This is a genomic window from Mycolicibacterium vulneris (genome assembly GCF_002104765.1).
GTDB lineage: Bacteria > Actinomycetota > Actinomycetes > Mycobacteriales > Mycobacteriaceae > Mycobacterium > Mycobacterium vulneris.
On the sequence record NZ_NCXM01000025.1, the window covers coordinates 1 to 99,370 of the forward strand.

The window sequence follows — 99,370 nt, forward strand, 5'->3', positions numbered from 1 at the left end:
CCCGGGTACCCCGCCCCCTCCTCCCCGCTCGGTCGCCATCGATACGTCACTGTGACGAATATCGTTGTGGCGCAGGGGTTGCTGAGACGCGGTGTTAGCCGATGTTAGTTCGGCTTGTGCCCCCACGACCTGGGGCGCGTGCGGCGGTGCGTGTCGGTCGACCAGAGATGGCCGCAATCCGAGCACTGCAGATGGACCAGGGTGCCCTTGTTGCTCAGCAGATACTGCCAGTGCGTATCGCAGTTGCGACTGCTTCGGCAATCACCACACCTGACGCCGTGATCGCAGCGCGGGCAGGGCAACCAAGCGCGACGGCCACGGTCGGCGGTCGGATCAATCGGTAGCACGAGCAACCGTCCGTTCGGGCAGGATGCCGGCGCGGACCAACTCGTCGTAGATCCGTTGCTGATCCTCATCCAGATTCGAATACAGCATGTCGTACGCCTGGTCTTCGTCGCTCAGCACAGCGATCGGGTCCCAGTCGTCACCCATCGCTTCGAACATCGCGCTGCGCCTACGCGCCTCGTCGAGGGTCAGGTCATAGGCAAAGTCGAGCTCGGCCATCGCACTCCCAGCCATTAGATACATATGCAAACGAACGGTCAGGATTCCCCAACTGACGCCGATCAAGCTATGACCTACGTCACGGTCCCCAGTTGACGTTCGTCACACTCGGCGTCGGCACGCGCAGCGGCCGACAACCAAACGACCGTGTCGTGGCACATGAAGGCGACGGCCCACGCCGCCAAGCCGTCGCAAGTCCAAAAAGGCCCGCGCACCCCCGACTCCCCCTCCCCGCCCATCGCCGACAATACGTCACTGTGACGAATATCCTTGCAGGGCAACGGCTATTGATGACTATCGATGCTTGCCCGCCTAGCCCGATGAGAGACCACCGAGGCGGAGTCTCAGGCGGTGTGCGGCGGGAAGTACATCTCCTGCTTGACCGTGCAGACCAACTCGCCGCCGCGGTTGAACATCGTCCCGCTCGCCAGCGCCAGGGAACCAGCGCTACTCGGCGACGACCGGTCGTAGAGCAGCCAGTCCGACAACGTGGCCGGCGCGTGGAACCACACCGAATGATCACGCTGAGCCGACGCCCCGACACCTCCGCGTGCGGCGTATGCCGGCTCGGTCAACGTCACCGCCGACAGGTAGGCCACCAGGCTGGCGGTGAGCGCCGGATCGGCGGGGACCTCGCCGTCGGGCCGCCACCACATCGGCGCCCGTGCGGGTGGCGCTACCTCGGTGTCGATGATCCGGCGCTCGAACCAGCGCAGGCTCGACCACCGTCCTGAAGCGCTCTCGTCGGACTCCGCCAGATGCGGCGCAACCCACGGCAAGGACTCCGGGCTGGACGCCTCTGGCATGGGTGGTTGATAGACGACCTGACTGGGCGCGGAATCGGCGACCTTGAACGACGACATCGCCTCCATCAGAATCTTGCCGTCCTGGCGCGCGGTGACCCGTCGCGCCGAAAACGTCCGGCCTTCCTGGAGGTCGACGACCTCGAAGTCCACCGGCCGGCGCGAATCGCCGGGCCGCAGGAAGTACGTGTGGACGCTGTGCGGGGTGCGACCCGGAGCGGTGTGGCTTGCCGCCAACAAAGCCTGAGCGGAGATATGGCCGCCGAGAATGTGGTTGGCGGGTGCCGGTAGTTGCTGCCCGACGAAGACCCACTGGTCGACCCTCTCGAGCTCCAAGGTGGCGAGCACGTCGCCCAGCGAAGATGACATCACGACGTATCTTGCCGGATCGCTTGTCAGGCGCCGAGTCGCCGGTACCTCTGCAACCGCCGCAGGGCCTGCGCGGACGCCGGCCCCGACGCCGGCTGCAGCGCGTCGTCGAGTCGCGCACGGACGCCGCCGATGTCGAGATGCATTCCGATCGCCACCAGACACTTGGCCGCGACCCCCGGTGGTGCCGTTCCGATGTCGATCGCGCTGCCCACCAGGTTGACGACGTAGTCACGGACGGTCACGCGATGGCGCACCGCCACAATGCCTTTCATCCTGAACACCTGCGGTGGCGGATCTTCCAGAAGATCGATCAGGGCAGCCGGGTCGACGCAATCAGCGCTGCTGACCGTGACGGCATCGGCGTGGATATGGTCATGGTCGTGCTCGATCTCCAGATCCAGAAACGAGAGCTGCCCAACCTCTCGGGGCGCGGCGGACGCGTCGAAGAGTAGCCCCGGGTCTATCCGGCCAGCCGTTGTGCCGACGACATGTACCCGCGGATTGCGTTGTCCCGCCCGTTGCGTGACGCGTTGGACCACCGCCGACCGCTCATCCTCAGGAATCTGATCAAGCTTGTTGACCACGATCAGCGAGGCCGCCCCGTAGCGCACCGGTGGCAGTGCGCCGCAGTCCACGGTGTCGAAGTGGTTCACCGCATCGACGACGTCGACAAGCCCGCCCGCCCGGACACCACGGATCTCGCTGAAGCCGATGATCCGTGCGATCGCGACGGGGTCGGCCAGACCACTGGCCTCGACGACGATGGCATCGAGGCCCCGGGCCGGGTCGGCGAGCTTGATCAGTGCCTCATCGAGCCCACCGTCGTCGGGCAGGCAGCAGATGCATCCTCCGGCGATCGAGGCCGGCTCGTCGACCTGGCCGGCCACCAGACCGGCGTCGATGTTGATATCGCCGAAATCATTGACCACCACACCGATTCGTGTGCCAGGATGCCGCAACAGATGGTTGAGCAGCGTCGTCTTTCCGGCTCCGAGATGGCCGGTGAGCGCGATGACGGGTATCGCAGCCAAACCCTTGCCCTCCCCATCGACATCCGGACACCCGATGCTAACCGCGGTCCCGAACGGCTCTGCGCCCGGCCGAGAATAACAGAGCACTCGCTCTGTTATTGTGGCCGCATGCCACGCCCCCGCGTCCACGATCGCGACGTCGTGCTCGACGCCGTCGAGGACCTGGTGGCGCGGTCGGGCCCGACTGCGGTGACCATCCGGGCGATCAGCGCGGCGGTGGGTATGTCCAACGGCGCTGTGTATCACACGTTTACGTCGCGGGGCGGTCTGATGGGCCAGGCTTGGCTGCGGGCCGGTCAGCGATTTTTGGCGGTGCAGACTTCGTTAGCCGACGAAGCAATGGCCGGCGCCGGCCCCTTCGAGGCCGTGGTCGCCGCCGCCGACGCGGCGGTGGTGTTCGCCCAGCAGTATCCCGGCTCATCGACCCTCGTTCTGCGCGTACGCCGCGAGGAAGTGCTCGCCGACGACGTTCCGGAGGACGTTGCTGATGAGCTGCGGCGTCTTGACAAGCTTCTCGTCGCGTTGATGGTGCGGCTTGCCATCGCAGTCTGGGGCCGCAAAGACGCCGCGGCGGTGGACGCGATAACGAGCTGTGTCGTCGACCTGCCCACCGCGCTGCTGCTGCGTCGCGACCGGCTCGGGAGTGCCACCGCGCGTGCGCAACTGCACGCGGCCGTCCGCGCCGTGCTGACGGTCGGGCCCCCACCGCGACAGCGGCGCACCTGACGAATCTTTCTAACTACCAGCGCAACTCAGAAGGAACACATGACCGTGAGATTGGACTACGCCGACAAAATCGCCATCGTCCGCCTAGGCGAGGACGAGAACCGTTTCTCCCCTACGTTTCTGGATGACATCGATGATGCGCTCAACCAAGCCGTCTCGGACGGAGCCCAGGGACTGGTCACAACCGCCGGCGGAAAGTTCTACTCCAATGGCCTGGACCTGGAATGGCTGGGCACTCACACCGACCAGGGCCAGTGGTACATCGGCCGGGTGCACCAGTTGCTGGCACGCATGCTGACCCTGCCCCTGCCCACCGCGGCCGCGGTTGTGGGTCACGCGTTTGGCGCCGGCGCGATGCTGGCCGTCGCGCACGACTTTCGCGTGATGCGCGCCGACCGCGGGTACTTCTGTTTTCCCGAGGTAGACATCCGCATCCCGTTCAACCCCGGTATGGCCGCGCTCATCCAATCCAAACTCGCGCCCCGCGCCGCCGTCGCCTCGATGACCACGGGCCGACGTTTCAGTGGCCCCGACGCGGAAGGGTTCGGCATTGTCGACTCCGCCTGCCCCGAGGACGCGGTCATCGACACCGCCCTCGACATGCTGCGACCGCTGCACGGCAAGGATCCGGGCACGCTGGGGGCGATCAAACAAACCATGTTCGATCACGTGGTGCGCGCACTGATCGATGACCCGGACGAGTCGCAGTAACTGCCCTTGGACACCAAGCCCGTTCCTGTATGGTCAGCGATGTCTGCCGGCGCAAGGGAACAGGGGCTTTTCGATGGCAAACAGGCTCCCCGACAACGCCTTCACGTCCCCCCAAGTTCTAGACCCCGGCCTTCGCAAGGTCGCGCGATTCGTGCCGCGTGGCTACGCCCTGCACCGCGGTATGAAGTTTCAGCGTGCCGTCATGAACCTGATGGGCAATGCGGGACGCCTCCGCACCGTGCCCGTCGCCGCCGTCAACGAGCACGTCACCGTCCGTCTCCATCGCCCGGCCGGCCTTCCGGACCACGCACCCGCACTGCTGTGGATCCACGGCGGCGGGACCCTCATGGGGCACGCCGCCCAGGACGATAAGTTCCTGCGCAAGCTGTCTCACCGCACCGGGTTCGCGATTGCGGCGGTAGAACACCGCCTGGCTCCCGAACACCCCTACCCGATACCGGTCGAAGACTCTTATGCAGCCCTGCTGTGGCTGGCCCGCCAGCCGTGGGTCGATCCGGATCGGGTTGCCATCGGCGGCGCCAGTGCCGGTGGGCATTTCGCGGCCGCGGTCGCCCAGCGAGCGCACGACCGCAACGACGTCCGACTCGCCTTCCAAATGCTGGTCTATCCGATGCTCGACGATCGCACCGGCGCCAAGCGCAACGGCCCCAGGCGCATCATGTGGACCGAATCCGACAATCAATTGGCCTGGCAGTGGTACCTGAACGGGGCCGATCCCGAAGAGGCGGCACCGGCTCGCCGAAAGGATCTGTCGGGCCTGCCGCCTGCCTGGATCGGGGTCGGAACGCTGGACCTCTTCTATCAGGAGAGCCTGGAGTACGCGCGACGCCTTCGCGAGGCGGGCGTGCCGGTGCACGAGGAGATCGTCCCGGGCGCGTTTCATGCGTTCGATCAGATCGCGGAGAAGGCGCCGATATCGACGCGGTTCTTCGAAAGCCAATGTGATTACCTGCGGGGCGCGCTTGCCCCCAGCGGATGACCGCCATCATTGGGCCCACCATCCGCCGCAGTCAGCCGAAATACGTTGTGCGACAACCGTTAAACCCCGCTATCGAATCACCCCGCGTGTCGTTTCGGCGACCGAGCTCGATCGGCCAATCTTTGCTAGCGGACATGGCGGACGACGTCGTCGACCCCGAACGCGGCACCTTTTGACTGCAAAGTGTGCACAACGTGCAACTATATGGGTATGGGCAATCCCGTGGGGCTACGAGAGCGCCGTCGCCGTCAGACGAGCGCCGACATCCGCGATGCCGCGGTGCGCCTCACGCTGCAACGCGGATTCGACAAGGTCACCGTCGACGAAATCTGCGCCGAAGCCGGAATTGCCACGCGCACGTTCTTCAACTACTTCCCCAACAAGGAGTCCGCGCTTGCCTACGGCCCCTCGGACATACCTCCCGAACTGGTCGCGGACTTCGTCGCCGCAGGTCCCGCCCCCTACTCGGTGGTGCTCGCGGAGCTGATCACCCTGGCCGCACACCACCTCCGCGACGTGCCGCCGCGCCGCGAACACGCGGCCCACATGCTCGAACTCGCCAAGACCTCTCCCGCCGTCTTGGCGGCGTTCCTCGCCGACTTGGAGCGATTTCAGAACCAGTTGACCGACATCATCGTGCGCCGCCAGGCGATGAAGCCGGATGACGAGATGGCGGCGCTGATCTCCGCGCTGGCGCTGACGGCGGTGCGTTCCGGCATCGAGAGGTGGGCGAGCGGCGAGGCAAATGAACCCGCCGACACGCCGATGCCCTATGTTGAGCGTGCCGCGGCGCTGGTGAACAGCATCTTCACAAAGTGACCTGAAACACCAGTAGCAAATGTTGCATGCACTGCAAGATATGCACATCATGTACTATGCGCTGGTGGCGGTGCCCGGGGAGGCTTCAGCAACAAGCTGAGCCGGGTGTCGGTGCCGGGGGCGACAGCCGGTGTGGGCGGGCAGCATTCACCGCGTTTGACGCTCCAGCGCGCGCGAACCGTAGCAATCGACGTACTTCGTTGTTGAGCAACGCGACTTGTGGGCACTCACCTGCCCACGACCTCCGGTCGCGCAAACGCTGATCCACGTCACGACCGCGTGGCGGGGAAGGGATCACCTAGTGCAGATTTCGAGACTTGTGCGCAACGCCTGGTTGCCGCTGTTGATCGTGGCGGTCGTGGTGGTCGGCGGCTTTGCGGTCGTCAGGGTGAAATCGTTCTTCGGTGCCCACGACACCGGCATCATGACCAGCCCGCGGCTCGATGACTCGAAGCCGTTCAAGCCCAAGGTCGTCAAGTACGAGGTTTTCGGCTCGGCCAGCCAGGCCAACGTGAACTACTTGGACCTGTCCGCCGATCCGAGGCGGGTCGACGGCGCACCGCTGCCGTGGACGCTGGTCCTGAGCACGACCGCCCCCTCCGTCTTCCCGAACCTTTCGGCACAAAGCGATGGCAACTCCCTCGGCTGCCGCATCACGATCGATGACGAAGTCAAGGCCGAGAACATCACCAACGGCGTGCACGCCCTGACCTTCTGCCTGGTGAAATCCGCATGAGCACAACAGTCGACGACACCCGAACCGACACCATCCCCGTCGTCAAAGAACCCGTGCATGACAAGATCCCCCGGATCATCCGCACCCTGGCCGTGCCGATCATCCTGGGCTGGATCGCGATCATCGCGGTGCTCAACGTCGTCGTGCCGCAGCTGGACGAGGTCGGCAAGATGCGTTCGGTGTCAATGACACCCGACGATGCGCAATCGGTGGTCGCGACGAAGCGCATGGGCGCGATATTCAACGAGTACAAGTCCAACAGCTCGGTGATGATCGTCCTCGAGGGCCAGAATCCCCTCGGTGCCGACGCGCACGCCTACTACGACCAGATCGTCAAGAAGCTCGACGCCGACACCAAACACGTTGAACACGTTCAGGATATGTGGAGCGACCCACTGACCGGGGCGGGTGCGCAGAGCAATGACGGCAAGGCCGCCTACGTCCAGGTTTACCTCGCGGGTAACCAGGGTGAGGCCCTGGCCAACGAGTCGGTGGAATCGGTCCAGAAGATCGTCAAGAGCGTGCAGCCCCCCAAGGGGGTCAAGGCCTACGTCACCGGGCCCGCGGCGCTGTCAGCGGATCAGCACACCGCCGGCGACCGCAGCCTGCAGCTCATCACGGCGGCCACGTTCACCGTCATCATCGGCATGCTGCTGTTGGTCTATCGGTCGATCATTACCGTGCTGCTGACGCTGGTGATGGTGGTGCTCGAGTTGTCGGCCGCGCGGGGCATGGTCGCTTTCCTGGGCTACTTCAAGATCATTGGGCTCTCGACATTCGCCACGAACCTGTTGGTCACGCTGGCGATCGCGGCCGCCACCGACTACGCGATCTTCTTGATAGGCCGATATCAGGAAGCCCGGGCTATCGGCGAGACCCGCGAAGAGGCGTACTACACCATGTACAAGGGCACCGCCCACGTGGTGCTCGGATCGGGTTTGACCATCGCCGGCGCGACCTTCTGCCTGCACTTCACCAACCTGCCGTATTTCCAGACGCTGGGTATTCCGCTGGCTATCGGCATGGTGGTCGTGGTCGGCGCGGCGCTGACGCTGGGTCCCGCGGTGATCTCGGTGGCGACGCGCTTTGGTAAGACACTCGAACCCAAACGGACGCAACGGATTCGCGGGTGGCGCAAGATCGGCGCGCTCGTCGTCCGCTGGCCCGGCCCGATCCTGGTGCTGACGATCGGGGTCGCGCTGGTGGGATTGCTGACCCTGCCGGGCTACCGCACCAACTACAACGACCGCAACTACCTACCCGCGGACCTGCCCGCGAACGAGGGTTACGCGGCCGCGGACCGGCACTTCTCCCAGGCACGGATGAATCCCGAAGTGTTGATGATCGAGAGCGATCACGATCTGCGGAACTCGGCCGACTTCCTGGTGATCGACAAGATCGCCAAGACGATCTTCCGGGTGCCGGGAATCGGTCGCGTGCAAGCCATCACCCGCCCGCAGGGCACGCCGATCGAGCACACCTCGATCCCGTTCCAGATCAGCATGCAGGGCGTCACCCAGCAGATGAACCAGAAGTACCAGGAAGATCAGATGGCCGACATGCTGCATCAGGCCGACATGATGCAGACGACCATCGAAAGCATGGAAAAAATGTCGAGCATCACCGTGCAGATGTCGAACGACATGCACCAGATGGTCAAGAAGATGCACGACATGACGATCGACATCAACGAATTGCGCGATCATATGGCGGATTTCGAGGACTTCTTCCGCCCGATCCGCAGCTACCTCTACTGGGAGAAGCACTGCTACGACATCCCGGTGTGCTGGTCGCTTCGCTCGGCCTTCGACGGCCTCGACGGCATCGACACGATGACCGACGACATCCAGAGCCTGCTGCCGATCATGGATCATCTCGACACGCTGATGCCCCAGATGGTGGCGCTGATGCCCTCCATGATCGAGAACATGAAGGCCATGAAAACGACGATGCTGACCATGTATTCGACCCAGAAGGGCCTGCAGGATCAGCAGAACGAGGCGCAGAAGAACTCCACCGCGATGGGTAAGGCGTTCGACGCCTCCAAGAACGACGACTCGTTCTACCTGCCCCCGGAGACGTTCAACAATGCCGAGTTCAAGAAGGGCATGAAGAACTTCATCTCCCCCGACGGCCATGCTGTGCGCTTCATCATCAGCCATGACGGCGATCCGATGTCTCAGGAAGGCATTTCGCACATCCCCTTGATCAAGAAGGCCGCCTACGAGGCGCTAAAGGGCACGCCGCTGGAGGGCTCGAAGATCTATCTCGCGGGTACCGCGTCGATCTACAAAGACCTCAGCGACGGAAACACCTACGACCTGTTGATCGCCGGGATCGCTTCGCTGTGCCTGATTTTCATCATCATGCTGATCATCACGCGAGGCGTGGTGGCATCGGCGGTCATCGTGGGAACCGTCTTGCTCTCGCTGGGCGCGTCCTTCGGGCTTTCGGTACTGATCTGGCAGCACCTGATCGGCATCGAGTTGCATTGGATGGTGCTCGCGATGTCGGTCATCATCCTGCTGGCCGTCGGCGCCGACTACAACCTGCTGCTGGTAGCGCGGTTCAAGGAGGAGATCCACGCGGGCCTGAACACCGGCATCATCCGGTCGATGGGCGGCACCGGTTCGGTGGTGACTTCGGCGGGGCTGGTGTTCGCCTTCACGATGATGACGATGGCGGTCAGCCAGCTGACGGTCATCGGGCAGGTCGGCACCACGATCGGATTGGGTCTGCTGTTCGACACCCTGATCGTGCGGTCGCTGATGACACCGTCCATTGCCGCGCTGCTGGGCAAGTGGTTCTGGTGGCCGCAACGGGTCCGTCAGCGCCCGGTTCCCTCGCCCTGGCCCCAGCCGGCCAAGGAACGCGAATCGGTAACCGCCGCTACGTAACCCAGTCCGGCTGCTCGGCGGTCTGCACGTTGGAGAAGTCCTTGTGCCCCAGGCCGGCGGTGGTGCCACCGTCGACGACGAACTCCGAGCCGGTGGAGTAGCTGGACTCGTCGCTGGCCAGATAGACCACGAGGTTGGAGACCTCCACGGGTTGGGCCGCGCGGCCCAGCGCCGTCTGGAAGAGGTCGTCGGGAACCCAATCGGTCATCGGGGTTTTGATGAGCCCAGGATGGATTGAGTTGACCCGGATTCCGCTCGGGCCCAGTTCGAGCGCGGCCGACTTGGTCAGTCCCCGAACGGCGAATTTCGTTGCGGTGTAGCCGTGGCAGGCGATGGTGCCGGCCATGCCCTCGATCGACGAGATGTTGATGATCGATCCCCGGCCCGCTTCCTTCATGGGTTTGACCACGGCGCGGATGCCGAGAAACACGCCCGTCAAGTTGATGTCGAGGATGCGCTGCCATTCCGAGAGCGCGTAATCCTCCAGGGTGCCGATGTTGATGATGCCGGCGTTGTTGACCAGCACGTCGATGCGGCCGAACTCGCCGAGAGCGGTGGCCACCGCCGCGTCCCAGTCCTCGGGCTTGGTCACGTCGAGGTGCAGGTAGCGGGTTGCGTCACCGACCTCCGCCGCGACCGCCTTGCCGTCATCGTCGAGGATGTCGCCGAACACCACCTTCGCTCCCTCGGCGACCAGCGACCGCACGTGCGATGCGCCCATCCCCCGGGCACCGCCACTGATGAGGGCGACCTTGCCCGCCAACCGTTCTGCCACTGCGTTCTCCTGTCATGTGAGTTCGTCTACGCACCATACGTAGCGGAGGCTATGTATGGCCATAGCCAAACTTTTCGGGTCAGGAGTCGTACGCCCGCAGCAGCGCGCGCGTGCGCGCCCGGCCCTCCGGCGACGGATCGAATGCCGCCGCGACGTACTCGTCGACACCCGCGGCACGCAGTTCGTCGAGCCGGCCGCGGACCGTGTCCTCGTCGCCGATGATGGCGGCATCCTCCGGCCCCGCGTAGCCCTCACGGTCGAGCATCGCGCGGTACGACGGCAGCTGGCCGTAGATGGCGAACTGTTCGGCCGCCTGCTTGCGGGCGGCGTCGACGTCGTCGGTGACGCTGACGGGCAACGACGCGGCGACGCGCACCTGACCCTCACGTCCGGCATCGGCGGCGGCCTGGCGCAGCGTCGGCGCGACGTGCCGGGCCAGCGTCGCGGGTCCGGTCATCCAGGTGCAGGTGCCTGAGGTGCGCCGCCCCGCGAGCTTGAGCATTTGGGGTCCCAGCGCCGCGATGTAGACGTCGGGCCGCGGCGCCCCCGCGATCATCAGCGCGCCGCGAGTGGTCACCGTCTCCCCCACCGCGTCGGCGCGTTCACCGGCCAGCAGGGGCAGCAGCCCGTCGAGGTATTCGTTCATCCTGCGCACCGGCTTGTCCCACGGGATGCCCCACATCCCCTCGGTGACCGCCTGGTGGGTCATGCCGAGTCCGAGCGTGAACCGGCCGCCCGAGGCGAGGCTCACCGTGAGGGCGCGCTGCGCCATCTGCATCGGATGTTGATTCTGGATGGGCACCACGCCGCTGGCCGCCTCGATCGTGTCGACCTCATGCAAGGCGATGGCGAGGACCGTGAGAAGGTCCGGCTCGTAAGGTAATTGACTCATCCACACGCGTTTGAAGCCTTCGTCGCGAAGCATCGCGAGGTTGGCGATCGTCGCGTCGATCGGCGATTCGCTGCCCGTTCCGCTGAGTTGCCCGAACATACTGACCTGCATGACCACACGCTCCTTTGCGTCACCCTTCCGTGGTGGGAAGTTCGTCGTGAAACAACTTTACGGCTAGGCCACTCTTCAGCATGCTCTTTGGGCGACGGGCTTTGTTGAGGAGCGCCGCGCTCGGATAGCGTTCGGCAGCTGGGCGAAGCCATCGGGCCGTCTTCATTGCCTCCGCTCTCACCGAGCGAGAACGAACCCTGGCAGTGAATCGCGATGTCTGGCCGGGCCGTTCACGCCTGAGCCTTGACTTTTGGCGGTCTGGCCTTAGCAGCGTGGTTACGTTGATTCGTTCGGCCGGCCCTTACCAATCGCTCGACACCGTCTTCGATTCCACGGGCGAGCGCTTCGATGTCTGGTGCGGTGTCGTAGTCGGCGGTGATGCCGAAGGTGAAGTTATCGGCGTAACTGACCATCGCGATGCCCGTGCGCAGCTGAAGAGCTATCGGAGGAATGGGCAGAATCTCCAGCACCCGACGCCCCATTAATCGCTGCTGTCCTCGCGGGCCGGGAACGTTGGTGGCCAGGGCGACGATCGCTCGTTGGGGCAATCGCATCAGCAGTCGGATCGTCCACGCGGAGAACGCGAACGGGACGCGTCTGACCGCGGAAATCACAGCACTGCCGCCTTCGCTCTGGCCGCTCGCTTTGGCTCGATTGAGCCGATCATGCACTAGCCGCAGCTGCTCGACCGGATCCTCCTGGTCGACCGGTAGGAGCGGCAACATGGCCGAGACTCGGTTGTCGGCCACATTGAACTGGTCGGCGGAACGGACCGAAACCGGAACCAGCGTGCGCAGCGAGTTCCGTCCGGGCTGCTCACCGCGTTCGAGCAGCAGCGTGCGGTAACTGCTGGTAATCGCCGCCAGCGCAACGTCATTCATTGTCACACCGAATTGCTTCGACACCTTCTGCATGTCGGTCAACCGGACCCGGGCTGCGTGGTATCGGCGCATCGTCGTCACTTGCCCGTTGAGTGACGATTCCGGGGCGGGGACGAGCAGGCTGGCCGCCAGTTCGGCCGCACCCACCGCAATGTGCTCGACTGCGGCTGCCGCACCGATGGCGCTTCGTCCGAACTCACCCACCCAATTCAGTGGGTTGAGGCTCGGTTTCACCGAACCCGGTTGGTGCTCGGCCGACCGCCGAGCCGCGCGAATATCACTTGCGAAGGTACCGCCCGTGTCATCGTCGCCGAACTTCGCCATCAACTGCGTTGCCGCGATGCCGTCGGCGATACAGTGGTGCATCTTGGTCAGCACCGCCCACCGATCGTCGCTGAGCCCTTCGACGAGCCAGCAATCCCACAGCGGCCGTTCGCGATCCAGTCGGCGCTCCATCAAAGCCGCGACCATCTCGAACAGTTCGGGATCGCCCCCGGGATGCGGAAGCGCCAGCCGGTGAACATGCCGCGAGATCTCGAAGCTGGGGTCGGCGACCCATTCGGGTGGGCGCAGATCGAGCGAATGAGTCCGCAGTACCTGCTTGAATCGCCGGGTCGCCGAGATTCGCGCGGCAACAGTGGAGACGAACTCGTCGTAGCCGGGGGCCGGGCCCTCCACGATCGAAACAGCGCCCACGGCGAGGCTCACGTGTGGGTCGGAGTCTTCGGCTTCGAGGAAACCCGCGTCCAAGGCGGTCAATTGCTCCATTCGGCCACCTTCCCCGCCGTTGCACCCGACTCAGCGACCGCGAATGCCGATGGTTGTTGGCGATAGAGAGCGGCGCCGCCAGTTGTGCCGGCACCGGCGACGACGAACAAGATTTGCGCGCCGGCGGGTAACGTTTCGGCGTGCTGTCCGAATGCGGCCGCCAACGCCGCGGTGTGCATGTGCTGATCGTCAGCGACGGTGATCTTGTCGACCGGTACCCCGAGCTTGTCGCTGAGCGACGAACGGTATCCGTCGCGCGCGGGTGCTGCGACAATCACGTCCACATCGGTCAGTTGCGCCGATTGGGCTTCGAGGCATCTGCACACGGCCGACGCGGCCGCCGCGGCGAACCGCTCATCCATGTCGCCCGACTGGTCGAACCGGAGAACATTGCGCGAGTCCGCGAATCCCACTGTGGCGGTGAAGCTCTGCGCTTCTCCCATCGGCTCCTCAGCATTCCACCACGACACGGGGCTCAAACCGTAGTCCTCGTCGGTCCATCGACATAGCAATGCCGCACCGGCGGCCGAGAAGGGAAAGCGCTCGCTCATTCCGTGTCCGGGATCGGCGTCGCTGGCGACGATGAGTGCCAGCTGGATGGCACGTGACCTCAAAAAGCCATCGACGACCTGCAGCGCGGTGAGCATTCCGCAAGCGCCGTTGGCGATGTCGAAAGAAAACGTGCCGTGAGCACCGGTGTGCGGATCTTCGGGATTCGCCCCGATGTCACCTTGGATCAGCGCCGCCAACGCCGGTTCTCCGAGATTCCGGTCGCGATAGATCCCGGCGTTGACGACGAGATCGAGTTCGTGGGGATCCCGACCTGCTCGCTGCAGGCAATCCTTGCCGGCGGCTACGGCCAGGTGCAGCGCGCTGTGCCGATTGCGCCACCGCGGACGCGCGATGGCGATTCGATCAATGATCATGCCCATAGCGGCTCACCAGATCCTCGTCCAAGGTCACCAACACCACGCCGATCTCCAGCCCCGACGCCAGCGCAAGCAGCGCGATCCTCTCCCCCGCCGCGATCCGCCCCGCTTCGAGTTCCTCGACCAGTGCCACCGTGTGGGTCGTCGAGGCCGTGTTGCCATAGCGGTCAACGGTGATCACGGCGTCATGCCGGGGAGTATCGCCGAACGACTCCGACATGCGTGCCATCCCTTTGCGAATCGCACGGGCCGAGGTCTGGTGGGTGATCACGTGGTCGATGTCGTGAATCGAAATGCCCACAGCATCAAGGACTTCATGCAGCAACAATGGTGTGTCGGCGATGGCGGCCCGCTGGATCGCGCGGGAATTCGTGAACATCCGCGCACCCGGATCGTGCCCCTGCGGGTAGGCCAGGCAGAGCCTGCTGTAATCGGCAACGGTGGTGAATCCGGCCAGGGTGATACCGGCAGAGCCGACGGGAGCCCGCTCGAGCAACAGCGCCGCCCCTGCGTCGCCCAGGGTCAGGCACGCCAACTCTTTGCTCATGATGTTGCGAATGTGGCGTGCCGCATTGTGGCTCAGCTGCGAGATGTACTCGCCGCTGACCACCAGCCCACGCTCGACGATGCCCTGCCGAATCCAATTGTTCAAAATCGTCACGCCGGTGAGCATCCCTGCGCACGCGTTGGAAACGTCGAAGGTCATCGCTTGCCGTGCGCCGATCCCGCGGGCAACAGCGCTGCTCATCGTCGGCTCGAGCCATTGGGTCAGGCCGCCGCGGAATTTCGTGATACTGCAGCTGATCACCACGTCAAGCGAACCGGGATCTTGTTGCGCCCTGGAAAGACAATCGATCGCTGCCGAGGTGGCCAGGCTGTATGAATCGTCCTCGCCCACGGAGACACGGCGCTCGCGGATTCCGGTCAGGCGTTCCAAATCAATGTGCGTCCGATGGCGCGTGGTGGCCATCAATTCCTCGGTCGTCAGGTGTGTCGCGGGCAGATGCCGGCCGGCACCTGCCAATCGAGTGACGTACGGTGCCGCGTTTCCTGCCCCCACGGCGTCCATCACCAGCCAATGCCGCGGCATCGGTCACACCTGGCTTCGCCGCGTGGTCCAGTCGTTGGCGGCCGCCGCATCCAACAACAACCGCCGTTCGGCGGCGGCAACTGCATGCCGGGTGGCTGCGACGGCATCGGGGTTGACCGACACCGAGGTGATCCCCATCCTGACCAGCTGCTCAGCGAAGGCCGGGTTGGTCGACGGTGCCTGGCCGCACAGCGACGACGTGATGCCGTGTTTGCGCGCTGTCGCAATAATGCGGCCGATGGCATCGAGAACGGCCTCATCGGATTCGTCGAACAGTTCGGCACAGATCTCGGAATCGCGATCGACTCCCAGTACCAGTTGGGTCAGGTCGTTGCTGCCGATGGATACTCCGTCCACGCCCAGCCCGATGTATTCGGGCAACCAGTACGTCACCGATGGCACTTCAGCCATCACCCACCGATGCAGGCCGCGCTGGGAACCCAGCGGGCTCATGTCAACCAGAGAAAGGCAGGTCTCCAGTTCCCACCGGGTCCGGACGAACGGAATCATCAGGTGTACGTTCGGATTCTGCTCACGGACCCGCGCCAGGGCCTGAAGCTCCAGACCGAACAGATCCCGTTCTTTGACGTATCGATAGCACCCGCGGTATCCGATCATCGGGTTGTGCTCCACCGGTTCGTAGGCCTCACCACCCTGCAAACCGCGGAACTCGTTGCTGCGAAAATCCGTTGCGCGATATATCACCGGCCGGGTCCCGAAAGCCGATGCAATGCGGCCGATCGATGTCGCGATGGCGTCGATGAGAGCGAACTGCTCACCGTGAGCGATGAAGTCACGCGGGTGCCTGCCGGAAAGTGCCTGAGTGAGCAGGAATTCGGCCCGCAGTAACCCCACGCCGTCGACGTCTTGCGCCGCCACCGCTTCGGCGGTGTCGGGTATGGCCAGGTTGACGTAGATTTTTGTACCGGTCGTCTCGACGCCACTCGTCGTGACCGTCGACGGCCTTGCCGCCGAAACTCGCATCTGCGGGCTGAGGCCCCCGGCTATGACCTTCCCGCTCGAGCCATCGACGGTGACGGCCTGGCCCTCGCGCAGGACGGTAGTCGCGTCCCGAGCTCCGACCACGCAGGGAACTCCGAGTTCGCGCGCAACGATGGCCGCGTGGCAGGTCATCCCGCCCGTCTCGGTGACCACTGCTGCCGCGCGCCGAATAGCGGGAAGCCAATCTGGATTGGTCATCGGGGCCACCAGAATCTCGTTGTCCATCAACCGGTTACCCTCTTCCGGTCTGCGGAGCACTCGAACACGTCCGGAAGCCGAACCGGGCGCCGCCGGCAGACCCCGCACCAGGATGCCCGTTGTCTCAGACTCATGCGGTGCGTGTGTAAACAGTGTCGTGATCGGCCTGGCCTGGACCAACCAGGCCTTGCCAGAGGCAATCGCCCATTCGACGTCCTGCGGGCAACCATGATGCGCCTCCACAGCAATCGCCAACTCGGCAATGCGGCGCAATGACATATCATCGAGGACTCGCGCTTGGGCCTGTACGGGGTCCAACTCCACGATGACGTCGTGTCCCTCGGGACCCCGCTCGATCTTGAAAGCCTGGTAACCGATTTTCACATCGACCACGTTCAATGTGTTTTTGTCGACGACGTAGGTGTCGGGCTGGACCTTTCCGGACACCACCACCTCGCCGAGCCCGAGGGCGGCTTCGATGACGATGTGATCCCGCTCCCCCGTGCTGGGGTCGGTGGTGAACGCGACGCCGGACTGCTCGGAGGCGATCATCTGCTGGACGACGACCGCCATTGCGGGATCGGCCCCGAACCCCCGGCTGGCCCGATAAGTGAGGACGCGCGGGCTGAACAACGAGGCCCAGCATGTGGCGACCGCCTCGAGAAGGGCGGTTTCGCCTGCCACGTTGGTCACCGTCTGATTCATTCCGGCGAATGATGCGTCGCGGCCATCTTCACCTGTTGCCGAAGACCGCACCGCCACAACACAGTTCGTCCCCAGAACACGGTACGCACTCAGCAACTGATCGCGGACGTCCTGACTTACTCCCGCTTTCGCCACCAACGCCCGCATGCGTTGACAGAGCTCGGCCAGGCGGGCGGCGTTGTCCACCTGCGTCAACGCTTCGCGATGGAGAGCGGAGAGTTCGGTGTCGACCCCGGCCGCTTCCATCGAGGCCAAGTAGCTACTGCGCATCAACACAAACCCCGGGGGGACCGGAAGCCCGGCGGCGACCAACTCGCCCATGTTGGCGCCCTTGCCGCCGGCCTCCTCGGCGTCACCGAGGCGCAACGTCGCGATGTTGGAAACATAGTTGCCGGTAAGGGTTTCGGTTGACATGTCTAGCTCTTTTCAACTTGGTTTAAGCGGTTCTGCAGTGCCGACGCCCAGACCGCATGGATCACCATCGGTTTGTGCGTCGCCGGGGACATCGCTGTGACCTAGGACGGCCTGGCCACGATCACCGGCATGCGAACAGAATGAACGACTGCGTTGCTCACCGAGCCCAGTAGGACGCCGGTCAAGCCACCGCGGCCGTGGCTGCCCACGACGGTCAGCTGAGCGGTCTCCGACTGCTCGATCAGCTGGCGCGCCGGCTGGTCGCATACGACGGTTCGGTGCACCGTGACGTCGGGGTAGCGTTCTTGCCAGCCCGCCAGACGTTCGGCCAGGCTGCGCTTCGCTTCCGCCTTCACCGCCGCCCAGTCCATTCCGGGAAGCTCGAAAACCTGGGTGTCGCTCCAGGCATGAACCGCCTTGAGTTCGACGCCACGTCGTGACGCTTCGTCGAAGGCAATGGCCGTCGCAATTTCGGAGGCCGGCGAGCCATCGATCCCGACCAGTACCGGCGCCTGCTGAGGGTACGGCATCAAGGGATCTTCGTCGTGAATGACAGCGACCGGACAACGCGCCCGTCGCACAATGCCGGAGCTGACTGAACCGAGCAGGGCGCGGCCGATGGCTCCGCGTCCATAGGATCCGACGACGACCATTTCTGCCTCTTCCGACATTTCGACCAGCGTCGGCACTGGGGGCGCATGCCACAGCTCGCGCGTGATGCCGATCCTCCGGCTTGTCCTCGTGGCGTCTTCAGCGATCTTGACCGCCTCTTGCAAGATCCGGCGGCCGTCGTCCTCCTGCCAAGCCAACGCTTCAGCCGCCATCGGAACCTGTGGCCACGTCGTCGTGGCGTTCACCATATGGACCAGGGTCAGCGGAACATTACGCATCGCCGCGTCCCGCGCGGCCCAGCAGACAGCGAAATTCGACGCAGGTGATCCGTCGACCCCGACGACGATGCCGTGCCGCTTCATGGATGCAGTCATGTCCTTCTCCCTCGGTCATCCAAAACGCTATTGCCCGAACGGGCACCGGTCAGGAGACTTTCGTCCTCAACCGCATGGACGAGAGACCCTCATTGGGCGCTGGGGCTTGATCAGGACCGGAGCTGTGGGGATCGTGACAGAAATGACCGAGTGGCCCGCCACTCTCGACAGGCGCTACCACGATGTCGTGATCTTCGACCTCGCTTGCGTGGTCGTCGAGACAGCGCCAGAAACCGTGCAGGCTCGAGACTCCACTCCCTTGCTGCTCCGTCGGCTGCGCGATGTAGGCATCGCAACAGCCGTCTACTCACGTGATCCGGGCTGCAGGCAGAGCCTGTGCAGCGCGGGGTTGGACGGTTTCGTCGACGTTGCTATTGACGCCCGAAACCCTCGGCTTGCCAACTGCGCTTTTTTGGTGGAAGTGGCGGCGCGCTTGGACGCCCGCCCCGAGCGTTCCGTGGTGATCGGATGCGACCGACCCGGCGTGGAAGCCGCCATAGACAACGGATTCGGTCTGATCATCGGTGTCGCGCATCGCCCGGATGCCGGCACCGAACTGCTGGCATGCGGCGCCGACACGGTTGTCGACGACCTCGCCGGGATCTCGGTGCGAAGCGGTGGCACTGCGATAGCGAACATCGCCGATGCCGTCGAGGTCTACAACCAGCTGAAGGAATTGGTGGCCGTGCGGCGGCCGGCGGTATTTCTCGACTTCGACGGCACGCTGTCCGATATCGTCGAGCATCCCGAGTCGGCAACCCTGGTCGCCGGCGCCGCCGCTGCGTTACGCGCGCTCGCCGAGCAGTGTCCGGTGACAGTGATAAGCGGCCGCGATCTGGCGGATGTCCGCGGGCGCGTCAACGTCGAAGGGATTTGGTACGCGGGCAGCCACGGCTTTGAATTGCTAGAGCCCGACCGCACCCATCACGAAAAAACCTCCGCCACTGAAGTTGTCGATGCCCTTTCGCTTGCCGCCACTCGGTTGACAACGATGCTGGCCGATATCTCGGGAATACGAGTGGAGCACAAGCGGTTTGCGGTTACGATCCATTACCGCAATGTGGACGCCGGGAACGTCGGTCGAGTAATCGCGACCGTCCGCAAATACGGTCACGCCGAGGGCCTGCGCGCCAGCCTCGGTCGCAAAGTCATCGAACTTCGCCCAAATACTCTCTGGAACAAGGGTACGACACTCGACTGGCTACTCGAACACATTGAGAGCCGCAACGCTGGCTCCAGCGCGATGTTGCCGATCTATATCGGCGACGATCTCACCGACGAAGATGCTTTCGACGCAGTCGAATTCGATGGTGTGGGCATAGTGGTGCGGCACGACGAGGACGGTAATCGCTCATCCGCTGCTTTATTCAGCCTTGGAAGCCCCGCCGCAGTTTGCGGATTCATTCGGCGGCTTGCAGACGATCTGCAGGAGATTGCGGCGACGCCGGCGGATCCGTGGGAACTTGTCTACGACGGCTACCGGCCAGAAGATGAGCGGCTGCGGGAAGCTCTCTGCACCGTTGGCAATGGCTATGTCGCCACCCGCGGTTGCGCGCCGGAGGCATCGGCATCCGCGGTCCATTATCCGGGCACCTATGCGGCCGGCGTGTACAACCAACTGAGCGACAGGATTTCGGGCCGTACTGTCGAAAATGAAAGCCTGGTCAACCTGCCTAATTGGCTCTCGTTGACATTCCGCCTCAACGATGGGCCGTGGTTTTGCGTTGATGACGCCGAATTGATCTCCTACCGGCAAATATTTGATCTGCGCCATGCCACCTTGACGCGCACCATCCGGTTCCGCGACAGCGCCGGGCACGAAACGACACTGAGCCAGCAACGATTTGCGTCGATGCACCAGCCTCACCTGCTCGCTATGAGGACCACCATCTCAGCCGAAAATTGGTCGGGCACAGTTGAGTTCAGGTCGTTGTTGGATGGAAGCGTACGGAATACCCTCGTAGAGCGCTATCGACCATTGTCGGACACCCATCTCGCGGACTCGGCGATCGATGACATCGGACCCACGTCAGTGCTGTTGCAGACCCAGACATCGCAGTCCCGGATCGCGATCGCGATCGCGATGCGCAGCACGGTCTGGCGCGACGAGGTCCGGGCCGAGGCGCGGTACCGAACCGTGCGAGAGGGTGGTCGTGGCGGCCATGACATCCAGCTGACCGTATCCGCAGGACAATCGGTCACGCTGGAAAAGGTCGCGACGATCGTAACCGGACGAGACTCGGCCATATCGGAACCAGCAAGTGCAGCAAGTCATTACCTTGACGAATCCGGCCGCTACGCCGATCTCCATCATCAGCACGCCCGGGCCTGGGCGCGGCTATGGGAACAATGCGCCGTCAACCTGGATGACAACACGGTCGCGTTGCGAATCCTCCGACTGCACCTGGTGCACGTGCTGCAGACAATCTCGCCGCACACAGCCGAACTCGACGCTGGGGTCCCGGCCCGGGGTCTGCATGGTGAGGCCTATCGCGGACATGTCTTCTGGGACTCGCTGTTCATCGCACCGGTTCTCAGCGTGCGCATGCCGAATCTGGCGCGCTCTCTGCTGCTGTACCGATATCGACGGCTTCCCCAAGCGCGTCGCGCTGCACGCCGGGCGGGTTACCGCGGGGCTATGTACCCTTGGCAATCCGGCAGCGATGGCCGCGAGGTGAGCCAGCAACTGCACCTCAATCCGCAGTCCGGAAAATGGAATCCGGATCCCAGTGCACGTGCGCACCATGTCGGTCTCGCGATTGCATTCAACGCTTGGCAGCACTATCAGGTGACCGGCGATCGCCAATATCTTGTCGACTACGGGGCCGAGATGATGGTCGAGATCGCCCGATTCTGGGTCGGTCTGGCGAAATTCGACGGCCGTCGTGCCCGCTACACGATAAATGGAATCATCGGCCCCGACGAGTTTCACTCGGGCTATCCCGGCATGCAGGACGATGGCATCGACAACAACGCGTACACGAACGTCATGGCGGTCTGGGTGATCCTGCGAGCGATGGACGCGCTCGACATGCTGCCGTTGCGGGATCGACTTGACCTCGTGGGAAGGATCGACCTGACCGCAGAGGAACTCGACCGATGGGAGCACGTGACACGGCGGATGTTCGTCCCGTTCCACGACGGTGTGATCAGTCAGTTCGAAGGATACGAGAATTTGGCAGAACTGAATTGGGAGCATTATCGGCGGCGCTACGGGAACATACAGCGCCTCGACCGCATCCTCGATGCTGAGGATGACAGCGTCAACAACTATAAGGCGTCCAAACAGGCCGATGCGTTGATGTTGTTCTACCTGCTGTCATCCGAGGAGTTGCTCAACCTGTTCGGGCGCCTCGGCTACCGCTTCGCGCCAGAGCAGATCCCGAAGACGGTCGACTACTACCTCGCGCGCACTTCGCACGGATCAACGCTGAGCGCCGTCGTGCATTCGTGGGTGCTAGCTCGCGGCAATCGGCAGCTGGCCATGGATTACTTCGGCAAGGTGCTGGAGTCCGATATCGCCGACATCCAGGGCGGCACGACGTCGGAAGGAATACATCTGGCGGCGATGGCCGGCAGCGTCGATCTGTTGCAACGATGTTTCACCGGTCTGGAAATGCGCGACGATCGGCTGATACTCGGTCCCCTGTGGCCGGAAACACTGGGCCCGATGGAGTTCGCCATCGTGTATCGCGGCCAGCGCCTTCATCTTCGGATCAAGGGACGAAGCGCTACGGTGACGGCCGAAGCCGGGAAAGGCCAACCGATTGAGCTGGAATGTCGTGGCCGCGTGCGACAACTCGCGCCGGGACACACCATCGAGGTCGGGTGAGGTGGTGACCATTGCCGCCAAGCGAGGGGCCGAACGGCCCTGCCGCCGGCCGGCACGGCCCAATAGCGTCTGCGATTGACCACGGGTTACCCCGCCAGTCCAAGCCTTTGATCGGAGAAATGTGATGAACGCTCCGCACTCACCACGCTGGATAGTCGTGGGTATCGACGGCTCCGATGCGGCGATCAACGCGGCAAAGTGGGCGGTCGCCGAGGCGACCAGTCGGGACATCCCGCTTCGCCTGGTGTATACGATCCCTGAGCGCAAAGCCGACGATTCCCGTCTCGATGTGGAATGCGGCGAAGCCGCCTTGCGCGCCGCTTGTGCAGCGCTTCACGCCACGACTACGGAAGTCAAATTGGAGACCGATCTGGTACACGGCTCGCCGACCGACGCTTTGGTCGAGGAATCGCGCCACGCGGCCATGGTCTGCGTAGGTTCTGTGGGGATCGGCCAGATCGCCCGAAAGATCATTGGGTCAACTGCCGAGGGTGTGGCTGAGAACGCGCAGTGCCCGGTGGCAATTGTGCGCGCCAATCGCGATGCCGGAGAGTCACTTTCGGGATCGATTGCCGTGGTGGTGGACGACTCACCACAGAACGATTCTGTGCTCGAGCATGGTTTCAGGGAAGCCCGGCTTCGCAGCGCGCCAATTCTGGCGATGGGTACGTGGCGATGGGGCTTCGGAGAGATTCCGTACCGTCAGTTGGACCGTCGACTTCGCCGGTGGGTGACTCAGTATCCCGAGGTGCATGTGCGTCCCGCCGCGGCCAGACATGGGGCCGCCGAGTATTTGATCGGCACACAGGAACCGGTGGAGCTCGCGGTAGTGGACCGCTGGTATTCCGACAAGGTCGCCCGAATGGTCGGTCCACTGACTCCCCGCTTCGGACACACCGGATGTTCTGTGCTCGTGGTGCGCTGAGCGTTAAACGGAGGTCAGCGACTAGCGGGTCACGATCACCGGAACCGTCGCCGCCTGAGCGACGTGCCGGCCCACCGACCCCAGCAGCATGCCCGCGAACCCACCTCGCCCATGGCTGCCGACGACTACGAGCTGAGCGTGCTCGGCCTGTTCGAGTAGCCAACGAGCAGGTTTGTCGCACACGACCACTCGCTTCACGCGCACATTGGGATACTGTTCGTGCCATCCGGCGAGACGCTCTGCAAGGATCTCGTGCCCCTGAACCTCGTTGTCACGCCAGTCCATTCCCAGTATGGGAAAGACGCCCACGTCGCTCCACGCGTGGAGTGCAACCAGGCCCACGCCCCGCCGAGACGCTTCGTCGAAGGCCACGGCGATCGCCGGTTCCGATGCGGGCGATCCGTCGGTGCCCACCAGCACGGGCGCATCGGCAGCGGGCGTCGCGCCTGCGTCGGAGTGGATGACCGCCACCGGGCAGTGCGCATGGTGTAACAACCCGGCGGTGACCGAACCCAGCAGCAAGCGGCCCAGCGCCCCGAGTCCCTGGCTGCCGACAACGATCATCGATGCGTCCCGGGAGGCAGTGATCAGTGTCGGCAGAACACTCGAATAGATGATCTCGGTGCGCATTTCAGGCGGCTTCACGCCGCCTAGATTGGCAGTAACCGTCTTACGGGCCTGGTCGATGATGTGCTGTGCGCCTTCCCGCTGCCATTCGGGAATGTCGGCATATAACTGGCCGACCGGCCAACCCACGACCACCGGGGGCGCGGCATGCACCAGCGTAATCGGCAGGTCGTGCATAACGGCCTCACGGGCCGCCCAGGCCACCGCGGCGTCAGATGCCGCCGATCCGTCGACGCAGACAAGAATTCCGCGGTTTTTGGTCTCTGACACGTCGATCTCCTCTACGAAATCTCTTGGCCGGCTGGCAGTGACACGCCAATGCGGTCGGGCAGGCTGATGTCCAGGTGAAGGATTGATCCGAAGTTGCTTCGCTCACGCGGCCAGCCGAAATCGGACAAGACGGCGAGCATCAGGTGGTTCTGAGCCAACACGTCGGCGACGAATCGCCGAATCCCATGGTCTCTGGCGATGTGTGCCAGGCGTCGGAGTAATGCCGTTCCCACGCCGAGCGAATGGTCCTCATGAGCAACCACAATGGCGATGTCGGCGGCCGTCGGATCACCGCAGACCGTGTAGTTCGCGACACCTAGGAGCCGGTCTCCTTCGAACGCGCCCAACGCGTATTGCCCGTCCTGGGGTTTGATCAGCTCCCTCACGAGCTCGTCCAGGTGGGCTGGATGCAGGGTGAAGAAGCGGAAGTAGCGGTCGTGATCGCTGAGTTGTTGGTGAAGAGCGACAACAGCTTCGGCGTCTTTGCTGTTTATGCGACGCAATGAGATCACCCGGCCGTCCAGCAATCGGGATGTGACAGTGTCCGCCACCGCTTGACTGCCCATTGCGTCTCCTCGGACCGGGTCAGGTGTTGCGGTCATTTCGCCGGCCTCCACATGACGCTATGGGTAGAGCTGAAGATCGGGCAGGGCCATTGGACCCCGCATCGGTGCCATTGGTCCCGTACGCATTGATGCGGACGGCGGGTCAGCGAGTCGTGAGCGGAGCGCTCCAGTGAACGCGCGTACCCCCGGTAGCCTCGTTGGAAATCGCGCAGCGGCCCCCGAGTTGTTCCGCGCGGTAAAGCATATTCGCCAGGCCGCTGCGCCTGTGATTGTCAGCCGGCATGCCGCTTCCGTTGTCGACGATGTCGAGCGTCAGCATGTCTCCGACATTGATGTCGACTGTCAGTCGCGAGGCGCCGGAGTGACGGACGGCGTTGCTCACGGCTTCCGCGACGACGGCTTCGGCATGCTCGGCAAGCTCACCGTCGACAGCGGTCGTCGGCCCGTGCACACGTACGGTCGTGACAATGTCACGGTTTTCCGTGAGGTCGGTGATGACTCGCTGAATCCGTTGGCGGAAGCCACTTTCGTGCCCCAGTGGGGATTTCAACTGAAAAATGGTGGTGCGGATCTCCTCGATAATGGTCTGGAGATCATCCAGCGTTCTATTGAGTCGTTCGACAATCTCGGGCGAACGTGCCCGGGCAACGGTGCCTTGTAGGTCCATGCCCGCTGCGAACAATCTTTGGATGACGTGGTCGTGCAAGTCGTGCGCGATGCGCTCACGCTCGGCCACCAGGGTCAGCTGGCGGGCATGCTCGCGAGCGGAGGCGAGCATCAGAGCCAGTGCCGCGTGGGTGGCGAAATCGCGTACCAGGTCTAGGTAACCGTCATCGAACGGCGGCCGATCGGCGCTGCGCGCCAATGCAATCACTCCGGCGACTTCATCCTGGGTCCGCAACGGCATCAGGATCGCGCTGCGTTGCCCGACGTCGGTGAAAGCCTTGATCGGATAGCTCAATGACTCGGTGATCACCGGCTCACCAGAGCGGAACACAGCACCGCTAGTCGAGGCATCCACCGGAATCCGTTGACCGATCACCTCGGAGGCGTTGAGTCCCACCGCCGCCGAGATCACCAGGGTGTCAATCTCGTCGACGGGTAGGTCGGCATCGGGCGGCACCAGCACGATCGCCTGCTCGGATTCGGTGAGAGCGCACGCGCGGTCGGCGATCAATTGCATTGGGGTCAGATATGATTCAGCATTGGACAGCAGAGCGGTGGTGATCTCTCGACTGACTTCCATCCATTTCACCGACATGCGTTCGCGCTCGAAGAGTTGCGCATTGTCGATCGCAACGGCCGCCGCAATCGCGAGAGCCCGTGCGGCAACCTCATCGGAGTCTGAGAACGCTCGACCCGGCTCGTCGTGGGTCAGGTAAAGATTGCCGAAAACCGCTCCACGGATGGTGATGGGCACCCCGATAAAGCCTTGCATGGCCGGATGATGATCTGGGAAGCCGACCGCAGCCGGGTGTCTCGTGAGGTCGTCCAGGCGCAAAGCCGGCGTGTCGAGAAGCGAGACTGAAAGAACTCCCTTACCGATGGGCAGATGCCCGATCCGTTCCGTTGTGGCGGAGTCGATGCCGTCGTGGATAAACGAGATCAACGTACCGCCGGGATCACGTACGGCAAGCGCCGCGTAGGGAGCACGGGTCAGATCCTTGGCAGCGTGAACGATCCGGCGCAGCGTCGCGTCGAGATCAAGATCTGAGCCGATTTCAACGATCACACGCAGCAATCGCTCCATCTGATCGCGCGCTGCCAGCAGCTCGTCGAGCTGCTGGTGCATCTTGCTCACCAGTCCACGATCGCCCAGTCCGGCAAAAGCCGACCCGTTATCGTCGTTGGCCACCCGACGTGATACCTCCGGCAACTAACCCCCGTAGCAACTGCGCGTTACACAATGCGAGTCCGAAGGCATCAACGCGGAGGTGCTCAGCCCAGCTTAGTCCCCTCAGGCACTCACCCCCAACAGTAAATTGGGCCGCCGATGACCGTCCTCACAGGTCAGAGGCCTGCCGCCGGGGGGTTGAGTGCTGATCCAACCTCGTTGCAAAGACCGCGGCTTGAGTACGCCGCTCCATGCCGAGTTTGGCCAGCAACCGCGATACGTAGTTCTTCACCGTTTTCTCGGCCAGGAACATCCGGGCGGCGATCTGTCTGTTGGTCAAGCCCTCGCCGAGCAGGCCCAGAAGCGTTCGCTCCTGCTCGGTCAATCCGGATAGCGGATCCTTGTGTTCCGTGCCGCCCCGGAGCTTGGCCATCAGCGCTGTCGCCGCGCGACTGTCCAGCAGCGATTTACCGGCACCCACGTCCTTGATCGCTTGAGCAAGTTCCATCCCCCGGATGTCCTTGACGACGTACCCGCTGGCACCAGCCAGGATGGCCTCCAGCATCGCCTCGTCGGACGTGAACGACGTCAACATCAGACACCGCAACTCCGGAAGCTCCGACAGGAGGTCACGGCACAACTCGATGCCGTTTCCGTCAGGAAGGCGCACATCGAGTACGGCTACGTCGGGCTTCGTCGCGGTTATCCGCACCATCGCTTCGGACACCGAACCCGCATCACCGATGACTTCCAGCTCGGGATCGGAGGCGAGCAGATCGGTAAGCCCGCGGCGGACGACTTCGTGATCGTCGACCAAAAAGACCGTAACCATGGCGAGCCCGTCCTTTCACAGATGTCGGCCGTTGACGACCAGCAGCGAGCAGCCGGCGTCTTGGAGTACGGCACTGCCGACCGGTCCTATTAGTTCCTGGAGATGGTCACGGTTGTCGGAGCCGACAATCGCCAGTTGCACCGATCCGCGGTTGCCCGCCAGATACTCCAGAAGAGTGTTGTGCACCGCCGCCGACTCCACCTGAACATGCGGGTAACGACGTCTCCAACCGGCCAGCCGACGATCCAGGTCGGCGACTGCCGGGCGGTCGTGCTTGCCTTCGATCGCCGCATCGTAGGACACGCTTCGCCGGCACATGATTGCGCGAACGGTGGCGTTACGCATCCGAGCTTCCTCCATGGCAATGCCCAGCAACTTGGCGCTGTCGGGAGAATTGTCCACCTCGACGACGATCCCCGGCGCCGAACGGTCGGGTTGATCGTGAGACCTGCGAATGATGGCCGTGGGACACGGCGCGGAGACGGCCAGAGCGGCAGCGGTGGAACCCACCCGGCCCGGTCGAAAATGGCGCAGGCCCACCGCACCCACACATGTCATGGCCGCGGATGCCGACGCGTCGAGCAACGACCTGACCGTCGGCCCCCGGACGATCTCCATCTCCGTCTTCGCTTGGCGTCCCGTGGCTTCGATTGCCCTGAGCGCGCGTCCGATTGCGGTTTCCGCGGTGGACGACATGCGGTCCAGAGCTTCCGGCTCGACATGGCGCCCATCGCCATACTCGATCACATGAAGCAATCGCAGCGGAGCGTCCCGATCCACCGCTTCGTCCACAGCCCAGAGAGCGGCCTGCAATGCCGCCTTCGACCCGTCGACACCCACGACGATTGGGCGCTCTCTAGGTAACTCGTTCATGGGCAAGCTCTGCGACCTAGTCACGGACGATCAGCACTGAGCAGCTCGGATAACCCACAATCGGGTGATAATTTGGTGTGCCAAGGTCGGCGATGTGGCTGGCGTCGGCCCTGCCTACAACCGCGAGTTCGATCGCACTGCTGCGGTTCTCAGAAGACCTTGAGCCGGTGCCGGCTGCGACGATCTGGACGGGCACGTCCGGATAGCGCCGAATCCAGCTGTTCAGGCGCCGATCGATCTGCCGCACCGTGGCGTTGCGCCGACGTCCTTCCTCCATAGCCTGGTGGATAACCTCTTCGTTGTCGGGCTCGTCGTTGAGCACGACGGCGATCACCCCGGGCCGTGCCGGCGTTCCGTCGGGGCTGGTCCGGATGATCGCCACCGGGCAATGTGCCCGCGAGGCCAACGCGGCCTCGGTTGCGCCCAGCAGCTTGTCGACCGCCCACCGGCGCTGGTCGGTACCGACACACACCAGCGCGGCGTCCAACGATTCATCGATCAGTACCTGTTCTGGGTCGCCTGACAGCAGGACCGTTTCAACCTCAACGGGTTTCCCCATGCCGTGCACCGCAACTTCAGCTTGGTAAAGGGCGGTTTCGCCGGCCTCGACTTCCCAGTCGGACGGTTGCGCCGACGTGGATCGCGATCCCCTGCGTCCGGCGACATGGACGAGGCGGAGGGGCAGCTGTCGCGTGATCGCCTCGTCGACCGCCCATTTCGCCGCGTTCACCCCAGCTTGCGACCCGTCGATGCCGACGACCACCGACTTCGAGTGCAGCTGATTCATCAGAGCTCCTGGTCTAGCTGTTGCGGTCGCTCACCGATCGCCTCAATGACAGGCTATGGATTCTTCACCCGTTATGGAGGGGTCCTTAGGCCCCATGTCAACAGCCGTTCGTCCCATACCGTTCACGGGCGTGTGAGGTCATAAGGCTCAGCGGCAAGGGCGAACAATTTCTCGATGTCCGCTCGGCTGCAGACTTCCGTACCGGGTGTCATCGACATCGCTGCGCCCGCGGCTATACCCAAGCGAACGGATTTGACCAGCGGCCATCCGCGACTGAGCCCAGTCGTGATAGCGCCAACCATCGCGTCGCCCGCGCCAACGCCGCTCCCACCGCCACGTACCGAGATTGCGGAGAATCGCTGGCTGACGTGCCGGGTCGCGAGAAGCGCTCCCCGAGACCCCAGTGACACCAGGACCACTTGCGCACAGCCGTTTTCGACAAGCGAACGTGCGGCGGCCAATTGCTCCGACTCGGTGGCAAGGAGGCGCCCAACACGCTCGCCCAGTTCCCGCACGCTCGCCTTGAGGAGATGAACACCCGAAACGATGTGCTGCAATCCACCGCCCGACGTGTCCAGAACAAGGCGTGAGTCCGCATCCTGGCAGATGTCGGCAACCCGCTGATAGTAGTCAGGCGGCACGCCCGGTGGCAGGCTTCCGCTCGCGACGACCAAGTCGGCGGACTCCGCCTGCGCCCGTAGCCGACGGAGGCACCGCGACTGTTCGGCAGCCGACAGCCGCGGGCCGGGAAGAACGAAACGGTATTGCTTGCCGGAACTGTTCTCGTTGACGGTGAAGCTTTCACGTGTCGGCGCTGCGATGTCGACCTGCTGACAGGGCACTCCCTCATCCGCGACCAGCGATGCGACAAGAGCACCGGCCGGTCCGCCGGCGGTGAAAACGGCCGATACCGAAGCGCCGAGGACGTTCGCGACGCGAGCAACGTTGATGCCGCCGCCACCCGGGTCGTAACGCGTTGTCTGGCAGCGCATTTTGTCGGTCGGCCGCACCACGTCAACACTTGTTGTGATGTCCAGAGCCGGATTCATGGTCAAAGTGACGATCTGCACTCGGCCGGGGGTCGATTGGGTTCGCGCATCCATGTCCGTTGACTTCGCTTCGTTGATCACAGTCCGGTGGGATACGTTTCCGGTGTTTCCCCGGCGATCCACAGGCTGGTGGGCTCCAGAGGTTCCAGCGCCCTGGTTCCATCAATATGGATCATCGCGTCGAATTGGTCGGCGGGCCGGACATGAAAGTAGTGGCTCTGCCGTTCCGTTTCGGGCCGGTAAATGACGCCGATGGCACGACCCAGCCGAACCGCGCTGAGCGGCTCGGCGGCTTCCGGGCTGATGAGCGGCGAAATCAAGAACGAGGTCTTACCGGTGTCGTGCAGAAGTTCTTCGATGCTTCCGTTGAGCGCCGGCCGAATGGCCTTTCGTTCGGCCAAGCCGCCCCACTCGCTGGCAGCGGTCACCGTGCCGCAGTAGGTGCTGAAACCGATCAGCCGGGACTCCTCACCGAATTGCTGCCGGACAAGCTGTCCGAGCGTGAGCTGCCCGTCCGCCCAGACCTCGGTCGCCCGGGCATCACCGACATGAGAATTGTGGGCCCACACCACGATTCGCGCTGATGGAACATCCGAATGACGGTCCAGATGTCTTACCAGCGCCTGGAGTGTCTGCGCCATGTGCCTGTCACGCAAGTTCCACGAGTTGACGCGCCCGCTGAACATCGCTCGGTAGTACATCTCTGCGTTACGAACCGTCTGCGCATTCTGCTCGGCGTAGAAGAGTTCATCTTCGGCGAGCAGTCCATCCATGCGCGCGTAGGTCAGTGCGTTGCGATGGATCTCGACCAGCTGTTCGACCGCTTGCGTCTCACATGACGGGCCGGCACCGAACGCCGCCGAAAAACCATACGCCTGACCATCATCGGCCGAGGCATGGTCGAAGCATGCATAACGCTCCCGCGCCCGCGCCGCCGCCTTCGGATCGACCTTGTCGAGATAGCTGATAACTTCCTGCAACGATCGGTGCAGGCTGTACAGATCGAGCCCGTAGAACCCGGCCTGCCGATGCCCGTTTGCCCCCTGCCGTTGGTTTCGCAGGCGCAGCCAGTCAACGAAATCACGAACGACCGTGTTGCGCCACATCCAGGCCGGAAAGCGCTCGAAGCCGCTCAACGCCGCGTCGGCGCTGTCGTCTTCGCCCCGACCGTGAACGTACCGATTCACCCGGTAGGCGTCAGGCCAGTCAGCCTCCGCGGCGACTGCGCAGAAGCCTTTGTCGTCGATCAGCCATTTCGTGATCGCGGCCCGTGCCTCGTAGAACTCCTGCGTGCCATGCGAGCTCTCGCCGATCAGCACGATTCGCGCATCGCCTATCAGCTCGTCCAACGCCTCACGCGGTGGGACACCCGCCGGCGCGTCGATGGCCACGCTGGCGATGACCTGCGCAGGCATCACCTCGGTGACAGTTGTGTTCGACGCTCCTGTGGTGGGTGTGGCAAGAAGCTGGCGCACCTCGTCATCGGTTACCTGACGAAAATCCCAGAACGACTCACCGACGGCGAAAAATGGGGTCGGCATGCTGGCGCACACGACGTCGTCCACCAGGCCCGCGAATTCCCGGCATGTAGATTCGGGCGCCGCGGGCACGGCCATCACGATGTGGGCGGGCTCGGCCTCGCGCAGAGCCTGTACCGCCGCGAACATGCTTGCGCCGGTGGCCAATCCATCATCGACGAGGATGACCGTCTTGCCGGTCACGTCTACCGGTGGACGCCCGTCGCGATAAACGGCCTCGCGCCGGACAAGTTCCCGCCCTTCACGTTGGGCGATGAAGCGTAACTGCTGCGGCGTTATCCGCAGGCCTCGCACCACATCGTCATTGACGACGACGCGCCCCCCGCTGGCGAGAGCCCCGACCGCGAACTCTTCATGCCCGGGAACACCGAGCTTGCGGACGATGAAGGCATCCAGCGGGGCGTGCAACGCAGCTGCTACCTCCCACGCCACGGGCAGCCCTCCCCTGGCCAAACCCAAGACGACCACGTCGGGTCGGTCGCGGTAGGCGCCGAGGAGGTTCGCCAGGACCCGCCCGGCCTCGCCGCGGTCACGAAACACGCGCCGTGGCGAGCGCCGGGCTACGTCAGCCGCTCTGGTCATCGCGCACCGCGGTCACTGTCCGTTGGCGCCGAATGCACTTCAATGCGCCGCTCGGCCGGCTTCGCTTCCGAGACCGCCACCGAGACAGTGAGAATCCCTTGATCGTAGGTGGCGTCGATGCTTCCCTCGTCGGCGCCGGCCGGCAGCGACACGCTCCGGATGAATGAGCCGTACGAGAACTCCGACCGTCCATCGAAGTCCTTCTTCTCGGCACGCTCTGCCCTAATGGTCAGTTGTCCGTCGCGCACGGTGATATCGATGTCCTTTGCTGGGTCAATACCCGGCATTTCGGCGCGAACCACGTAGTGGCCGTCCTTCATCTCGTCCTCGAGCCGCATCACGCGGGTGTCGAAGGCGGGGCGCAGCCCTGTCAAGGACGGAAAACCGGCGAACAGCTCCGAAAACTCCGGGAACAGCGATATCGGTCGGCGCCGAACGGAAACGGTACTCATCGTTATCTCCTGATGACGAGATTGGTATCTGCCACTATCCATCGCACCAATCGGCCGGCGGCGCCGAAAGGGACCGAAGTCCCCGGGTGGTAGGTCGTTCGTCAGCTCGCTCCACCGACCATCAGCTATGCCCGCTAGTCCCGTCCGGACAGTGCGCTGATGCACGCCATGACGCGGTCGAGCACGAAACCGAACGCGTCGCCGTCTTCAGCGATGCTGAAGAGTCCCCGCTGACGAAGGAACCCCTCAAGCCGCCGATCCAGCGGCCAGTCCGCATAAGTGTCGCCCGCATACGGGGAGTTGGTGAATTGCCAAGCGAGAGCATCGACATCGGAGTCGGTCAGCAACGACCGATCGCCGGTGGGAGACGCCATAGCACTTCCTAGCGTCGGATTCGCAGCACGTCGCGCAGAGGGCGCCGCGGTGTCGGGTGGGGTGTCAACTCGCCCTCGGTCTCGACCCCCACCCGGATCAAGATCTGCGGCGATGCGATGCGACCTGTGAGGTCCCGAATCATCTCCCGGGTAGCTTCCAGCTCCGTGACATGTGTTACCGGACAGGTCGACAAGCCGGCCATCGTGCACTCCAGCAAGATCGTTGACAGCGCCTCGCCGCATCGGAGGGCATCGACCCCCGTGTCTCCCAGCGTCGACAGCACGAGGATCTTCGCTTCGTCGTAGGTGCCTGCGGAGCTCCGCTCGTCGAGCGGGTCGATGGGGAACCGGCGGTTCGCATCGACCCTGCGGTCATCTGACTCTGAAACCAGTGCGCTTTCTGGAATACCTTCGAACTTCCTCAACGGCGATGTCCACCAATCTAATTCATGGTGATAATCGTCGTCGTAGCGGCGCAGGGCTTCGGTCAGCCGGGCCGCCTCCGCCAGGCGCGGTCGCGCATCTTGGCCCAGCACGTCGAGAGCGACGGAATCGCCTACCAATGCATTACGAAGCACCGGTTCCAACGACGCCCAGTGCTTGGGCGGCCGGAACGGTAGCCGGCTTGTCCGGCGACGCGCTATCGCGCCGGCAAGGTCGCGGCGAGCCTGCGCCACATAGTCGGCCGGCATGAGGTCTATCGAGGCGAGATGGTCGAGATTGCTCGGATTGGGAAACTCATCGACCTTCGTGTTCCAACCCACTGCAGCCATCGCGACCCGGAAGTGATCGAGCGCCGCGCCACAGCTGATCATCGCCTCTCGACCGGACCTATCGGCCGATGTCACGGTTCTATGCGGGTCAAGGAATAGGTCGACGCTGCTGCCGCCGGCAACCCAATGCCAGGGCTGACTGTTGTGCAGCGACGGAGCGCGACATGCCAGCTCGACTGCCGCTGCGATCACCTCGGTGTCCGCGGTCATCTGGGCCATGACTTCACCTGCCTGTCCTATGGCTACGACCTTCTGGCATACGGACAATCGGCGCCAGGGTCCTAGGTCCCCACAGGTCAAGTCGTTGGACTCCGCTCGCGGCGGTGCTTGAGAAGCCAAAAGGACGAAGCGCGCTCTTGCCGATGACTTTCGTCTCTATTGCGGCGGCAGCGCCGGGAAAACGATGGGGACACCCACGCGACGAGTAGGAAAAGACATGGTAGCGAGCTGCCGCATCGAGGACTGCGCCGGAACAATTCACCCGAGGTCGCGGGAGGCCGACGCTCTCACCTATTGGTCAGATCCCTAGGACTTCCGCATGGACATCATCCGCAAAGACCTTCACGACCTGAGCACCCCGCCGAATCTCACGAACTACACGGAAGCCCGCGCCCGATTCCAGTGGTCCGATGTACCGCAATTATGCGAAGGCATGGGTCCGGGCAAGTGCAACATCGCCTACGCCGCCGTCGACCGGCACGCAGTCGGCGTGACCGCCAGGCGCACAGCGTTACGCTTCATCACCGATAAGGGCTGGGATGGCGCGGTCGCGACGCGAGACCTCAGCTACGCCGAGCTCGGCCGGCTTTCCAGACGATTCTCCGGCCTACTGCGCTCACTGGGCATCAACAGGGGCAACCGCGTGTTCACGCTGATGGGCCGTGGCCCCGAGCTCTACATCACTATCATGGGTGCGCTGCGCAACGGCAGCATCGTCTCACCCCTGTTCTCGGCCTTCGGCCCGGAGCCGATCGCCACCAGGATAGACATCGGGCAGGCCGACGTCCTGGTGACCACCAGGACCATCTATCAGCGCAAGATCGCCAAGATTCGCGATCGAATTCCATCGGTGCGACACATCTTGGTAGTGGACGAAAACAAAGCCCTCGTCCAGCTGCCCGGAACGCTCAACTTCTGGAACTGGATGGACGCCGCCGACGAGAACACGCCGATCGAACCCACGACCGCCGATGATCCCGCACTGTTGCACTTCACCAGCGGCACCACCGGCACACCGAAGGGCGCCATTCACGTCCACGGTGCGGTCGCGATGCACTACGTCACCGGCATGTATGCACTTGACCTACATCCCGACGACACCTATTGGTGCACAGCGGATCCGGGCTGGGTCACCGGGACTTCGTACGGCATCATCAGTCCACTGTTACACGGAGTCACCTCCATTGTGGACGAAGCGGAGTTCGATGCCGAGCGGTGGTACGGAATTCTACAGGACCAAGGTGTGTCGGTCTGGTATACGGCACCGACCGCGCTGAGGATGCTGATCAAAGCGGGCCCCGAACTGCCTGCGCACTATCATTTTTCACGGCTACGCTTCATCGCGAGCGTCGGTGAGCCACTCAATCCCGAGGCGGTGTGGTGGGGAAAGCGAGTGCTGGGTTTGCCAATTCACGACAATTGGTGGCAGACGGAAACGGGCGGCATCATGATTGCGAACACCCCCGCGTTCGACATCAAGCCAGGTTCGATGGGCCGCCCTCTTCCGGGCGTGGACGCATATATAGTGCGCCACAACGATAACGGGACGATCACCGTCGTCGACGAACCCGACATCGAGGGCGAGCTCGCGCTCAAGCCGGGCTGGCCATCGATGTTCCGGGGCTATCTGAACGCCGAGGACCGGTATCGGAAGTGCTTCGCAGACGGGCTCTATCTGACCGGAGACCTCGCGAAGAAGGATGCCGACGGGTACTTCTGGTTCGTGGGACGCAAAGACGATGTGATCAAGTCAGCAGGTCATCTGATCGGGCCGTTCGAGGTGGAAAGCGCGCTGACCGATCATCCGGCGGTGGCCGAAGCGGCGGTCATCGGCAAGCCCGACCCGACAGTCGGTGAGATGGTCAAAGCCTTTGTCACTCTGAAGAACGGCATAGTCGGCAACGACGATCTGCGCCTCGAACTGATAGGCCATGCACGCAAGCGACTCGGGGCCACAGTGGCGCCCAAAGAACTCGAGTTCGTCGACTCGCTGCCACACACGAGCAGCGGCAAAATCATGCGCCGGCTGCTGAAGGCTCGTGAGCTGGGCCTGCCCGAAGGTGATACCTCCACCATCGAACAGCGTCCTGATCACCAAATTGAGCGGGTGCCGTGATGAGCGATACAAAGTTGGCCCACGAACTTCTATCGGACATGATCCGCGTGCGCCGCATGGAGGAAAAATGCGCGGAACTGTACAGCGCGGGCAAGATTCGCGGCTTCCTCCATCTGTATGTCGGTGAAGAGGCCGTCGCCGCCGGATCGCTACGCGCGCTGGCCGATGATGACGCGGTAGTCGCGACCTACCGCGAGCACGCGCATGCGCTGCTGCGCGGCATCCCCATGGCCTCGATCATGGCCGAGATGTTCGGTAAGCAGGAAGGGTGCTCACGCGGCCGTGGCGGGTCGATGCACCTGTTCAATGCCTCCAAGCGGTTCTATGGCGGCAACGCGATAGTTGCGGGTGGCCTGCCGCTCGCCGTGGGCATCGCGCTCGGCGACGCCATGATGCACCAGAAGCGGTTGACCGCATGCTACTTCGGCGACGGCGCGGTGGCCGAGGGAGCGTTCCACGAATCGTTGAACATGGCCGCGCTATGGCACTTGCCCGTCTTGTTCTGTTGCGAGAACAACCTTTACGCGATGGGCACCGCATTAGATCGGGCGCAGTCACAGACGGATCTCACCGTCAAGGCGGCGGCGTACCGGGTTCCGACGCTGGCGGTCGACGGCATGGACGTCGAAGCATGCCATACCGCTGCGCAACAGGGCGTCGATCACGTTCGCGACACCGGTGGGCCCTTTTTCATCGAGTTCCGTACCTACCGCTTCCGGGCGCATTCGATGTTCGACCCGGAACTGTATCGAGACAAGTCCGAGGTTCAACGCTGGCGCAAGCGCGATCCGATCCAAGTCTTCAGCGAGAAGTGTCTGGCCGACGGCACCCTGTCCAAAGTCGACGTGCGTGGAATCGAGGAGTCGGCCGCGGCCGAGATCGACGACGCGGTGGCGTTCGCCGAAGCCGGAACGTGGGAGGACGTAGAGGATCTCGAACGCGACGTGCTGACACCGGAGGCGGCGCAATGAAGACCACTTACCGAACCGCGGTCCACGACGCGATTCGCGACGCCTTGCGCGACGACCCGCGCGTCGTGCTGATGGGTGAAGACGTCGGACGGTACGGCGGAACATACGCCGCCTCCAAGGGTCTGTTGGACGAATTTGGTCCGGAGCGAGTGCGCGACACCCCACTGTCGGAACTCGGCTTCGTTGGAATCGGAATCGGGGCGGCCCTGAACGGGCTGCGGCCGATCGTGGAAGTCATGACGGTGAATTTCAGCCTGTTGGCGCTCGACCAGATCGTCAATACCGCTGCGGCTCTTCGCCATATGTCAGGTGGGCAGTTCTCGGTCCCCCTCGTCGTCCGGATGGCGACGGGCGCTGGGCGCCAGCTCGCCGCCCAGCATTCGCACAGTCTCGAGCCCTGGTATGCGCACATCCCGGGCATCAAGGTGGTCGCACCGGCCACGGTCGAGGATGCCTACGGCATGCTCGGACCGGCGCTGGCCGATCCAGATCCGGTGGTCATATTCGAACACGTCCAGCTTTACAACACTTCGTCGGATATCGATAGCCTCGCACCCACCGACATCTGCCGGTCAGCAATCCGTCGTAGCGGAGACGATGTCACCGTGGTGGCCTACGGCGGCTCCCTTGGCAAGGCGCTCGACGCCGCAAACGAGTTGTCGTTGACTGGAATTGAGTGTGAAGTCGTCGATCTGCGGGTGCTGCGACCGCTCGACGATGGCACCGTCCTCGACTCGGTGCGCAAGACGCATCGCGCCGTCGTCGTCGACGAGGCCTGGCATACCGGCAGTCTGGCCGCGGAAGTCATGGCGCGGGTGATGGAGGGGGCCTTTTACGACCTCGATGCCCCCGTCGTCAGGGTCTGCAGCGCGGAAGTCCCCATGCCCTACGCGAAGCACCTGGAACAGGCGGCCCTGCCCCAGACCGCCAATATCGTCGCGGCCGTGCAGAGTTTGTTCGGTGAGCGGTCATGATCGACTTCAAGATGCCCGCGTTGGGTTCCGATATGGATGAAGGCACCCTGAACGAATGGTTGATCAAGCCCGGTGACAAGGTCACTCGCGGCCAGATCGTGGCCGTGGTCGAGACCACCAAAGCCGAAGTCGAAGTCGAGTGCTGGCAGGAGGGCACGGTAAACGAGCTGCTCATCCCGATCGGCGAAACCGTGCAAGTAGGAACGACTCTGGCCACGCTGCTGGCGCCGGGTGAACACGCGGAGAAGCGAGCCCGGGCTGCTGCGAGGCCCCGGTCCGGAAACAAAGCCGCCACAAAGCCGGCCGCCGCAGCGTCGATGAAGCCGTCTGCTCCTGTGGCGGCCGCTCCCGGGCATCGGCGGTGGGTATCGCCCGCCGCGCGACGGCTGGCCCAATCGCTGCATGTCGATGTCGATGCGGTGAGCGGTACCGGTCCGCAGGGCGCTGTGACCATCATTGACGTCGAGCACATGGCTTCGGTTGCAAACACGGCCATCAAACCGCCGGCCAAGCCGGCGACGAAGGCCACGCCGGCCGATCGCGCGGCCCAGATGCGCAAGTCGATCGCGGCCGCGATGAGCCGGTCCAAGCGGGAGATCCCGCACTACTACCTCGCCGAGGAAATCGTGTTGGAGAAGTCGCTTTCCTGGCTGACCACACGCAATGCGCAACGGTCCATTGACGAACGGGTCCTGCCGGCCGTACTGATCCTCAAGGCAGTCGGCCTCGCGGCGCAGCGATTCGATGAGTTCAACGGGTTCTGGCGACAAGACGGCTTCGAGCCGGCGACCGGGGTGCATGTCGGGGTCGGGATCTCGTTGCGCGGTGGCGGCCTGGTCGCCCCGGCCATTCACGACGTTCCGGAGAAAAAACTGGACGAGTTGATGGACAACCTCACCGATCTGGTGGCTCGAGCGCGTTCGTTCTCGCTGCGGAGTTCGGAGATGTCGGACCCCACCATCACGGTCACCAATCTCGGCGATCAAGGCGTCGATGCGGTGTTCGGCGTCATCTATCCTCCGCAGGTTGCCATCGTCGGGTTCGGCCAACCGACCGAGCGGGTTTGCGTCATCGACGGAGGAATCCGAGTGGTCACCACCGTGCAAGCCACCCTTGCTGCCGACCATCGCGCAAGTGACGGTCACCGCGGTGCGCTGTTCCTCGCCGCAATCGACGAGTTGCTCCAGCAACCCGATCTCCTGGAGAAGTGATGTGCCATGACCGATGAATCACGTGCTGTTGTCCTGTCTGTCCTGACATCCATTGCACCCGAAGTCGAACCCGACGACATTGACGATGACGTTCTGCTACGAGATCAGGTCGACCTCGATTCCATGGACTGGCTCAACTTTCTGCGCGGCATTCATCGACGGTTGAACGTCGATATCCCAGAAGCGGACTACGCCTCGCTACGCACGTTGGCAGACGTGGTGAGTTACGTCGAACGGAACGCATCCAAAACCCCGCGCTGATAACCGAAGCGCAGACCGCTGGGCTACTGCGCGCTGCGCCGAGTCGGCTGGGGCGGGTGCGGCACGAACTCCAGCGACAACAGCACCGCCAACGCGATCGGGACGTGGTGGACACACAACACCACATAGCGCCGGCCGCCCAGGGAGTGGTACTTGCTCAGGTACCGATAAAGTGACTCAAGCCGGATCAGCGGATCCAACAAATGGATCAACCGGTACGCCAGGCGCTGCAAACGACCAGGCCGAGTGGCATCGAAGATCTCTGGAAATGCGGCAAACGCCAGCGACAGCCGTTCTGCGCCAGCATTTTTCGAGACGGTGATCATGTCAAACGACAGCCGTTCGTCAACGCCGTTGGGGGCAATTGGTAGCCGGAAAGGCACGTCCAGGCTGACTTCTGACCCTTCTCCGGCGGTGGCGTATCGGTGGAACGCAACTACCCGCCCACGCCGGTCGCGCGCCATGGCAAGTTTGACGCCGGGCAAGCGACCCTGTAAAGCCCCGTCCAGGTTCATACAAAATCCGCGTTCGGTGCGCCCGGCCCGGCGCGCGGCATACAGCACATCGGTCAGTTCGGCGAGCAGTGGACCGTCGAGTTCCTGCTCATCGACGAATTCGGTGGTGATCCCGCAGTTGTGCGTGCGCTGGACGGCCTGGCGTAAGTTGCGATGGCTGCGGCCCTTCAAGCTGAACTGACGAACGTCGACGACGACATCGCACCCGATCGGCACCGCCAACCTCGGGTGTCCGATCATCTGCTCGCGCCAGAGTCCCAGCTGACGCTGACCACACCCCAACACGATGATCCGCCAGCCACGGTCGCGGCACATTCGGGCGAAATGACTGACCAACGAGGGGAATTGGGTGGGATCACCGATCGGATCGCCGCTCACCACCGCGAACCCGAGCCGGGTGCGGTACGCAATCGCCGCGGTTTCGTCGCGGGCGAAGTAATAGCTTTTGCTCGAATGCATCGCGAAGGGCGCCAGAGGATCACCCCGTGTCGCGTCGACCAGCGCCCATACCCGTTCCAGCATCTCCGGTTGCGGCCGCGTCGAGGTGGGCAACACGAGGGTCAACCCGCTGCCGCCGATGAGGACGTTGCCGAGAATGTCGAACGAGAGAAAGTGTGCACCCAGTCCTGCAAACGCCACGGCCGCCGCGGCGGCCGCATGCGCGCCCGTCACCGGCCGGCCAAGGAAAATGCCGCGCGCGATCAGGGCCACCGCGGCAAGCAACGCCAGTGACCAGCCGAACCGGCCGGGGGCGATCCGTTCGAAGCCGGAGTTTTGGTACACCAGCAGGATTACGAGGCAGCTCAACGTAGACAGCAACAACAGGATGCCGATGGTGCGGGCCGCCCGCGCGTCACCTCTGACTAAGAATCGGTCGCCCGGTGCGGCACTGACTCGGCCCCGAAGATGGCTGATTTTCACGGTGCCCACTTCCTGAGCAGATACCGCAAGATCTCGTCGGCTCCCCAGACGATCACCGGATATGCCGGCAGCAGAAGCAGATCCGAGGCCGGTAGTGGCACGGTGCCCAATAAAGACTGCATCGGCGGCGCGTAAACGAACAGGGCCGCCAACGCGATCTCGGCTGCAATGGCGGCCAGTAGGTACCGATTCGTGAACACACCTACCGACCGCAAAGAAGCCCGTTGGGTCCGCACGGCAAAAGCCGTGCCGACCTGCCCGGCCATCATGCCCAGGAACGCCATCGTCGTCGCTTGCTGATAGGCATGGTGCAGCGGGGCATCACCGTTCACGGGTGCGCCCGGATGCCAGCCCGCTTTCACCAGAACGTAGAAGAATCCACCCATCTGTAGTGCGGCGACGATGGCACCGAGAAACAACCAGGCCCGCGCCAACATCGGAGCACGGATCACGCCCTCCTTGTGCGGGCGCGGCGGACGCGCCATGATCCCCGGTTCGGCGGGTTCGCGGCTCAGCGACAGTGCCGGCAGCGTTTCGCTGCCCACGTCGAAAGCCAATAGCTGCATGATCGTAATCGGCAGTGGTATCAGTCCGCCGCCGATGGCAAATACCAAGAACGGCACGGTTTCTGGCGTGGCATGAGCGAAGATGAAGACGATGAATTTACGCACGTTGTCATAGATCCGCCGGCCCGCGTGCACAGCGGTGACGATCGTACTGAAATTGTCGTCGACGAGCACCATCGTTGCGGCTTCACGAGCGACGTCGGTGCCGGACTTACCCATCGCCACCCCGATATTCGCGCAGCGCAACGCCGGAGCGTCATTGACGCCATCGCCGGTCATCGCGACCACGTGCCCGCCGTCGCGCAGTGCCTCAGCTATGTGCAATTTGGCTTCCGGAGACGCCCGGGCGAAGATCACCTCGGGGTTGTCCTGGATCAGCGCGGCGAGCTGCGCCTCGCTGAGTCGCTCGAATTGATCTCCGGTCACGACGGTGGGGTGCTCGCCGGTGATGCCGACGCGCTGGGCGATGGCTCTCGCGGTGAGTGGGTGGTCGCCGGTGATCATGATGATGCGGATCCCCGCCGTGCGGCACTGGGCGACCGAGTCGGTGACGCCCGCGCGCGGCGGATCGAGCAACGCGATCAGGCCGGTGAAGCACAGGTCCCGCTCCGCCTCGGTGCGGCGCTGCGGTTGCGGTTCGTTGACGGTCAGCTCGCGCGATGCGAAAGCAAGCACACGCAAGCCTTCGGCGGCGAACGCGTTGACGGCCGCCTCGACTTCCCCGCGCCCAGCAGCGCTGAGTGTTGCCGGGTGGCCGCCGGTGTCAAGCACGCGGCTGCATCTCGACAACACCGCTTCCGGCGCACCCTTGGTATGAACGACGGATGACTGGTCGGGCACTTGGTCGACGGTCGACATCAGCTTCAGTTGGGGGTCGAAGTGAAATTGACAGCGGCGCTGCGCGTCTCGCCAGCGGTGGTTGGGGTCCGCGCCCAATGCCTGGGCGGCCATCAGAATGGCAATCTCGGTCGGGTCTCCGGTCGGATCACCCCCGTCGTGCAGGCTCGCGTTGTTGCAGCTGGCCGCGGCACCGGCCAATGATCGCACTGCCGTGGAGGTGGTGGCTGCGGAGGCTGCAAAAGCCCTGTCGTCCAGCTCAACTCGTCGCCCCGGCACCCAGGCGGCGACCGGTACCATCCGGTTCTCGGTCAGAGTGCCGGTTTTGTCCGTACAGATCACGTCGGTGGAGCCCAACGTCTCCACCGCTGAGAGGCGCTTGACGAGAGCGCCCCGGCCCGCCAATTGCCGCACCGCCACGGCGAGCGCCAGCGTTATCACCGGCAGCAAACCTTCTGGCACCATCCCGGCCAGCAGGCCGGCCGCAAACACCAGCGAATTGATCAGGGTCAGGTGCGCAGCCAGGGTAGCCACCGGGATGAAGGACAGCGCCAGCATTACCGATACCGCGGCTATCAGCCAGGCGACCCGACGGACCTGATGTTCCAAGGGACTCTGATCGGCTTTGACTCGCTCGGAAAGCGCCGCGATGCGGCCGATCTCGGTCGCCATGCCGGTCGCGAACGCCACCCCGCGCGCCTCGCCGCTGGTGCAGCTGCTGCCGCTGAAGACCAACTCGTGCGCGGACAGCAGCGGCACATTCGCATCCGCCATGGCAGCTGAACGCACCACCGGCACGGATTCCCCAGTCAACGCCGACATGTCGACTCCGACGGCACCATCGAGCAGTCGGACGTCTGCGGCGATGCGGTCCCCCTCCCGGATCAACATGATGTCACCGGGCACTAGCTGGGTCGCGTCGACTTCGGTCATCATCCCGTCGCGTTCGACCGTGGCGCGTTGCGGCAGAAACTTGGCGAGTTCTTCCACCGCACGCTCGGCTTGCAGCTCCTGAACGAATGAGAACGCCGCGTTGAGCACGATGATCAGCACGACCGCGGTGGCGACGACACTGGAGCCGACGACCAGCAGCAGTCCAGCGGCCAACCACAACAGCAGGGCCAGTGGATGGGTGAACTGACGCGCCAAATCGACCGGCCAGCGGCGCACGCGCTGGTGCCGCAGCGTATTCGGTCCGTATTGCAGCAACCGCCGCTCCGCCTCGCGGGTCGACAGGCCCTCACTGGTGCTGCGCAGATCCCGGAGCAGCCGATCGGCAGCCTCCTCCGGATCGAGAACCACCATCGGCGCGCCCTGATCGTCAACGGCCGTCGGGTGACTCCTGTGCGTTCTGATGTCGCTCATCCGGGCCGGCACCACCGCAGGTTGTCGAGGGGCGGCGGGCGCCGAATCCGACACGGGTCATCCCTCCTTCAGCGCTGCAAGCAACCATTTCGACGGTATTAGTGCCTCGGCGCACCGACGAGGGTCATTTGTCCTTGAGTCACAGCCCTTGGTCACCACACAAATGGCGATGGGCGGGTGGGGCGGATTCACGACGAATGTCCCGATGGTCTGGGACTTCCGTCCCTCGTCGGGCATCCCGTTTGAATGCTCAGATATCACTATGAGATGGATATCTCACGCGCAACGACCTGTCGTCGGATAGATGCCAGGCGCAGCAATGGAGGTGTGACAAATGAGTACTACAAGTACAGAACTACCAGGGTTTCGCACCCGAATGTTCGCACGCGTGCTCGGCCCGTTCTTGGTCATCTTCGCCGCAACGACCGTGGCCCGCGCATCGGATATGCGGAAGCTGCTGTCAGATTTCGAGGCCAACTCCGCGTTGCCGTGGGTGACGGCCGGTTTCCTGCTGCTGGCGGCCCTGGTTATTGTCGGGCTCCATCAGTACTGGCGAGGTGCGGCGGCGATCACCGTGTCCGTCGTGGGATGGGTATTCGCGCTGCGCGCGATATTTCTGATGGCGTTCCCACATGCCTTCATGGGGGCTGCCGACGCCGCGATGCGCATGACCGCCCTGTGGGTGAGTGTCACCGTTGTCGTCGGGTTGGTGGGGCTCTACCTGACCTACGTCGGCTGGCGGCCGGTGCCGGCTCCCCCGTCGACACAAGCCAAGACGTCTAGTCCCGATATCCCCCGCGCTGCCTGACGCAGGCGCCCGGCTAGCCGGCATCCGAGCTGGAATTGATGCCCTCCGGGGCGAATGAACCCTGGAGGGCGTCAATCATGAGCCGGCCGCCAAGTCTAGACCTTCGCCGATAGTGTTCCGGCCGATGAGGATTCATGTCATGGTGATATCCGACACCCCCGCGGCCGACCGCACGTTGGCGCAAGCTATCAAACCCATTGAGCACCGGCCGATGAAGCACCCACGACTAGGGGTTAGGTCATGTTATCGCGAAATGCACCGTTGGGGATCGTCGTCGGCGTCGACGAATCACCAGGCGCCCAAGTGGCGGTGCAATGGGCGGCATGCGACGCCGAACTCCGCAGAATCCCGCTGACACTCGTGCACGCGATCTCACCGGAGATCGCCACGTGGCCGCAGATGCGGCTACCCGCGGGCCTGGCACGCTGGCAGCAAGACCGCGGACGTCGGCTCATCGACGAGGCCTTCGAGATCGCCGAAAAGGCCTCGCGGCGTGGTGGTCCCGCCGAAGTGCACACTGAGGTCTTGCCCTCGGCCGCAGTTCCGACACTGGTGGAATTGTCCAACAATGCGGAGATGGTGGTGGTGGGGTGTCGTGGCACCGGACAGTGGACCGGCCGGCCAATGGGTTCGGTGAGTTCCGGACTGCTCCGCTACGCGCATTGTCCGGTGGCGATTGTTCCCGACGAGGCCGAGTCGATATCGCACAAGAGCCAAGCGCCGGTGCTGGTCGGTATCGACGGTTCGCCGGCCTCAGAGCTGGCGACCGCGTTGGCTTTCGACGAAGCTTCGCGGAGAAGGGTCGGATTGCTCGCACTACACGCGTGGGCCGATACCAACATCTCAGAGTGGCCGGAAATCGATTGGCCGACGACAGAGTCGATGGCCGAAGAGTCTTTGGCCGAGCGTTTGGCCGGGTGGCAGGAACGATATCCCGATGTACGGGTCGATCGCATCGTCGTGCGCGACAGGCCGGCACAGCAGTTGGTGCAGCGGTCCGAAGGTGCCCAACTGGTTGTGGTGGGCAGCCGCGGCCGTGGCGGATTTACCGAATTGTTGGTGGGTTCGGTCGGTGAGAGCGTGACCCAGATGGCGCGGGTGCCAATAATCGTGGCGCGCGAATCGCCGGCCTTGGCCGGACCCGTTCACCGACACGTGAATTCGTGAATTACTCTGCTTTGGAATAGTTTTCAGTTTCCCAAGGATGCGCGTCCCGCCCCGGGCCCGGGCGGGCGAGCCGGTACACCTGAATCAACCGCGCGAGATCGCTCGGCGTGATGATGCCCACCACCCTGCCGCCATCGACGACCAGGGCACGGCTGCAGTGGCCGGCCGCCGCCAACCGTTCGATGACCGCGCTGAGCGACTCGAGAGGTGCCGCGGTCGGCACGCGGTCCAACGGCAGTGCGATCTCGCGGACCATCGTCGTGGCGCGACGGCCGGGCGTGACCTCCCGCAGCTGCCTCAAGGTGACCAGCCCCATGATCGAACCGTCGTAGTCCGCCACCGGATATGCCGAGTGTGGGGCACCAAGCAGATACCGCTCGATGAATTCCTCCACCGTCACCCCGCCAGGAGCCGTACGCGGGTTCGCTGTCATCGCGTCGACCACGCGGACCCCGGTCAGCGCCTGCCGCGTCGTCACTTGTAGCTCCTCCTCACGCGCGGCGGAAAAGATGAACCAACCGATGAATGCCAGCCAGACACCGCCGATAACGCCGCCCACCAAGAACTCTGCCAATCCCAGCACGATCAAGATGACGGCAACGACGCGCCCAGCATGCGCCGCGCCAACCGCGGCGCGCACGCTGTCCCCGTACCGGCGCCACAGATAAGCACGCACCAATCGACCGCCATCCAGTGGAGCGCCGGGCAGCAGATTGAACAGCCCCAGCACGAGGTTGATCACCGCGAGCCACCAAACAACGCTTATTGCAATGGTTCCGGCGCGCACCATGGACAGCTCGGTAGCCAACGCGGCAAATGCTGCGGATAAGGCAAGGCTGGTGGCCGGGCCCGCGACCGCGATCCGAAAAGCCGCCTTCGGCGTTTTCGCCTCCCCTTGCAGCGTCGTCACGCCGCCGAACAACCACAGCGTCACGTCACCCACGCGAACTCCCATACGGCGGGCGACAACCGCATGCGCCAGTTCGTGCGCCAACAGCGACCCCAGCAGGACCAGCGCACCACACGCGCCGGCCACCCAATAAATCGGTCGCGAATACCCCCTTACAGCATCGGGCAACGCGGTGGCCAAGCTCCAGGTGAACAACCACAGGATCACGACGACGCTCCAGTGGACCTTGATCTGGAACCCGGCAAATCTCCCTAGCGGAAACGCGCCATGCACCTCATCGCCTCCGAAATCGTTGCGTGATAGTTCTTTAAGCGTCAGTGGCTAACTTGACCGTAGAGCCAAACCGCCCGCCGCCCACTCAACTGGTGATGGCCGCGGGCGAGCAAATCGCCTTGACGAACTGGACGACGGCGTGCTCGGGCAGATGCCGGGCAATGTCGGCTTCGGTGACCATGCCGATAAGGCGTTGGCCCTCGATGACCGGAAGGCGCCGAATCTGGTGCTCTTCCATCACGTTGAGCATCTCCTGGATGCTCGCATCAGCACTTACGTGGTAGACACCGTTTTGCGCCAGCTCCCCGACCGTGGTGGTGTTGGGATCCAGACCCGACGCGAGGCCTCTGATCACGATGTCACGGTCGGTCACGATGCCGTGCAGTCGGTCGTCATCACCACAGATCGGCAGGGCGCCGATATCGTGCTCGCGCATGTGTTGCGCTGCCGCGCTTAGCGTCTCGTGCTCTCCCACACAGGCCACACCGGCATTCATGATGTCACGTGCGGTGGTCATCGCATCCTCCTCGGACTGGGTAAATCCCGCCTCTTGCCGAAACTAAAGTGACTCCTTTGCCGACGCTAGGGTCGTTAGACCCCCGGTCGACTGCCAATAGACCCGGGGGCGTGCCCTGGCAGCCAGGCGGCCGTAACCAGCAGGGAACGCCGGCTGTACGCACTGCGACTCAGTGGGATTCACCCGGATGTCAGTCGAGTGTTGACCCCATGGAACGAAACTCAGCGGGCAAAGCTCAACTTAGGACTTCCGTCCCCACCGCGTCACCAGCTTGCGTGATCGGATCCGGCGCCGAGATTTGTTTTGTGGCCTCATCGAGATTGTGTCGATCGATCGCTCGGCCCGGTGCTTTATTCCAAGCAACAGAGCTCGGGCGCCGAAGGCAATCGCCGGCCTGACCATTTCCATGGCGAACACCTCACCAGGGTGGCGCAAGGCGATCCTGGCGCGGGTGAGCAGCCGGACCTGTGCCTCCCAATGGGGCTGGATATGGAACGACCACACCGCATTCCAACGGTCATCTTCCCTCGTGGCATCGAGCACCAGGTGCTTCTCGGACATGATCTCGGCAACGGTCACCGTCACGCCATCTGGTAAACCCATCCAGCCCTCGGGAGCCAGCCGCACCACATCCCCCACCTCGAGTTGTTGCCATTCCGGGTGGATCCGGTCGGCATCGTGATGGTCGAGGCCGGCCAGGTTCTTCAGGCCCTCACAGCCGTAGAAGCCAGCCCGGTCCTGGCCCATCTGCGTTAGCCAGGGCCACACAGCGGCGACCGGCGCGTCGATGTACACCGCTTCGGTCGTCTGAATCGCCGGGTCGGCTACCAGAGCGTCACCCGGCAATAGCATCTGAGACTCCAACTTTGTTGTACCCCAATCGCGGTAGTACCGTCGCGCACCACACAAAATCGCGAACAGCGCGGCGGTTTCAGCGGTCCGCCTTGTGTTCGTACTCATAACGCCAGTCTGGTTGAGACGCAAGCCCGTCCAACAAGGCCGTTGGTACCCGCTATCAGAAACTTGGGCCCGTCGGGCCACGCAAGTACAGCTCGGACAAGCTCGATCGTCGCCTCAATCGACTTCCCGAGCACCGCCGCGCGGATTTCAGTGCACCGTCGTTGCGCGCACGAAGTTTTCACCGGATAGCCCATTGGATTGCGGGGACCTCGAGGCGTCGGATTCTCGCGTCAAGAAACCGGTGAGTTCCCCGATTGCGCTCATCAACGGGGCGGGGAAAACGATGGTGGTGTTCTTCTCCACCCCGAGTTCGACCAGAGTTTGCAGGTTTCGCAACTGTAAGGCCAGCGGGTGTTGCATCATGGTGTCCGATGCATCGCCGAGGGCGGCCGCGGCACGCGCCTCGCCTTCCGCGGCAATGATTTTGGCCCGCTTCTCCCGCTCGGCCTCGGCCTCACGAGCCATGGCTCGTTTCATGCTGTCCGGAAGCTGAATGTCCTTGAGCTCGACGAGGGTGACCTCAACACCCCATCCCACGGTGGTGGTGTCCAGGATCTGGCGGATGCTGCCGTTGATCTTTTCCGTCTGGGCGAGGACTTCGTCCAACGAATGCTGGCCGACGACGTTGCGCAGGGTGGTCTGGGCGATCTGATCGATGGCGGCGTGCACGTTCTCGATGACGACGACGGCTTTGCGGGCATCGATCACTCGAAAGTAGGCAACCGCGGCGATGTCGACGCTGACGTTGTCGCGGGTGATGATCCCCTGCGACTGAATGGGCATGGTCACGATACGCATCGAAACCCGCGGCAGACGGTCGATGATCGGGATGATGAACCGCAATCCCGGCTCGCGAACCGCGATGACGCGGCCGAGCCGAAAGTGCACGCCGCGTTGATACTGCTGCACCACCCGAATCGAGGCCGCCACCAACAACAGCACCAACATCAGAACGAAAGCCAAAAGAACTACCGTGCCGTGGCTCACGGCGACCACCTCGATCCATTTGCTGTACACGTTTGCAGTGACCAACGGGTTACCACCAACGCTAGAGCCGTCATCGTCTCCCCTCAGCGGCCGAAAGTCCCTGTCCGACCCGCCGAAAGGCCTCTGCCCGATGCGTCCGAGCATCGGCGCGGCGCTGCACCGCTGCGGGCTGATCGCTCAACCGTGCACGCCAACCGCAGTTTCCAGTTCGCATAAGGCCAGCTCGGTCAGCGGAATCAGGGAGTCGATGTCGCGCAACACATCGGCTCCCGCAACGAATCCGATTCCGATCCGGTCCGCGTAGGAGCACGTCGTGATGTTGAGGGCCTGGCCGTCGTAGACGGTTGACACGGGATACATCTCCTCGACATGCGCACCGTTGAAGTACATTTCGTCGCGAGGTCCGGGAACATGCGAAATCGGCAGGTTATATCCGGTCCGGATTTTCTGCGGCAAAGGCAGCATCGGGAAGATGACCGTCGCGGCGATACTTCCCGCCGTGGTCAGCAGTGATGCCGCTGATCCGCGTTTTGACACCCAGTCCTTCCCTTCCGACATCGAGCGATGGATCATAGCCAGCCGTGCGGCCGGATCATCGAAATTGGTGCCAAGTGGGCAGAGCCAGAGGCCGAACCTGTTGCCGTAGTCATCATTTCCCGCCGCAGAGTGCGTTCGACCGCGGACCGTGATCGGACAGATCGCCACCAACGACTGGGTGGGCAATTCCCGGCGATCTCCCAACCATCTCCTCAGGACAGCGGCCAGCACCGCGTTGATCACGTCATTGCCGGTCACCCCCGCAGTTCGTTGCACTGCCCGAATACGGTCCTTCGGCCAGCTGCCCGCGCACACCGCACGCGCAGGGCCGAGGCGACCGTTGAACCGGGTGCGGGGTGCACCAAGAGGCAGAACGGTAGTGTGCCTCACCAGGCTCGCGACCACGGTGGACAGCTCGCCCGTGATCACCCGTTCGATCAGGCCGGCACCCGACGCTGCCACGCCGGCCAGTAATCGAGCCGGGGCGACCACACGGTGCAACAAGCCGGTCGATGCCGGCGACGGCAGTGGTCGCTGACCGTAATCCGTGTAAAAGGGTGGCATTGACCGGCACATCGGGTTAGTGCTCAGCGCGTCGGCGATCATCTGGAAGCCGGCAACGCCGTCGATGATGGTGTGGTGCACCTTGACATAGAAGGCGAATCTGCCGCCTTCGAGGCCGTCGATCAGATACGACATCCACATGGGGCACGACCGGTCAAGGCGCTCTGCATCCAGCTCACCGATCAACCGCCAGAATACATCGTGGCCGCCAGAAACCCTGCGACGCCGGCAATGTCGGCTCAGGTCGACGGTATCGACATCCCGCCAGACCCATATTCCAGCGGTGTCTACACCTCGGTGCGGATACCTGCGAAGCCTCGGATCGATCGAGGCCTCGTTCGCGAGCGCATCGCGATGCAGCCTATCGACGAAGTCCGGCCCGGCGTCCGCAGGCGGCGACAGTAGCAGTACGGCACCGACATGCATCGGACTGGACACCAACTCCGCCGTCATCATCGCGGCGTCCAGCGGATTCAGCAGGTTCACGGTGTCCTCGCACTATGCGGACCTGTCGCGGCGCACCACTGATGCGTCCAGGAGCTTGGATTGATGTAGAGCCCCCCACACGCCCATCTCGGTGCCATGCACACAGACGAGCCAGGGACGTGGTTGCGGATGGCGCAACAACAGCGCGTACTCACGGTTGTTCCCGGTGTACGTTCGCCACCGACGCGCACCCGGTTCACCTGGACACGGCCGGTACCCGCTGTCGTAAGAGAGGCGATAGAAAGAACGCATGTATCCCCTGACGTGCCGGATGGTGAGTTGCGGAAGGGGCGGAGGTTCGGTGAAGAATTCCGCGGGATTCTCCAGCCATCCGCTATTGCCGTAGAACTCCAGCCCCGCGATGACCTCGCGGGTGATGTGCTCGAACGCCTCGGGCCGGCTGACCGGACGGCGTGCCTTGAGTCCGGTCAGGACGATTTCGTCGCGAAAAGCCTGTGCGGCCAGAGCCAGGGTGGGCCGTGCTATCGGAAGTTGATTTGGCGCTTGATCGAGGTAATCGCGCCACGACTGAGCGATGTACCGACCCGTATGCGTGAACGGCTTGATTGCTCCGCCCAAGCTACTGGCAGCGAAATCGCTCCAATCGAGTGGGCCCTGTCGCTGGTGGTCATGGCTGGCGGCTTCGGCGGCCATGGGGGCACGTTAGCGCTTCACAGGAGCACCGCCTTAGGGGCTTACGACCCGACAAAGGTCTCCAAAGTCCTTTCCCGACAACCCAAAACGCCCTGTGTGGATCTGGGACCAATTACCGCGTGTGAAGGGACTTTGGTCACTCGCCTCCGCGCCCGGGTGGTCGTAACCTCGGGGCGTCCCATCAAGCCGGGGTCAACGGTGAGATCAACAGCCGGCCGCGACGAGTTCAGCATGAGGAGTTGTCATGACACAGGCACAGGCACCGCAGAAATCCGAGCCACCGCGCTGGGCGGAACTGTCCGATGAGGTACTCGAATCGGTCGAGTCGGGCCGTAAGCAGGCCATCGAGTCTGTCCGCAAGTTTGTCGACCAAATCAGTGCGCAGGTTCCCGATCAGTCTCGGCGCAAAACCGTGATCGACGCCGCTCTGCAATTAGCCGAGGAGTTGGTCACCACCCGGATGGAGTTTTACCGCAGCGTGGTCCGAAGCGCCGGCGAGGCGGTCAGCAAATAGATAACCCCTTGGAATACATCGGAATACATCGCCGGCCGGATGCGCTGCCGCTTCCGGCGGGCGCATCCGGCCGGCGATCACGAAGCGGTCGTGGCGGCCTCAACCCGCTTGCGCAGACCTTCTGCGAACGCCCTCGGCTCGTTCAAAATCGTGGCTGTCAGGCCGCTCCAGGTTGATGCCGCCGATCAACCCGAATGGCCCCAGCGTGTCGAACCCGCGGCACGAATACGAACCGATTACCTCAAACCCCTTGGCTTCGAGCCGTTTCCGAAGCGGCTTGTGGTAGCTCAGGAGTGGAACTTCACGGGCGCCGCTGGTGAAGTATGTGAACGCACGGGTGTGGTCAACGGCCGGTAAGTGGCGGATCAGGTTCCGAAGCCGAGGGTCCACACTCATGTAATAGATGCCAGAGCCGAAACCGATGAGGTCGTACTCGCCCAGCGTGGCGGGATCAACGGCCTCGGGCGCGACGACCTCGGCGTCGAGCACCTCGGCCATCCGATCGGCCACCAGGCGGGTATTGCCGTGCGACTTGGAAGTGCAGATGATGAGCGACTTTATTGCTCTACCCCTTTCGGCGAACCATCCCATGCTGCGTGGCTCGTACGTCGCCAGATAAGGGCGCAAAGGCATAAGGGGCAGAGGCTTTCGTCACACGTAGTGATCTTCCGTAGCGTACGGAAGCACGGCCGGGGCAAGGCCGCGCAGGAGGGACGTTCGCCGACTTCGGCGTGACATTCGCCTCTACTGGCGGCGGTCACCAAGGACTGCACTGACGGTATTCACATTGGCACCATTTTGGGTTGGCACCATGAAAGCATCACGCGTTCCCGCCGAGAGTCCCGACTTCGCCAAGATCGAGAATCGCCCACCGTCGGTGGCGCACATGTTCCTCAACCGGGTCGCTGCCAGTCCGCACAGTGAGGCGTTTCGATATCCACAAGACCACACCTGGGAGAGCGTGACGTGGCAGCAGGTCGGCGAACGAGTCTGCAATGTCGCCGGCGGTCTGATCTCGTTGGGCATCGCACCAGAGGATCGAGTCGCGCTTGTGTCGTCAACGCGCTATGAATGGGTGCTCACCGATTTTGCCGTGATGTGCGCCGGCGCGGCGACCACCACGGTGTATCCGACGACAAACGACCGCGACACCGCCTACATCCTCGCCAACTCGGGAAGCAGAGTGGTGATCGTCGAGAATCGCAGTCAGCTCGACAAACTGCTCACCCACCGGGCTGAACTGCCGGTTGTGGGCAAGGTGGTGATCATCGACGGGAATGGTGACGGCGACTGGGTGATCACTCTCGGTGAGCTCGAACAACTCGGAAAGCAATTGCTCGCCGACTCACCCGACGCCGTCACCAAGCGCGTCGCGGCCATCGGACCCGATCAGCTCGCCAGCTTGATCTACACCTCCGGCACCACCGGGCGCCCAAAAGGCGTGCGGTTGAACCATGGCGCATGGACGTACACCGCGGCGGCCATCGACGCACTCGACATCCTCGGCCCCGACGATCTGAACTTTCTATGGCTGCCGTTGGCGCACGCATTCGGCAAGGTGATGCTGGCGCTGCCGCTGCAGATCGGGTTCCCCACCGCTATTGATGGCCGGGTGGAGAGGATCATCGATAACCTCGCGGCGTTACATCCCACCATCATGGGCGCCGCACCACGCATCTTCGAGAAGGCCCACGCCCGCGTCCAGGAGATGGTCGCCGAGCAGGGCCGGTTCCGCAGGAAGGTGTTCGACTGGTCGATCGCAGTCGGGTTGAAGGTGTCGGCCGCCCGGCAGGCCGGGAAGAAGCCCTCGCTGACGTCGTCGCTGGCCTACAAGGTGGCCGACCGGATGGTCTTTTCGACTATCCGGCAGCGGTTCGGTGGCCGGCTGCGGTTCTTCGTCTCCGCTGCCGCCGCCCTCGACCGTGACGTAGCGCAGTGGTTCGACGCCATCGGCATTGTCGTGCTCGAGGGCTACGGTCTCACCGAGACCGCCGCCGCGTCATTCATCAACCGCCCCGGCGCCTACCGATTCGGAACGGTTGGCTGGCCGTTCCCTGCCACCGAGGCCAAGATCGCCGATGACGGTGAAATCTTGCTCAAGGGACCAGGTTTGATGACCGCCTACCACGATCTGCCCGACGCCACCGCCGAGGCGCTCGCCCCGGGCGGTTGGTTCCGCACCGGCGACGTCGGGGAAATCGACGCCGATGGCTTCCTGCGAATCACCGACCGAAAAAAGGACATGTTCAAGACCTCGCAAGGCAAGTACGTGGCGCCATCGGCGATCGACGCGAGATTCAAGGGCATCTGTCCGTATGTGAGCGAGCTCCTGGTCTACGGGGAGGCGCGGCCGTACTGTGTGGCGCTGGTAGGTCTCGACGCCGAAGCGATTACCACCTGGGCAGCCAAGAACGGCATGGCGAACAAGCCCTTCGCCGAGATCGCCCGCGACCAAAAGACTCACGACATGATCGCTGGATACCTCGCCGCGCTGAACACTCAACTGAACCGCTGGGAACAGATCAAAAACTTCACGATCGCCGAGCGCGAACTCTCTGTCGAAGCCGGCGACCTGACGCCGAGTATGAAGCTGCGCCGCAAAGCGGTCATCGAAGAGTTCGCCGACCGACTATCGGCCTTGTATGCCTCACGCAACGAAAACTCATCAATAGCAATATGAGTCAAGCAGCGACGCCGCTCGCGATCAAGAGCGGCGGTTGGCCCCGGGCAGGGACCAACCGCCGCAGAATCACGTCCTAGTTGTCAGCATCCGCCTTCAGTGGCGCAGGCCGGTGACCGGCTCGTGAGTGCTGGCTTGAATATCGGCTGATGTCATGGCGAACAACTGATCGGCCAGATCTGACAGAGCCCGGGCTACGGCGAGTTCGTCGCCAATCCGGGTCACCGGTTCGTCAGCAGGATCGAGCCGTGCCAACCCTATTCCAACAAGATCTGTTCCCGCCCAAGGTATCCGGGCCTTAGCGCGAGTTCGTTCCTCGCTGCGTTCTTCGATCAGCACGTCGATCTGATAGGACTTGGTGCCGCGGTCGTCAGCCCTCATTCGAATCTCCTTTCAATGGCTCATGTGCTCTAGTCGGCGAACCTGTGCTTGTGGGAGAAGGCCGACTGGATGGCCTCGAAACGATCTTGCGCGCGTTTGTCTGCGTCCGCCTGTTCCGCGGCCGTCACCACGATGGCGTCCGGGCCCGGGAAGACGGTCGACTCGTGGTCGTTGGCGAGCCACCGCACCACATACGGTGGTGCACCATCTGGAGCGTGAACTTCGGTGATGAGTCCTCGCTGGTCGTGTTGCTCGATCCTGGTGCCTTTGATCACCAGCCAGTCACCGACTTTCGCCTTCATGAGCTGCTCCTTCCTGCTGGGTTTCTCTGCTGGAGTCAGCGTGTACGTTCGTGGCCGGGTGGCGAAAGGGGTATCACGTCACCACCTTGGATGGCCACAAGTCCTTATGACACTAAAAGTTTCGGCCGGGTCAGGAGGACGGTCCGGTGCCGGCGGCCCACGTTTTGGCCTGTTCTAGCTCGTCGAGTCCGAACACAGCAACTTCACCGGGGAGCATCCACGCCAGGGCGTGCAAGGTACGCGCGACCCACTCTTTGTCGGATACGACGGCGATTCGCCGGAATGCCGAATGGTGCGGCAAAACGGTGCCCAAGCCCAGCTTGACGTCCTCGACGAAGCCACCGGGGCCGAAACCCTCGTAATCGGAGTCGATGACCTCCACGATCCTGACTTCGCCGGCGTTCAGCATCTCCTCAATGGCGGGTCTGGCCTCACGCAGTTCATCACCGCGCAGCCGGCCCGATATGCGGATACCGATCACCCCCTGCGGCATGTCTGGCAAAAATTCGATCATCGAATCCTCCTTCGCTACGCGCGTAACTCTGTATGCGCCCCCAACGACCGGCTAGTGCCCTAGGTCACCAAACCGAACGGAGGTCCTCTGCGCTCGGGACTTCGGTCCCTATCAACCGTTCCGGTGAACCGCTCAAATGAATGGTGTGACTGCGACACTTCCGGACCGAAGGGACATGCTGTGGAGGCTTTCTCACGCCACCCGGTTCATTTCATCGCCGTTGCGGCCGTTGCTAGCACCTGCATGCGGGAGGAGCGATCTAGGGTGACATCGGTTGTCGGAGGGCAGGTAATCGTCCTCGCGTCGCATCCCACCTGGATTTCGGCGCAGCGGCGCGCGGCCGAGCGCCTGGCGGCAATAAACCGTCATCCGTCATCGTTGGGCAAGCGTTGTGCGCAGGACGAGCTCGGCCGGTCCGGGCGGTGAGTGAAATGACGGCTTGCCCCGCAGCCCACGACGTATCACATCCCCGTTGGTTTCGAGGGTTGGTGGTCCTCTTAGCGGCCGTACTGATGCTGCTGGCTGAGCCGCCGGGCTCGGCATTCGCCGATAACGAACGTCAGCAAGCCAAACCGGAGGAACGGGCGGCCGACCTGATACGGCCATCGGTTATGTACCTCGCCGGCGAAGGCTACGGCCTGGTGCGCCTGGCCAACGGCGAGGTTCTGTCTCAATTCGGACGCGGGTCCAGCATGCCTTTCCTGGCCACCTGGAACTGCACGGCTTTCGTCGTCAATCCCGACGGATGGGTGGCGACGGCAGGTCATTGCGTGGACCCGGCGAGCGCCAAGCTGCTCATCCTCAAGCGGGCCGCTACCGAGTACCGAAATCAGTACCCGGATGCTGCGGAGTCGCGCGAGCCCTCCGAGACCCTCGACTGGCTCCAAAAGAACGCGATAGTGGAAGGTGACGCTCCAGGGCAGGGTCCGCACGTGAGTTTCAAGGTCATGTCCGGCACCGGGGCCAAGCTTATCGCGAAGCTGCCTGCCAGCGTCGTCGATTTCCGTCCCCTTGGAGAGGGCGACGTCGCTGTACTCAAGGTAGCCAAGCCCAACCTTCCGTCCTCCGAACTCGGAGCCGACGCTGACATCGCCATCGGCACGCCCATTCTCGCGGTGGGTTTCCCCGAAAGCACCCAAAACATCACCGGCCCATCGCTGGACCCCACCTACAAGAGCGGCACTATCAGCAAGAAGTCGACCGTGGGGCCAAGCCCCGAGTACGAGATCGACGCTGCGATGACGGAAGGCATGAGCGGTGGCCCCACAATCGGGCTGAACGGCAAGGTGGTCGGCGTGAACAGCTTCGCCCCCGCCGGCGAAACCCAGCCGTTCAACTTCATCGCACCTGCCGACGAGCTCGCCGCACTCTTGGCTGCCCGCGGCGTGAAACCGGCGCTCGGGCCTGCCGACCTGTCTTACCGACGAGGGCTGAGGAACCTCTATTCGGGTCGCTACACCGATGCGATCGGCGAATTCGACCAGGCTTTGGCGATGTCGCCCGAGTATCCGGGCCTGGACGATCTCAGGACCAGCGCTGTCAACCTACGCCAGCAGTACGGAGATACATCGCCGTTGAGCGGCGCAGTGCTGTGGTGGTACCTGGCCATCAGCATCGTGTCGGTGCTCGCAGTGGGCGCCGGGCTGACTTCGATGATGCTCAAGATGCATTCCCATCCCGTTCGTTCCAGCGCTAAATCGACTGGCGCACGGTCGTTTACATCCGCACAGGAGACATCGGTGAAAGACACTGCCGGCGACACCAGCGGCGTACAGTCGCTTCGTCTGATACCGAGCCAGTCCGACGCCAACGAACCTCACTTTTGCGCGCATTGCGGTGCGGAGCATCACCCCGCCGAACGATTCTGCCCGAACTGCGGCCAGCAGGTAGAACGTCCAAAAGCCAACGGCGGTATCAGCTCATAGGCGGGGCCCGGTTGATCTCGGCTATGACCATATCGACCACCATGGGCACGGCAGCTGCGACAGGCGGGCTCAGACCGATGCCGTGATCGGTATCCGGCACCTCGATCGTGAACATCACAAGCTCATCGGGAACCCGCCCAAGCGCTTGACCCAGTGCATGGGCGCGGCCGATATCGATACTGTGCGAATGCAATCCGTCGGATTGAGTAGCCACATCAGTCAGATCGCAGCGACGTATTCGCCCGGGATTCGGCGGGTTAGCGATCGCGGCGTCGATGATCACCGCCAGTGAAGCGCCCGCCCACGCCTCGAGCAGACTCATTGGATCCGCGATACCGGTCTTCACAACGACGTTCGGAATCGCTCGGACATCGACTGCCGCCGCAGCGGCAAGTCCTGCGCCGTCATCGCGCCGGTAGCCGTTTCCGATGCCGATGACGACGATTCCACCGATCGCGCCCGTCACTCTCGATTCACCGTCAGCCGTAGGAAGTGTGCCGAGCACGAGATGCACGGGTCGTAACTGCGAATCATCTTTTCGCACAGGGTGGTCAGCGCGTCATCATCGAGAGACAGATTGTCCGTGACGACGCGGGCCAGGTCCGCCTCGATGGCCGCCTGATTTTGGGAGGTGGGTGGAATGATGGTTGCCGACCGTATCAGCCCGGCGTCGTCGATCTGGTAGCGGTGATACAGCAGGCCACGTGGCGCCTCGCTGACGCCGTGTCCTATGCCGGGGCGGGCCGGAACGTCGACGCACGGGCGCGACGGACGCTCGTATTCGTCGATGATGCGTAATGCCTCTTCGAGCGCATAGACTACTTCTATGGCGCGAACGACGATGCTCTGGAATGGGTTTCGACATTCTGCTGACAATCCGGCGTTCGACGCCGCCTGGGCGGCGATGGGCGACAGCGCCGACGAGTTCAATGAATACCGTGCGAGCGGCCCGGTCAAGTAGCGTTCGCCGTCCAGCGTCGCATGCAACGCGGTCGAGTACGGCACCTGCGCTTCGGCGACGTGGCTGGTGAAATCACCGGCCGGAAACGCCGGGCCGGCACTGCGTGCGATCAGGCCATTTTCGATGGGATATCGTTCGGTTGCCGTTAGCGCTACGAATTCATGGTCGATCTCGAGGTCGGGGAACTCGAACCCTGACACCCACTCCACCATTGCCAGTGCGTTGTCCAGCGCCGTACGCAACTGCTCGGCCACCGGTTTGAACTCCAGCTTGGTTGGCACGGAATAGAATCCGCCCAGGCGCACATTGACGGGATGGATCGCCCGGCCACCGATAAATTCCATCAGCTGGTTACCGGCCTTCTTCAATGCCAGTCCTCGTTCGACGGCCGCCGGGTGATCACGAGCCATGCCGATGATGTCGGCGTAGCCGAGGAAGTCCGGTGCGTGCAGCAGGTAGATGTGCAGGGCATGACTGTTGATCCATTCGCCGCAATACAGCAGCCGGCGCAACGCGACGAGATCGTCGTCGACCTTGATGCCACAGGCTTCTTCGATCGCATTGCAGGCACTGACCTGATAGGCGACCGGGCATATTCCGCAAATTCGGGCGGTCAGGTCCGGGGGCTCCGTGTAAGCCCGGCCGCGCAGGAACGCTTCGAAGAACCTCGGCGGCTCGTAGATGTTGAGCTGGACGCCCTGAAGCTTGTCCCCCTTGAACGTGATGTGCAGCGCGCCTTCGCCTTCCACCCGGGTGAGCGCGCGCACACCCAGTGTGCGCGTTTCCGGCGTCATTGCTTGTCTCGCTCCGCGGTGAACGGTGCGACGTTGAATGTGGAGAACACCCGGTCGACGTCCCCCTCGGACATTCCGTCGCGGCGCAGCAGCGGGATCAGTGTCGCGGTTCTGGGTACCGCCGACGGCCCGAAGCAGCCGTAGCAACCTCGATGATGCCGCGGACACAGGGCTCCGCAGCCGGCGTGCGTGACCGGCCCGAGGCACGGGATGCCCTCCGCGACCACGACGCACGTCACCCCGCGCAGTTTGCATTCTGTGCACACCGTCTTGGCCGGCAGGCGTGGTTTGCGCCCGATCAGCAGCGCCGCGAGGGTGTCGAGCAATTGTCCGCGGTCTATCGGACACCCCTGCAGCTGATAGTCAACTTTGACATGCGCCGATGCCGGCGTTGAGGTGGCCAGCGTATCGATGTACTCGGGTTTGGCGTACACGACGGACGTGAACTCGGCGATGTCGGCGAAGTTGCGCAGCGCCTGCACTCCCCCGGCCGTTGCGCATGCGCCGATGGTAACCAGCACTTTCGATTGGTCGCGAATCTCGTTGATCCGCTGGGCATCGCTCCGGGTGGTGATCGAACCTTCGACCAGTGACACGTCGTACGGCCCGCCGACGACAGCGCTGGACGCTTCGGCGAAGGTGGCGATCTCGACCTGATCGGCCAGGGTGAGCAGTTCGTCCTCGCAGTCCAGCAGGGTCAGCTGACAACCGTCGCAGGAGGCGAACTTCCACACGGCCAGCGTCGGTCGGCTCATTCAGAGCTCCTTCACCCGCAGCAGGGGGCCGGCAACGTCGTAGCCGACCACAGGACCGTCGCGGCACAGCAGTAGCGGCCCCAGCTGGCAGTGACCGCACCACCCAACTCCACATTGCATGTTGCGTTCTAGTGACACTCGAATGTGCTGCGCCGCCAGTCCTTTTGCGAGCAGGGCCTCCGCCCCGAAGCGCAACATCGGCTCCGGCCCGCAGAGAAATGCGGTCGTGCGATCGGGATTCAGCTCCAGCCGGCTCAACGGTGCGGTGACCAACCCGACTTCGCCGGTCCAGCTGGGCGTCACGGCGTCGACGATCAAATGCATTTCGATCTGCGGCTCTTCCGCCCACTTTTCCAGCTGGGCGGCGAACACGAAGTCGGCCCGGGAACGCGCGCCGACGACGAGCATGAGCTTGCCGTAGCGCGCACGCTTCGCCAGCGCGCCGAGCACCGCGGGGCGTAATGGGCACAACCCCACGCCACCTGCGACCATCACCAGATCCCTGCCGGCCGCTTCGTCCAACCCCCAGGTGGTGCCGAACGGACCCCGCACGCCGACAACGGTTCCCGGCCCGGCGTCGTGTAGGGCTCGGCTGACGGCGCCGACCGCACGAATGGTGTGCGTGATCGAGCCGTCTGTGACGGTCGGATCGCCACTGACGGAGATCGCAGCTTCACCGACACCGAACGCGTAGAGCATCATGAACTCTCCCGGTTGCGGAATCCGCAGCGTTTCGTCGACCGGTGCCAGGGTCAGAGTGGCCGAGTCGGGGCTCTCCACCACGCGGGTGCGTACCCGATACGGAACCGGCGCCATGGCTGACGCCGGTGCGGCAGGGCTGACCGCCTCGTTAGTCATCACCGGCCATCTTGTTCATCTCCGCGGTGATGTCGATGCCGGTGGGGCACCAAGCGATGCAGCGACCGCAGCCGACGCAGCCCGACATGCCGAACTGGTCGTGCCAGGTGCCCAATTTGTGCGTCAGCCAGTGCCGATAGCGCGATGCGCCCGACTGGCGGACGCTGCCGCCGCCGTGAATGTACGTGAAATCGAATTCGAAGCACGACGCCCAGTGGCGCCATCGTTCGGCGTGCTCGCCAGTGAGATCGCTGACGTCTTCGGTACTGGTACAAAAGCACGTCGGGCATACCATTGTGCAGTTTCCACACGTCAGGCAGCGGCTGGCCACTTCGTCCCACTGCGGCGACTCGCGGGAGCGGATGAGCAGGTCCCGCAAATCCACCTGCGGCATACTGCGGCCCATTCGGCCTGTTGCCGCATCGACATCGGCACGCGCAGAATCGATTTCGTGTCCAGCGGCGGCCCGGCAGGAGACCGTCGCGAGCACGTCGGCACCCTCGGGAGTGCCGACGTCGACAAGGTAGGACGGCTCGTCGCCCGCGAGGCGCTCCGTGAGGGCCAGGTCGTAACCCGGTCCTGCCGCGGGGCCGGTGCCCATCGATGCGCAGAAGCACAGGCCACCCGGTTCCGTGCAGTTGACGGCGATCACGAACGCCTGGCGCCGCCGGCCGACAAACGACGTGTCGGGATGCTGGGAAGTGCCCAGCACACGGTCGAGAGTGGCGATCGCCGCCAGGTCGCAGCCGCGCACTCCTAGAAGTGCGTATCGCGGAGTTTCTTCTTCGGCTTGCGCTTCTCCGGCCCCGTCCCGAGTGCCTGCCCACAACCGCTGCCGCGGTGGATGGAGAAATTGCTTCCACGACTGCGGACCCGCCGAGTGCCCGAACGCCGCATCGTCGCCGCGGCGGCGGACCCGGTAATGTCCCGGGCCCACATCGACGCCCCAGCCTCGCGGCAGATCGTCTGCCGAGTCGAGCTCGGCAAGCACGATTGCGTTGTCCCGCAATGTGGGACCGACCACGCGGTATCCACGTTCGATCAACACCTGGACAAGCCGGTGTAGCCCGGCGGTGGTCAGCATCGCGGGACCGGGAATATCGCCGTGGCCGCTCATCGCCCCATCATCCGCCTGACCCGCATGCCCTGCATAGAGGCGTTTGGCCCGGATGTCATCGCTGGTTCGTTCGGCCTCCGTTTTCTGGAAGCATCTGATCTCACGCTCCCATTGATCGTCGCGGGCAAGGTCGCCGACACCGTCACAAACTCCCTCGAGGCCCCTCGATTCTGATGCCTCACACCAGCGGTCGGCACCCACGGGACCCGATGGCCTGTTCAGAGGCCGCTGCGTTCGCGGTCGGCCATCCATTCGACGAAATCGGAAAAGTCGCGTCGCGGAGTCGCCGGCAAGGGATCGGCGTTGATCGGCGCCCATCCGACCCGTAACAGCATCTGCGGGTAGCCGCTGCCGCCGAAGATTTCGGTGCGTACCGCCTCGCGTGTTTCCGCAACTTCGAGGGGTTCGGTTACCGGACAACTGGCCAAGCCGATCGATGTCGCGGTCAAGAGCACGATGCTAGTGGCCTCTCCAGCACGCAGCTGGGATAACCTGTCGTCGCTGCGGGTCCCAAGCGCAAGCACTACGGCATTGTCCTCGGCGGCAGACGATCCCGGTGGCATCGATAATGCAGGGCTGGCGAACAGCCGTCCCGGAATTTTTGCGTTGGGGTCGGATCGCGGCGTATTTCTCGCCGGCACGCCAGCTTCCGACGCGTGGCGTCCACTCCATGCGGTCAGCTCGACGAGGTAATCGTGATTCATGTGGTCCCAAACCGATTGAGTCACAAGCTTGCGCAGTTGGGCGGTGTCTTCGACTTGGCACAGCATCACCCCGTTGCGGGCGGCCCGCGCGGCCATTAGTGCGATGTCGGCGATCGGTACCGCCCAGGAGTTGTAGTGGCGCCGGTCAGTTCGGCGCCGGGGTATCGCCGCGGCAAGCGCTATGTCAACAGGATCTGCAGTGGAGCGAGACAACTCGATTGCGGCGAGGTGGCTGGGATCATCCGGGTTGGGCAAACGGGTAACCTTGGCTTGCCACCCGACCGCGGCCAACGCAGTGACGCAATGGTTCAGGGCTGCACCGCAACTCAAGATCAGGTCACGGCAGTCGGGATCGGTGTTGAGAAGCTGCCGGTCGAGGTCGGAGTAGAGATGCAGGCTCTCCTCTCCGACCAGCCACCGCCACGGTTGGGTGTTGTGCACGGACGGGGCGCGAGACGCCAAGGCCAGAACCGTCCGAACGGTGCCCTCATCGGGGAAGCGTTTAGTCATAACTTGGCCCCTTCCGCGGCGTGGTCATGTCAATGATCTTTCGATCACAGCGACTAGGCGAGGGGATGACGTCCCGAGCTCCGAGTGACTTTGGGCCACAGATTGGATTTCGGATGCACGTTACGGTGGTGGTGGCGGTTGGCGCGCTGCTCACGGTTTCGCCACTTGCGCACACCCTGGGCTTCTTCCTTCTACGTGGCAGTTCTTCGGTGTTTTGGGCGCGTTCGTGATCGCCTACCTGGTCATGGTGGAGCTGGCTAAAACGGCATCCCATTCCGAACCGATGCGACTTTTCGGCCAGCCGCGCCGGACCCGCGAACACGCCCACCGCATCCACCGCCGCGCAGCCCGCTTCTCCCGCGTCGGCGCCATCAACGCCTAGACCGCCAAAGCGGCGTAGCCGGACCTGCCATGGCCGCCGAACCCGGCTCAGCCCACGATGTCGAAGACCGCGGCGGCCGAGGTGACCGCCTTATCGGCGTTGCCCTCGTCGTGCAGCAGCATGCGCACGCCGACGCGCCCGGGTCCGCCCGCGTGCGCGGTGCCCTCGACCCGGAACGGCCCCACCTTGCCGCGCGACATGAACATCACATGCCAGCTGACGACCTGGAGCTTCTTGGTCCCGGCGACCTCGGCGGCGAGATCGATCGCCGCGGTTTCGAGGACGACGTGCTGGGGTCCGATGTGCAGCGCGGCATCCGGCGACGCGAGTTCGGTGCTCAGCTCGGGCAATATCCAGTGGCCGTCGCCCCGACGGCTGGCACCGAAGGCCTGCCACAGCGGGGGCAGATCGGGAGAGTCCTCGACCACCAGTTCAGTGCCCGAAACATCCATGCGGTCCAGGCCTTCCGGCGGGACGCCGATGATCGCGCCCTGCCCCTCGTTGAAGGCGATCACCCGGGTGGGGTTGTCGGCGTCGACGATGGTGCAGCGCCCGTAGCCCATGGTGCGGCCCTGGTGCACGATGCCCGACCCGACGATCTCGATCCTTTCGACGTCGTAGCCGGGATCGACGATCTGTACCGACGCGATGACCGGATTGGGCACGGCGACCATGTCGGTCTGGCAGCCCTCCGGAGAGGAAATGGCTAACGGCGCCACCATGATTCCGCCCGCTTCGTTGCGCATATCGCGGCGGATGGGCACGGTGTCGTCGGTCTCCCCCAGATTCATCGATGAGTGTTTTCGACCGATGTAGCGGTAGCTCAGCAGGCCCGTCCAACGCCGGTACAGTTCGTCGCGGTAGGCGTCGGAGTCTCCCATCAACTCTCGGATGTCACGAAGTTGACCGCTCAATTCCGCTCGCCTCCTTGGCTTTTGCCGCGCCGCACCTGATTGAAAGGCACACCGCGGTCGTCGGCACGCTCGCGTGGGAAGTTCAGCACCCGCTCGCCGATCACATTGCGCGCCATCTCGGTGGTACCGCCGCCGATGCTCGCGGTCTGCCGTCCCAGATAGCGCGTCCCGATGCCTACGAACCCGCCGTCGTCGTCGACCACGGCCGCCGGGCCCGCCACGGCCAGCGCGGTGTCGGTCTCGACATCGTGCACCTCGGCCATGTACAGCCGGATGATCGACCCGGCGGCGGGGGGCAGTGATCCGCCGGCCACGGCGTGGAAGACGTGCTCACTGAGTTGGCCATGCACGGCCCGATGCACCAGCGCCCGGCCGACCATCTCCTCGAGCCGTTGGTTGCCGGCCTGATTCGTTTTTTCGAGCAGCGATACCAGGTCGGCCGAAACATCGTGGGCCTCAGCGATTCCCGGCCCACTGGTGTACTCCGAGCCGTCCCCCATCGTGCGCCGCTCGTGATAGAGCTGCCGTGACGCGACATCCCATCCCTTGCCAGGTTCACCCACCACCGCGTCGTCGCCCACGTCGACGTCGTCAAAGAACTCCTCGCAGAACTCGATGGAGCCGTTGACCTGCTGAATGCGGTTGATGGTGACGCCTGGATGGTGCAACGGCACCAGAAACATCGTCAGCCCCTCGTGCTTGGGCACGTCCCAGTTGGTCCTGGCCAGGCAGAGACCATAGTCGGCGGCGAACGCCCACGTGCTCCAGGTCTTGGCGCCGTTGATGATCCATCGACCGTCCCGGCGCTCGGCGCGGGTGATGACGCCCGCCAGATCCGATCCCCCGTTGGGCTCGGACAGCAGCTGCACCAGCACCTCGTCGCCGCGCAACGCGGCGGCAATGTGCGTGCGCTTCTGGTCCTCGCTGCCCATGTCGAGAATCGTTGCGCAGCAGATAGCGAACGACGGGACGTTGAGCAGGAGCGGAGTCTCATACCCCTGGGACTCGACGTCGAACGCCTTTTTGTATTCGTAGCTCAGTCCGAGCCCGCCATACTCGCGCGGGAAACAGATCCCGGCGAATCCACCGTCCCACAGCAGCTTTTGCAGTTCGCGAGCCCGGTGCCAGGACGGCAACTCATCGCGCTCCAGCTGCGCCGCCTCGGCCGGGTCGAGTCGCGGCATGGTCGCGGCCAGCCAGGCCCTGGCCCGGCTCCGAAATTCCTCGACCGACTCGGAAGTCACCGGATGGCCTCTCATTCGAGCGTCGCCCTTGTGCTGGGCGACTGTACAGCACCGCCACGCGGGTGTACAGGTTGGCGCCTTCAGGACCCGTTCAACGCCACCGCGGCGCGAATGAGCGCCGTCAACGCCTTCTCATCGATCTTGTCGCCCTCGTGGAAGTCAATCGCGCGTCTGGTGTTTCCGTCCAGGCTGGAGTTGAACAGACCCGCGGGATCCTGCAGCGAAGCGCCTTTGGCGAACGTCATCTTCACGACGTTTTTGTACGTCTCGCCGGTGCAGATCATCCCGTCGTGATACCAGGTGGGAACGCCCCGCCACTTCCACGCTTCGACCACGTCGGGGTCGGCCGTCTTGATCAATTGCCTGATGCGCGCGAGCATCTCACCGCGCCAATCCCCCAATTCCTTGATCCTGGCGTCGATCAGTTCGCCGGGAGATTTGGCTGCGGCGTCGTCCTTGGGGTTCGCCATCGTGGCTCGCTTTCGGTGAGGTTGTCGCTCGCCGGACCGTACATCAACCGATGGTGTTCGCCGCGGGCCACACGCCACGACCCCGTGTCGGGCAGCGAGGCCGCCCGCAAGTAATCTGCGGTCGACTCGTGCCAGCGCCTGTGACGATTGCGCGGCCCGGCCGGACGGCGCTACCCGCCCCGCGAACAAGGAACCCATATGACCGACACACATCCCTTCGACGAAGCCCTCCGGCTCGACCCGATCGGCGCGGGCGTCAGGCGCGGCCGCACGCACCCGGAGTGGGCCAACATGGTGGGACCGTTCGGGGGAATCACCGCGGCCGTCATGTTGCGCGCCGTCGAGTCACACCCCGATCGCATCGGGGAACCGCTGGCCCTGACCGTCAACTACGCCGCTCCCATCGCCGACGGCGACTTCGACATCACGCTGCGGGCAGCGCGCACCAACCGGACCAATCAGCACTGGATCGTCGAGCTCAGCCAGGACGACGCGGTCAAGACGACGGCGACCGCGATCTTCGCGGTCCGGCGCGAGAGTTGGGCCGACACGGAGAGCCATCCGCCGAGTGCGCCGGCGCCCGAGCAGGTGCCCGCGGTCGATCCGGGGCTCGTTCGATGGACCAGCCTCTACGACATGCGGTACGTCGAGGGCACGATGCCCGGCAAAGGCGGGGATCCGAGCCCGTCGTCGACGTCCACCCTGTGGGTCCGCGACGGCGCGGGGCGCCCGATCGACTATCCCGCACTCGCCGCGCTGTGCGACATCTTCTACCCGCGGGTGTTCCTGCGCCGCGGGGGCTTCATCCCGTCCGGGACCATCTCGCTGACCACGTATTTCCACGCCGATCAGCCCCACCTCGACGCCCTACACAACGACTTCGTGCTGGCCACCGCGCACGCGAATCGATTTTCCCGCGGCTATTTCGACCAGAGCGCGAAAGTGTGGACCGCCGACGGCGGGCTGCTGGCGACCACACATCAGATCGTCTACTTCAAAGGGTGACGGGTTTACACTTCGCCAGTGAAACGTCACGCCGGGACGCTTACCGAAAGAATCGAGCCGCAATGACAGAGCGCGCACAGGGTCTGGTGGCCGAGACGCTGCCGGCGATCGAATCCATCAAGCAGCTCAAAGCCCGCTACTGCCGCTACCTGGACACCAAGGACTGGGCGGCGTGGCGGACGATCTTCGCCGACGATTTCGTCAGCGACACGTCGGAAGCCGGCGGGAAGGTCATCGCCGGTGCCGACGATTTCGTTGCGTTCACCCGCCGGGCCCTCGGCCGCCTGACGCAGCCCACCGCACACCAGGTGCACACACCCGAAATCGAGCTCACCTCGGCGACGACGGCGCAAGGAATATGGGCGCTGCAAGACGTGGTCCGATTCGGGCCCGGGGTAACCTTGGTCGGCTACGGCCACTACCACGAAACCTACGAGAACGTCGCCGGCCAGTGGTTTATCAAGAGCTCCAAGCTAACTCGACTCCGCGAGGACATCGTGACGCCGTTCTTCTCGATCTACGTCTCGCCCCGGCTGCGCATGGCGATCGGCAGTATCGCCGGCCGGCTGATGGATCGGTGACGCACCCATGACAGTCGATACCGTGTTGGTCACCGGCGCGTTCGGGCAAGTCGGTAAGCGCTGCACGCAGATCCTGCTGGAGCGGGGACGAACCGTCGTCGCGATGGATCTGCGCAACGACAACACCGTCGCCGCCGAAAAGGAACTCGCCGCCGGCGGGCAGCCGGGGACGCTGATTCCCGCGTACACCGATCTCCTGGACGCCGAGGCGGTGAGCCAGCTCGTCGCGGCTCACAACCCCGGAGCCGTCGTTCACCTGGCCGCCGTCGTCTCCCCGCTGTCCTACCGCACTCCCGGGCTGGCCCGGCGCGTCAATGTCGGTGGGACCGAGAACCTTTTGGCGGCCTGCTCGACGCTCCCCCGCCCGCCACTGTTCCTGATGGCCTCGAGCGCCGCGGTATACGGATCGCGCAACCCCTACCGTCAGCCCGAGCGCATCACGCCGGACACCCCGGTGAACCCCATCGATCAGTACGGCCAGGACAAGGTGCTCGCCGAGGCGGCCATCCGCGGCAGCGGACTGCCTTACGCGCTCTTCCGGCTCGGCGGGGTCATCTCGCCGGACACCCACACGACCGTCAACGGCGATTCGCTGCTGCTGATGCGATCGATGCCGGGTGACAACCGCATGCATGCGGTGGACGCGCGCGACGTGGCGGTGGCATTCGCCAATGGGGTCGATCGCGAGGCGACCATTTCCGGCAAAGTCGTGCTCATCGGCGGCAACGAGTCTTACGTGCTGACGCAGCGCGGCCTCGAGGACAGCCTGATGCAGGCCATCGGCCTGGGCCCGCTGGGGCCGTCGGCGAGTCTGCCCGGCGACCCGGCCGACGACCGCGGCTGGAGTTTCACCGGCTGGTACGACACCACCGAAGCGCAGGCACTGCTGGACTTCCAGGAGCACGACTGGAGTCAGACGATGGCGTGGGTTGCCGAATCGCAGGGCCACCTGCGCCTGCTGCTGCGGGTGCTTGCCCCGGTGCTGCGGCCGGCGCTGCGTGCGGTTCTGATCGTTCAGCGCCGGCTCGAGGGACGCGGCCCTTACGCCGACCCATGGTCGCTGATCGAAAAGAAGTACGGCACAGCTGCATTGGCGAGTGTCGACTAGCGCGACTAACGGTCAATCCAGGCCATTTGCGCCTCGGCGTGGTGCCCTCCGACGGGCGGGGTGAGTCCATCGAGTCTGGCCAGCTGGTCGGCGGACAGTTCCACCGCGTCGGCACCGACGTTTTCTTCCAGGCGCGTGACACGCTTGGTTCCCGGAATGGGCACGATATCGGGGCCTTTCGCGAGTAGCCAGGCCAAGGCGACCTGAGCCGGCGTCGCACCGACGTCCGCGCTGATGTCGCGCACCTCGTCCGCGCACCGCAGGTTGTGCTGAAAGTTGTCGTCGAAGAACCGCGGGTTGGTCTTGCGGTAATCGGTATCGGGCAGCTCCTGGGTGGAGCGGATGGCGCCGGTGAGAAAGCCACGACCCAACGGCGAATAGGCGACGAAGCCGATCCCCAACTCGCGCAGCGCCGGCAGGATCTCGTCTTCTTGATCGCGTGTCCACAGCGAGTATTCCGACTGAACGGCCGTAATGGGGTGCACCGCATGGGCGCGACGAATGGTGTCCACGCCGACTTCGGACAGGCCGATGTGCCGGATCTTCCCGGCAGCGACCAGCTCGGCCAGCGCACCGACCGTCTCTTCGATCGGGGTCTGACGGTCGAGGCGGTGCTGGTAATACAGATCGATATGGTCAGTCGCCAACCGTTGCAGCGAACCATCCACGGCGACGCGGATACTGGCGGGGCTGCTGTCGAGGCCGTTGCGACCGGTGTGCGAAATCAGGCCGAATTTGGTTGCCAGAACTACTTGATCACGTCGCCCCTGCAGGGCACGGGCCAGAAGTTCCTCGTTGACATACGGGCCGTAGACCTCGGCGGTGTCGATCAGGGTGACACCCAGGTCGATGGCGCGATGAACGGTGCGGATCGATTCGGCGTCGTCACTGCCCGCCCCTGCATAGGCCACCGACATCCCCATCGCGCCCAATCCGAGGCGACCGACCTGTAATTCGGCGAGTTGAGCCAATTTCATCGATTGTCTCCTGTTCGACGGTTGCCCGCTGAGTGCCGGACGGTACCGTGGCGCTGTGTACCGCGTCGAGCTTCCCCCGATCTGATGGACCGCGCAAACACCCCGCGACCGGCCCGCAATCTGGCGGTCGACTACTACCGGGTATCGGGCGTGGTGCTGATCGTGCTGGGACACTGGCTGGCTGGATCGGTGACCTACCACGACGGGCAATTCGGCCGGCAGAACCCGCTCGTTGACCTGCCCTGGACCCAGTGGCTGACGTGGCCCTTTCAGGCGGTGCCGGCGTTCTTCCTGGTTGCCGGCTATGCCGCCGCGGTGTCCTGGACCCATCGGCACGACACCGACGGCGTTTCGCGTCGAACCTGGGTGCAGCACCGGTTGGCGCGGGTCCTCGGGCCGACGGCGGTGTACGTCGTGCTGGTGTCGCTGGTGGTGGTGATCCTGGGCGCCTGCGGGGTGGCCGGCTCGGTGCTCGAGTACGCCGGCTGGGCGGTGGCGATGCACCTGTGGTTCCTAGCCGTGTATCTGGTCGTGGTATCGCTTACGCCGATTGCGATTGCCGCACAACGCCGTTGGGGACTGCTGGTGCCGGGGGTGCTCGCGTTGGTCGTTGCGGCGGTGGACGTCGCCCGGCTCGCCGGGCACGTCCCCTACCTCAACTGGGTGAATTATCTGCTGGGTTGGGGCACGCTGTATCAGCTCGGGATCGCTTGGCACGGCGGTTCATTGACCGGCCGCAGGCCCTGGTTACTGGCCGGTGCTTCCGCGGTGGCGCTGGCGCTGCTGGTTTGGCTCAAGATCTACCCGGTCAGCATGATCGGCGTTCCCGGACAGACCATCGACAACACGACACCGCCGACCGTGGCCCTGTTGGCGTTCGGATGCGCCCAGACCGGAATCGCGATGGCGGTCGCGCCCGCGCTCAACCGTGCGCTACGCGCCATCCGCGTGGAGCGCGCGTTGTCGGTCGCCAACAACAACATCATGGCCCTCTACCTGTGGCACATGATTCCCGTCGTGATCGTGGCGATCGTCGGTTACCCGGCCGGGCTCTTGCCGCAGCTACCTGAAGGTAGCGCGGACTGGTGGCTGGCCCGGCTGGAATGGGTGGTCATCCTGAGCGTCGTGACCGCGGTAGAGATGGTGCTGCTGTTCTGGGCGCGAAGACTTTTCGCCGCTCCCCTGCCCCGGCTCGGTGTCCCGCTCACCGAGCGCTGGGTGGAGCCGGTGATGCTGGCGGGTGCCGCGATGGCGGCCTACGCGCTGTCCATGATTGCTGCCGAGGGTTTCGCCCCCGACGGGCGCTATCCGTGGCTGACCGCAGTGATCTTCGCGGCCGGAGCGCTACTGGCGGCATTTCGCCCCGCCGCCGAGTCAACAACCCGTGGCCCGACGGTCGGGCACAGAACCGCATAGCCGCGCGCGGAGCGACTTACGGCCCCACGAGAGGGGCCGTAATACCCTGGCCGGACCGGTATTCACGGAGAAACGTCTCCGGCAGGCTTCGGATTACGTGAGTATCGAGCGCTCAGGCCCGGACGTAGATACCCTCGCGACGGGAGTACACAAATGTCACATACCGCTACGCTCCACACCAACCATGTTCCTCGGCAGCGCGCTCAGGACGCCGAGCTTTTGAAAGAGTCGGGGGTTCACAAGCTGGTCGTCACGGACCGCGACGGGAACTGCCTGGCATTCGTCTTAGCCTGGGAGAGCTTCGATTACGACGCCGAGACGGACACCTACGTGTGCGTCGCCGACGGCGATGGCAGAGAACTGATGACTGTGTACACCGCCGGTGAGATCAAACCATCACCTCGCGCGAACACCTATGTGGTAACCGCGCCGAACATGTTCGATGGTCGCAAAGGCCCCTAGACCCCGCTGAGTTGCGGACGCCGGCCGCCGCCCGCCGTGGAGCGTCTCGGCTTCGCGTTCCCGTATGGCCACCCGCCCGCATCCTGCAACGGCGAGGGAACTTGACTTTGCGACGGTTATGATAGACCGTTCGTACGGTTAGTTTGTGCCGAAGGGTGGAAGATGCCCCGATCGCCAGGTAGGCGAAGCGAGATTTTCGACGCGTTTGTCCGCTATGTCGCCGAACGCGGCTACGACAGAACGAATATGGGAGACATCGCCGACGAGCTCGGTATGTCGAAGGGCACCATCGTTCATCACTTCGGTACCAAAGCGCAGATGTTGCGGGAGCTGGAAGAGACCCATCTGACCCGGCAACTCGACGTTTTGCAGATGGCGTGGACTCGCGTGGCCGCACCGCACGAGCGCATCGCCGCAATCATTTTCACCTCGGCACTGCTGCAAGTGATGGCCCGAGATGCGACGGTGGCAAGCCAGCGCGAGGTGGTTCAGTTATCCGATGATCCGGCGATGCAGCAAGTCCGCAAGCTGCGCAATCAATTGCAGAGCTTGGCGATTGACGAGATCCGCAACGGAATAGACAGCGGTGTGTTCCGAAGCGTCGATGTCGACCTGGCCGCACTCCAACTGTGGGGATCCCTGCAGTGGATGTGGGTGTGGTTCGATCCCACCGATTCCCGGACACCCGAACAAGTAGGGGCCGCTTTCGTCGACGTGTTCCTCGGCGGACTCCTGCTCGACCGGTTAGGGCTCGGCAAGTGGGCGGACCCGTCCTCGAACATCGTCTCGGTGGTGCGCGAATGCCTTGCCACGGTCACCGGTCCGACAGATTGACCGTAATAGCATCGAAATGATTTGGGCGGGACGGTAACTGGTTGCACCGGTTTCGCTTGAAGCGCCGAGTCGTCCTGCACTGACATCCGTCGAACGATTGCGACAAGGCGTCATTACCGTACGGATAGTCAGTTCTGACCCACGGCTTCCGCGCGGCACCATTGCGAGAATACCCTGCCGCCGGCCACGGAGCGGCCGTGCCTATGACACAAACTGCCAGGTAATGGAGGTTTCGGCGGGTTGGGCAGCCCGAAGATTCGTCCACGAACTTCTTATCGTCAGCCCGCGTGCACCTGCCACGTTATTGACTGTCCGTACGGTCAAATGTAATAGTGGCTGCGTGGCGCAAACGCGTGCGGCATGGAGCCGAAGGGCGCAGGCCCAGAGTGCCGAGTGGGAGGACCGGCTGGCCGGCTGGTGTCGTGACCGAGGTGATGGGCCACGCAACGTGCCTTCCCAGCCATCGGGGCACCGATACTTAGGGCAACGGCACCCGATGGCGTCGTCATTCCAAATGGACACGAAATATTCAGTGATGCAACTCGTTTCGCGACGCGGTCGCGCGGCAAATGAACCCGGCGATCGGGACCACGTTCACCGTCGCCATCGCCACCCCGGGACAGCGGGTTGCCCGCTCGGACAATCAATGCGGACCTTGCGACACGTTGCGTGCCCGCGTCAAGGGCGGCACCGGTGACTACCGCGCACCTGGTCCCCAGCAAATTAGGGCGACACATCCGACCGGGCACCGAAGTGGCCGGCGGTTTCTTCCGCATGTGCATGTTGACCGGTAAAGCGCTGCGGCAGCCATTCGAGTGGCGCGAGTTCATCTGGAATGGCTGGTTTCTCATGCGGGTATCGCTCCTGCCCACCATCGCGGTGTCCATCCCGGAAACCGTGCTGCTCATCTTCACGCTCAACCTGCTGCTGGCCGAGATCGGCGCCTCCGACGTCTCCGGTGCCGGTGCCGCCATCGGTGCGGTCACGCAGCTCGGCCCGATCGTGACGGTGCTGGTGGTCGCCGGCGCGGGCGGCACCGCCATCTGCGCCGACCTCGGCGCGCGCACCATCCGCGAGGAAATCGACGCGCTCGAGGTGCTCGGAATCGACCCGATCCACCGGCTGGTGGTGCCCCGCGTCGTCGCCTCGACGCTCGTCGCGGTGCTGCTCAACGGCCTCGTCGTCGCCGTCGGCCTCGGGGGCGGCTACCTGTTCAGCGTGTACCTGCAGAACGTCTCGAGCGGTGCCTACCTGTCAACGCTGACGGCGCTCACCGGCCTGCCCGAGGTGGTGATCGCATTCATCAAGGCCGCCACGTTCGGTCTGATCGCCGGGCTGATCGGCTGTTACCGCGGACTGATCGTCCGCGGCGGTTCCAAAGGGTTGGGCACTGCCGTCAACGAGACGGTGGTGCTGTGCTTCATCGCACTTTTCGCGGTCAACGCGGCGCTGACCACCATCGGCGTGCGATTCGGAACGGGACGCTGACATGACCGCGACTACAACAGTTCCCTCACGGCACATCCACTTTCCGCGAGCCACCCTCAGTCGATACGGCGCCGCCCCGGACCGGTTACTGGTCGAGATCGGTCAAATAGTGTGGTTCGCCCTGACCGCCATCGGGCAGATTCCCTTCGCCATGCATCGCTACCGCAGGGAGATGCTGCGCATGGTTGCCCAGATGGGCATGGGTACCGGCGCGATGGCCGTGGTCGGTGGCACCGCCGCCATCGTCGGCTTCATTACCCTGTCCGCGGGTTCACTGGTCGCCATCCAGGGCTACGCGACGCTGGGCAACATCGGTGTCGAGGCGTTCACCGGTTTTTTGGCCGCACTGGTCAATGTGCGGTTCGTGGCGCCGGTGGCCGCCGGTCAGGCGCTGGCCGCTACGGTCGGCGCCGGCGCCACCGCCGAACTGGGCGCCATGCGCATCAGCCAGGAGATCGACGCGCTCGAGGTGATGAGTATCCGGTCGGTCGCCTACCTGGCGTCCACCCGGGTCGTGGCGGGTCTGATCGTCATCATCCCGCTCTACGGGTTGGCTATAACCATGGCCTTCCTGTCCCAGCAAGTCACCACGGTGTTCTTCTACGGACAGTCCATCGGCACGTACAACCACTACTTCCACACATTCCTGCGCCTCAACGACGTGGGCTGGTCCTTCGCCGAGGTGATCCTGGTTGCAATCGTCGTGATGACCACCCACTGCTACTACGGCTACACCGCCACCGGCGGGCCGGTCGGCGTCGGCGAGGCGGTCGGCCGGTCGATGCGTCTGTCGCTGATCACGATCGTCGTGGTGGTCGTGCTGACCGCGATGGCGGTCTACGGAAAAACGCCGAACTTCAACCTCACCGTGTAGCCGCCATGACACGCCCGGCGCAGGAGAACTCGCCACGCATCCCGCCGTACCGGACGGCGGCGACGGTGTTCCTGGTGGTCGCCGCGGCGGTACTGGCGTTCGTGTGGCTGCAGTTTCGGGGTCAGCTCACGCCGACGACGCGCCTGACGATGTTGGCTCCCCGGTCGGGTTTGGTGATGGACCCGGGATCGAAGGTCACCTACAACGGCGTGGAAATCGGCCGGGTGGCCAGCATTTCGGAGGTCGAGCGTGACGGCACACCGGTGGCCAAGTTCGTCTTGAACGTGAATCCGAAATACATCGAACTGATTCCGGCCAACGTGGACGCAAACATCAAGGCGACCACGGTGTTCGGCAACAAGTACGTGTCGCTTACATCACCGAAACACTCTACGCCGCAACGCATCACATCACAGCGCGTGATCGATGCGAGGTCGGTGACGACGGAGTTCAATACGCTGTTCGAGACGCTCACCACCATCACGGAAAAGCTGGATCCGGTCAAGGTGAACCTGACACTGGCCGCGGCCGCGCAGGCGTTGTCCGGCTTGGGCGACAAGTTCGGGCAGTCGATCGTCAACGCCAACGCCATCCTCGACGACATCAATCCGCAAATGCCGCAGATCCGGCACGACATTCAACAGTTGGGCGCCCTGGGCGACATCTATGCCAACGCCGCGCCGGACCTGCTCGACTCCCTGAACAATGCGGTGACCACGGCGCGCACGCTGCACCGTCAGGAGGCCGACCTGGACGCCGCATTGTTGGCCGCGACCGGGCTGGGCCACACCGGCGCGGATATCGTCGCCCGCGGCGGCCCCTACCTGCAACGGGGTGTCGCCGATCTGGTGACCACCGCCGGACTGCTCGACACCTACAGCCCCGAGATCTTCTGCACCATCCGCAACTATTACGACGAAGAACCCCATGCCTACGAAACAACGGGCGGAGGCAACGGCTACGCGCTGAAAACCATGACCGAGCTGACGTCGGGGTTGGGCGGCATCCTCACGCTTCCCGGGTTGACCGGCACGGCGGCCACCCTGGGACTTCTCGGGCTGGCCGGACTGGTCGGCGGGGCGCCGAATCCCTTTGTGTACCCGGACAATCTGCCACGGGTGAACGCCCACGGCGGACCGGGGGGTGCGCCGGGCTGCTGGCATGCCGTCAGCCATGACCTGTGGCCGGCGCCGAGTCTGGTGGTGGACACCGGCGCCAGCCTCGCGCCGTACAACCACCTGGACACCGGCTCACCGTACGCAATCGAGTACGTCTGGGGCCGTCAGGTCGGGGACAACACGATCAACCCATGAAGATCACCGGCTCCGCTATCAAGCTCGGCATCGTCTCACTGGTGCTGCTGGTGATCACCGTGTCGATCGTCGTGGTGTTCGCCCAGATGCGCTTCAACAGCACCAACACCTATTCCGCGGAGTTCAGGAATGCCGGCGGGCTGAAAAACGGCCAGTTTGTCCGCGCCTCCGGAGTCGAGATCGGCAAGGTCAAAGCGGTGCGCCTGATCGACGGCGGCCAGCGGGTTTTGGTGGACTTCGACGTCGATCGCTCGGCGACGCTCTACCAGTCGACGACCGCGCAGATCCGCTATCTCAACCTGTTCGCCGACCGTTACCTGGAGCTCAAGCGCGGCGAGGGCGAGGGCGCCGACCGGGTCCTGCCGCCGGGCGGATTCATCCCGCTGTCCCGAACGTCACCGCCGCTGGACCTCGACGCCCTGATCGGTGGTTTCAAGCCACTGTTCCGGGCGCTCGACCCGGAAAAGGTCAACACCATCGCGTCGGCCATCATCACCGTCTTCCAGGGGCAGGGCGGCACCATCAACGACATCCTCGACCAGACCGCGAGGCTGACCGCGCACCTCGCCGAACGCGACCAGGCGATCGGCGAGGTGATCAAGAACCTGAACACGGTGCTAGACACCACAGTTCGGCATCGCAAGGAGTTCGACCAGACCATCGATAACTTCGAGAGATTGATCACCGGGCTGCAAAACCACGCCGACCCGCTGGCCGCCGGCACCGCGAACATCAGCAACGCCGCCGGAACGGTGGCCGACCTGCTCTCGGACAACCGCGCTCTGCTGCACAACACGATCAACTACCTGCAGGCCCTGCAGCAGCCGCTCGCCGACCAACGCGATCAGCTCGGCGATCTGATCCACAAGACGCCGACCGCGCTCAACCTGATCGGCCGCAGCATTGGGCTCTACGGCGACTGGGTGAACTTCTACGTCTGCGACCTCACGATCAAATGGAACGGACTGCAAGCCGGCGGCCCGGTGCGCACGGTTCGGATCTGGCAACAGCCCACCGGTAGGTGCACGCCGCAATGAGAACACTGACGGAATTCAACCGCGGCCGGGTCGGCCTGATGGGCATTACCGTGCTTTTGCTCGTGGTCGCCGTCGGCCAAAGTTTCACCAGTATCCCGATGATGTTCGCCAGTCCGAGCTATTACGGGCAATTCACCGACACCGGTCAACTCAATAAAGGCGACAAGGTGCGCATCTCCGGCGTGAACGTCGGCAAGGTGGAAGCGCTCGAGATCGACGGCGATCACGTCCGAATCAAGTTTTCCATCGGCGGCAACACCATCGGCACCGAGAGCCGGCTCGCGATCAAGACCGACACCATCCTGGGCAAGAAGGTGCTCGAGATCGAGCCGCGGGGAAGCCGGCCGTTGCGGCCCGGGGAGGGGTTGCCGCTGGGTCAGAGCACCACCCCCTATCAGCTTTACGACGCGGCCTTCGACGTCACCAAGGCCGCCACCGGCTGGGATATCGACACCGTTAAGCAGTCGCTGAACGTCTTGTCGCAGACCGTCGATCAGACCTACCCGCATCTGAGTTCGGCACTCGACGGCTTGGCCAAATTCTCCGACACCATCGGTAAACGCGACGAACAGATCAAACACCTACTCGCTCAGGCCCACCAGGTGGCCAGCGTGCTGGGTGACCGCAGCGAACAAATCAACAGGTTGTTGGTCAACACGAAGACGCTGCTGGCCGCGTTCAACGAACGTGGCCGCGCCATCGCCGCCCTGCTGCAGAACGTCTCCGCCTTCTCGACCGAGGTCCAGGGGTTCATCAACGACAACCCGAACCTCAATCCCGTGCTCGAACAGTTGCGTGCCATCAGCGACGTGCTGGTGGCACGCAAAGACGACCTGGCCCAAACCCTCACATACGTCAGCCAATTCGCCGCATCGCTGGGTGAATCCGTCGCATCGGGACCGTACTTCAAGATAGTCCTGTCCAACCTGCTGCCCTATTGGGTCTTGCAGCCGTGGGTCGACGCCGCCTTCAAGAAGCGTGGCATCGATCCGGAAAACTTCTGGCGCAGCGCCGGTCTGCCCGAGTTCCGCTGGCCCGATCCCAACGGCACCCGACTCCCCAACGGCGCGCCGCCGCCCGCACCTCCGGTGCTCGAGGGCACCCCGGATCATCCGGGACCGGCCGTCCCGCCCGGAACGGCGTGCTCTTACACGCCGCCGCCTGACGCGCTGCCGAGGCCGTGGAACCCGTTGCCGTGCGCTGGTGTTGACGCCGGCCCGTTCGGTGGCAGCTTCCCGGCACCGATCGATGTGCAGACGTCGCCGCCCAATCCGAACGGCCTGCCGCCGACTCCGGGGATCCCGATCGCCGGGCGCCCGGGTGAACCGCCACCCGACGTCCCGGGCACACCGGTTCCGCTGCCCACCCAAGCGCCGCCGGGCGCGCGCACCGAGAACCTGCAGCCCGCCGGCCCCACCCCGCCACCGTCGACGTTCGCGCCCGGACTGCCGCCGGGGCCACCCGCCCCACCGGGGCCCGGGCCGCAGTTGCCGGCACCGTTCGTCAACCCCGGCGGCACGGGCGGCAGCGGCATCACGGGGGGGAGCCAGAATTGAGCAGCGTCTTGCATATCCGCAAACTGCGGCCCCGGACGGTCATCGGAACGCTGGCGGTGCTGCTGGCCCTGGTCGCCGCCGTCGTCGGCTGGCGGCTGTACCAGAAGTTGACCAGCAACACGGTAATCGCTTACCTGCCAACGGCGAACGCGCTGTATTCCGGGGACAGGGTACAGATCATGGGCGTTCGCGTGGGTTCGGTCGACAAGATCGAGCCGGCCGGCGACAAGATGAAGGTGACGTTTCACTACGACAACAAGTACAAGGTGCCGGCCAACGCTTCCGCCGTGGTCCTGAGCCCCACCCTGGTGGCGTCGCGCAGCATTCAGTTGGAGCCACCCTACAAAGGTGGTCCGGTGATGGCCGACAACGCGGTGATCCCGATCGAGCGCACGCAGGTGCCGACGGAGTGGGACGAACTGCGCGAAAGCGTCGCCAACATCATCAACAAACTCGGCCCGACGCCCGAGCAACCCAAGGGCCCCTTCGGCGAGGCCATCGAGTCGTTCGCGGATGGGCTGGCCGGGAAGGGCAAGCAGATCAACACCACGCTGAACAGCCTGTCGCGGTCGTTGACCGCGCTGAACGAGGGCCGTGGCGACTTCTTTGCGGTGGTGCGCAGCCTGGCCCAGTTCGTCAACGCCCTGCACAAAGACGACCAGCAGTTCGTCGCGCTGAACAAGAACCTGGCCCAGTTCACCGACAAGCTGACCGGGTCCGACCGCGACCTCTCCACTGCGCTAGAGCAATTCGACAGCCTGCTCTCCACGCTGCGCCCGTTCTTGACCAAGAACCGCGAGGTGCTCGCACACGACGTCGACAACCTCGCCACCCTGACCACCACGCTGGTCCAACCCGACCCGCTGAACGGCTTGGAGACCGCCCTGCACGTCCTGCCGACGCTGGAGACCAACCTGAGCCAGATTTATCACCCGTCGCACGGCGCCGTCATGTCCATCCCGGCGATCCCGAACTTCGCGAACCCAATGCAGTTCGTCTGCAGCATGATTCAGGCCGGTAGCCGGCTGGGCTATCAGGATTCCGCCGAACTGTGCGCGCAATACCTGGCGCCGATCCTCGACGCGATCAAGTTCAACTACCTGCCGGTCGGACTGAACCTGTTCAGCACCGCCGAGACGCTGCCCAAGGAAGTCGCCTACTCCGAGGGTCGGCTGCACCCGCCGAACGGATACAAGGACACCACGGTGCCCGGAATCTGGGTGCCCGATACCCCGCTGTCGCACCGCAACACCCAGCCCGGCTGGGTTGCGGCACCCGGCATGCAGGGCACGCAGGTCGGGCCAATCACGGGCGGCCTGATGACCCCGGAATCCTTGGCCGAATTGATGGGCGGCCCGGACGCGGCTCCCCCGCCGGCGGGCCTGCAGACCCCGCCGGGACCGCCGAACGCGTACGACGAGAACCCCATGCCCCCTGGGCCGGTCGCATCGACGGAACCGTGATGAACACCAAGCGCGCGTTGGGTTTTCGCGCCCGGCACCGGGCCCGGCAGGGGCTGGTTCTGTTGACCGCCGCGGCGGTGCTGACGTCGTGCGCGAAATGGCATGGGATCGCCAATGTTCCGATGCCCGGTGGCCCGGGCTCCGGGCCCGGCTCCTACACCGTCTACGTGCAGTTGCCCGACACGCTGGCCCTCAATGACAACAGCCGGGTGCGGGTGGCCGATGTCTTTGTCGGCACGGTGCGCGCGATCGAACTGAAGAACTGGGTCGCGACGCTGACGCTACACCTGGGCAAGGGCGTCAAGTTGCCCAAGAACGCGACCGCCAAGATCGGGCAGACCAGCCTCCTGGGTTCTCAGCATGTGGAGCTGGCCGTGCCACCCAACCCGTCCCCGGAGCCACTGAGGGACGGCGACACCATCCCGCTGAAGAATTCTTCCACGTATCCCACGACCGAGCAGACTCTGGCAAGCCTCGCCATCGTGCTGCGCGGCGGCGGAATCCCGAACCTCGAAGTGCTGCAGAACGAGGTCTACAACATCGTGCACGGACGGGCCGACCAGATCCGCGCGTTCCTCGGCAAGCTGGACACCTTCACCGCCCGACTCGACGAGCAGCGCGCTGACATCACCCGAGCCATCGATTCCACCAACCGGCTGCTGGCGTACGTGGGTCCCCGCTCGGACGTCCTGGACCGGGTCCTCACCGAATTCCCGCCACTGTTCAAACATTTCGCCGACAAACAGCAACTCCTGGTCGACGCGATCAACGCGACCGGGCGGCTCAGCCAGCTCACCGACCAATACCTGTCGGCCTCGCGGGGCGACCTGCACCAAGATCTGCAGTCGCTGCAGTGCCCGCTGCGAGAACTCGGCCGTGGCGCTCCGTACCTGATCCGCGCGCTCAAGCTGATCCTGGTCCGCCCGTTCGACATCGACGCGGTGCCCAAGGCGTTTCGCGGCGACTACTTCAACCTGTCGCTGACGCTCGACCTGACCATGAGCGCCGTCGACAACGCGGTGCTCACCGGCACCGGATTCTCCGGAGCGCTGCGCGCGCTCGAGCAATCGTGGGGCCGCGACCCCGAAACGATGATCCCCGACGTCCGGTTTACGCCGAACCCCAACGACTTTCCGGGCGGCCCGCTGGTCGAAAGGGCGGACCGGCAATGCTGACCCGCTTCATCAAGCGACAGCTGGTCATGTTCGCGATCCTCACGGCGGTCACGGCGGTGGTGCTCGGCTGGTACTACTTGCAGATCCCGACCGCGGCTGGGATCGGCCAGTACACGCTGAAGGCGGACCTGCCCGCGTCGGGCGGTCTGTACAAGACGTCCAACGTCACGTATCGCGGTGAAACCATCGGCACGGTCACCGGCGTCGAGCCGACCGCCACGGGAGCGCGGGTGACCATGAGCATCGGCAACCGCTACAAGATCCCGATCGACGCCTCGGCGAACGTGCATTCGGTGTCGGCGGTCGGTGAGCAGTATCTGGACCTGGTTTCGGTGGGCAACCCGGGCCAATACTTCTCGCCGGGACAGACCATCACCAAGGGCACGGTGCCCACCGAGATCGGTCCGGCGCTGGATGCGGCCAACCGCGGCCTTGCGGTGCTGCCCAAGGAGAAGATCGGCTCGCTGCTCGACGAAACAGCCCAAGCGGTCGGCGGATTGGGCCCGGCGCTGCAACGGCTGGTCGATGCGACACAGGCAATCGCCAGCGACTTCAAGACCAACATCGAAGACGTCAACGACATCATCCAAAACTCGGGACCGATCATCGACAGTCAGGTCAACTCCGGTGACTCGATCGAGCGCTGGTCGCACAACCTGAACATCCTGGCCGCCCAAAGCGCGGAAAACGACCAGCACGTGAGAAGCATTCTGTCCCAGGGGGCCCCGACCGCCGATCAGGTCAATGAGGTGTTCGGCGACGTCCGCGAGTCATTGCCGCAGACACTGGCGAACCTCGCGATCGTGCTCGAGATGCTCAAGCGCTACCACAAGGGCGTCGAGCAACTGCTGGTGGCCTACCCCCAGGGCGCATCGGAGGGCCAGACGGTCACGTCGGCCTTCCCGGGTTACGCGTCGCTCGGCACCTCGCTGACGATCAACCAGCCCCCGCCGTGCCTGACCGGATTTCTCCCGGCCTCCCAGTGGCGGTCTCCGGCGGACACCAGCCTGGAGCCGATGCCGGGTGGAATCTATTGCAAGATTCCGCAAGACACTCCCGCTAATGCCGTGCGCGGCGCACGGAACCTTCCGTGTGTCGATGTCCCCGGTAAACGCGCCGCGACGCCGCGGGAGTGCCGCGACGGCAAGCCGTACGTTCCGCTGGGCACCAACCCCTGGTACGGCGACCCCAACCAGATCCTGACCTGTCCGGCGCCCGCGGCCCGTTGCGACCAGCCGGTGAAGCCGGGCCAGGTGATACCCGCGCCGTCAGTCGACAACGGCCTCAACCCGGCGCCCTCCGACAAGGTGCCTGGGACGCCACCGCCGACCAGCGATCCACTGACCCGGCCGGGAACGGGAACGGTCGAATGCAATGGGCAGCAACCAAATCCGTGCGTGTACACGCCCGGCGGGCCACCCCGGGCCGTTTACGCTCCGCAGAGCGGCGAACTGGAGGGTCCCGACGGCGTGAGGTACGCGGTTGAAAACTCGGGGAAGACGGGAGACGAGGGATGGAAGGACATGTTGGCGCCGCCAGCAAGCAGGTGAGCACGATGCCGAGCGAAAAGCAGGAAGCGATTGGCCTAGGCCAACTTCGGAGTAACGCGTGTGCGTATCTCGAGCGGGTCGGCACAGGGGAAGCATTCGACGTCATACATCGCGGCAGACTGGTGGCGCGGGTCATCCGTGACGGCAGGCCGGTCGCACGCATTATGTCGGTCGCCTAGGAACAGCGCCCGCGCATTGCCGGCCGGTGATCTCTCCGCGAGCGTCGGGAAGCATTGCGTCGGCGACATTGTTACGACGATTATGACAGCGACCGGCTTCCACGAGGGAGAACTGGTAGTGCAGCGCCAGGCGGGTGTGGAAGCCGAGGCGGGGCGGCTCGAGAGCATGCTTGACTCGTCGGATCTGTCCCAAGGCGCCGCACGCTTTCTCGCGTCACAGCGGTTCGCCGCGCTGACCGGACGCGACCACAACGGCCTCCTCTGGGTCTCGCCGTTGGCCGCGCCACCGGGTTTCCTCCGCGGTCAAGGAGGTGTCTTGCACGTGTCTACCACCCCCCGTGACGGGGATCCCCTGCATGAGATCCAGATCGATCAGCAAGTCGGACTGATCGCCATCGACTTCGCCACCCGCCGCAGGCTACGGATAAACGGCGAACTTGTCGGTGCTGACCACAAGAGCATGACCGTCCGCGTCGACCAGTCGTACGGCAATTGCCCCAAGTACATTCACCGCCGCGCGATCGATGTCGCTTGTATTGCTGCCCTTCGTTCGAAACGCCCGGGACGCGCAGCGCTTCTCGGCCCCTCCGATCGGGCATTGATCGCAACATCCGACACGTTCTTCCTGGGCACAAGCCATCCCACACGCGGTAGCGATGCCTCACACCGTGGAGGACCCCCCGGATTTGTCCGCGTCGACTCACCGGACGGTCTCTGGTGGCCGGATTTTCCGGGAAACAACATGTTCAACAGCTATGGCAACCTGGCGGTCGACGACAAAGCCGCCTTGCTGTTCCTCGATTTCGATACCGGCGCCAGTTTGCAGATCAGTGGGACCGCGCACGTGCGGTGGACCACTCCCGGCGCCGCCGATGATGATGGCGCTGTTGGAAGGAATGTCGCATTCTCGGTCGACGCCGTCGCAACGCTAGCTGGTCTGGCCGTCCATAAGTAGCGACGCCCATCGACATGCCTTGAGCCACAACGTGATAGGCCGTCGGGTCACAACTGCTAAGCGTCGTTGAAGACACTGTCGGGCAACGGACGTCGACACACCGCGCGTGCCTCGGCGGCGCTGAGCCCGAACAGCCGCAGGACGCTCTCGGTGACCGTGTCAGCGGCGTGCGCGTCGTCGCGGTCCGGTTGATCCCGCAACAGGTTGCCCAGCCCCAGCAACGCACCTCCGGCCATGGCCAGGGCGAGTTCGGGATCGTCCACAGTGAACCTGCCGGCCTCGACGCCCGCCTTGATGTCGCGCAGAGCGCGCGGCGCCAGCCCATTGGGCGAGGACAAAAGCGCCAGCCCGTTGGCCAACAGAATCTGGCTCTCCTGCGGGCGTCGCCGGAAGAGCCGACCGGTCAGCCGGAAACTCGTGGCGAACGTCTCCGCCGGGTCGTCGATGGAGTCGGTGAGCCGGTCCAGCATCGCCCCGTACGCGTCGAGCACGTCGGCGACGGCGGCGTCGAACAGCTGCTCCTTGCTGTCGAAGTGGTTGTAGAACGAACCCATCCCGACGTCGGCGGCCTGGGTGATCTCCAGGACCGGCACGTTGACCTTGCCCTCGGCGATCAGCCGCTGCGCTGCACTGACCAGTGCGGCTCGGGTGCGCTGTTTGCGCCGCGCCACGCGGTTGGGCGTCTGACTGTCGGACATCGCACTCATCTCCAGCAGTATGCATCAGTGATGAGGATTCCGTCAGAAAGCTTGACTGAACGTTCACACGTATGTGACGATTTCGTCAGTTAGTGTGGGAGACGGCTGATGAACCTGAGCAACAGCGCCCCGCGGGGTGCGCACAGCCCGCAGGGCGCGCTACCCGGCGAGCACCCCGGCCGGTCGCGCAACGCGGTGATCAAAGTCGTCGACATCGCCTGGCTGGTGTTCGAGCGACCAGACCTGACGCGCGCCGAGGCATTCGCGCGGGCCTTCGGTTTTCAGACGGCCCAGCGCACCCCGGACGAAGTGCAGTTGCGTGGCGCGTTGCCCGGCGGACCGTGCCTCATCCTTCGTCGGGGACCCAGGCGACGCTTTGCCGGGGTGGCGTTCCGGGCTTGCGACGAAGCGGACGTGTTGAGGTTGGCCGATGCCCACGGTGCTCGCACGCGGTCGCTGCCCGATACAGTCGGTGGGATCGCGGTCGATCTGGTCGACCCCAGCGGTACACCGGTAAGCGTTGTCGCCGGCCTAATCGAGCTACCGGAACTGTGTGCACAGCAACCTCTTTCGCTTAACTACGGGGCCACCCCGCAGCGCCTCAACCTAACCCAGCGTCCGCGAAGGGCGCCCGCCCGCGTGTTGCGTCTGGGCCATCTGGTGATGCAGTCGACGAAGTACCTCGAGGCGCTGAACTGGTACCTGGAAAACCTGGGGATGATCGTCAGCGACTTCTTACACTTCCCCGGCCAGCGCGACCGGGGACCGGCGATGAGCTTCATCCGCTGCGATCGAGGCCTCACCCCGGCCGACCATCACACGCTCGCGTTGGCGCTGGGCCCGGCCAACCGCTACGTCCATTCGGCGTATCAGGTCAGCGACCTCGACGCCCTGGCCGCCGGCGGCGAATACCTGCGCGAGCGTGGTTATTTCCGGTCCTGGGGAATCGGCAGACACATTCAGGGCAGCCAGATCTTCGACTACTGGCGCGATCCCGACGGCTACCTGTTCGAGCACTTCACCGACGGCGACCTCTTCGACAACACCCTCGAACCCGGATGGGCCCCGTTCACCGCCTCTGGATTGGCCCAATGGGGACCCGCGGCGAGTAGGGACTTCCTCGGCACAGACCTCAAATCTGCTCGACACGAACTGGTTTCGATCGCCACCGCACTGCGCACACGCAACGAATTCGATATCGGCCGCCTGGCCGGACTACTGAAAGTGCCTACCTCATGACCGTTTCCGTCCTGCACACCGCTGACGCCTGGTGGCTCAAAACCGCGAACGGTGCCGCGAAGATCGACACCGCGGCCACCAGCACCGCCGGCCTGCTGGCCGACCGGGCCGCTATCGATTTGGCGGCCAACAGTGCCGACATCGTGGAGCTCGACGCTCTGCGATTGGTCTCGCCGGTGACCAGGCCGTGCCGGGTGATCGCCCAGATGACCAACTTCGAATCGCACGTCAAAGACGCGGGCATGGACCCGTCGTCGGTTCCACTGACCTTCTTCCGCAAGGCGTCCGCGTCGATCAACGGCCCGTTCGACGACATCGTCAAACCGGCACACGTCAAGCTCCTCGACTACGAGGTGGAGATCGGGCTGGTGATCGGGCGCACGGTCCCGGTCGGCACCAGCATCTCCGATGCCAACCTCGGCGAGCTCATCGCCGGGCTGGTCGTCACCAACGACGTCTCGGCGCGCGATGTCCAGCTTCCGCAGACCCAGTTCTACGAGGCCAAGTCGTATCCCACGTTCACCCCGGTGGGCCCGGAGCTGGTGCTGCTCAGTGCGGACGAGCTCAAGCGGTTCGGCGATCTACGGCTCCGGTTGAGCGTTAACGGCGACGAACGCCAGAACGCGCTCGTCGACCCAGACATGCTCTACCGACCGCTGCAGGCCCTGCAGTCACTCACCCAGTTCCAGGAACTCGCGCCGGGCGATCTGGTACTTACCGGAACCCCGGCCGGAACCGCATTGAGCGCTCCGCCGAAGCCGCTGCAGATCATCGGAAACCTGTTGCCGCCCAACCTCAAGTGGAAGGTCTTCTTCTCACGCCAGGCCGACAACACGAACTACCTGCAAGACGGTGACATCGTGGAGGCATCGATCGGCACCGATGACGGTGCCATCGATCTCGGAACACAGTGCGCCACAGTCCGATTCGTGTGAGGCATGGAGACGGTCGGCGCCGCCCGGTTGTCATAGTCGGCGCTGGACCGACCGGCATCACCGCCGCGACCCTGCTGGCGCAGCACGACGTGGATTGCCTGGTGCTCGATCGTTGGCCCACCGTGTACCCGCAGCCGCGGGCCGTGCACTTGGACGACGAGGTCTATCGCATCCTCGCCCGTCTTGGGATCGCCGACGAGTTCGCGTCGATCTCCAGGCCCACACTCGGGTTGCGGTTGCTGGACGCGGATTTCGGTGTCCTCGCCCAGTTCAACCGTGACCAATCGCTCGTGGCGAACGGCTTCCCGCAGGCCAATATGTTCGACCAGCCGGATCTGGAGGCGCTGCTGCGCGCAAACCTCAAGCGCTACCCCGCCGCGCGGTTGCGCGGCAACGCCGAGGTCACCGAGATCACCGAGATCACCGACGGCATCCGTGTCACGTTCACGGACCGCTCCGACGGCCACGTGCACCACGTGGACGCCGACTATGTGCTGGGATGCGACGGCGCCAACAGCATAGTGCGCGCCCACATCGATGCCACGATGCGGGACTTGAACTTTGAGCAGCGCTGGCTGGTCGTCGACGTCGCGACCGGCGCCGATTTGGGCCAGTGGGAGGGCGTGCACCAGGTATGCGACCCCACCCGCGCCGCCACCTACATGCGCATCGGAGATGCACGCTACCGATGGGAATTCCAACTGCTGGCCGACGAAAACGCTGATCAATTCGGCACATTGGACGCAGTACGGCCGTTGATCACACCGTGGACGGCAACGGTGGCCGACAGCGAGCTGACCCTGCTACGGGTCGCCGAATACACCTTTCGCGCTCAGGTCGCCGACCGCTGGCGCCGAGGCAACGTGTTCCTTCTCGGGGACGCGGCGCACCTCACTCCCCCGTTCATCGGCCAGGGTATGGGAGCAGGGGTTCGGGACGCGGCCAACCTGGCGTGGAAGCTCGCCGCGGTTCAGCACGGCACCATGGGTGCGGACGTTCTTGACACCTATGAACAGGAACGCGCGCCGCATACCCGGCAGATGATCCGCTTGGCGTTGGGCGTCGGCTGGGCGATGACCGGCGGTGGCCGCGCGGGCGACGCGGCCCGCCGGCTGGTGTTGCCGCGGCTGCGCTTCCTCCCGGGCCTGCGCCACCGGATCGTCGATTCCAGCACGCCGCCACTGCATCGCTCTGCGCTGGTGTGCAATTCGCGTGGGCTCGCCGGCAGGCTCTGCCCGAATCCCTTGCTGCGCGATGGCCGGCGCCTCGATGATGCGCTCGGCACGGGTTTCGCGCTGATCACCACGGTTCGCCCGACGGCCGCCGACGAAGCATCCTTGCGGCGCCGCGGCGTCGTCGTCCTGATCCCCCAACCCGGCGATGACCTGGCGACGTGGTTGCGCCGGGGGCGCGCCGGCGCCGCCGTGGTGCGCCCCGACCGGACCGTCGCCCGGGCCGGACGCGACGTCGCGGCGTTATGCGCGTGGACAACCGGGGTGCTGCGCGAACGGCAGTGACAGGTTTATACGGAGGGCGGCCGAGCGACGATGACCGGAACCCGGACCGAGTGCAGGACCGCGTTGCTGACCGAGCCCAACAGCATCCTGCTCAGACCGCCCCGACCGTGACTGCCAACGACCACCAGCTGTGCAGCATCCGCCTTATCGATGAGGTGCCGCGCCGCCCGGTCCCGAGCGACGAATCGATGTACGCAGACATCGGGATAGCGTTCTTGCCAGCCCGCCAGGCTCTCGGCCAGGCTGCGTTGCGCTTCGCCTTCGACCGCCGGCCAGTCGATGTCGAAGACTTCGACCATCGCGGCGTCACTCCATGCGTGAATGGCTACCAGATCCGCGCCGCGACGCGACGCCTCGTCGAACGCGATTTCCGTCGCGAGTTCGGACGCCGGTGAGCCATCGGTGCCCAACAGGACGTAACCAGTCCGCGGATCCGGCAGCTCACCGTCCCGGACAACCGTGACCGGACAGTTCGCGTGCCGCACCACGGCCGAGCTCACCGACCCGAGCAGACCACGTGCCAACAGCCCGCGGCCGGAGCTGCCCATGACGATCATCTCCGCCGCATCTGACGTCTTCAGCAGGGTCGGCACCGGGGGCGAATACACCAGTTTCCTGCCGATGGGCACCGCGCGGTCGGCCGGCATCGCGTCTTCGGCGACTTTCGTCGCGTGCATGATCGCCTTTTTGCCTTCGTCTTCCAGGCTCGTGACGAGGGACTCCGGGTAGGGAACCGGCGGGAATGTCGCGGTGGGAGTCGACACCGCGTGCACGACGGTCAGCGGGATGTTTCTCATCGCCGCCTCCTGGGCCGCCCAGGCCGCGGCGGCAGTTGACGCCGGCGAACCGTCGACCGCGACGACGATACCGAGTTCTTTGACGGGTGCGGACATTACGATCTCCCTCCATCGTTGCCGACGCTATCCGAGGAGGGCGTGTCAGTCGTGAGGCTTTAGTCCCCAACCGTCGGGCCGGAGGTCTCTCGTTGCCGGCTAGATCTTGCGGCCTTGCAGTTGCGCGATGATCCAGAACGGCAACGCCACGAACACGGTGCCCCCGATGAGGTTGCCCAGCGTGGTGATGCCGATGTTGGTGAGCAAACCGTGTTGACCGAAACCCCAACCGATCGTGCCTCGTGGTGCGATCGGGTGAAAGAGGTTGAGCAGCAGGGGAAGGCCGAGAAATCCGACATTGGCGATCACGTGCTGGGTGCCGCCGATCACGAACGCGAACGGCCCGTAGAACGCGAATGCCATCCGGGCGACGTCACTGCGGGCCTTGAAGAACATGCACATCGAGGTCTGCAGGAACCACGTGCATACCACGGCGAGCAGCAGTGCCGTCCAGAAGGGCTGGCCGGCCTTCAGCGTGCCGACGGTCGCCGCTCGCTCGGCGAACGCGCCCAGGTAGGGGCCGCCCGCCGCGGCGCACACCGTGACGAACACCAGTGCGCCGAGAATGTTGCCGATTAGTCCGACGGTCACCAGCACGATGTAGCCGCGCACGCTCAGCGTGCGCTTGAGCACGGCGAGAAAGCCGGCGGCCATGTCCGCGGTGATCAGTGACATGCCCGACACCAGGATGAGGACGAAGGACATCCCGAAGGCCAGGCCCATCAAAAGGCTTGCCACACCGGGGGTCTTGACGCCGGTGCTCACCACCAGCGACAGCAGGGCCCCGAACGCCACCATCACACCGCCCACCAAGGAGCGCATCAGGAATGCCCAGGGGTGCGCGGCCTTTTCCACCGCCATGGCCGCTACCCGATCCACCATGGCGCCGACCGACAGCGGCTCGAACGGATCCTCGGGCGGGCCGCTTGCCCTGACACCAGAAGGGAACGCAGTCACGTTATCCGCAACCACGGCATCGCTCTGAAGCTGCGGTGCTTCGGCGTTGATCGTCATCCGTGTTCGCCTTTCTTCAAGGTGTTGATCGCGTTGATGACACCGGCAATGTGGTCCTCGCTGAGCTGCTCACCGTCGAAGACGTGGCTGAGCAGGATTTTGAGGTCGAGTATCTGTTGCAGGTAGATCAGGCAGGGCGGGCATTCGTCGAGGTGTTTGGCCACGATCGGTCCCCAGTGTTGCGGGTCGGAGTCGACGAGATCGTCGACCAGGCGCACGAAGTCGACGCAATCGATGGCGGGAACGGTGTTGTCATGAACGGTCATCGTTGATACCGCTTCTCCAGTTCGGCTCGAAGTTTTCCCCGGGCGCGGTAGAGCAGCGCCCGCTGTGCCTCGGCGGACAGCTCGAGAAGCGCGGCCGCCTCGTCGGCCGAGGTTCCGACGATGTCACGCAAGATGACCAGTTGCCGCTGCCGCTCGGGTAACGCCTCCAGCGCCGCCCGCACGTGGCCGAGGAGTTCGCTTTCGACGGTGTGATCTTCGGGGAGAAAACGCCGCGACGGCGGCAGGCACCAATGTCCGGCATCGGGGTGACCGGCGGGATGCATCCGGCCCAAGAGCGGGTCGTCGGCCTCACCATCCGTGGCGGCGGACAGCACCTCATGGTGGCGGATCCGCGATTCCCGTCGCCGGTGCCGGGATGCGGTGTGTTTGACGATGCCGAACAGCCAGGTGCCCACCGACGAGCGGCCCTGAAACGAATCCGACGACTGCAGCACCTGCACCCATGCCTCTTGCACGGCTTCCTCGGCGACCGTCGCTGAATCCACCATGGTGCGAGCGAAATTCACCATCGGCCGGTGAAAGTCGCGCACCAGGCTGGCCAGCGGAACCCCGCCGACCAGCCGTTCGGATTCGGTGCCCTCCGGCGGCACCGCCACCGGAGTCACCATCGACCCGCGCTCAGGCGCATCTGGCCAGTTCCCAGCGCAGTTGCCCTTCGGACGGCGACTGGACTGGGATGAACGCGGCCTCCCGATAGCGACGGCTTGCCGGCGTCCTGCTCGCGTATCCCTTTCCGCCGGCGGTCCGGATCTCCAGGTCAGCGCTGGCGCTGGACAATTCGGCCGCCGCGAGCCGCAGGGACAGCAGCTCCTTCTTGGCGGGTGGCTCGGCTCCTCCGACGGCCGCGGCCAGGTTCGCCAGCGTGACTTCGGCGCCGATCAGCTTCTGCGTGACGCGTTCGACATCGTCACCGAACACCGCGTTGACGCCATTGAGCCCCAGCCGGGCCTGCTCCAGGGACGTCCGGGTCAGGCCCAGGCATATGGCCGACTGCAGGACAAGGAAAGTCGGACGCACCGCTTGCAGGAAGCCCCCGAAGTCGCGCGACAGCACCTGTTCGGCGGGAACGTAGGCGCCGTTCAGGTTCAGGTAGGAGGAGGCGGTGCTGCCCATGGCCAGCAGATCGAAAGGCTCGCCAACGACCACCCCGGGTGTGCCCAGGGGCAGCGCGACGATCAGTCTCTCGCCCGCCTCGGTACGCACCGCGGTCACCATCGTCGAGTCGGGATACAAATTGCTGGCCCACCTGATCGGCCCCGACACCTGGTAGCCGCCGGCCACGGACGTGGCGGTCAACTCCACGCTGCCGCAACCGGCCGCCTCCTTGAACGCCGCGGCCATGCCGGTGACCCCCAGCACCGTTCCCGAAAGCAACGGCGCGACCGCAGCATTACTGAATTCGGTTGCAGCCGTGAGCAAATACTCGATCGCCATGCGATGCGCCCACAACGAGAACCCGGTGCTCATGCATGCCCCGGAGATCAACCTGATCACCTCGGCCATCGCCGGAAGCCGGTTGTCGATATTGTCCGGTGCACCGATCCCGAGCAGTCCGGCCTCCCCCAACCCGGTGAAGCTGCGACGGGAGTGGCCTTCGCCGCGGTCCAGCGCGGCGGCGTGAGCCCGAATATCCTCCAACAGTTCGACATCCAGCGTGCCGGCCGCCGGATCGATGGTCGCCGTCATTTCACTCATTCCGTGCTCAGAGTCGAGTCGACAATCACCGGGTTGCGAAACGTGTTCAGCACCGGTGACCAGGCGATGGCGTTGTCGTGGATCTCTTTCAGCGTGGCATCGTCGGCGTCGCCGGCCAGGCTCACCCGGCAGCGGACCGCGCTGAATCCCAGGCGCTTGTCCTGCGGGGTGTCCCCCACCCCCCACACCGCGGAGATGTCGATGTCGCCTTCCATCTCGACCTCGATCTTGGTCAACGTCACGCCACGATGGGTCGCGTTGGCCAACAGGCCCACCGACACGCACGAGCCCAGCGCGGCCAGCGCGGTCTCCGACGGATTGGGGGCCGAGTCATCACCGAGCAGCGCGGGTGGCTCGCCCACCAGCATCGGCGCCAGGTCCCGGACGTAGGTCATGTTACGGAACCCGGTCTCGCACACCGTCTTGGCTTTGAGTGTTTTCCTGCCTGTCTCAGGATTGGCCTTGGCGTTACAGGACAGTCGATAAAGGCCTTCGGCGTCGATGACGAGCGCATCGGTCATGTGACCCTCTCCGTTTCTCGCTGATTCTGCGGCTTCACGGAGTTAGTGCGCGGCGGGCGCCGATGCGTGACGGCCGGCGCGCTTGAAATACCGGCCCGACACGAAACATCACACGTCTGAAACGCCGCCCGGTCGAACGGCCACCGCCGATCGGCGAGATTTGCTCAGCTGAACAGGCTTTGCCCGATGTAGTGGCCTTCAGCCGGCGGCGGCGGCACCGCGAAGATTGCTGATCCGATGTGGCGGATGTATTCGTTGAGCAGATCGTGCGCGCCCAGCCGGTTCTGTAGGCGAATAAAATCTTGGGGATCTTTTTGATACGAGATGAACAGCAGGCCGGCGTTGAGTTGGCCGTTGGCGTCGAGACCGTCGGTGTAGTTGTAGGAACGTCGGCGGATCATGATGCCGTCGTTGTTTTCCCGGGCGGCGAGGCCGACGTGAGACATCGGATCGATGAGCGGGTTGCCGTCGGCGCCTTTGGCGGCGAAATTCGGTGTGTCGAATTCGTGCTTGCCGCTCAGCGGCGCCCCTTCTTCTTTGGTGCGCCCGAAGATCCTCTGCTGATTGCCGATCCGGTCGACATCCCATGTCTCCATCAACATCCGGATCTTGCGGACGACCTGGTACGTCCCGCCGTTCATCCAAGGCTGGTCGCTGTTGTCGACCCAGACGAACTTGGCGTACTCCTCGTCGGTGGCGATGTTGCGGGTACCGTCCTTGAATCCCAAGAGGTTTCGTGGCGTGTGCTGGCCGGGGCCGGCGGAGGCGCGACCGAAGCCCAGCACCGCCCAGTATGGCGAGACGATGTTGCGGCCGAGCCGGGCCAGGTTGCGCACGGCGTGGTAGCAGACCTGGGGGTCGTCGGCGCACGCCTGCACGGACAGGTCGCCGCCGTGCAGGCGCGGATCCAGGTTGTCGCCGTTGAGCGGCGGCAGGTCGGTGAACACGGCGGGTCGCCGGGCGGCCAGTCCGAACCGGTCGCCGAACAGCGACGGGCCCAACCCGATGGTGACTGTGAGACTGGCGGGGCTCAGCCCGTAGGCCTCGCCGGTGTCGACGGGCGGCTGCACCTCGACCTGGGGCTGAACGGTTCCCACCGGCTTGCCCTGCTGCAGGATCGCGGCGGCCGCCGACCAGCGCGCCAACAGGGTCTGCAGCTCGGTGCGGCCCGCGCCGGCGGCAACCGAGAACGACATGAACATGGCGTAACGCTGTGGCGGCGTGTCAATTCCGCCTTGATGGGGCTGGCCGTAGAAGGGGTAGCTGCGGCGCAGATCGACGGTGTCATCGTCGTCACCGCGTTGTCCCGCCGCCATCGCGTGACCGGCGAAACCGCCACCGACGGCACCGAGGGCGGCGCCGCCGAGCCCGGCCAACATGGCGCCGCCAAGCGCGCGCCGACGCGACACCGCGGTGGCATCGGTCGGTGTGCCGGCGTGGTTCGCGTCGCCGTCGGAGCGTCCGGTGATGTCGTCGGTCATGATCAGCCGGCCGTGACTACTTTTTGGGCGACTGTGGACAGGCTCTGGTGCAGCGGCTGGATCACGGCGGTCAATTTCGTTGCGTCGCTGGCCTTCAGCGCCGGGGTGTAGGTCTTGTAGCCGCCGAGTGCGGCCGGGTCGCGATACCCGTCGAGAGTGGCGAGCACGGTCTGGAACTGCTGGTCGATCTGGTGGACCAGATTGGTGTCGATCTTTTCCAGGCCCGGCCGTAGCGACGCGTATGCCTGCTGGGCGCCTTCGACGTTGCCCGAAAAGTCCACCAGGTCAATGTGACTGAAGGCCTCCTCTTCTCCGGTGATCTTGGTGTTCTGGATCTCTTCGATCAGATCGCTGGCACCGTTGGCCAGATCCTCGGGTTTGTACTGCAGGCTTGCGACGATGCCGTTCAATTTGCCGACGTTGCCCACCAATTCGGTGCTGAACGCCTTCGTCCCGGGCGTGATCGCGCCGCCCTGCCACAGATCGCGCTCGATGGCGTGGAAGCCCTTCCAGCCGACCTTCGCGTCGACCGGCGTCGACTCACGCATGTCGATCAGATAGTCCAGGCTGCCGGCATTGTCGCCGACCGCGAAGCCCGGTAGCACGAAGCCCTCCACAGTGGATTCCGAACGCTCCCAGAATAATCGGGCCTTGGCATAGGCTGCCTTTGCCGCGTCGACGTTGCCCGATTGCACGGCCGCATCGAGTGCCTTCACGCCGTCGTTGAGCTGACCGATCTGGTCCACGATGTAGGCGGCGTAGTCCTTGGTGCCCTGGCTGAGGATGCTGGCCACGGTGCCCGTCGGCGTCGCCGGCGCTTTACCCGTCACCGTCAGCGCCTGGTATTCGGTGCTCGCCCCCGGGCAGTAGAGCTGGTAGGCGCCGCCGTCCAGCGAGACCGTGAACGACACCGGGTCCAGGCCGGGCGCGAGGTTTTCCTTCTCACCCACAATCCGCTGGTCCCTGAGCAATTCGACCTCACTGATGCCCGGTGCATTCGTGTTGGCGACTGTGAAGGTCACCGGCCCAGCGGGCACGCTGGTGGTGTCTAGTGCGCAGCCGTCCGTGCCGCCGTTGTTGGCCAGGGTGACCTTGACCGCATTGGCGGTCCCCGGCTTCGGCTGCTGAGCATGGTTCGAGTTGTCGCCCGAGTGGCCGCACGCGGTCACCGGCAACACCGCCGTCGCAACAAGAACCGTCGCGGTCAACCAGAAGTCACGAGACCGGCACGTTGCCGAGGCGATGCGACTCACCATCAATCGATTTCCTCTCATCCTCTTGCCTGCGGTCCACGCGCACCGAGGCTATTGCTGACAGCGCGCACGCCAACGCAAATCCCGCTAACACCAGTGGAAGCCAGACAGTCCAGAGCTGCCGCTCCCCGCGATCGCGGTCGCTGGCGACGATCTCAGCCACCGTCGCGTGGTCTTCGGCAGCGGACGTGGACCAGTCCGTCGCCAGCCCGCCGAGACTGACGGTCTTGGCCCCGGTCAACCCGCCGCCGGTCAAAATCGCCGTGCGGTTGCTCGTCGTGTGCGCACTGATCACGGAGTCACCCCGCGCGAACACGGTGTACACGGTGGTCGTTGACCATTGACCCTGAAATGGCCCCGGAGTGCGGCCGGCCGCGAGACCGACCGGCAGCCGGCCCCCCGCCATGCTCAGCAACTGGTCCAGCGTGACTTCCGGCGCACCGCCGGCCCCGGCGGCCTCGTTAGCCTGCCAGACCTGTACGGGCACGCCGTCCACCGTTTGGTCGTCTGCGGGGATGAGCACGATGTTGCGAACGGTCGAGGTGTCCTGGGGGGCGACGGTCAGCTCGCGTCCGTGCGGGCCGGTCGCCATCGACACCGCGGCGGTGTGGCCGTCGCGGTCGGTGACGGTGCGCGCCCGCTGCGTCTGCGACGAGCCGGCGGCGGGCGTCATGAGGACCAGCCCCGCCCCGACGATGATCAGCACCGAAGACGCCGCCGCCAGCAGCCTGCGGCGGGCTCGCGGCGTGGCGGCGAGCCGGGCAGGCCAGAGAAACACGACCAGCACCGGCACGGCATAGAGCAGCCAGCCCAGCACCTCGATGAGGCGAGGGTCGGCGGGAATGCCGAACACCCCGGTCGTCGCCGCGCCCAGCACCGAGTTGCTGGGTATCCAGCCGGACAGGTCGAGCACCTGTTGCTGGCCGATGGTCACCCAGCCGGCCTCGTGCGCGGTGCGTAGCGCTCCCAGCACCAGCCCGGCGGCGATCAGCACCAGAAACACCCCGGTGACCCGGAAGAACCGGCCGAGGTTGATCCGCAGGCCGCCGTAGTACAGCCCCACCCCGAGCCCGACCGACGTGACGATGCCCACGGCGCCGCCCAGCACGGCGAACCACCGGTTGCCGTGCGATGTCTCGGCGGCCGCCAGCAAGAACACCGACGTCTCGAACCCCTCTTTCAGAACGGCCAGGAACGCCATGACGATCAGGGCGAACGCGCCACCACGGTTGACGGCCTGGCGGGCTTCGCGCTCGAGTTCACCCTTGAGCTGCGCGGCGTTGCCGTTCATCCAGATGATCATCGACGTCACGAACACCACCGCGATGGCGTTGATGACGGTCTCCATCATCTCTTGCTGGGCCTGCGGCAGGCTGGCGGCGAACAGGTCGAGGCCGACGCCCACGCCGACGCTGAGCAGCACGGCCAGGGCGACACCGGCGAACATCGGGCGGATGGACTGGCCGTTTCGCTTGAGGAAGGCACCGACGATGCTCACGATGAGCGACGCCTCTAGGCCTTCGCGGAGACCGATGAGGAACGTGCCGATAAATACGCCGAATACGCCCTGCATATGCCCTGTTTCCGTCCCGCCGGTCGGGACTGTCGGCTAGCGTAGCCTAACTGAAGCGATGGGCATCAGCCCTGGTCCGCTGGCTGCCGTGTCAGGAGATCGGCGCCGTGACGAAGTCGATCAGTTCTTCGACCCGGCTGATCAGTGCCGGCTCCAGATCGTTCCAGTCGCGCACCCGCGAACGGATGTGCCGCCAGGCTCTGGCGATGTCCGCCTGGTCGTTGTGCGGCAAACCAAGCGCCTCACACACGCCGTGTTTCCATTCCACCTGCCGCGGCACCTTCGGCCAGGCGCCCAGGCCCAACCGCTGCGGCTTGACGGCCTGCCAGATATCGACGTAGGGATGACCGACGACCAGCGTGTCGCTGCCGCCCGGCCCCCGCCGCACCGCATCGGCGATCCGCGCCTCCTTGGAACCGGCGACAAGGTGATCAACGAGCACCCCCAGCCGGCGCCCCGGCCCCGGCGCGAATTCGGCGACGATGTCCACCAGGTCGTCCACGCCACCGAGTTGTTCGACGACGACGCCTTCGATTCGCAAGTCCTCACCCCACACCTGCGCGATGAGCTCGGCGTCGTGGCGACCCTCGACGTAGATGCGGCTGGCCCGCGCGACGCGGGCGCGAACGCCCGACACGGCGACCGAACCGGACGCGGTCCTGGCCCCGGCGGTCGGCGTCGGCCGGCGCGGCGCGATGAGGATGACGGGACGCCCCTCGAGCAAATACCCGGGGCCCAAGGGGAAGCCACGCACATGACCGCGCCGGTCTTCCAGGTCGACTCGACCGTATTCCACGCGCACGATCGCGCCGACATAACCCGTCTCCACGTCCTCGACCACCAAGCCGAGTTCGGCCGGGTGCTCGGTCGAACGCGGCTTGCGTCGCCCCGCGGCGAGGACATCGGTTCCATAGCGATCCACCACGCGGCAATACTAGAAAGCCTTGCGGCCAAACACCGTTACGGCGCGCCAGGTTCGGCGAATCGTCACCCGAATCACTCTCGGGGCGCCGGCAGCTGCGGCCGTAAAAAATGCGTTTTAACTGTGTGGCGTTACGCAGCTGATGGGCTCGCCGATGGTACGTTGCTAGCTAGCAAGCACTGCCGCTTACGCGCAACTTGCGGCGGTTAGCGAGGTGGACATATGGACCTGTCGCATTGGGTGACGAGCATTGTGGCTTTTGTGCGGGCCGGCTACCCCGCCGGCATGCCGGCCACCGGGTACGTGCCGCTGGTGGCATTGACGCGCCGACGGCTCTGCGACGACGACATCACCGCCATCGCAAGGGATTTCATCGCGCGTCGGCTCTGGCCGATCGGCTCCGTTGATATCGGCGTCGAGATCACCCGGATTACCAACCAGCTGCCCTCCCCCGACGACGTCGCGCGCATCCAGCGACGCGTTCATGCGCTTCGCTGCTCCCGCGGATAGGCGTCGCCGAGCGATTCACAACCGTCACGGTGACGTACGCACCGGGGCGCCGCAGGCCGCCAGGTAATCCGTGTAACTCCACGACCGCAGAAACTGTTGGCCCGCTTGCAATCCTCGTGCGTAGAGGGCCTCGCGTTGCCGCGTGGCGATGTCGAAGTCGATCGGACTGACCTCGTCGGCCGGCACGAAGATGGTGCGCCGGACGGTGCACGGGTCGTCGATGTAGGCGTTGTCTTGATTGCTCACCAACGTCTCAATCGCCGCGATTCCCAACGACACCGGCCCGTGCAC

91 protein-coding genes and 2 pseudogenes are annotated in these 99,370 nt (G+C 64.4%); 38 read left to right on the top strand and 55 right to left on the bottom strand.

Going from position 1 to position 99,370, the window contains the following annotated elements:
• Window positions 1-333: 333 nt before the first annotated feature.
• The 3 genes from B8W69_RS21355 to B8W69_RS21365 form a co-directional block, all read right to left on the bottom strand.
• A complete protein-coding gene (locus B8W69_RS21355; RefSeq protein WP_165762659.1) occupies window positions 334-564 on the bottom strand; it encodes a DUF6400 family protein in 231 nt (76 codons plus the stop codon).
• Window positions 565-908: 344 nt separating this feature from the next.
• Window positions 909-1,736 (bottom strand): acyl-CoA thioesterase, encoded by an 828-nt coding sequence (locus B8W69_RS21360; protein ID WP_085291769.1) that lies wholly within the window; start codon window positions 1,734-1,736, stop codon window positions 909-911.
• 26 nt (window positions 1,737-1,762) lie between these two features.
• Window positions 1,763-2,770, bottom strand: a complete 1,008-nt coding sequence (locus B8W69_RS21365) for a CobW family GTP-binding protein (RefSeq protein WP_085291770.1) — start codon at window positions 2,768-2,770, stop codon at window positions 1,763-1,765.
• A gap of 108 nt (window positions 2,771-2,878) precedes the next feature.
• On the opposite strand from B8W69_RS21365, the gene B8W69_RS21370 reads away from it, so the two are divergent.
• The 6 genes from B8W69_RS21370 to B8W69_RS21395 all read left to right on the top strand — a co-directional run bounded on the left by B8W69_RS21370 (window position 2,879) and on the right by B8W69_RS21395 (window position 9,659).
• A complete protein-coding gene (locus tag B8W69_RS21370) occupies window positions 2,879-3,496 on the top strand; it encodes a TetR family transcriptional regulator (protein ID WP_085291771.1) in 618 nt (205 codons plus the stop codon).
• Window positions 3,497-3,535: 39 nt separating this feature from the next.
• Window positions 3,536-4,207: an enoyl-CoA hydratase-related protein gene (locus B8W69_RS21375; protein WP_085291772.1), complete on the top strand. Its 672-nt coding sequence runs from the start codon at window positions 3,536-3,538 to the stop codon at window positions 4,205-4,207.
• Window positions 4,208-4,280: 73 nt separating this feature from the next.
• Window positions 4,281-5,207, top strand: a complete 927-nt coding sequence (locus B8W69_RS21380; RefSeq protein WP_085291773.1) for an alpha/beta hydrolase — start codon at window positions 4,281-4,283, stop codon at window positions 5,205-5,207.
• A gap of 210 nt (window positions 5,208-5,417) precedes the next feature.
• Entirely contained in the window at window positions 5,418-6,026 is a 609-nt protein-coding gene (locus tag B8W69_RS21385) for a TetR family transcriptional regulator (RefSeq protein ID WP_085291774.1), read from the top strand.
• Window positions 6,027-6,327: 301 nt separating this feature from the next.
• Window positions 6,328-6,762, top strand: coding sequence for an MmpS family transport accessory protein (locus B8W69_RS21390; protein WP_281255246.1), 435 nt, complete (start codon window positions 6,328-6,330; stop codon window positions 6,760-6,762).
• The gene (locus B8W69_RS21395) at window positions 6,759-9,659 is read left to right on the top strand and encodes an MMPL/RND family transporter (protein WP_085291776.1); all 2,901 of its coding nucleotides are present in this window, start codon (window positions 6,759-6,761) and stop codon (window positions 9,657-9,659) included. The genes B8W69_RS21390 and B8W69_RS21395 overlap by 4 nt, the downstream gene beginning before the upstream one ends.
• On the opposite strand, the gene B8W69_RS21400 is transcribed toward B8W69_RS21395, so the two are convergent.
• The 7 genes from B8W69_RS21400 to B8W69_RS21430 form a co-directional block, all read right to left on the bottom strand.
• Window positions 9,652-10,434 carry an SDR family oxidoreductase gene (locus B8W69_RS21400; protein ID WP_085291777.1) on the bottom strand — a complete coding sequence of 261 codons (783 nt, stop codon included), beginning with the start codon at window positions 10,432-10,434 and terminating at the stop codon, window positions 9,652-9,654. The two genes, B8W69_RS21395 and B8W69_RS21400, sit on opposite strands and share 8 nt — an antisense overlap.
• Before the next feature lie 79 nt (window positions 10,435-10,513).
• Complete coding sequence (locus B8W69_RS21405; RefSeq protein WP_085291848.1) at window positions 10,514-11,437, bottom strand: TIGR03564 family F420-dependent LLM class oxidoreductase; 924 nt, start codon at window positions 11,435-11,437, stop codon at window positions 10,514-10,516.
• 230 nt (window positions 11,438-11,667) lie between these two features.
• Window positions 11,668-13,086 carry a WS/DGAT/MGAT family O-acyltransferase gene (locus tag B8W69_RS21410; protein WP_085291778.1) on the bottom strand — a complete coding sequence of 473 codons (1,419 nt, stop codon included), beginning with the start codon at window positions 13,084-13,086 and terminating at the stop codon, window positions 11,668-11,670.
• Window positions 13,074-14,018, bottom strand: a complete 945-nt coding sequence (locus B8W69_RS21415) for a beta-ketoacyl-[acyl-carrier-protein] synthase family protein (protein ID WP_085291779.1) — start codon at window positions 14,016-14,018, stop codon at window positions 13,074-13,076. Before B8W69_RS21415 ends, B8W69_RS21410 begins: the two co-directional genes overlap by 13 nt.
• Window positions 14,002-15,105, bottom strand: coding sequence for a 3-oxoacyl-ACP synthase III family protein (locus tag B8W69_RS21420; protein ID WP_085291780.1), 1,104 nt, complete (start codon window positions 15,103-15,105; stop codon window positions 14,002-14,004). Before B8W69_RS21420 ends, B8W69_RS21415 begins: the two co-directional genes overlap by 17 nt.
• Window positions 15,106-15,108: 3 nt before the next feature.
• Complete coding sequence (gene ppsA / locus B8W69_RS21425) at window positions 15,109-17,424, bottom strand: phosphoenolpyruvate synthase (protein WP_085291781.1); 2,316 nt, start codon at window positions 17,422-17,424, stop codon at window positions 15,109-15,111.
• A 101-nt stretch (window positions 17,425-17,525) separates the two neighbouring features.
• On the bottom strand, window positions 17,526-18,410 hold the full coding sequence (locus B8W69_RS21430) for a universal stress protein (protein ID WP_085291782.1): 885 nt from the start codon (window positions 18,408-18,410) through the stop codon (window positions 17,526-17,528).
• 142 nt (window positions 18,411-18,552) lie between these two features.
• On the opposite strand from B8W69_RS21430, the gene otsB reads away from it, so the two are divergent.
• Window positions 18,553-22,242, top strand: a complete 3,690-nt coding sequence (gene otsB / locus B8W69_RS21435) for a trehalose-phosphatase (protein ID WP_085291783.1) — start codon at window positions 18,553-18,555, stop codon at window positions 22,240-22,242.
• Window positions 22,243-22,399: 157 nt separating this feature from the next.
• Entirely contained in the window at window positions 22,400-23,167 is a 768-nt protein-coding gene (locus tag B8W69_RS21440; RefSeq protein ID WP_245843326.1) for a universal stress protein, read from the top strand.
• Window positions 23,168-23,188: 21 nt separating this feature from the next.
• Here B8W69_RS21440 and B8W69_RS21445 read toward each other — a convergent pair whose 3' ends face one another.
• The 11 genes from B8W69_RS21445 to B8W69_RS21495 all read right to left on the bottom strand — a co-directional run bounded on the left by B8W69_RS21445 (window position 23,189) and on the right by B8W69_RS21495 (window position 33,943).
• On the bottom strand, window positions 23,189-24,064 hold the full coding sequence (locus B8W69_RS21445; protein WP_085291785.1) for a universal stress protein: 876 nt from the start codon (window positions 24,062-24,064) through the stop codon (window positions 23,189-23,191).
• 11 nt (window positions 24,065-24,075) lie between these two features.
• On the bottom strand, window positions 24,076-24,630 hold the full coding sequence (locus B8W69_RS21450; protein WP_165762660.1) for a GNAT family N-acetyltransferase: 555 nt from the start codon (window positions 24,628-24,630) through the stop codon (window positions 24,076-24,078).
• 142 nt (window positions 24,631-24,772) lie between these two features.
• Window positions 24,773-26,422: a GAF domain-containing sensor histidine kinase gene (locus tag B8W69_RS21455; RefSeq protein ID WP_085291849.1), complete on the bottom strand. Its 1,650-nt coding sequence runs from the start codon at window positions 26,420-26,422 to the stop codon at window positions 24,773-24,775.
• Between the two features lie 211 nt (window positions 26,423-26,633).
• The gene (locus B8W69_RS21460; protein ID WP_085291787.1) at window positions 26,634-27,296 is read right to left on the bottom strand and encodes a response regulator transcription factor; all 663 of its coding nucleotides are present in this window, start codon (window positions 27,294-27,296) and stop codon (window positions 26,634-26,636) included.
• Window positions 27,297-27,311: 15 nt separating this feature from the next.
• Window positions 27,312-28,169, bottom strand: a complete 858-nt coding sequence (locus B8W69_RS21465) for a universal stress protein (protein WP_085291788.1) — start codon at window positions 28,167-28,169, stop codon at window positions 27,312-27,314.
• A gap of 16 nt (window positions 28,170-28,185) precedes the next feature.
• On the bottom strand, window positions 28,186-28,956 hold the full coding sequence (locus B8W69_RS21470; RefSeq protein WP_085291789.1) for a universal stress protein: 771 nt from the start codon (window positions 28,954-28,956) through the stop codon (window positions 28,186-28,188).
• A gap of 122 nt (window positions 28,957-29,078) precedes the next feature.
• Complete coding sequence (locus B8W69_RS21475; RefSeq protein ID WP_085291850.1) at window positions 29,079-30,059, bottom strand: 1-phosphofructokinase family hexose kinase; 981 nt, start codon at window positions 30,057-30,059, stop codon at window positions 29,079-29,081.
• Window positions 30,060-30,082: 23 nt separating this feature from the next.
• Window positions 30,083-32,125, bottom strand: a complete 2,043-nt coding sequence (locus B8W69_RS21480) for an erythromycin esterase family protein (protein ID WP_085291790.1) — start codon at window positions 32,123-32,125, stop codon at window positions 30,083-30,085.
• Complete coding sequence (locus B8W69_RS21485; RefSeq protein ID WP_085291791.1) at window positions 32,122-32,577, bottom strand: HSP20 family small heat-shock protein; 456 nt, start codon at window positions 32,575-32,577, stop codon at window positions 32,122-32,124. The genes B8W69_RS21480 and B8W69_RS21485 overlap by 4 nt, the downstream gene beginning before the upstream one ends.
• Window positions 32,578-32,711: 134 nt before the next feature.
• Complete coding sequence (locus tag B8W69_RS21490) at window positions 32,712-32,951, bottom strand: hypothetical protein (protein ID WP_085291792.1); 240 nt, start codon at window positions 32,949-32,951, stop codon at window positions 32,712-32,714.
• An 8-nt stretch (window positions 32,952-32,959) separates the two neighbouring features.
• Complete coding sequence (locus B8W69_RS21495; protein ID WP_085291793.1) at window positions 32,960-33,943, bottom strand: Acg family FMN-binding oxidoreductase; 984 nt, start codon at window positions 33,941-33,943, stop codon at window positions 32,960-32,962.
• A gap of 319 nt (window positions 33,944-34,262) precedes the next feature.
• On the opposite strand from B8W69_RS21495, the gene acsA reads away from it, so the two are divergent.
• Genes acsA through B8W69_RS21520 form a run of 5 tightly spaced genes read left to right on the top strand, consistent with a single transcriptional unit; the run spans window position 34,263 to window position 39,476 of the window.
• Window positions 34,263-36,059 carry an acetate--CoA ligase gene (gene acsA, locus B8W69_RS21500; protein WP_085291794.1) on the top strand — a complete coding sequence of 599 codons (1,797 nt, stop codon included), beginning with the start codon at window positions 34,263-34,265 and terminating at the stop codon, window positions 36,057-36,059.
• Complete coding sequence (pdhA, locus tag B8W69_RS21505; RefSeq protein ID WP_085291851.1) at window positions 36,059-37,030, top strand: pyruvate dehydrogenase (acetyl-transferring) E1 component subunit alpha; 972 nt, start codon at window positions 36,059-36,061, stop codon at window positions 37,028-37,030. Before acsA ends, pdhA begins: the two co-directional genes overlap by 1 nt.
• Entirely contained in the window at window positions 37,027-38,004 is a 978-nt protein-coding gene (locus B8W69_RS21510) for an alpha-ketoacid dehydrogenase subunit beta (protein ID WP_085291795.1), read from the top strand. The genes pdhA and B8W69_RS21510 overlap by 4 nt, the downstream gene beginning before the upstream one ends.
• Window positions 38,001-39,215 (top strand): dihydrolipoamide acetyltransferase family protein, encoded by a 1,215-nt coding sequence (locus tag B8W69_RS21515; RefSeq protein WP_085291796.1) that lies wholly within the window; start codon window positions 38,001-38,003, stop codon window positions 39,213-39,215. The genes B8W69_RS21510 and B8W69_RS21515 overlap by 4 nt, the downstream gene beginning before the upstream one ends.
• Before the next feature lie 6 nt (window positions 39,216-39,221).
• The gene (locus B8W69_RS21520; RefSeq protein WP_085291797.1) at window positions 39,222-39,476 is read left to right on the top strand and encodes an acyl carrier protein; all 255 of its coding nucleotides are present in this window, start codon (window positions 39,222-39,224) and stop codon (window positions 39,474-39,476) included.
• Between the two features lie 23 nt (window positions 39,477-39,499).
• Here the strand turns inward: B8W69_RS21520 and B8W69_RS21525 are convergent, their stop codons facing one another.
• Together B8W69_RS21525 and B8W69_RS21530 are read right to left on the bottom strand one after the other, a co-directional pair.
• Window positions 39,500-40,921 (bottom strand): MprF family protein, encoded by a 1,422-nt coding sequence (locus B8W69_RS21525; RefSeq protein ID WP_245843327.1) that lies wholly within the window; start codon window positions 40,919-40,921, stop codon window positions 39,500-39,502.
• On the bottom strand, window positions 40,909-43,680 hold the full coding sequence (locus B8W69_RS21530; RefSeq protein ID WP_245843328.1) for a cation-translocating P-type ATPase: 2,772 nt from the start codon (window positions 43,678-43,680) through the stop codon (window positions 40,909-40,911). The genes B8W69_RS21525 and B8W69_RS21530 overlap by 13 nt, the downstream gene beginning before the upstream one ends.
• 376 nt (window positions 43,681-44,056) lie before the next feature.
• On the opposite strand from B8W69_RS21530, the gene B8W69_RS21535 reads away from it, so the two are divergent.
• Window positions 44,057-44,488, top strand: a complete 432-nt coding sequence (locus B8W69_RS21535; protein ID WP_085291799.1) for a hypothetical protein — start codon at window positions 44,057-44,059, stop codon at window positions 44,486-44,488.
• Between the two features lie 240 nt (window positions 44,489-44,728).
• Window positions 44,729-45,655, top strand: a complete 927-nt coding sequence (locus tag B8W69_RS21540; protein WP_085291800.1) for a universal stress protein — start codon at window positions 44,729-44,731, stop codon at window positions 45,653-45,655.
• A gap of 1 nt (window position 45,656) precedes the next feature.
• On the opposite strand, the gene B8W69_RS21545 is transcribed toward B8W69_RS21540, so the two are convergent.
• From B8W69_RS21545 to B8W69_RS21570, 6 genes and pseudogenes are all read right to left on the bottom strand, one after another.
• Window positions 45,657-46,838, bottom strand: coding sequence for a site-2 protease family protein (locus tag B8W69_RS21545; RefSeq protein WP_085291801.1), 1,182 nt, complete (start codon window positions 46,836-46,838; stop codon window positions 45,657-45,659).
• Window positions 46,839-46,923: 85 nt separating this feature from the next.
• Window positions 46,924-47,355, bottom strand: a complete 432-nt coding sequence (locus tag B8W69_RS21550) for a CBS domain-containing protein (protein WP_085291802.1) — start codon at window positions 47,353-47,355, stop codon at window positions 46,924-46,926.
• Window positions 47,356-47,595: 240 nt separating this feature from the next.
• Entirely contained in the window at window positions 47,596-48,315 is a 720-nt protein-coding gene (locus B8W69_RS21555; RefSeq protein WP_245843329.1) for an SRPBCC family protein, read from the bottom strand.
• Between the two features lie 147 nt (window positions 48,316-48,462).
• Window positions 48,463-49,263 carry a slipin family protein gene (locus B8W69_RS21560; RefSeq protein ID WP_085291853.1) on the bottom strand — a complete coding sequence of 267 codons (801 nt, stop codon included), beginning with the start codon at window positions 49,261-49,263 and terminating at the stop codon, window positions 48,463-48,465.
• 216 nt (window positions 49,264-49,479) lie between these two features.
• Window positions 49,480-50,889 carry a wax ester/triacylglycerol synthase family O-acyltransferase gene (locus tag B8W69_RS21565; protein ID WP_085291803.1) on the bottom strand — a complete coding sequence of 470 codons (1,410 nt, stop codon included), beginning with the start codon at window positions 50,887-50,889 and terminating at the stop codon, window positions 49,480-49,482.
• Between the two features lie 81 nt (window positions 50,890-50,970).
• A pseudogene (locus B8W69_RS21570) lies at window positions 50,971-51,543 on the bottom strand (hypothetical protein); the annotation flags it as partial.
• Window positions 51,544-51,787: 244 nt separating this feature from the next.
• Here B8W69_RS21570 and B8W69_RS21575 point away from each other — a divergent pair.
• The gene (locus B8W69_RS21575; protein WP_085291804.1) at window positions 51,788-52,057 is read left to right on the top strand and encodes a hypothetical protein; all 270 of its coding nucleotides are present in this window, start codon (window positions 51,788-51,790) and stop codon (window positions 52,055-52,057) included.
• Between the two features lie 99 nt (window positions 52,058-52,156).
• Here the strand turns inward: B8W69_RS21575 and B8W69_RS21580 are convergent, their stop codons facing one another.
• On the bottom strand, window positions 52,157-52,648 hold the full coding sequence (locus B8W69_RS21580; protein WP_245843330.1) for a flavodoxin family protein: 492 nt from the start codon (window positions 52,646-52,648) through the stop codon (window positions 52,157-52,159).
• Window positions 52,649-52,868: 220 nt separating this feature from the next.
• Here B8W69_RS21580 and B8W69_RS21585 point away from each other — a divergent pair, with 220 nt between their 5' ends.
• Window positions 52,869-54,737, top strand: a complete 1,869-nt coding sequence (locus tag B8W69_RS21585; RefSeq protein ID WP_085291805.1) for an AMP-dependent synthetase/ligase — start codon at window positions 52,869-52,871, stop codon at window positions 54,735-54,737.
• A 96-nt stretch (window positions 54,738-54,833) separates the two neighbouring features.
• Here B8W69_RS21585 and B8W69_RS21590 read toward each other — a convergent pair whose 3' ends face one another.
• The 3 genes from B8W69_RS21590 to B8W69_RS21600 all read right to left on the bottom strand — a co-directional run bounded on the left by B8W69_RS21590 (window position 54,834) and on the right by B8W69_RS21600 (window position 55,934).
• A complete protein-coding gene (locus B8W69_RS21590; RefSeq protein WP_085291806.1) occupies window positions 54,834-55,118 on the bottom strand; it encodes a DUF1876 domain-containing protein in 285 nt (94 codons plus the stop codon).
• A 29-nt stretch (window positions 55,119-55,147) separates the two neighbouring features.
• On the bottom strand, window positions 55,148-55,420 hold the full coding sequence (locus B8W69_RS21595) for a DUF1918 domain-containing protein (protein WP_085291807.1): 273 nt from the start codon (window positions 55,418-55,420) through the stop codon (window positions 55,148-55,150).
• Between the two features lie 130 nt (window positions 55,421-55,550).
• Complete coding sequence (locus tag B8W69_RS21600; protein ID WP_085291808.1) at window positions 55,551-55,934, bottom strand: SpoIIAA family protein; 384 nt, start codon at window positions 55,932-55,934, stop codon at window positions 55,551-55,553.
• A gap of 512 nt (window positions 55,935-56,446) precedes the next feature.
• On the opposite strand from B8W69_RS21600, the gene B8W69_RS21605 reads away from it, so the two are divergent.
• On the top strand, window positions 56,447-57,859 hold the full coding sequence (locus B8W69_RS21605; protein ID WP_245843331.1) for a trypsin-like peptidase domain-containing protein: 1,413 nt from the start codon (window positions 56,447-56,449) through the stop codon (window positions 57,857-57,859).
• Here B8W69_RS21605 and B8W69_RS21610 read toward each other — a convergent pair.
• The 6 genes from B8W69_RS21610 to B8W69_RS21635 form a co-directional block, all read right to left on the bottom strand.
• Window positions 57,849-58,325: a hydrogenase maturation protease gene (locus tag B8W69_RS21610; RefSeq protein WP_085291810.1), complete on the bottom strand. Its 477-nt coding sequence runs from the start codon at window positions 58,323-58,325 to the stop codon at window positions 57,849-57,851. The two genes, B8W69_RS21605 and B8W69_RS21610, sit on opposite strands and share 11 nt — an antisense overlap.
• A complete protein-coding gene (locus tag B8W69_RS21615) occupies window positions 58,322-59,614 on the bottom strand; it encodes a Ni/Fe hydrogenase subunit alpha (protein WP_085291811.1) in 1,293 nt (430 codons plus the stop codon). The genes B8W69_RS21610 and B8W69_RS21615 overlap by 4 nt, the downstream gene beginning before the upstream one ends.
• Window positions 59,611-60,369, bottom strand: coding sequence for an NADH-quinone oxidoreductase subunit B family protein (locus B8W69_RS21620; protein ID WP_085291812.1), 759 nt, complete (start codon window positions 60,367-60,369; stop codon window positions 59,611-59,613). Before B8W69_RS21620 ends, B8W69_RS21615 begins: the two co-directional genes overlap by 4 nt.
• Window positions 60,370-61,227 carry an FAD/NAD(P)-binding protein gene (locus tag B8W69_RS21625; RefSeq protein ID WP_085291813.1) on the bottom strand — a complete coding sequence of 286 codons (858 nt, stop codon included), beginning with the start codon at window positions 61,225-61,227 and terminating at the stop codon, window positions 60,370-60,372. It lies immediately after the preceding gene.
• Complete coding sequence (locus B8W69_RS21630) at window positions 61,220-62,344, bottom strand: 4Fe-4S dicluster domain-containing protein (RefSeq protein ID WP_085291814.1); 1,125 nt, start codon at window positions 62,342-62,344, stop codon at window positions 61,220-61,222. Before B8W69_RS21630 ends, B8W69_RS21625 begins: the two co-directional genes overlap by 8 nt.
• A gap of 218 nt (window positions 62,345-62,562) precedes the next feature.
• Window positions 62,563-63,558: an Acg family FMN-binding oxidoreductase gene (locus B8W69_RS21635; protein WP_085291815.1), complete on the bottom strand. Its 996-nt coding sequence runs from the start codon at window positions 63,556-63,558 to the stop codon at window positions 62,563-62,565.
• Between the two features lie 226 nt (window positions 63,559-63,784).
• On the opposite strand from B8W69_RS21635, the gene B8W69_RS30715 reads away from it, so the two are divergent.
• The gene (locus B8W69_RS30715; RefSeq protein WP_165762662.1) at window positions 63,785-63,940 is read left to right on the top strand and encodes a hypothetical protein; all 156 of its coding nucleotides are present in this window, start codon (window positions 63,785-63,787) and stop codon (window positions 63,938-63,940) included.
• Between the two features lie 47 nt (window positions 63,941-63,987).
• On the opposite strand, the gene B8W69_RS21640 is transcribed toward B8W69_RS30715, so the two are convergent.
• The 3 genes from B8W69_RS21640 to B8W69_RS21650 all read right to left on the bottom strand — a co-directional run bounded on the left by B8W69_RS21640 (window position 63,988) and on the right by B8W69_RS21650 (window position 66,568).
• Window positions 63,988-64,854, bottom strand: coding sequence for a hypothetical protein (locus B8W69_RS21640; RefSeq protein WP_085291816.1), 867 nt, complete (start codon window positions 64,852-64,854; stop codon window positions 63,988-63,990).
• Window positions 64,851-66,098, bottom strand: a complete 1,248-nt coding sequence (locus B8W69_RS21645; RefSeq protein ID WP_085291854.1) for an acyl-CoA dehydrogenase family protein — start codon at window positions 66,096-66,098, stop codon at window positions 64,851-64,853. Before B8W69_RS21645 ends, B8W69_RS21640 begins: the two co-directional genes overlap by 4 nt.
• Window positions 66,099-66,178: 80 nt before the next feature.
• The gene (locus B8W69_RS21650) at window positions 66,179-66,568 is read right to left on the bottom strand and encodes a DUF1801 domain-containing protein (protein ID WP_085291817.1); all 390 of its coding nucleotides are present in this window, start codon (window positions 66,566-66,568) and stop codon (window positions 66,179-66,181) included.
• A gap of 198 nt (window positions 66,569-66,766) precedes the next feature.
• Between B8W69_RS21650 and B8W69_RS21655 the strand changes: the two genes are divergently transcribed.
• The 3 genes from B8W69_RS21655 to B8W69_RS21665 all read left to right on the top strand — a co-directional run bounded on the left by B8W69_RS21655 (window position 66,767) and on the right by B8W69_RS21665 (window position 69,262).
• Window positions 66,767-67,573, top strand: coding sequence for an acyl-CoA thioesterase (locus tag B8W69_RS21655; protein WP_085291818.1), 807 nt, complete (start codon window positions 66,767-66,769; stop codon window positions 67,571-67,573).
• 62 nt (window positions 67,574-67,635) lie between these two features.
• Window positions 67,636-68,154 (top strand): nuclear transport factor 2 family protein, encoded by a 519-nt coding sequence (locus B8W69_RS21660; RefSeq protein WP_085291819.1) that lies wholly within the window; start codon window positions 67,636-67,638, stop codon window positions 68,152-68,154.
• 7 nt (window positions 68,155-68,161) lie between these two features.
• Complete coding sequence (locus tag B8W69_RS21665) at window positions 68,162-69,262, top strand: NAD-dependent epimerase/dehydratase family protein (protein ID WP_085291820.1); 1,101 nt, start codon at window positions 68,162-68,164, stop codon at window positions 69,260-69,262.
• 5 nt (window positions 69,263-69,267) lie between these two features.
• Here B8W69_RS21665 and B8W69_RS21670 read toward each other — a convergent pair whose 3' ends face one another.
• Window positions 69,268-70,239, bottom strand: a complete 972-nt coding sequence (locus tag B8W69_RS21670) for an aldo/keto reductase (RefSeq protein WP_085291821.1) — start codon at window positions 70,237-70,239, stop codon at window positions 69,268-69,270.
• Between the two features lie 84 nt (window positions 70,240-70,323).
• Here B8W69_RS21670 and B8W69_RS21675 point away from each other — a divergent pair, with 84 nt between their 5' ends.
• From B8W69_RS21675 to B8W69_RS21735, 12 genes are all read left to right on the top strand, one after another.
• Entirely contained in the window at window positions 70,324-71,655 is a 1,332-nt protein-coding gene (locus tag B8W69_RS21675; RefSeq protein WP_085291822.1) for an acyltransferase family protein, read from the top strand.
• 153 nt (window positions 71,656-71,808) lie between these two features.
• Window positions 71,809-72,117, top strand: a complete 309-nt coding sequence (locus B8W69_RS21680) for a hypothetical protein (RefSeq protein ID WP_085291823.1) — start codon at window positions 71,809-71,811, stop codon at window positions 72,115-72,117.
• Between the two features lie 162 nt (window positions 72,118-72,279).
• Window positions 72,280-72,951, top strand: a complete 672-nt coding sequence (locus B8W69_RS21685) for a TetR/AcrR family transcriptional regulator (protein ID WP_085291824.1) — start codon at window positions 72,280-72,282, stop codon at window positions 72,949-72,951.
• A gap of 708 nt (window positions 72,952-73,659) precedes the next feature.
• Complete coding sequence (locus tag B8W69_RS21690; RefSeq protein ID WP_439330634.1) at window positions 73,660-74,439, top strand: MlaE family ABC transporter permease; 780 nt, start codon at window positions 73,660-73,662, stop codon at window positions 74,437-74,439.
• Between the two features lies 1 nt (window position 74,440).
• Window positions 74,441-75,313, top strand: a complete 873-nt coding sequence (locus B8W69_RS21695) for an MlaE family ABC transporter permease (RefSeq protein ID WP_085291826.1) — start codon at window positions 74,441-74,443, stop codon at window positions 75,311-75,313.
• Between the two features lie 5 nt (window positions 75,314-75,318).
• On the top strand, window positions 75,319-76,626 hold the full coding sequence (locus tag B8W69_RS21700) for an MCE family protein (RefSeq protein ID WP_085291827.1): 1,308 nt from the start codon (window positions 75,319-75,321) through the stop codon (window positions 76,624-76,626).
• Window positions 76,623-77,663 (top strand): virulence factor Mce family protein, encoded by a 1,041-nt coding sequence (locus B8W69_RS21705; protein WP_085291828.1) that lies wholly within the window; start codon window positions 76,623-76,625, stop codon window positions 77,661-77,663. Before B8W69_RS21700 ends, B8W69_RS21705 begins: the two co-directional genes overlap by 4 nt.
• Window positions 77,660-79,219, top strand: a complete 1,560-nt coding sequence (locus tag B8W69_RS21710; protein ID WP_085291829.1) for a virulence factor Mce family protein — start codon at window positions 77,660-77,662, stop codon at window positions 79,217-79,219. Before B8W69_RS21705 ends, B8W69_RS21710 begins: the two co-directional genes overlap by 4 nt.
• Window positions 79,216-80,682: a virulence factor Mce family protein gene (locus tag B8W69_RS21715; protein ID WP_085291830.1), complete on the top strand. Its 1,467-nt coding sequence runs from the start codon at window positions 79,216-79,218 to the stop codon at window positions 80,680-80,682. Before B8W69_RS21710 ends, B8W69_RS21715 begins: the two co-directional genes overlap by 4 nt.
• Complete coding sequence (locus B8W69_RS21720) at window positions 80,682-81,857, top strand: virulence factor Mce family protein (RefSeq protein ID WP_085291831.1); 1,176 nt, start codon at window positions 80,682-80,684, stop codon at window positions 81,855-81,857. The genes B8W69_RS21715 and B8W69_RS21720 overlap by 1 nt, the downstream gene beginning before the upstream one ends.
• Entirely contained in the window at window positions 81,851-83,407 is a 1,557-nt protein-coding gene (locus tag B8W69_RS21725) for an MlaD family protein (protein ID WP_085291832.1), read from the top strand. The genes B8W69_RS21720 and B8W69_RS21725 overlap by 7 nt, the downstream gene beginning before the upstream one ends.
• A 261-nt stretch (window positions 83,408-83,668) precedes the next feature.
• Window positions 83,669-84,541 (top strand): pyridoxamine 5'-phosphate oxidase family protein, encoded by an 873-nt coding sequence (locus tag B8W69_RS21735; protein ID WP_085291833.1) that lies wholly within the window; start codon window positions 83,669-83,671, stop codon window positions 84,539-84,541.
• A gap of 56 nt (window positions 84,542-84,597) precedes the next feature.
• Here the strand turns inward: B8W69_RS21735 and B8W69_RS21740 are convergent, their stop codons facing one another.
• Entirely contained in the window at window positions 84,598-85,248 is a 651-nt protein-coding gene (locus B8W69_RS21740; RefSeq protein ID WP_085291834.1) for a TetR/AcrR family transcriptional regulator, read from the bottom strand.
• A 99-nt stretch (window positions 85,249-85,347) separates the two neighbouring features.
• On the opposite strand from B8W69_RS21740, the gene B8W69_RS21745 reads away from it, so the two are divergent.
• Genes B8W69_RS21745 through mhpA form a run of 3 tightly spaced genes read left to right on the top strand, consistent with a single transcriptional unit; the run spans window position 85,348 to window position 88,930 of the window.
• Complete coding sequence (locus B8W69_RS21745) at window positions 85,348-86,478, top strand: VOC family protein (RefSeq protein ID WP_085291835.1); 1,131 nt, start codon at window positions 85,348-85,350, stop codon at window positions 86,476-86,478.
• Window positions 86,475-87,413 (top strand): fumarylacetoacetate hydrolase family protein, encoded by a 939-nt coding sequence (locus B8W69_RS21750; protein WP_085291836.1) that lies wholly within the window; start codon window positions 86,475-86,477, stop codon window positions 87,411-87,413. Before B8W69_RS21745 ends, B8W69_RS21750 begins: the two co-directional genes overlap by 4 nt.
• Window positions 87,410-88,930, top strand: a complete 1,521-nt coding sequence (gene mhpA, locus B8W69_RS21755) for a bifunctional 3-(3-hydroxy-phenyl)propionate/3-hydroxycinnamic acid hydroxylase MhpA (protein ID WP_245843332.1) — start codon at window positions 87,410-87,412, stop codon at window positions 88,928-88,930. The genes B8W69_RS21750 and mhpA overlap by 4 nt, the downstream gene beginning before the upstream one ends.
• A gap of 5 nt (window positions 88,931-88,935) precedes the next feature.
• Here mhpA and B8W69_RS21760 read toward each other — a convergent pair whose 3' ends face one another.
• From B8W69_RS21760 to B8W69_RS21805, 10 genes are all read right to left on the bottom strand, one after another.
• On the bottom strand, window positions 88,936-89,823 hold the full coding sequence (locus tag B8W69_RS21760; RefSeq protein ID WP_085291837.1) for a universal stress protein: 888 nt from the start codon (window positions 89,821-89,823) through the stop codon (window positions 88,936-88,938).
• A gap of 99 nt (window positions 89,824-89,922) precedes the next feature.
• Entirely contained in the window at window positions 89,923-90,837 is a 915-nt protein-coding gene (locus B8W69_RS21765; RefSeq protein ID WP_085291838.1) for a formate/nitrite transporter family protein, read from the bottom strand.
• Window positions 90,834-91,103 carry a hypothetical protein gene (locus B8W69_RS21770; RefSeq protein WP_085291839.1) on the bottom strand — a complete coding sequence of 90 codons (270 nt, stop codon included), beginning with the start codon at window positions 91,101-91,103 and terminating at the stop codon, window positions 90,834-90,836. The genes B8W69_RS21765 and B8W69_RS21770 overlap by 4 nt, the downstream gene beginning before the upstream one ends.
• Entirely contained in the window at window positions 91,100-91,732 is a 633-nt protein-coding gene (locus B8W69_RS21775) for an RNA polymerase sigma factor (protein ID WP_085291840.1), read from the bottom strand. The genes B8W69_RS21770 and B8W69_RS21775 overlap by 4 nt, the downstream gene beginning before the upstream one ends.
• A 10-nt stretch (window positions 91,733-91,742) precedes the next feature.
• Window positions 91,743-92,810, bottom strand: a complete 1,068-nt coding sequence (locus tag B8W69_RS21780; RefSeq protein ID WP_085291841.1) for an acyl-CoA dehydrogenase family protein — start codon at window positions 92,808-92,810, stop codon at window positions 91,743-91,745.
• Between the two features lie 5 nt (window positions 92,811-92,815).
• Window positions 92,816-93,340 carry an OsmC family protein gene (locus B8W69_RS21785; protein ID WP_085291842.1) on the bottom strand — a complete coding sequence of 175 codons (525 nt, stop codon included), beginning with the start codon at window positions 93,338-93,340 and terminating at the stop codon, window positions 92,816-92,818.
• A 164-nt stretch (window positions 93,341-93,504) separates the two neighbouring features.
• Window positions 93,505-94,821, bottom strand: a complete 1,317-nt coding sequence (gene efeB / locus B8W69_RS21790; protein ID WP_085291843.1) for an iron uptake transporter deferrochelatase/peroxidase subunit — start codon at window positions 94,819-94,821, stop codon at window positions 93,505-93,507.
• A gap of 2 nt (window positions 94,822-94,823) precedes the next feature.
• Complete coding sequence (gene efeO / locus B8W69_RS21795; RefSeq protein ID WP_181447457.1) at window positions 94,824-95,999, bottom strand: iron uptake system protein EfeO; 1,176 nt, start codon at window positions 95,997-95,999, stop codon at window positions 94,824-94,826.
• A 37-nt stretch (window positions 96,000-96,036) separates the two neighbouring features.
• On the bottom strand, window positions 96,037-97,647 hold the full coding sequence (gene efeU, locus B8W69_RS21800; protein WP_085291844.1) for an iron uptake transporter permease EfeU: 1,611 nt from the start codon (window positions 97,645-97,647) through the stop codon (window positions 96,037-96,039).
• A gap of 91 nt (window positions 97,648-97,738) precedes the next feature.
• Window positions 97,739-98,572: a DUF3097 domain-containing protein gene (locus tag B8W69_RS21805; RefSeq protein WP_085291845.1), complete on the bottom strand. Its 834-nt coding sequence runs from the start codon at window positions 98,570-98,572 to the stop codon at window positions 97,739-97,741.
• Between the two features lie 219 nt (window positions 98,573-98,791).
• Here B8W69_RS21805 and B8W69_RS21810 point away from each other — a divergent pair, with 219 nt between their 5' ends.
• On the top strand, window positions 98,792-99,079 hold the full coding sequence (locus tag B8W69_RS21810) for a DUF3349 domain-containing protein (protein ID WP_085291846.1): 288 nt from the start codon (window positions 98,792-98,794) through the stop codon (window positions 99,077-99,079).
• A 24-nt stretch (window positions 99,080-99,103) separates the two neighbouring features.
• On the opposite strand, the pseudogene B8W69_RS21815 reads toward B8W69_RS21810, so the two are convergent.
• Window positions 99,104-99,370 (bottom strand): annotated as a pseudogene (locus B8W69_RS21815) (patatin-like phospholipase family protein); the annotation flags it as partial.

Excerpts from the sequence above, each read along its gene's own strand:
- B8W69_RS21460 (WP_085291787.1), bottom strand. The coding sequence starts at position 27,296 with ATGGTTACGGTCTTTTTGGTCGACGATCACGAAGTCGTCCGCCGCGGG.
- B8W69_RS21455 (WP_085291849.1), bottom strand. The coding sequence starts at position 26,422 with ATGCACCAGCAGCTCGACGAGCTGCTGGCAGCGCGCGATCAGATGGAG.
- efeU (WP_085291844.1), bottom strand. The coding sequence starts at position 97,647 with ATGCAGGGCGTATTCGGCGTATTTATCGGCACGTTCCTCATCGGTCTC.
- B8W69_RS21555 (WP_245843329.1), bottom strand. The coding sequence starts at position 48,315 with ATGAGTACGAACACAAGGCGGACCGCTGAAACCGCCGCGCTGTTCGCG.
- B8W69_RS21465 (WP_085291788.1), bottom strand. The coding sequence starts at position 28,169 with ATGAACGAGTTACCTAGAGAGCGCCCAATCGTCGTGGGTGTCGACGGG.
- B8W69_RS21430 (WP_085291782.1), bottom strand. The coding sequence starts at position 18,410 with ATGACTGCATCCATGAAGCGGCACGGCATCGTCGTCGGGGTCGACGGA.
- B8W69_RS21775 (WP_085291840.1), bottom strand. The coding sequence starts at position 91,732 with ATGGTGACTCCGGTGGCGGTGCCGCCGGAGGGCACCGAATCCGAACGG.
- B8W69_RS21560 (WP_085291853.1), bottom strand. The coding sequence starts at position 49,263 with ATGTTGGTGCTGTTGTTGGTGGCGGCCTCGATTCGGGTGGTGCAGCAG.
- B8W69_RS21615 (WP_085291811.1), bottom strand. The coding sequence starts at position 59,614 with ATGACGCCGGAAACGCGCACACTGGGTGTGCGCGCGCTCACCCGGGTG.
- B8W69_RS21450 (WP_165762660.1), bottom strand. The coding sequence starts at position 24,630 with ATGGGCAGTCAAGCGGTGGCGGACACTGTCACATCCCGATTGCTGGAC.
- pdhA (WP_085291851.1), top strand. The coding sequence starts at position 36,059 with ATGAGCGATACAAAGTTGGCCCACGAACTTCTATCGGACATGATCCGC.
- B8W69_RS21375 (WP_085291772.1), top strand. The coding sequence starts at position 3,536 with ATGACCGTGAGATTGGACTACGCCGACAAAATCGCCATCGTCCGCCTA.
- B8W69_RS21515 (WP_085291796.1), top strand. The coding sequence starts at position 38,001 with ATGATCGACTTCAAGATGCCCGCGTTGGGTTCCGATATGGATGAAGGC.
- B8W69_RS21550 (WP_085291802.1), bottom strand. The coding sequence starts at position 47,355 with ATGACCACCGCACGTGACATCATGAATGCCGGTGTGGCCTGTGTGGGA.
- efeB (WP_085291843.1), bottom strand. The coding sequence starts at position 94,821 with ATGACCGACGACATCACCGGACGCTCCGACGGCGACGCGAACCACGCC.
- B8W69_RS21415 (WP_085291779.1), bottom strand. The coding sequence starts at position 14,018 with ATGGGCATGATCATTGATCGAATCGCCATCGCGCGTCCGCGGTGGCGC.
- B8W69_RS21360 (WP_085291769.1), bottom strand. The coding sequence starts at position 1,736 with ATGTCATCTTCGCTGGGCGACGTGCTCGCCACCTTGGAGCTCGAGAGG.
- B8W69_RS21410 (WP_085291778.1), bottom strand. The coding sequence starts at position 13,086 with ATGGAGCAATTGACCGCCTTGGACGCGGGTTTCCTCGAAGCCGAAGAC.
- B8W69_RS21740 (WP_085291834.1), bottom strand. The coding sequence starts at position 85,248 with ATGAGTGCGATGTCCGACAGTCAGACGCCCAACCGCGTGGCGCGGCGC.
- B8W69_RS21770 (WP_085291839.1), bottom strand. The coding sequence starts at position 91,103 with ATGACCGTTCATGACAACACCGTTCCCGCCATCGATTGCGTCGACTTC.
- B8W69_RS21405 (WP_085291848.1), bottom strand. The coding sequence starts at position 11,437 with ATGCAGGTCAGTATGTTCGGGCAACTCAGCGGAACGGGCAGCGAATCG.
- B8W69_RS21685 (WP_085291824.1), top strand. The coding sequence starts at position 72,280 with ATGCCCCGATCGCCAGGTAGGCGAAGCGAGATTTTCGACGCGTTTGTC.
- B8W69_RS21650 (WP_085291817.1), bottom strand. The coding sequence starts at position 66,568 with ATGGCGAACCCCAAGGACGACGCCGCAGCCAAATCTCCCGGCGAACTG.
- B8W69_RS21810 (WP_085291846.1), top strand. The coding sequence starts at position 98,792 with ATGGACCTGTCGCATTGGGTGACGAGCATTGTGGCTTTTGTGCGGGCC.
- B8W69_RS21675 (WP_085291822.1), top strand. The coding sequence starts at position 70,324 with ATGGACCGCGCAAACACCCCGCGACCGGCCCGCAATCTGGCGGTCGAC.
- B8W69_RS21760 (WP_085291837.1), bottom strand. The coding sequence starts at position 89,823 with ATGTCCGCACCCGTCAAAGAACTCGGTATCGTCGTCGCGGTCGACGGT.
- acsA (WP_085291794.1), top strand. The coding sequence starts at position 34,263 with ATGGACATCATCCGCAAAGACCTTCACGACCTGAGCACCCCGCCGAAT.
- B8W69_RS21700 (WP_085291827.1), top strand. The coding sequence starts at position 75,319 with ATGACACGCCCGGCGCAGGAGAACTCGCCACGCATCCCGCCGTACCGG.
- B8W69_RS21540 (WP_085291800.1), top strand. The coding sequence starts at position 44,729 with ATGTTATCGCGAAATGCACCGTTGGGGATCGTCGTCGGCGTCGACGAA.
- B8W69_RS21735 (WP_085291833.1), top strand. The coding sequence starts at position 83,669 with ATGACAGCGACCGGCTTCCACGAGGGAGAACTGGTAGTGCAGCGCCAG.
- B8W69_RS21710 (WP_085291829.1), top strand. The coding sequence starts at position 77,660 with ATGAGAACACTGACGGAATTCAACCGCGGCCGGGTCGGCCTGATGGGC.
- B8W69_RS21470 (WP_085291789.1), bottom strand. The coding sequence starts at position 28,956 with ATGAATCAGCTGCACTCGAAGTCGGTGGTCGTCGGCATCGACGGGTCG.
- ppsA (WP_085291781.1), bottom strand. The coding sequence starts at position 17,424 with ATGTCAACCGAAACCCTTACCGGCAACTATGTTTCCAACATCGCGACG.
- B8W69_RS21535 (WP_085291799.1), top strand. The coding sequence starts at position 44,057 with ATGTTCGCACGCGTGCTCGGCCCGTTCTTGGTCATCTTCGCCGCAACG.
- B8W69_RS21380 (WP_085291773.1), top strand. The coding sequence starts at position 4,281 with ATGGCAAACAGGCTCCCCGACAACGCCTTCACGTCCCCCCAAGTTCTA.
- B8W69_RS21480 (WP_085291790.1), bottom strand. The coding sequence starts at position 32,125 with ATGACCAGAGCGGCTGACGTAGCCCGGCGCTCGCCACGGCGCGTGTTT.
- B8W69_RS21395 (WP_085291776.1), top strand. The coding sequence starts at position 6,759 with ATGAGCACAACAGTCGACGACACCCGAACCGACACCATCCCCGTCGTC.
- B8W69_RS21720 (WP_085291831.1), top strand. The coding sequence starts at position 80,682 with ATGAACACCAAGCGCGCGTTGGGTTTTCGCGCCCGGCACCGGGCCCGG.
- B8W69_RS21420 (WP_085291780.1), bottom strand. The coding sequence starts at position 15,105 with ATGCCGCGGCATTGGCTGGTGATGGACGCCGTGGGGGCAGGAAACGCG.
- B8W69_RS21485 (WP_085291791.1), bottom strand. The coding sequence starts at position 32,577 with ATGAGTACCGTTTCCGTTCGGCGCCGACCGATATCGCTGTTCCCGGAG.
- B8W69_RS21765 (WP_085291838.1), bottom strand. The coding sequence starts at position 90,837 with ATGACGATCAACGCCGAAGCACCGCAGCTTCAGAGCGATGCCGTGGTT.
- B8W69_RS21695 (WP_085291826.1), top strand. The coding sequence starts at position 74,441 with ATGACCGCGACTACAACAGTTCCCTCACGGCACATCCACTTTCCGCGA.
- B8W69_RS21475 (WP_085291850.1), bottom strand. The coding sequence starts at position 30,059 with ATGGATGCGCGAACCCAATCGACCCCCGGCCGAGTGCAGATCGTCACT.
- B8W69_RS21670 (WP_085291821.1), bottom strand. The coding sequence starts at position 70,239 with ATGAAATTGGCTCAACTCGCCGAATTACAGGTCGGTCGCCTCGGATTG.
- B8W69_RS21490 (WP_085291792.1), bottom strand. The coding sequence starts at position 32,951 with ATGGCGTCTCCCACCGGCGATCGGTCGTTGCTGACCGACTCCGATGTC.
- B8W69_RS21530 (WP_245843328.1), bottom strand. The coding sequence starts at position 43,680 with ATGAGCGACATCAGAACGCACAGGAGTCACCCGACGGCCGTTGACGAT.
- B8W69_RS21605 (WP_245843331.1), top strand. The coding sequence starts at position 56,447 with ATGCTGCTGGCTGAGCCGCCGGGCTCGGCATTCGCCGATAACGAACGT.
- B8W69_RS21520 (WP_085291797.1), top strand. The coding sequence starts at position 39,222 with ATGACCGATGAATCACGTGCTGTTGTCCTGTCTGTCCTGACATCCATT.
- B8W69_RS21680 (WP_085291823.1), top strand. The coding sequence starts at position 71,809 with ATGTCACATACCGCTACGCTCCACACCAACCATGTTCCTCGGCAGCGC.
- B8W69_RS21585 (WP_085291805.1), top strand. The coding sequence starts at position 52,869 with ATGAAAGCATCACGCGTTCCCGCCGAGAGTCCCGACTTCGCCAAGATC.
- B8W69_RS21665 (WP_085291820.1), top strand. The coding sequence starts at position 68,162 with ATGACAGTCGATACCGTGTTGGTCACCGGCGCGTTCGGGCAAGTCGGT.
- B8W69_RS21580 (WP_245843330.1), bottom strand. The coding sequence starts at position 52,648 with ATGGGATGGTTCGCCGAAAGGGGTAGAGCAATAAAGTCGCTCATCATC.
- B8W69_RS21595 (WP_085291807.1), bottom strand. The coding sequence starts at position 55,420 with ATGAAGGCGAAAGTCGGTGACTGGCTGGTGATCAAAGGCACCAGGATC.
- B8W69_RS21635 (WP_085291815.1), bottom strand. The coding sequence starts at position 63,558 with ATGACTAAACGCTTCCCCGATGAGGGCACCGTTCGGACGGTTCTGGCC.
- B8W69_RS21355 (WP_165762659.1), bottom strand. The coding sequence starts at position 564 with ATGGCCGAGCTCGACTTTGCCTATGACCTGACCCTCGACGAGGCGCGT.
- B8W69_RS21780 (WP_085291841.1), bottom strand. The coding sequence starts at position 92,810 with ATGACGGCGACCATCGATCCGGCGGCCGGCACGCTGGATGTCGAACTG.
- B8W69_RS21750 (WP_085291836.1), top strand. The coding sequence starts at position 86,475 with ATGACCGTTTCCGTCCTGCACACCGCTGACGCCTGGTGGCTCAAAACC.
- B8W69_RS21625 (WP_085291813.1), bottom strand. The coding sequence starts at position 61,227 with ATGACTAACGAGGCGGTCAGCCCTGCCGCACCGGCGTCAGCCATGGCG.
- B8W69_RS21600 (WP_085291808.1), bottom strand. The coding sequence starts at position 55,934 with ATGATCGAATTTTTGCCAGACATGCCGCAGGGGGTGATCGGTATCCGC.
- B8W69_RS21745 (WP_085291835.1), top strand. The coding sequence starts at position 85,348 with ATGAACCTGAGCAACAGCGCCCCGCGGGGTGCGCACAGCCCGCAGGGC.
- B8W69_RS21705 (WP_085291828.1), top strand. The coding sequence starts at position 76,623 with ATGAAGATCACCGGCTCCGCTATCAAGCTCGGCATCGTCTCACTGGTG.
- B8W69_RS21590 (WP_085291806.1), bottom strand. The coding sequence starts at position 55,118 with ATGAGGGCTGACGACCGCGGCACCAAGTCCTATCAGATCGACGTGCTG.
- B8W69_RS21575 (WP_085291804.1), top strand. The coding sequence starts at position 51,788 with ATGACACAGGCACAGGCACCGCAGAAATCCGAGCCACCGCGCTGGGCG.
- B8W69_RS21620 (WP_085291812.1), bottom strand. The coding sequence starts at position 60,369 with ATGAGCCGACCGACGCTGGCCGTGTGGAAGTTCGCCTCCTGCGACGGT.
- B8W69_RS21510 (WP_085291795.1), top strand. The coding sequence starts at position 37,027 with ATGAAGACCACTTACCGAACCGCGGTCCACGACGCGATTCGCGACGCC.
- B8W69_RS21495 (WP_085291793.1), bottom strand. The coding sequence starts at position 33,943 with ATGGCCCAGATGACCGCGGACACCGAGGTGATCGCAGCGGCAGTCGAG.
- B8W69_RS21370 (WP_085291771.1), top strand. The coding sequence starts at position 2,879 with ATGCCACGCCCCCGCGTCCACGATCGCGACGTCGTGCTCGACGCCGTC.
- B8W69_RS21385 (WP_085291774.1), top strand. The coding sequence starts at position 5,418 with ATGGGCAATCCCGTGGGGCTACGAGAGCGCCGTCGCCGTCAGACGAGC.
- B8W69_RS21660 (WP_085291819.1), top strand. The coding sequence starts at position 67,636 with ATGACAGAGCGCGCACAGGGTCTGGTGGCCGAGACGCTGCCGGCGATC.
- B8W69_RS21785 (WP_085291842.1), bottom strand. The coding sequence starts at position 93,340 with ATGACCGATGCGCTCGTCATCGACGCCGAAGGCCTTTATCGACTGTCC.
- otsB (WP_085291783.1), top strand. The coding sequence starts at position 18,553 with ATGACCGAGTGGCCCGCCACTCTCGACAGGCGCTACCACGATGTCGTG.
- B8W69_RS21725 (WP_085291832.1), top strand. The coding sequence starts at position 81,851 with ATGCTGACCCGCTTCATCAAGCGACAGCTGGTCATGTTCGCGATCCTC.
- B8W69_RS21630 (WP_085291814.1), bottom strand. The coding sequence starts at position 62,344 with ATGAGCGGCCACGGCGATATTCCCGGTCCCGCGATGCTGACCACCGCC.
- B8W69_RS21655 (WP_085291818.1), top strand. The coding sequence starts at position 66,767 with ATGACCGACACACATCCCTTCGACGAAGCCCTCCGGCTCGACCCGATC.